This is a genomic window from Paenibacillus sp. JDR-2 (genome assembly GCF_000023585.1).
Taxonomy (GTDB): domain Bacteria; phylum Bacillota; class Bacilli; order Paenibacillales; family Paenibacillaceae; genus Pristimantibacillus.
The window spans coordinates 4,859,319-4,962,500 of record NC_012914.1 but is presented as its reverse complement, the minus strand read 5'-3'; the positions used below and the strand labels follow the sequence as shown (position 1 = coordinate 4,962,500).

67 protein-coding genes, 1 rRNA gene and 1 pseudogene (2 of these 69 running past the window's edge) are annotated in these 103,182 nt (G+C 47.9%); 56 read left to right on the top strand and 13 right to left on the bottom strand.

All coding sequences use genetic code 11. The annotated features are described in order from the left end of the window. Positions 1 to 1,560, top strand: a 23S ribosomal RNA gene (locus tag PJDR2_RS21725) (it extends 1,373 nt beyond the left edge of the window). A gap of 404 nt (positions 1,561 to 1,964) precedes the next feature. Next, positions 1,965 to 2,603: a cell wall hydrolase gene (locus tag PJDR2_RS21720; RefSeq protein ID WP_015845874.1), complete on the top strand. Its 639-nt coding sequence runs from the start codon at positions 1,965 to 1,967 to the stop codon at positions 2,601 to 2,603. A 54-nt stretch (positions 2,604 to 2,657) separates the two neighbouring features. Here the strand turns inward: PJDR2_RS21720 and PJDR2_RS21715 are convergent, their stop codons facing one another. From PJDR2_RS21715 to PJDR2_RS21705, 3 genes are all read right to left on the bottom strand, one after another. After that, positions 2,658 to 4,004, bottom strand: coding sequence for an Nramp family divalent metal transporter (locus PJDR2_RS21715; protein ID WP_015845873.1), 1,347 nt, complete (start codon positions 4,002 to 4,004; stop codon positions 2,658 to 2,660). A 256-nt stretch (positions 4,005 to 4,260) separates the two neighbouring features. Further along, positions 4,261 to 4,467, bottom strand: a complete 207-nt coding sequence (locus PJDR2_RS21710) for a hypothetical protein (protein ID WP_015845872.1) — start codon at positions 4,465 to 4,467, stop codon at positions 4,261 to 4,263. A 67-nt stretch (positions 4,468 to 4,534) separates the two neighbouring features. Continuing rightward, a complete protein-coding gene (locus tag PJDR2_RS21705; RefSeq protein WP_015845871.1) occupies positions 4,535 to 5,698 on the bottom strand; it encodes a copper amine oxidase N-terminal domain-containing protein in 1,164 nt (387 codons plus the stop codon). 270 nt (positions 5,699 to 5,968) lie between these two features. On the opposite strand from PJDR2_RS21705, the gene sigK (PJDR2_RS21700) reads away from it, so the two are divergent. The 3 genes from sigK (PJDR2_RS21700) to PJDR2_RS21690 all read left to right on the top strand — a co-directional run bounded on the left by sigK (PJDR2_RS21700) (position 5,969) and on the right by PJDR2_RS21690 (position 10,658). Next, the gene (gene sigK, locus PJDR2_RS21700) at positions 5,969 to 6,667 is read left to right on the top strand and encodes an RNA polymerase sporulation sigma factor SigK (protein WP_015845870.1); all 699 of its coding nucleotides are present in this window, start codon (positions 5,969 to 5,971) and stop codon (positions 6,665 to 6,667) included. Between the two features lie 152 nt (positions 6,668 to 6,819). Beyond that, positions 6,820 to 8,907, top strand: coding sequence for an ATP-dependent nuclease (locus tag PJDR2_RS21695; protein WP_015845869.1), 2,088 nt, complete (start codon positions 6,820 to 6,822; stop codon positions 8,905 to 8,907). Positions 8,908 to 8,927: 20 nt separating this feature from the next. Next, positions 8,928 to 10,658, top strand: coding sequence for a UvrD-helicase domain-containing protein (locus tag PJDR2_RS21690; protein ID WP_015845868.1), 1,731 nt, complete (start codon positions 8,928 to 8,930; stop codon positions 10,656 to 10,658). Positions 10,659 to 11,097: 439 nt separating this feature from the next. Here PJDR2_RS21690 and PJDR2_RS21685 read toward each other — a convergent pair whose 3' ends face one another. Next, on the bottom strand, positions 11,098 to 11,595 hold the full coding sequence (locus PJDR2_RS21685; protein WP_015845867.1) for a DUF6516 family protein: 498 nt from the start codon (positions 11,593 to 11,595) through the stop codon (positions 11,098 to 11,100). Beyond that, positions 11,592 to 12,350, bottom strand: a complete 759-nt coding sequence (locus tag PJDR2_RS21680; RefSeq protein ID WP_015845866.1) for a hypothetical protein — start codon at positions 12,348 to 12,350, stop codon at positions 11,592 to 11,594. The genes PJDR2_RS21685 and PJDR2_RS21680 overlap by 4 nt, the downstream gene beginning before the upstream one ends. 1,299 nt (positions 12,351 to 13,649) lie before the next feature. Between PJDR2_RS21680 and PJDR2_RS21670 the strand changes: the two genes are divergently transcribed. The 9 genes and pseudogenes from PJDR2_RS21670 (at position 13,650) to PJDR2_RS21630 (ending at position 26,941) form a co-directional block, all read left to right on the top strand. Continuing rightward, positions 13,650 to 14,426, top strand: coding sequence for an S-4TM family putative pore-forming effector (locus PJDR2_RS21670; protein ID WP_190276230.1), 777 nt, complete (start codon positions 13,650 to 13,652; stop codon positions 14,424 to 14,426). A 91-nt stretch (positions 14,427 to 14,517) separates the two neighbouring features. Further along, on the top strand, positions 14,518 to 14,730 hold the full coding sequence (locus PJDR2_RS33575) for a hypothetical protein (RefSeq protein ID WP_015845864.1): 213 nt from the start codon (positions 14,518 to 14,520) through the stop codon (positions 14,728 to 14,730). A gap of 594 nt (positions 14,731 to 15,324) precedes the next feature. Further along, a pseudogene (locus PJDR2_RS21660) lies at positions 15,325 to 15,798 on the top strand (sigma-70 family RNA polymerase sigma factor); the annotation flags it as partial. Positions 15,799 to 16,500: 702 nt separating this feature from the next. Then, entirely contained in the window at positions 16,501 to 18,003 is a 1,503-nt protein-coding gene (locus PJDR2_RS21655) for a TIGR02677 family protein (protein ID WP_015845863.1), read from the top strand. Next, positions 17,996 to 19,138, top strand: coding sequence for a TIGR02678 family protein (locus tag PJDR2_RS21650; protein ID WP_015845862.1), 1,143 nt, complete (start codon positions 17,996 to 17,998; stop codon positions 19,136 to 19,138). Before PJDR2_RS21655 ends, PJDR2_RS21650 begins: the two co-directional genes overlap by 8 nt. 25 nt (positions 19,139 to 19,163) lie before the next feature. Beyond that, the gene (locus PJDR2_RS21645) at positions 19,164 to 23,267 is read left to right on the top strand and encodes a TIGR02680 family protein (RefSeq protein ID WP_015845861.1); all 4,104 of its coding nucleotides are present in this window, start codon (positions 19,164 to 19,166) and stop codon (positions 23,265 to 23,267) included. Next, a complete protein-coding gene (locus tag PJDR2_RS21640) occupies positions 23,257 to 24,687 on the top strand; it encodes a TIGR02679 domain-containing protein (protein ID WP_015845860.1) in 1,431 nt (476 codons plus the stop codon). The genes PJDR2_RS21645 and PJDR2_RS21640 overlap by 11 nt, the downstream gene beginning before the upstream one ends. Positions 24,688 to 25,026: 339 nt before the next feature. Next, a complete protein-coding gene (sigK, locus tag PJDR2_RS21635) occupies positions 25,027 to 25,581 on the top strand; it encodes an RNA polymerase sporulation sigma factor SigK (protein WP_015845859.1) in 555 nt (184 codons plus the stop codon). A 619-nt stretch (positions 25,582 to 26,200) separates the two neighbouring features. Then, on the top strand, positions 26,201 to 26,941 hold the full coding sequence (locus PJDR2_RS21630; RefSeq protein WP_015845858.1) for an SDR family oxidoreductase: 741 nt from the start codon (positions 26,201 to 26,203) through the stop codon (positions 26,939 to 26,941). Positions 26,942 to 27,160: 219 nt separating this feature from the next. On the opposite strand, the gene PJDR2_RS21625 is transcribed toward PJDR2_RS21630, so the two are convergent. Further along, entirely contained in the window at positions 27,161 to 28,105 is a 945-nt protein-coding gene (locus PJDR2_RS21625) for a helix-turn-helix transcriptional regulator (protein ID WP_015845857.1), read from the bottom strand. 123 nt (positions 28,106 to 28,228) lie between these two features. Between PJDR2_RS21625 and PJDR2_RS21620 the strand changes: the two genes are divergently transcribed. Continuing rightward, a complete protein-coding gene (locus PJDR2_RS21620) occupies positions 28,229 to 29,686 on the top strand; it encodes an alpha-L-fucosidase (protein ID WP_015845856.1) in 1,458 nt (485 codons plus the stop codon). A 299-nt stretch (positions 29,687 to 29,985) separates the two neighbouring features. Here the strand turns inward: PJDR2_RS21620 and PJDR2_RS21615 are convergent, their stop codons facing one another. Next, positions 29,986 to 30,747: an SDR family oxidoreductase gene (locus PJDR2_RS21615; protein WP_015845855.1), complete on the bottom strand. Its 762-nt coding sequence runs from the start codon at positions 30,745 to 30,747 to the stop codon at positions 29,986 to 29,988. Positions 30,748 to 31,054: 307 nt separating this feature from the next. Between PJDR2_RS21615 and PJDR2_RS21610 the strand changes: the two genes are divergently transcribed. The 8 genes from PJDR2_RS21610 (at position 31,055) to PJDR2_RS21575 (ending at position 46,292) form a co-directional block, all read left to right on the top strand. Then, entirely contained in the window at positions 31,055 to 32,125 is a 1,071-nt protein-coding gene (locus PJDR2_RS21610; RefSeq protein ID WP_015845854.1) for an alpha/beta hydrolase, read from the top strand. A 163-nt stretch (positions 32,126 to 32,288) separates the two neighbouring features. Next, positions 32,289 to 34,085 (top strand): cache domain-containing sensor histidine kinase, encoded by a 1,797-nt coding sequence (locus PJDR2_RS21605; protein WP_015845853.1) that lies wholly within the window; start codon positions 32,289 to 32,291, stop codon positions 34,083 to 34,085. 73 nt (positions 34,086 to 34,158) lie between these two features. Continuing rightward, the gene (locus PJDR2_RS21600; RefSeq protein WP_015845852.1) at positions 34,159 to 35,760 is read left to right on the top strand and encodes a response regulator; all 1,602 of its coding nucleotides are present in this window, start codon (positions 34,159 to 34,161) and stop codon (positions 35,758 to 35,760) included. Positions 35,761 to 35,963: 203 nt separating this feature from the next. Further along, entirely contained in the window at positions 35,964 to 37,331 is a 1,368-nt protein-coding gene (locus PJDR2_RS21595; RefSeq protein WP_015845851.1) for an ABC transporter substrate-binding protein, read from the top strand. Between the two features lie 78 nt (positions 37,332 to 37,409). Beyond that, positions 37,410 to 38,294 (top strand): carbohydrate ABC transporter permease, encoded by an 885-nt coding sequence (locus tag PJDR2_RS21590; RefSeq protein ID WP_015845850.1) that lies wholly within the window; start codon positions 37,410 to 37,412, stop codon positions 38,292 to 38,294. A 91-nt stretch (positions 38,295 to 38,385) separates the two neighbouring features. After that, positions 38,386 to 39,123, top strand: coding sequence for a carbohydrate ABC transporter permease (locus PJDR2_RS21585; RefSeq protein WP_265525067.1), 738 nt, complete (start codon positions 38,386 to 38,388; stop codon positions 39,121 to 39,123). Positions 39,124 to 39,185: 62 nt separating this feature from the next. After that, positions 39,186 to 44,423 carry a cohesin domain-containing protein gene (locus tag PJDR2_RS21580; RefSeq protein ID WP_015845848.1) on the top strand — a complete coding sequence of 1,746 codons (5,238 nt, stop codon included), beginning with the start codon at positions 39,186 to 39,188 and terminating at the stop codon, positions 44,421 to 44,423. A gap of 96 nt (positions 44,424 to 44,519) precedes the next feature. Continuing rightward, entirely contained in the window at positions 44,520 to 46,292 is a 1,773-nt protein-coding gene (locus tag PJDR2_RS21575) for an S-layer homology domain-containing protein (RefSeq protein WP_015845847.1), read from the top strand. 54 nt (positions 46,293 to 46,346) lie between these two features. Here PJDR2_RS21575 and PJDR2_RS21570 read toward each other — a convergent pair whose 3' ends face one another. After that, positions 46,347 to 48,623 carry a beta-L-arabinofuranosidase domain-containing protein gene (locus tag PJDR2_RS21570; RefSeq protein ID WP_015845846.1) on the bottom strand — a complete coding sequence of 759 codons (2,277 nt, stop codon included), beginning with the start codon at positions 48,621 to 48,623 and terminating at the stop codon, positions 46,347 to 46,349. A gap of 171 nt (positions 48,624 to 48,794) precedes the next feature. Between PJDR2_RS21570 and PJDR2_RS21565 the strand changes: the two genes are divergently transcribed. The 9 genes from PJDR2_RS21565 to PJDR2_RS21525 all read left to right on the top strand — a co-directional run bounded on the left by PJDR2_RS21565 (position 48,795) and on the right by PJDR2_RS21525 (position 62,065). After that, positions 48,795 to 49,640: an AraC family transcriptional regulator gene (locus PJDR2_RS21565; protein WP_015845845.1), complete on the top strand. Its 846-nt coding sequence runs from the start codon at positions 48,795 to 48,797 to the stop codon at positions 49,638 to 49,640. A gap of 185 nt (positions 49,641 to 49,825) precedes the next feature. Then, a complete protein-coding gene (locus tag PJDR2_RS21560; protein WP_015845844.1) occupies positions 49,826 to 50,809 on the top strand; it encodes an ABC transporter permease in 984 nt (327 codons plus the stop codon). Between the two features lie 15 nt (positions 50,810 to 50,824). Then, positions 50,825 to 51,706 carry a carbohydrate ABC transporter permease gene (locus PJDR2_RS21555; protein WP_015845843.1) on the top strand — a complete coding sequence of 294 codons (882 nt, stop codon included), beginning with the start codon at positions 50,825 to 50,827 and terminating at the stop codon, positions 51,704 to 51,706. A 65-nt stretch (positions 51,707 to 51,771) separates the two neighbouring features. Continuing rightward, on the top strand, positions 51,772 to 53,364 hold the full coding sequence (locus PJDR2_RS21550; protein WP_015845842.1) for an extracellular solute-binding protein: 1,593 nt from the start codon (positions 51,772 to 51,774) through the stop codon (positions 53,362 to 53,364). A gap of 101 nt (positions 53,365 to 53,465) precedes the next feature. Beyond that, positions 53,466 to 55,283: a beta-L-arabinofuranosidase domain-containing protein gene (locus tag PJDR2_RS21545; RefSeq protein ID WP_015845841.1), complete on the top strand. Its 1,818-nt coding sequence runs from the start codon at positions 53,466 to 53,468 to the stop codon at positions 55,281 to 55,283. Between the two features lie 117 nt (positions 55,284 to 55,400). After that, positions 55,401 to 57,173, top strand: coding sequence for a histidine kinase (locus PJDR2_RS21540; RefSeq protein WP_265525201.1), 1,773 nt, complete (start codon positions 55,401 to 55,403; stop codon positions 57,171 to 57,173). Beyond that, positions 57,121 to 57,867 (top strand): response regulator transcription factor, encoded by a 747-nt coding sequence (locus PJDR2_RS21535; protein WP_015845839.1) that lies wholly within the window; start codon positions 57,121 to 57,123, stop codon positions 57,865 to 57,867. Before PJDR2_RS21540 ends, PJDR2_RS21535 begins: the two co-directional genes overlap by 53 nt. A 6-nt stretch (positions 57,868 to 57,873) precedes the next feature. Continuing rightward, positions 57,874 to 60,177 carry a glycosyl hydrolase family 95 catalytic domain-containing protein gene (locus PJDR2_RS21530; RefSeq protein WP_015845838.1) on the top strand — a complete coding sequence of 768 codons (2,304 nt, stop codon included), beginning with the start codon at positions 57,874 to 57,876 and terminating at the stop codon, positions 60,175 to 60,177. 349 nt (positions 60,178 to 60,526) lie between these two features. Beyond that, positions 60,527 to 62,065, top strand: a complete 1,539-nt coding sequence (locus PJDR2_RS21525; RefSeq protein ID WP_015845837.1) for a carboxylesterase/lipase family protein — start codon at positions 60,527 to 60,529, stop codon at positions 62,063 to 62,065. Here PJDR2_RS21525 and PJDR2_RS21520 read toward each other — a convergent pair. Both PJDR2_RS21520 and PJDR2_RS21515 read right to left on the bottom strand, forming a co-directional pair. After that, positions 62,058 to 62,849: a helix-turn-helix transcriptional regulator gene (locus tag PJDR2_RS21520; protein WP_015845836.1), complete on the bottom strand. Its 792-nt coding sequence runs from the start codon at positions 62,847 to 62,849 to the stop codon at positions 62,058 to 62,060. The genes PJDR2_RS21525 and PJDR2_RS21520 overlap by 8 nt on opposite strands. Positions 62,850 to 63,068: 219 nt before the next feature. Beyond that, the gene (locus PJDR2_RS21515) at positions 63,069 to 64,775 is read right to left on the bottom strand and encodes an RICIN domain-containing protein (RefSeq protein ID WP_015845835.1); all 1,707 of its coding nucleotides are present in this window, start codon (positions 64,773 to 64,775) and stop codon (positions 63,069 to 63,071) included. A gap of 341 nt (positions 64,776 to 65,116) precedes the next feature. Between PJDR2_RS21515 and PJDR2_RS21510 the strand changes: the two genes are divergently transcribed. The 5 genes from PJDR2_RS21510 to PJDR2_RS21490 are packed head-to-tail and all read left to right on the top strand — an operon-like array spanning position 65,117 to position 72,566. Further along, positions 65,117 to 66,790: an extracellular solute-binding protein gene (locus tag PJDR2_RS21510; RefSeq protein ID WP_015845834.1), complete on the top strand. Its 1,674-nt coding sequence runs from the start codon at positions 65,117 to 65,119 to the stop codon at positions 66,788 to 66,790. Then, on the top strand, positions 66,771 to 68,519 hold the full coding sequence (locus PJDR2_RS21505) for a sensor histidine kinase (protein WP_015845833.1): 1,749 nt from the start codon (positions 66,771 to 66,773) through the stop codon (positions 68,517 to 68,519). The genes PJDR2_RS21510 and PJDR2_RS21505 overlap by 20 nt, the downstream gene beginning before the upstream one ends. Beyond that, positions 68,512 to 70,155, top strand: coding sequence for a response regulator (locus tag PJDR2_RS21500; protein WP_015845832.1), 1,644 nt, complete (start codon positions 68,512 to 68,514; stop codon positions 70,153 to 70,155). Before PJDR2_RS21505 ends, PJDR2_RS21500 begins: the two co-directional genes overlap by 8 nt. A gap of 10 nt (positions 70,156 to 70,165) precedes the next feature. After that, positions 70,166 to 71,707, top strand: a complete 1,542-nt coding sequence (locus tag PJDR2_RS21495) for a glycoside hydrolase family 43 protein (RefSeq protein ID WP_015845831.1) — start codon at positions 70,166 to 70,168, stop codon at positions 71,705 to 71,707. Positions 71,708 to 71,762: 55 nt separating this feature from the next. After that, positions 71,763 to 72,566: an AraC family transcriptional regulator gene (locus PJDR2_RS21490; RefSeq protein WP_015845830.1), complete on the top strand. Its 804-nt coding sequence runs from the start codon at positions 71,763 to 71,765 to the stop codon at positions 72,564 to 72,566. Here the strand turns inward: PJDR2_RS21490 and PJDR2_RS21485 are convergent. Together PJDR2_RS21485 and PJDR2_RS21480 are read right to left on the bottom strand one after the other, a co-directional pair. Then, positions 72,563 to 72,763, bottom strand: coding sequence for a hypothetical protein (locus tag PJDR2_RS21485; RefSeq protein ID WP_015845829.1), 201 nt, complete (start codon positions 72,761 to 72,763; stop codon positions 72,563 to 72,565). The genes PJDR2_RS21490 and PJDR2_RS21485 overlap by 4 nt on opposite strands. Then, positions 72,763 to 73,923, bottom strand: coding sequence for a glycoside hydrolase family 27 protein (locus tag PJDR2_RS21480; protein ID WP_015845828.1), 1,161 nt, complete (start codon positions 73,921 to 73,923; stop codon positions 72,763 to 72,765). Before PJDR2_RS21480 ends, PJDR2_RS21485 begins: the two co-directional genes overlap by 1 nt. A 303-nt stretch (positions 73,924 to 74,226) precedes the next feature. On the opposite strand from PJDR2_RS21480, the gene PJDR2_RS21475 reads away from it, so the two are divergent. The 9 genes from PJDR2_RS21475 (at position 74,227) to PJDR2_RS21430 (ending at position 88,010) form a co-directional block, all read left to right on the top strand. Then, the gene (locus PJDR2_RS21475) at positions 74,227 to 76,419 is read left to right on the top strand and encodes an ABC transporter ATP-binding protein (RefSeq protein ID WP_015845827.1); all 2,193 of its coding nucleotides are present in this window, start codon (positions 74,227 to 74,229) and stop codon (positions 76,417 to 76,419) included. Further along, positions 76,419 to 76,916: a DUF1854 domain-containing protein gene (locus tag PJDR2_RS21470; RefSeq protein WP_015845826.1), complete on the top strand. Its 498-nt coding sequence runs from the start codon at positions 76,419 to 76,421 to the stop codon at positions 76,914 to 76,916. The genes PJDR2_RS21475 and PJDR2_RS21470 overlap by 1 nt, the downstream gene beginning before the upstream one ends. Before the next feature lie 32 nt (positions 76,917 to 76,948). Then, entirely contained in the window at positions 76,949 to 78,460 is a 1,512-nt protein-coding gene (locus tag PJDR2_RS21465) for a glycoside hydrolase 43 family protein (RefSeq protein WP_015845825.1), read from the top strand. A gap of 49 nt (positions 78,461 to 78,509) precedes the next feature. Next, positions 78,510 to 79,520, top strand: a complete 1,011-nt coding sequence (locus PJDR2_RS21460) for an endo-1,4-beta-xylanase (protein ID WP_015845824.1) — start codon at positions 78,510 to 78,512, stop codon at positions 79,518 to 79,520. Between the two features lie 191 nt (positions 79,521 to 79,711). Further along, entirely contained in the window at positions 79,712 to 80,449 is a 738-nt protein-coding gene (locus PJDR2_RS21450; RefSeq protein WP_015845823.1) for an ABC transporter ATP-binding protein, read from the top strand. Next, positions 80,412 to 81,464 (top strand): efflux RND transporter periplasmic adaptor subunit, encoded by a 1,053-nt coding sequence (locus tag PJDR2_RS21445; RefSeq protein ID WP_015845822.1) that lies wholly within the window; start codon positions 80,412 to 80,414, stop codon positions 81,462 to 81,464. Before PJDR2_RS21450 ends, PJDR2_RS21445 begins: the two co-directional genes overlap by 38 nt. Positions 81,465 to 81,511: 47 nt before the next feature. Next, positions 81,512 to 84,382 (top strand): ABC transporter permease, encoded by a 2,871-nt coding sequence (locus tag PJDR2_RS21440; RefSeq protein ID WP_015845821.1) that lies wholly within the window; start codon positions 81,512 to 81,514, stop codon positions 84,380 to 84,382. A 3-nt stretch (positions 84,383 to 84,385) separates the two neighbouring features. After that, entirely contained in the window at positions 84,386 to 85,273 is an 888-nt protein-coding gene (locus PJDR2_RS21435; protein WP_015845820.1) for an ABC transporter ATP-binding protein, read from the top strand. A 58-nt stretch (positions 85,274 to 85,331) separates the two neighbouring features. Continuing rightward, the gene (locus tag PJDR2_RS21430) at positions 85,332 to 88,010 is read left to right on the top strand and encodes an endo-1,4-beta-xylanase (protein ID WP_015845819.1); all 2,679 of its coding nucleotides are present in this window, start codon (positions 85,332 to 85,334) and stop codon (positions 88,008 to 88,010) included. A gap of 170 nt (positions 88,011 to 88,180) precedes the next feature. On the opposite strand, the gene PJDR2_RS21425 is transcribed toward PJDR2_RS21430, so the two are convergent. Beyond that, positions 88,181 to 88,939, bottom strand: a complete 759-nt coding sequence (locus tag PJDR2_RS21425; protein ID WP_015845818.1) for a helix-turn-helix domain-containing protein — start codon at positions 88,937 to 88,939, stop codon at positions 88,181 to 88,183. A 260-nt stretch (positions 88,940 to 89,199) separates the two neighbouring features. On the opposite strand from PJDR2_RS21425, the gene PJDR2_RS21420 reads away from it, so the two are divergent. The 10 genes from PJDR2_RS21420 to PJDR2_RS21375 all read left to right on the top strand — a co-directional run. Further along, on the top strand, positions 89,200 to 90,597 hold the full coding sequence (locus PJDR2_RS21420) for an extracellular solute-binding protein (RefSeq protein WP_015845817.1): 1,398 nt from the start codon (positions 89,200 to 89,202) through the stop codon (positions 90,595 to 90,597). A gap of 92 nt (positions 90,598 to 90,689) precedes the next feature. Beyond that, positions 90,690 to 93,581 (top strand): extracellular solute-binding protein, encoded by a 2,892-nt coding sequence (locus PJDR2_RS21415; RefSeq protein ID WP_015845816.1) that lies wholly within the window; start codon positions 90,690 to 90,692, stop codon positions 93,579 to 93,581. A 17-nt stretch (positions 93,582 to 93,598) separates the two neighbouring features. Beyond that, on the top strand, positions 93,599 to 94,564 hold the full coding sequence (locus tag PJDR2_RS21410) for a carbohydrate ABC transporter permease (protein ID WP_015845815.1): 966 nt from the start codon (positions 93,599 to 93,601) through the stop codon (positions 94,562 to 94,564). Next, complete coding sequence (locus PJDR2_RS21405; RefSeq protein ID WP_015845814.1) at positions 94,561 to 95,439, top strand: carbohydrate ABC transporter permease; 879 nt, start codon at positions 94,561 to 94,563, stop codon at positions 95,437 to 95,439. The genes PJDR2_RS21410 and PJDR2_RS21405 overlap by 4 nt, the downstream gene beginning before the upstream one ends. Before the next feature lie 13 nt (positions 95,440 to 95,452). Beyond that, a complete protein-coding gene (locus PJDR2_RS21400) occupies positions 95,453 to 96,919 on the top strand; it encodes a hypothetical protein (RefSeq protein WP_041613545.1) in 1,467 nt (488 codons plus the stop codon). Further along, positions 96,891 to 97,526: a YIP1 family protein gene (locus tag PJDR2_RS21395; protein WP_041613544.1), complete on the top strand. Its 636-nt coding sequence runs from the start codon at positions 96,891 to 96,893 to the stop codon at positions 97,524 to 97,526. Before PJDR2_RS21400 ends, PJDR2_RS21395 begins: the two co-directional genes overlap by 29 nt. 16 nt (positions 97,527 to 97,542) lie before the next feature. Continuing rightward, the gene (locus tag PJDR2_RS21390) at positions 97,543 to 100,095 is read left to right on the top strand and encodes a DUF5696 domain-containing protein (protein WP_015845813.1); all 2,553 of its coding nucleotides are present in this window, start codon (positions 97,543 to 97,545) and stop codon (positions 100,093 to 100,095) included. Next, complete coding sequence (locus PJDR2_RS21385) at positions 100,092 to 101,006, top strand: carbohydrate ABC transporter permease (RefSeq protein WP_015845812.1); 915 nt, start codon at positions 100,092 to 100,094, stop codon at positions 101,004 to 101,006. Before PJDR2_RS21390 ends, PJDR2_RS21385 begins: the two co-directional genes overlap by 4 nt. Before the next feature lie 22 nt (positions 101,007 to 101,028). Then, positions 101,029 to 101,967 (top strand): carbohydrate ABC transporter permease, encoded by a 939-nt coding sequence (locus PJDR2_RS21380; RefSeq protein WP_041614509.1) that lies wholly within the window; start codon positions 101,029 to 101,031, stop codon positions 101,965 to 101,967. A gap of 126 nt (positions 101,968 to 102,093) precedes the next feature. After that, a protein-coding gene (locus PJDR2_RS21375) for an endo-1,4-beta-xylanase (RefSeq protein WP_015845810.1) crosses the window boundary here: on the top strand, positions 102,094 to 103,182 show its 5' portion. It continues 171 nt past the right edge of the window; 1,089 of the gene's 1,260 nt are visible here — the first part of the coding sequence; it begins with the start codon at positions 102,094 to 102,096; its stop codon lies beyond the right edge, outside the window.

The window sequence follows — 103,182 nt, the reverse complement described above, 5'->3', positions numbered from 1 at the left end:
TCGTCCACTCAGGGTAAGTCGGGACCTAACGCGAGGCCGAAAGGCGTAGTGGAAGGACAACAGGTTGAAATTCCTGTACCACCGAAGATTGTTTGAGCAATGGGGTGACACAGAAGGGCAGTGACGCGGACTGATGGAATAGTCCGTCCAAGCAGTGAGGCAGAGTTGTAGGCAAATCCGCAACTCGCGTAAGCTAGGCTGTGATGGGGAGCGAAAATTGCAGTAGCGAAGGTCATGTACTCCGGCTGTCAAGAAAAGCCTCTAGTTAGATCTAGGTGCCCGTACCGCAAACCGACACAGGTAGGCGAGCAGAGCATGCTAAGGCGCGCGGAAGAACTCTCGTTAAGGAACTCGGCAAAATGACCCCGTAACTTCGGGAGAAGGGGTGCCTCGGTAGGGTGAATAGCCCGAGGGGGCCGCAGTGAAAAGGCCCAAGCGACTGTTTAGCAAAAACACAGGTCTGTGCGAAGCCGTAAGGCGAAGTATACGGGCTGACGCCTGCCCGGTGCTGGAAGGTTAAGGGGAGCGGTTAGGAGCAATCCGAAGCTGTGAACCGAAGCCCCAGTAAACGGCGGCCGTAACTATAACGGTCCTAAGGTAGCGAAATTCCTTGTCAGGTAAATTCTGACCCGCACGAATGGCGTAACGACTTGGGCGCTGTCTCAACGAGAGATCCGGTGAAATTTTAATACCTGTGAAGATGCAGGTTACCCGCGACAAGACGGAAAGACCCCATGGAGCTTTACTGCAGCTTGATATTGGACTTTGGTACGATCTGTACAGGATAGGTGGGAGCCTGAGAAGCATGAGCGCCAGCTTGTGTGGAGGCGACGTTGGGATACCACCCTGATCGTATCGGAGTTCTAACCTGGAACCATGAAACTGGTTCGGGGACCGTGTCAGGTGGGCAGTTTGACTGGGGCGGTCGCCTCCTAAAATGTAACGGAGGCGCCCAAAGGTTCCCTCAGAATGGTTGGAAATCATTCGGAGAGTGCAAAGGCATAAGGGAGCTTGACTGCGAGACCAACAAGTCGAGCAGGGACGAAAGTCGGGCTTAGTGATCCGGTGGTACCGAATGGAAGGGCCATCGCTCAACGGATAAAAGCTACCCTGGGGATAACAGGCTTATCTCCCCCAAGAGTCCACATCGACGGGGAGGTTTGGCACCTCGATGTCGGCTCATCGCATCCTGGGGCTGAAGTAGGTCCCAAGGGTTGGGCTGTTCGCCCATTAAAGCGGTACGCGAGCTGGGTTCAGAACGTCGTGAGACAGTTCGGTCCCTATCTGTCGCGGGCGCAGGAAATTTGAGAGGAGCTGTCCTTAGTACGAGAGGACCGGGATGGACGTACCGCTGGTGTACCAGTTGTTCCGCCAGGAGCACCGCTGGGTAGCCAAGTACGGACGGGATAAGCGCTGAAAGCATCTAAGCGTGAAGCCCCCCTCAAGATGAGATTTCCCAATTAGTAAGACCCCTTGAAGACGACGAGGTTGATAGGTTCGGGGTGGAAGCACAGCAATGTGTGGAGCTGACGAATACTAATCGGTCGAGGGCTTATCCTAAAAATACCCCACAAAGTGAAGCAAATGCTTCGGAGTTGAATCCGAGTACTTAGCGGGGGCCCCGGTGAAACCGGAAACACTTAAGGAACTCAAACTTTCGCATCCAGTTTTGAAGGCGCAAGCCATATACATAGGAAAGCCTGCCGATTATCGGCGGGCTTTTTTTGTTTTTCAGATTGCAATTTGTAAACATTTGTATTGAGCAATACCCACTTTAATATCAATATAAATACGAATTATTATGGAGTAACGAGTTAATCTTCATTAATTATTATGAATTATGAGAGTTGAATTAGAATTAATTAGAAAATTCTATGAAAACCATTTGTTCAGGATAGTTATGGTAAACTCGGGAAACGCGAGTCTAAAGACAAGCAAGCATACATACTGGAGGGATCGCATAAATGAAACGAAAGCTTGGTACACTCGTCTTATCGATGCTGATAGCATCTATCCTCTGCCTGCCTTTGGAGGCGTCAGCTGCATCGTTAAAAGTAGGCAGCAAAGGGACAGAGGTTAAGGATTTGCAAGAAAGACTTTATATGTTGGATTACTATAAAGGGAATATTACGAGTTATTTTAGCGCTTCAACGAAGTCTGCCGTGGCAGCTTTTCAGAAGGGCGCTGGCTTGAAGCCGGATGGTGTAGCCGGCTCCATAACGTTGCACGCCTTGCACAAAGTAACCGTAGATCGTTCTGACTTGTCCCGCATGGCGAGAGTTGTTAACGCGGAGGCTGGGGGAGAGAGCTACAAAGGGAAGATTGCCGTAGCGGCTGTTATTTTGAACCGCGCAAAAACAAACGGCTTTCCGAGTACTATCCGAGGGGTTATTTTTGCGCCAAGCGCGTTTAGCGTAGTTAGCAACGGGCAGTTCTGGAAGATGCCGACGGTCAGCGCATTGGATGCTGCCAAAGATGCTGCAAAGCGGATTGATCCTACGCATGGAGCTTTGTATTTCTACAACCCGAAAATCACGAATTCCCAGTGGATGAAGTCACGCCCGGTAACCGTAAAGATAGGGAATCACGTCTTCACGAAATAACCGTCGAATAAAAGAAGCCTGCCTTTACGAAATCGTAAACGGCAGGCTTTCTTTTTAACCAAAGAAGGTTTTGTAGAGCAGGAAGACGTTAAGGACGATAATAATAGTAGCTACAAACCAAGCGAGTATTTTCATCCATAGCGGATTAGCGAAATTACCCATTTTCTTCTTGTCGCTGGTGAACTGAATGAGCGGAACGACGGCAAAGGACAATTGGAACGACAGAATTATCTGACTTAGAATCAAGAGCTGCGCCGTACCGCTTTCACCGGATATCGCGGTAACAATTACGGCCGGAATGATTGCAATAAGCCGTGTCACAAGGCGGCGCAGCCAAGGCTTCATCCGGATGTTCAAGAAGCCTTCCATGACGATCTGACCGGCTAGCGTACCCGTTAGCGTTGAGTTTTGGCCGGAAGCCAGGAGCGCTACCCCAAATAGAATGGAACCAACAGCTGTACCAAGAAGTGGAGTCAACAGGTCATACGCCTGGCTGATCTCGGCAACCTCGGTCATACCTGCTTTGTGGAAGGTAGCCGCAGAAATAATCAGAATGGCTGCGTTAATAAATAAGGCAAAGAATAAGGCGATCGACGAATCCCATGTCGCGTATTTAATGGCTTCCCGTTTGCCAAGCTCCGTCTGCTCGTAACGTCTGGTTTGCACGATAGACGAATGCAGATACAAGTTATGCGGCATGACGGTAGCGCCAAGGATACCGATAGCAATATACAGCATCATGGGGTTAGTGACAATATGATGGCTTGGAATTAATCCAGCGAACAATGCAGGCGCATCCGGTTTCGCCAGAAAAATCTCGGTGATAAAGCAAGCACCAATTGTAAAAATTAGAACAATGACAAGTCTTTCGATATACTTAAAGCCTTTGTTCTGCAAAAGCAGGACAATAAAGACGTCTAATACGGTTATTATTACCCCGTAAATCAGCGGTATGCCAAATAATAAATTTAGCGCAATTGCTGAGCCGATAACCTCGGCCAAATCACAGGCGGCGATAGCCAGCTCGCATAGCAGCCATAACGTAAAGACAACCGGCTTACTGTAGTGATCCCGGCAGGCCTGCGCAAGGTCTCTCCCCGTTACGATACCCAATTTCCCTGCCAATGCCTGCAGCAGAATGGCCATCAGGTTGGAGATCAGAATAACCGAGAGCAGCGTGTAACCAAACATCGCGCCTCCGGCTATATCCGTTGCCCAGTTACCCGGATCCATGTAACCTACGGCTACCAGGTAGCCAGGTCCGGAAAAGGCCAATAACTTTTTCAACCAAGAGCCTTTGGTTGGTATGCGGAGCGAGCGATGTACTTCTGGCAAAGATGGCTGCGTACCTTGTGTACGCCAAGCTTCATCTTGCGACTGCGTAACGGATGTCTCCATCATGAAAATCACCTCTTGTCTTTTCCTTAGCTAATATTGTTGCGCTAGTGCAACTTTTCTGTCTAAAAAAACCACATACTTAGGAGTATGCAGGGCAGATTTCATTGTTTCTTAAATTTATTGTACCAGTGCAACTTTTTTTGTCAATGACAACTTTCACGCCTGTTAGATGGAATTACCACAAAGTATGGATTTGTTCTGCGATTGGTGAAGAGAAAATATAAAGGGCTGTTCTTTTGAAAGAACAACCCTTTATTCTCTATTCTTCATCATGGTTCTCACGATGCTCATGATGTCCGTCGAAAGTATGCTGTACATTCTCCATAAATTCTTCGACGGCTTCGCTAACCATGTCGAGAGGACCGGAGTCCTCATGATCCTTGGGCGTATTGATCCCGGCTACCGTATTGGATGTTTCGTTATAGAACTCATCGTATTCATCATTATGCTTATATCGTCTGCTCATGAATCAACAACCTCCTCGGCTAACATTCCAAGTCTTAAGGTAGTTTACCCAATCTAAACGAAATGAATCAGGCCTTCCATGAGCTTCCATCTGAAAACTTCACTGCCGTGATTTTTATATGCTTCGCCTGCGTGGTTAAGTCGTACAGGTAGAGATCCCAGGTGTCTGTTTGCGACTGGCCTGATTTGATGTAATTCCCTTGCGAAATACCCTTGAATAGATTGCTGCCGGCCCAATTGACGGACCTGTCAAAATCATCGTATAGCCGCAGGTTCATCTCATAGGCTATTACTGTCTTTGTTGTGAGATTTTTAACGGTTAGATTAACCTCGGGGTAGCCAAGAACGTCGTAGGAAATCGTTGCAGTCGTTACCTTAAGCGGGACATTGTTATTTGCCTTCAGTTCGTTTTTTAAATCCGTTTCTGCTGAACCTTTGTTTGCATTAATGATTGGAGTCACCTTGGACAAATAACTCTGGGAATAGTAATACGACCTTACTTTGCTGTAATTGTTGTTCATTAGGACGTTATTATCATAATCCTCAAGACTTTTCACAACGCTGCCGATGTACACATAGTTGTTCAGGTACGTCGTATTTCCGACTTCCATATTGTTGGTATTGTATTTCTTTGTGCTCTTAGCCTCGAATCCAATGACATAGGACAAGTAATCAATATCTTGAATTTCACCGGACGCCGGGTTGTAGAAGAAATCGACGATCTTTAAATCAAGATAGCTCTTATTATCTAAGTTGCGGGCGTAATCGCCGGAAATGAGAATCGGCAAATCACCGAAAGTGTACATCGTTGCTTTATTGGCGGTTGATATGGATATCGTACTCCCCGTAATTGAAACGGTTGCCCCTAGACTGTCCGTGATGAAGCGCAATGGTGCCATCGTTGTTCCGTTAATAGCCTTAATGGGTTCATCCAAGATGACGGTAATCCCATTGACGTTTGCAATTTTGCTTCCTGTCTTCATTTTCATGACAATGCCTTTTTTACTTGCCTTAATGGTATCTCCGGATTCCAATTCAACGGTTAAACCCATCTTTTTTAATACGGTCGCGACCGGGATGAAGGTTGTACTATTTACAACAACCGGTGCTTGCGATAAGGATAATTTCTGTCCGTCAACCCAGATTTGAGAGTAAGATTGAGCGGATGCCAGGGTAGGGAGTTGGAAAGCCAGCATACAAATCATCAGTAAGAGTGCGATTTTCTTAAACATAATTGTCTCCTTTATATATTAGTTCTTAAGACCTAAGGGATAATTCTATCACCCAATCACAAATTAAATCAAGGAATTTATGGAAAGTAAATTATTTTCGTGTTTTATGGAGTGAGTAAGAAGAGGATGGTTATTGTTTAAAAAATGAACACCCGATACTGTACATGCACACTTAGGCCTATGCCCACATACAATGTAGAACTGACGTAATAATGAGCCGGAGGATGGCATTGTACGGAGTCTTTCCACTACAGCATGGGGGTGTACAGTATGGGGTTGTTTGCAGCTATAGCGCTATTCATTAAGCAGTTATCACTGCTTGTATCTTATGTGAAAAATAATGCTTTCCCGCAGCCACTGCATGAAGAGGAAGAAATGAAGCATTTGCAATTGATGGCAGAGGGTAATGCTCATTCGCGCAACTTACTTATTGAACATAACCTTCGCTTGGTAGCCCATATAGTAAAAAAATTCGACAACACGGGCGAGGACCTCGAAGATCTGATTTCGATCGGAACGATCGGATTGATTAAAGCGATCGAAAGCTTTCAAACAGGTAAGGGGACGAAGCTCGCCACGTTCGCAGCTCGTTGTATTGAGAATGAAATACTTATGCATTTAAGGTCACTGAAGAAGACGCGCAAGGACGTATCCTTGCATGACCCGATTGGCACGGACAAAGAGGGGAACGAAATTACGCTGATCGATATCCTCGGCACGGAAGCCGATGATGTCGTGGACCGGGTGCAGCTGAAGATTGAGAAAAGCAAAATCTACCGTAATCTTGATATTCTCGACGAGCGGGAGCAGGAAGTGATCCGCGGCCGGTTCGGCCTGGATCATGGGGGAGATGAGCGGACTCAGCGGGAGATCGCGAAAGAGCTAGGGATTAGCCGGAGCTATGTGTCAAGGATTGAGAAGAGAGCGCTGATGAAGCTGTATCATGAGTTTTATAAGGCGAAGAAGTGAGAATGACCTACTTAAAGAGAGGGTGGATAACCCTCTCTCTTTTTAGTTTTTAATCTTATTCGGAGTATCGCGTTTCATAGGAGATATGGGAAGGAGAATGCCGAGAAATGACGAATTACTTGAAAAAAGTGGATTTTTGAGGAGAGTATATTATGCGTATTGAAAAGGTGAAAATTAAGAATTTTAGATTGCTACATGATGCTGAGATTACACTGGATGAGAAAACAACGGTTATTGTAGGTCGAAATAACTCAGGTAAAACCTCATTTACTGAGGTGTTTAGGAGACTATTATCCGATACGACCGCAAAATTTAAACTTGAAGATTTTTCAATTCCAGTTCACGAAGATTTTTGGAGAGCTTTCTTACTTATGAAAGAAGGACAAGAAGACCAACAAATTCGTGAAGTACTTCCTTACATACAAGTTACCCTTTCGCTTAAGTATGATATTGAAACTGATAACTTCGGACCAATGGGTGAATTTGTGATCGACTTAGATCCAGACTCGACTCATTGTGTCACATTGCTAAGATACCAGCTGTCAGATGGGAAAATCTCCTCATTATATGGTGACATAGAATACACTGGAGAACCTGATAAAACAGAAATAGAGAAAATGAATTTTTATAGAGTTATTAAAGAAAGAGTTCCACTGTTATATTCGACATCTGTGTATGCAATTGACCCTCAAGACAGTTCAAATCAAAAAAAGTTGGATTTAACTCTATTTAGGGAATTGTTGCAAACAGGATTTATACAAGCTCAAAGGGGCCTAGATGATACGACTTATAAAGATAGAGACATACTAGGAGGAATTGTAGAACGCATGTTAGATATAGCTAAGTCGGATAACTCAAAATCAGCAGATAATACGACAGTATCACTATTGGAAAGCGCCGTAAAAGAGATCCAATTGAAAATTGATTCTGATTTTAATCAGCACGTGAACAAGCTACTTCCGGCACTTTCGTTATTTGGATATCCAGGACTTAGTACTTTGCCGTTGCTTACCGAAACAACACTTGACGTAAAGAGATTATTGGAGAACCACACTAAGGTGAATTATCCAGGAATAAATGGAGTGAATTTACCTGAAGCCTATAATGGATTGGGGTCCAGAAATCTCATATATATCCTATTCCATTTATTTGAATTCTTCAAAATGTATAAAGCAAGAAAAACTGCTGCGAACTTTCATCTCATCTTTATTGAAGAACCGGAAGCCCATTTGCATCCACAAATGCAGGAGGTATTTATTAGGAAGCTCACAGAAATTGCTGATGAATTCTCACGACAGTTTAATAGTGGCCAGCCTTGGCCGGTTCAATTTGTTATAACAACACATTCTACGCATATTGCTAATGAAGCATCCTTTGATTCAATTCGGTACTTCCTGAATAAGGAGATGAATACACATGTCAAGGATCTTAATTTAGGCTTTAATAACGATTCTCAAAATGGAGATAAGGAGTTTTTACATAAGTACTTAACCTTAACAAAATGTGATCTTTTCTTTGCAGACAAGGCTATTTTAATCGAAGGTCCAACGGAAAGAATTTTGATGCCTAAAATGATTGAGAAAGTTGAAAATGAATCTTCTCATGTGAGACAACTGTCAAGCAAATACTTATCCATTATTGAGGTAGGAGGAGCGTATGCTCATCATTTTATATATATGCTCAATTTTTTGGAAATACGTACATTAATTATTACAGACATAGATTCAGTAGAATCAACAAATCAATCTAGGAGGAAGAAATGCCTCGTTTCACAAGGTACATTTACAAGTAATGCGTGCATAAAATACTGGTTTAACAATAATGATATCTCTCCTATCGCTCTTTTGAGTAAAAATGAGACAGAGAAAACAAAAGGATTAGTTCGTATTGCATATCAGGTGCCAGATGAGATTGAACATGGCATGATAGAAATTAATAAAATGTTGAAAGAAACCGCTGCCTCAGTAGAATCTATTGCAAAGAAAGGCAAAGATAAGATGGCACCGGAAAAGATTGTTTATGGTCCGACTGGGAGAAGCTTTGAAGATGCTTTTATGTTGGCAAACACACCTCAATTTGATATTGAGGGAAATACCATCTTTGAACTAGAAAGTTCAGCTTGGGAAAAAGCTTCTAATGTTAATAAAACTAACTTTGCTCTTAAATATGCACTTGAGGATACTACTTGGAATGTCCCTATATATATAAAACAAGGCTTAGTATGGCTATCAGATAAATAGTAATGAGGTGTATTAACAATATGAAAGAAAGTTATGTGCTTCACCCTGCCTTACTGGCAGCTAATCAAGCTATGGAAAAAGTAAGTATCTGTATCCGCGATAAAAAAAGCTTTGTATTAGAAGCTGGTGCCGGTGCAGGAAAAACTCATACTTTAATACATACGTTGAAACAAGTTGTTGAAGTAGATGGTGAGATTTTTGTAAGAAATAAACAAAAAATTGCGTGTATTACTTATACGAATGTTGCTAGAGAAGAGATTGAATCAAGGACAGATCATCATCCAGCTATTTTTACTGCAACGATTCATGCGTTTTGTTGGTCATTAATTAAAGATTATCAGACTCGTCTGCGTAATCATCTATATCTATTGGAAAAATGGCCTCAGAGATTAGAAGAAATCGATAATATTGCTTCGTATATAATCTCTTATGATTTGGGCATCCCAAAAGTCAAAGATAAACAAATCATGCTAGGCCATAATGATGTTATTTCGCTTACAATTCTCATGTTAGATGATTTAAAATTCCGAAAAATATTTATCAATCGCTATCCAATATTATTCATTGATGAATATCAAGATACTGATAAACATTTTGTAGAAGCTTTAACTACCCATTTTTTAGATAATGAAAATAGACTTCTCTTGGGTTTATTTGGGGATCCTTGGCAAAAAATCTACCCATCAGGTTGCGGTAAGGTTGAGCATCAAAACTTAGAAGAGATTGGGAAAAGAGCGAATTTTCGTTCAAGTACCAAGATAGTAGAGTCTTTAAATAGGATTAGACCGGAATTAACACAGGAGGTTTGTGACACTGAAAACCATGGTGAAGTGAGCATTTTTCATTCAAATGCTTGGGTTGGTAACCGAAGAACAGATGGTCATTGGAAAGATGATCTTCCTTCTGAGATAGCACAATATTATCTTGAGAGAACTAAGAATGAACTAATTAAGGCTGGTTGGGACTTTTCACCTGAGAAAACAAAAATACTTATGTTGACACATAATTTGCTTGCACAAGAGCAAGGATATCGTAATTTGGCGGAAGTTTTTCCACGTAATGAGTTATTTATTAAGAAAGAAGATCCGTATATTGCTTTCTTTGTTGAAATTTTAGAGCCGTTTTGTATTGCCTACGAAAATCGTAAATTTGGTGAAATGTCAAAACTCTTAGGTGGAAACATTCCATTAATTCGCTCACACAAGGACAAAGAAAAAAGGGCTATGCAAATGAAGGAATTACTATCGATACGCTCTCGAGGATCTGTTGGGATGGTAATTGATCATCTATTAAAAGTAAGCTACCCTCCATTAACAGAAAATGTTCAATCACTCGAAGAACTATTCAAATCCACAGAAGAATTGACCGGAAGCCAAAACGAATTGATGGAAAGAATAAAAAAACTGAAAGAAATATCCTACCAAGAAGTTGTAGCTTTGGCACAGTTTATTGAGGATAAAACACCATTCGCTACAAAACATGGAGTAAAAGGTGCAGAATTTGAGAATGTGTTAGTAGTGCTAGGAAGAGGTTGGAACTTATATAATTACTCCCAAATGCTCGAATATGCTGTTATAGGGCCTCCTCCAGATAAAAGAGATAACTTCGAAAGAAATAGAAATCTGTTTTACGTTGCTTGTTCTAGACCAAAAGTGAGGTTAGCGTTACTGTTTACGCAGAAGCTATCAGACGTAGCTCTTAATACACTCGAAGCATGGTTTGGAAGCGAAACTATAGTATCATTGCAATAAAAGTTTCTAACAATAGAGATTTCAATAACGAATAAACGAATAAATTATGATGATCGTAGTACAAACGAGAATTCAATCTTCATACATTTTCATTCGACCAAGAAGTTAGGATGTCTCTGTACAGGACTTTAATTTGTTGAAGTAACGGAGAAACGTTAGTTTAACATAAAGTAGGTTTGCAACTGATGATCATTTCCTTGTTTGCTGTCAATCACTGATAAAAGTTACATCGCTGATCGTCAGCACGGAGACTGACGAATGTCATGGAGCAACTTGATATTATTGGCGAGTAGGAGCATGAAGTGATCCACGGCCTGCTCGGGCTGGATCATGGCGGGATGAGCAAAAGCTACGCGAGATTGCGAAGGAGCTGGGGATCAGAATTTAACTAAAAGTTAAAATAAGAACCTGGCGACTACTCACCAGGTTCTTATTACCTTTATGGCTTATATTTTTTTCCAGATTCTAGGTAATGTTGTATAAAATGAAATGCATCATGCAATGTATGAACATCCCAATTTTCTGTACGTTCACTTCTGTTACCAGGAATATGATGATGATGATGAGGTTCAGATTCAACTCGGAACTTGTTAGGGGTATTAGGATCGTTATGTGCATCATTTCCCCATGAGGAAATATGGTTTAATTGAACTCCTAATTTGGGAACTATAATTTTCCATGAATATGAATAGTTTTTAACATAGCCTGCCTCATCATATATCTCTATAACGTGTAAACCTGTTTTACCATGTATTTTATGTTCTATAAGAGGGAATAAAACTTCTAATCTTTTAGTACTTCTCTTGTATTGTCCAAAGATAGAATCACGATCTGACAGGTTTGTATAAGTGGTTAGAAGATGACCGAAATTATCCAAGATTGAATCAATATCTGCTGGTAAAAATTTTTTTTGGTCGAGTTCTAGTTTGCTTTTCAAAGTTCAGAAGAGCCTCCTCCAAGTTTGAGGATTTCTTCTAATTCTTCTTCTAATGACTTCCAAGAATAATAATCGGTAGGGTCGTCCATCTCATCGCCATTATACTTACCAAATATCTCCTTAAAAGACTTGCCTTTGTATTTTACTCGTAGTTCTAGTAATTCATCATTAATTTCTTTAGCTCGTTCTTGAGGTGTTTGTTTAGACTTTTTCTTTTCTTGCGCGATCATTTGCATGCGTATAGAGTATACAGGATCTTTTAATAATTCTATTGCATAACGAGGTATTTTTTTATGGGAAGTTGTATCGCAACAGTCTAATCCTAATTTAATGTATTTAGATAAAGTTACTTTAGAGACACCTAGAGCATCGGCTGCTTCTTGTGAGGTCAATAAGTATTCATCATGGAAGATAAACTCCATTTTCTCCCCACCTAACTGATAATACCAATTTTCATAATCTATTTTTAATTTGCCAAATTCTAAATCGGATGCTGGAGGTTCTAATAATACAAGACGATTTAGCCACTTAATTAGATTTTTATGATGTTTATCAGAAAATAGATAATTCGAGGGTAGAGAAAGACTTTCTTTGTCCATTGTAATTCCAACTATTTTATCAGAAAAAACCAAAAGAAGAGTTTTAAGGATTTTATTGAATATAAATTCGGTTTCTTTTTCAATTATGACATCATTGTGCTCCTTATACCCCGTTTCAATTTGAGACTGTGTTAAATCAAATAATGCTTTACTCATTATTTTCACCCCTTCTACCTCCATTCTAACTTACTGTTAACGTTATTACAATATCGTTAATTTGCAGTATTGGTAAATCGTTAACTTGTTATGCTGTTTGCTTGAAAGTAAATTTTATGTTTGGGATTTAGGGGAGAGCAGGTCCTTTACTAATTTTTTATAGTAGATAACTTGAGTTTTTATAGTAATAGAAAGATTTCGAAAAAGAGAATAAAGAAACTCGCTATCTATAATTTTTTAGCTAGCTACATACGAGGAAGGTTAGATTTTGGATTAGCAAATGAATGTAAGAAATGAATTTATACACTAGAATGATATAACATTCAAGAGGAGATGAGAGTATAAAATTGTAGGATTGAGGGGATAAGACGCAATTTCAATCCTTTTTTAACTTTGCTAGAAATGTATAATAATGAAATAGGTATGCAAAAACTGAACTAAGTGGAATAATCATTTGGTATTAAGTCACTTTAGAAATAGCTGAGAACTTTATATAGTATTCTACTTAAGCTTGGAAAATCCTTTCATGATGCTACTTGAAACAAATTCAATTTTATCAATTAAAGGCTTTGGAGATAATCCCTCAATGATTGAAAATAAGGATTTCAACAAAGCTTTTAGACGGGAAAGGAAAGAAACAGAGTCACTTGGACATCTCCCTGCACAACCTAATTGGCACGGACAAAGAAGGCAAAGAAATCACGACAATCGACATCCTAGGTACGGTAGTTGGTGATGTTGTGGTAAAGCGAGTGCGATTGAAGATTGAGAAACAAGATCTACCGCAACCTTAACAAATATAAATGTAATTACTATTAATCCAGTTTTAGCTGATTGGTTTCAGAAGGAATAAACGGATTGAGAGAAGAAAATCGTTTAGGCCCTTAGCAGATGTGAGGGTAGCAGGGCTTCCGTTTTCTCTCAGCGCTCTAGTTATGAATCCTTCCTCGCGTGTTACACCGAACCGATGCTTCAAATCTATCGAGATCGTAACAATCCGCTCGCGTTCCAGCTCATGCAGGCCGTATACCTTCGCCCCTCTTTTGCCTTCTCCTTCGGAAGACCGTATCTTCTTTGTCTACCAAAAGGCATACATACAGTTTTACCTTTATTATTGTACTAAAGCTGCTGGAATGCAGCGTGAGATTTCGAAGGAACTGGGCATCTGCGGTTATTAGCTAAATGCTGAGGGTTTAAACGTAGGTAATAGGACTTTCTATATACTTTTATGGCTTTATTGCTAATATGTCCTAGAGAAATCGAGTACTTTTGAGGGGTTAGAAATATGAATGATCGACAATTAGAGAAGAAAAACCAACAATATATATCTGTTTCAAATACTTTTATAATAAAGCCAAACTTTCTTACTACATTAATTTAGTAATAAGTTTATTGATACCTGTAGTTTCGTTGCTGGCAAAGGTATCCCAATTTAATATTAGTGAGGTTATTTTATCAATTAGTTCAGTATGGATTATCGTGGCAATGTTACTAAATAACAGAGAACAGAATTATCGATTGAAAGCCGCAACACTACAAGAAAAATATGATAATAACGTCTTTGGATTAATGGAGAATAAAACTTTAATACTTAAAATGATTTCTCCTGAAGAAATAAACTTTATTTCAGAAAATCAAAAGGAAAACGAGGAAGCGGTTTATTATTCAAATCTAAGTTCTGGTGACAATATAACTAACATTTTAATCTCCCAGAGACAAAATGTTCTCTCGGACAGAATTTTAAGAAAAATGTATCTTAATACGTTTAAAGTCTTATTAACTATAGTATTGTTACTATGTATTAGTTTTGGAATGTTGTTAGGGCAGTCTTTAACGGAATTTCTAATCGGCATGCTTTTACCAACGATCTCACTCATATCACTTATAACACAGCACATAAAAAAACTATCCGATGAGATTAAGAAAAATGAGCAAGTTGGACAGTTAATCGAAATAGACTTTCAAAATTATTGTAGCTCTAAAACTGATCATACTGTACTTAATATGGAGAAATACATGTCACAATGTAGAGAATATCAAAAAACATATTCACAAAAAGACTTAATGGTTCATTAGTTCCTAATTTTATTTATCGAATCTTTAAGAATACATTTATAAATAGTAAAGATATCGAAGGTTATTTATCTTCAGAAATTAGGAGTCAATAGTGTTTAATTCGGAGGAAGTACAAAACTCTTTATATATTGAAGCACAGAATGTCGTTAATGAACTAGGGATTATGAGTTTTTTGGTTACATTTGGAGAAACAGAAATTGTAGGTAGTGTGGCATATCGACTAATAGTAAAAAAGGATATTGATATTCATTTGCTTACTAAGCACGATCAAAAAGAAGTTGCACGTCTTACTTATAATTTTTAAAAAAGAGAAATAACAATCTTGAGATTATAATTGAAGACTATCTTATATCAAAAAGCTCAATGTTTGTTGGAGTTCAAAATTATAGTGGAAATCGACACAAATGGGCTATTGATATCTGGATAACAAACAAAAGAGAATATACTGGTTTTGATAATATTAGAATATTTGATGAAAACTTATCCGAAATTCAACGCAAACTAATCATAGAACTTAAAGAATACTATGATTCTAAAAGTATGTTGAATAATGGTTTTAGCACAATTATTTATGAAGCAGTATTAAAAGCAAACGTAAGATCCAAGTTGGAGTTTGATGAATTTTTATTAAAAAGATGATTCCTGTAGTGAACAGGGGTCATCTTTTTAATTGGCATTAATATCTATGGTGGTTTTAGTAACGGATGTAGCGATTAATTCTGACTTAAGCTCTTCTTTGGCGGTTCTTGGTATTTGGGGCTTCTTTACAATGTCAAGCAATCGACAACACGGGTGAGGATTAAGTATAACTCCAAAAGAAATTTGCCATGAGGTGAACCCAGTTGAATGCCGTGGCATAAATTTAATTTATAGTTAGAGATAGAAATTACATCGTTTCAACACGGGGGAAGACCTCGAGGAGCTAATCTCGATCGGGACAATCGGATTAATCAAAGCGATCGAAAGCTTCCAGACCGGAAAAGGAACGAGGCTCGCCACATTCGCAGCACGTTGTATTGAGAATGAAATACTTATGCATTTGCGGTCTTTGAAGAAGACGCGCAAGGAGATCGGAACGTACAAAGAGGGCAATGAGATAACGTTGATCGACATCCTCGGCACAGAAGCTGATGATGTCGTGGAGCGAGTACAGCTGAAGATCTAGAAAAGCAAGATCTACCGCAACCTCGATATTCTCGACGAGCGGGAGCAGGAAGTGATCCGCGGCCGGTTCGGCCTGGATCATGGCGGGGATGAGCGGACGCAGCGGGAGGTCGCGAAGGAATTGGGGATTAGTCGGAGTTATGTTTCAAGGATAGAGAAGAGAGCGCTGATGAAGCTGTATCATGAGTTTTATAAGGCGAAGAAGTGATGTAACTATTCTATGTACCTTCGGTGGCAGCGAAGAGGTCAGGGGTTCAAGCCCCTTGGCTCTGTACCATAAAAACCATGTTCCTTCAAGATCGTGGTTTTTTGTACCCTTTAGGGTTTGTCTATGCGGATGGAACGAATGATAGACAAGTGCAGGAGCACGGCGTCTGAATCTACTGCTAAAAGTCTTCGTCGAGTAACTTCGTCAGCCATATAAATCAGACTCGGACATCCCTTTCAGAGCTTGACATGCTAGGAGGCGATGAATCACTGATAGGGTTCATTCATCTGCATTGCACTCTATAGGAATGTGCAATAGAAGTAGACCAACCTTTAAAAGGTCAAAAGGTGGATACTTTCCTATTAAGAAGGTAAAAATCCCCATATGTCGAATACGTCTCATAGGCTAGAAGTACTTGTAAAATGATTGAAAAGATAGTTTCTTTATTCACAAATCGATAGACTACGGCTATAGTGGGGTACAACCAGGATATTTGTATTTCTTAAATATGTCTCAAATCAAAACTCAATTTGAATAATCTATCGTCGCTGCGATATTTCGTCTTTATTGCGTGAATTGTAACTTTTATCTTCGACAATAAAAACAAGAATATATCTCACCATGATATTATCGAAAAATGTTAATTGAGTTTTATATTTATGTGTAATTAATACATATCTATCCTAGAAATGAGGTTGCTGAATGAGCTTCGTATTAAATTCCGTAAAAGAGGCTACGTATCTTTCTGTCACTAAAGCAGAAAGATACCGTCCCATCTGCTACGTTTTCTATCAGAAATACCGCCAGGAATACAACTCTTATATGTTCCTAGATGATGTGTATCGAGAGTTAATAACGTCAGAGCAGTTTGGCCCTCACTTTAAGGATTACTCCGAGAAAGAATTGGAAGAAGACCTAAAGGCGCTTGTGAGATGGAACAACTTGATTGTCCATCAAGACGAATCCCATGCACAGCGCATCGAGGATTTTTATAAACGTAAGAATTATTATGAGGTCACACAATATACAATTTCACTCGAACGTACGCTAGAGGAGATGCAGCATAATCTGCAGGCGATTCGCGGCGGATCGTTCGAGCGCGTATTGACGGACCATATTTTAGAGGACCTGACCAAACTTCGCAAGTGGAGTCCTTCTAACAACGGGACGCTAGGCGATATCCGTAACATCTGGCGCGACCTCATGTCTCGGTTTGAATCGCTTCGCAACGGCACCGCCGATTTTTTGTCGCATGTAAACAGCGAACCATATGAACGCCTAGTCCGCACGGAGTCTTTTTTGCCATACAAAGAAAAATTTGTACGTTTGTTAAGCGACTTCGTGGTCGGCATTATGGAGAAGAAAGATTTGATAGAGGAGCGCCTCGGGTTTATCGATGAAAGTGAGATCGAGCACATTATTTCCGTGATTGTTTCTTACGAAGCGGAGCAGCAGATTGATGAAACGTTTGAGGCGGAGCTTGCCTCTGATCGAAGAAGGGCAGAATGGCTCGGTTTTAGAGGGTGGTTTGTGGAAATCAACGGTCGAAAAGCTAGTTCACGTTTTCTCATCGAACAAACTCGCGGCACCATCCAAAAAATTGTGCGAATTGCAGATCAAATCAGCGATAAATTCAACTACTTTAAAAGCCGCAAAAATGACTATTTAGAATTGGCTCGCATTTTTGCGAACACTTCGGACTTGCGGGATTGCCATGTTATTGCTGGCGCGATGTTTGGCGCTTCCACCGCAAAGCACTTTTTAGTCCCTCGTAAATCTGAGGATGACACTACAAAGCATGTGTGGGAATGCGATCCTTTCGAAGTGTCCCTTAACAAAAAGACGCCTGGGAACCGCAGCGGACGCACCAAAGTACCTGTATATGAAGACCCCTTGGCGCAGATGCTTCTGGTTCAAGAGCATGTGGAGAAAACGCGGATGATACGGGAGCAATTTAACAGCCTAATTAAGGAAGGTAAAATTACGCTGGATGAAATCGGTGTCGTGTATCCCGAAGTGAGGGACCTTCTACTTGAATTGTTGGGACAAGCTATGATTACAAAAAGCTTAAAAAGCCGAACGGAAGATGGGCGCCGATTTTATGTTAAGTTACGTTCCAGCAAGCGTATTCGGCTGCGTTCCACCGATGGTACGTTGACAATGAATGATTACGAATTCGTGTTTATGGAGGACCAGAATGGATAAAGATCGGTTGGTGCTTCAGGAATGTATTGAAGCCCTGTTTCATTACCATTGGATTCATCGGGACACGCAGGCGGACCTATATTTTCAGATTCTCGCTCGAAAAGCGGATATTGCCGAAATCGTGCGCGAATACTTCGGATATCGTTTACTTCTGCGTAATGAGTTTATCAAACTAGAGAAAATTCCCGTCACGTCAAAGTCGTTTATGGGCGTTGGCGACTTTACAACATCACTCCACTATATGTTTTTCTGCTGCTTCCTTGCTTTCTTGGAGGATAACGGGGAAGACCAGCAATTTACGCTGCAAAACGCTTGTGATGCCATCCGTATGTATTATCCAGAAGAAGCCGTTCCTTTCGCGTGGGAAGAGCGTTCGCACCGTAGGGCTTTTGCAGACGTTCTGCATCATTGTGTAAAATTAAGGCTCGTCTATGTCGTGGACCGTGAAATAGACGGGTTCCGAGACAATGAACGGCATGATGTTTTGTTGCAGACTACGCCTTATTTTCGTCATTTCGCACTGCTTTACTTCTTTGATCTCAGCAAAATTCAAAATCTTAGGCAGTTGGAAGAACATATTAGCAAAGAGATCGTCCATATCACAACCACGAGGCAGCGGCTTCTACGCAGATTATTTTTAGAATCAGTTGTATATGATGATGAATTGTCTGCAGAGGAAGCCAAGCTTTTGGAAGATTGGGAAGAGTTTGAGAAAGTGAATGCGATGATATCAGAACTGTTTGAATATTGGCACCTTGAACGATACCATCGTACGACGATGCTCACCCATGCAGAAAGTCGTTACGGAGACTATTATCCGAAAGATGATCAGATCTCCAATGCAGCTGTGCAGTATGCAACCCTTATTTGGGATAAGGTAAACGGTCAAGAAGTAGCTCTTGATCATAAAGGCCATGTCCTATGTTCGAAATATGAGGCAATCGTATGGTTTCAAGAGATCAAGGATCTGCACGGCCATGGGTGGACCAAATCATTTACAGAACGATCTCTTACCGTCATTTGGGAAGAGGTTATAGGATTTATGTCTGACTTTCACATGGCAGATGCGCTTGCGGACGATCAGGTTGTATTCTATTCCGCCGCTGGCCGTGTTACAGGGGAATATGTATCTTAATCTATGTAAACGGAGGGAATAGGCGTTGAGTTCATTCCATTTGAATCGCTTTGGTCTCATTAATTTCTGGTATCACGGTGACACAGTTTTTGAATTTAGTAATGGACGCCTTTTTGTACGCGGCGCTAACGGTTCTGGTAAATCAGTATCCACTACCATGGCAGTACCGTTATTGCTCGACGGCGATAAGCGCCCGTCGCGTCTTGATCCATTCGGCTCACAGGATCGACGGATGATCGATCTATTGCTCGGCAATAAACATGTATCAAAGCGAGAAGAAGGAACGGGATATCTCTACATGGAATATCGCAAAGGAAACAACTTTATGACCGTTGGCATAGGCTTGAATGGAAAAAGGCGGGAGAGCGACAACACTATGCGCACGTGGTATTTTATTCTCCGCAACAAGCGTATTGGGTACGACATTGAGTTGTATGATGAAAAAATTATAAACGGGGAACCCAAAAAGTTTCCTCTTACTATGGGGGACTTGGCAGACCGCATTGGCAGAGACGGGGAAGTCACCGACAGTCAGCAGCGTTATGTGGAGCTCGTGAATCAAGAAATCTATGGATTTAGAACTACTCAGGAATTTAAGGAACTAATTGGCGTGCTGCTCCAGCTCCGTAGCCCGAAGCTCTCCAATGCCGTGAAAGCGAGCGAAGTGTCCAACGTCCTCGCTGATGCCCTTCCAGAATTGTCGCAACATGAATTGTTGCCGCTTTCTTCGTCGCTGGAGAGCATGGATAGCCTGCAAGAAAAGAAAAATCGTCTTGAAAAGGAACTTGGTTTCCTTACGAAGTTGGTAGAAGCGTACAACGTCTACAATCAACTTTCTCTCTATGAGAAGGCGAAACATCTGTTGTTTAGCGAGAAACGATTTAATGAATCCATGAAACGCATCAAGGATTGTAAGGCTGCCGAAGTCGAAGTCTCCGCGGCCAAAACAGAACTGGAGCGGAAGCAGGAAGAACAAATTAACATAAAGGAAACCATGCAGAAGAAAATAGCATCACTACAAGGGCACCCTATTTTCACACTTGAGCAAGAATTGGGTCAGGTAAGACAAACTCTAAGAGATTCAGGGGAGAAACTGCAGGGAAAGACTGAGGCCATAGAGAAGAATGAAAACCAGCAACGACAAGTGGAGGACCGGATTAAGCAGATTGAGGGAAATAAATACAAAGCAGTCCAGAGTCGTGAGGAGGCGCTTTCGGAACTGGATTCGCTGGCGGACGAGAGCTGCTTCTCACCCCACGGTACCTTACGTAACCACTTTAAATCTTGCCTCGAAAGTTTTTCAGACGCAGCTTTTAAAAATTGGCAAGAAACTCTCCAAGAGTACCGAAGCAAGGTACAAAAGATTGCCGATCAGCTCCTTTCGCTGAAATCTCGCCTCGAACATGAGGATCAAATGCAGCGAAATGTGGCGACCGAAGAAGAGCGTGCCAATCAGATAGAAGTTGAGATTGGCATCTTAGTGAAAGAGATTTCGGTATGTTCAACATCTGTTGAACATACCGTTGCCGAATGGGCGGAAAGCGCTCAACAATTTCAAATTCAGCCCGCAGAACTTCTCGAAGTGAAGGAAATCTTGCAAGGGATTGGAGATCTTTTGGATGACGTCTCTCCAGCAGCGGTTACTGAATGGCTGAGTTCCTTATACGACAAACGCTTTCGTGCACTTCAGGAGCAGCATGCAAATCTTGCGGCTTCCATCCGTCTTATCCTAGAGCAAATCGAGGAGACCGAAAGAAAGGCTGAAGCCTTATCTGCACAAAAGGAGATGGAGCCCGCTCTTACCGCTTCGGAAGCGGGAGAAATGGAGCGCTTGCGCATACAAAACGTACGTGTTGCTTATTTTTATGAAACGTTTGAATTTCTGGAACACATACAGCCGATTGTAAAAGAAGCCATCGAAGACGCCATTACCCGCGCGGGACTCCTTACGGCTCTTGTGGTGCCCGAGAGTGATCGCTCCATGGTCGCTGCCTCGATGGCCGTGGTGCAAGTAGGGTCGTACAAAAGAGAAAATTTACTGACTTATGTACGTCCAACGCCAACCAACGGTCTCACAGAGGAGGATATTAACACTGTACTGCAAACCATTTCTATTGTTCCCCATGAGGAAGGTTATGTGTTGGAAAACGGGGAATTCCGCAGTGGTATGGTTGGGGGGCTGGCACCTCAGTACGAAGATAAATACATTGGCAAATCGGCGCGGGAACAAATCCGTCTGCGCAAGCTGAAAGAACTGCAAAGTCAGTGTGATGAACTCACGCACCAGAAAGATAGCCTGGAATCCGAACAGCTTTCTATAGAAAAGCAGCAGCATCTCCTTGTCATAGAACGGGAAGTGTTCCCATCCCTCAAGGGGCTTGAAGAGTCGCTTAGACGCCATGAAACCAAGCGTCATGAATGCGCCACTCAACTTTCTGTGGTAGAACGGCTCCAAGATGCTTTGCGTGTCTACCGCAACGAAACACAAGTTTTGCGTAATGCTCTCTATTATGCTACGCAGCAGTTGGAATTGCCGCTTAAGCTTGCCAGCTACCAAAAGGCTCTTAGCGACCTTACACTTTACAAAGATACACTCGTTGATCTCCGCATGGCGCACAACGCATGGCTTGCAGCGAATCAGTCGCTGTCAGATCTTGCGTCGGAAAAAGAACGTTTGACAGGTGATTATGACTACCTTACAGAAGAGAAAACGGATCTCGAGCGGGATATCGCGAAGAACAAGTCTTATGAAACGATGTTTCTTGAGCGTATACAGGACCTTGGCGATACGGACGTAAAACAGGAGATAGAGGCAGCGAGAAATACGGCGCAGTCGGCGGATGGGTGGTTAGAGTCTTATCGCAAACAAATAAACGAAGCAGAGATTAAAATTCGCGGCCTAATTGAAACTCAAACGAAGGAGAAACCGGTGATGGAAGAGCGGCTGCGATTGCTAAATGGGTGGATGAAATTGTACCAAGAGGAGCTATCTCTCGGTTTTGTATGTCCTCCACGGAGCGCTTCTGAGACCGTAATGGCACTGGAAGAATCGTGCAAGGGACTCTCGTTCGATGTAGTGCTTTCAGCGTTAAAAGAAGCAGAAGGCTACGCCCAGCACGAACTTGTGGATTACAATCTTAAGCCGTCGAGGCGTACGATTTCGCTTGAGATTCAGACCGAAGACATGGAGAATCCGTCCTGGCAGATCCTTGTGCAGAACTGCTCGCGGCAATTCCTGGTCTTTTCGCCCCAGCATGTGGAGAACACGCCACTTGAAGTACACCGTGATGTGAATGATCAACTTGAGCGCATTTCGGGGCATATTCGGGAAGAGGAGCAAAAATTGTTTGAAAAGGTGCTCATTGATGTTGTCGGTACTACGATCCATGAGAAAGTGCGGGCCGCGAAGCGCTGGGAACAAGACGCGAACGTGATGCTGCGGCGTGTAACAGGCACTATTCAGATGCGGCTCGAATGGATCCCTCTCACGAGCAAAGAAGAGGACCAAATTTCGACGACAGAGCTGTTGTCGTACCTATCCAAGGAGTCCATCTATTTGACGCCATCTCAAAAGGAAAAAGTGCGCCAGCACTTCATGTCCAAAATTAATGAAGCTCGAAAAAAGTACAAGGACGACGCGAGTTTCTCCATGTTTGAAGAGATGAAAAAGGCTCTGGATTACCGCAAATGGTTCCGCTTTGACATGTTCATCACGCGCAAGGGCATTCCAGAGGAGCGCTTCACGAACAAAGTGTTTGGGGAACTCAGCGGCGGGGAAAAGGCGATGAGTATCTACTCGCCGCTCTTTGCGGCGATAGCTGCCAAATATTCTTATGCCGCGCCTGATGCACCGCGTGTCATTTCTTTGGATGAGGCGTTTGCGGGCATCGATAACGAAAACATTGCACAGATGTTTCAACTTGTGCATGATTTTGAGTTCGATTATATTATGAACTCCCAGGTGCTGTGGGGTTGCTACGAAACGGTAGATGAACTCTCCATTGCCCAAATTCTCCGACCTGTGGATTCTCCAGTACTCGCTGTTGCACGTTACTATTGGGATGGGAAAGAAAAACATCTTCTATCGCTAGAGCAACTTATCGAGGAGCGTTCCCGAAATGCAGGATAACAGGCAACTGGTCGAGATTTTTCGGCAGAGCGGCGGCTTTGGCCGCCTTTTCGACTTGTATCGCAAGAAGTTTGAAAGCTACGGAGCATTCGGCACGGTGCCAATGCGGCCCACCGAAGAAGAGGAAAAAGCTTTGCGTGGCTTTCTTGGCATTCGCTACAAGGGGCCACGTTTCCCAGCTGCCGATTTTGAAAAAGCAGCTATAGAAGCAGGATACTCAGTTTCTTTACTTGAATTGTTGGAGTTATACTACGGCCATCAACTTTCCACCAAACGCCAACAAAAAGAGTCAAAGCTTTTCGCTTGGGCTAATCTATTTATTCAAGTTGAACTAGATTTTATTACTCGATTTAATATCTCTAATACTGAACTAGAAATATTTATTCAAAAGACATTTAACTTTTTTCAAAGATTAAAGGAAGGAGATGCCAAAGGCTATAGGGTTTTGAGAACTGTTTTTGACAGAGACATAAATGTTTATCCAGAATTGCTTACATGTCTGAGCGCTTTATGGCATTTGCTCATGAGAAAAGATGAAATGTTTAAAAAATGTGGGATCTCAACTGGAAAAATTAGATTACCTATGTTTGCTGCTTATGTTACTGAGGATTCACATGCCTTTGATAAAAAAAATGCAAAAGGAAGATTATTATGGAGCGCTCTCAATGATATAAATAGCCAAAGTTTAAATCAAAGCGGAAATATTGATAACCATAAGACGGTCATACCAGAGTATTTGTTCGAACGTCAAATTTATAGGAATTTCGACGTTTTGGATGATGATCTTAGTTCAATTTCACATGTTTTTGTACCACATCTCGTCAAAGGAACTTCCCCTCGCACGTTAAATTTACGTGAAATTGAAGAAATGCAGCAACTACCAAAGTACTCGTCAATATATATTATCGAAAATCCGTCTGTAATTTCTTACTTAGTTGATGAAACCATTCATTTTCTTAATCTAAATGAATTCTCATTAAAACAACTTCCACCGGATTTTCCAGTTCTTCTTTGTACGATCGGACAAGCAAGAACCGCTTCTAAAGTGTTTATAGAAAAATGTATTGAAGCAAACCCAAGCTGCATCATTTACTATTCAGGGGATCTAGATGTTCCAGGCATTCAGATGTTAAACAATATGAAGGAGCAATTCTCAGCAGAATTTTACGCTTGGCGTATGGAGACTTCCATATATCGCAATCATGTTGCGACTAAAAGCAAATCTTTATCTGATGCAGACTTAAAAATTCTTCAAGAATTAGAGGGAGGTTTAGCAAAAGAGATGATACAAATTAAAGCAAAAGTTTATCAGGAATTATTTGGTAAAGAACTGAGGAGTGATTGGATTAAGGAAGTGTCCTCTGAGATTTCTAAAAATCAAGTTGATAATGAACAAAAAGAACGATGGAAATATTCATAGCTAGGCAGGGATTTGTATTCATAGTCCCACCATTTAAGTGAGTGTTTGAAAAAAAGTAGGTGAATTCCTAATGTGATTCACTTATTTATAGCAAAACTGAATTATACGATTTTATTGAAAAAAATCAAAGGATAAATGAATATAGCTAACCAATGGGACATTTAGGAATGGCTATCCTTGGGAGAGCGCTTCGCTGGCAGAGATGAGATCAATGGTTCGACCCGCGGTGGCTCCATTAAAATAAAAGCGCTCAAAACCCCAGAGTATGAAGGGATAGTGAGTCTTAGACCACAGATTGATCATAACTACTCGAGTTAAACCGCCTATTAGGCGGTTTTATTGAATATTGTCTATCATCCTACAATTACATCGTTTCGTGTTCACAATGTCAAAAAATTCGACAATACGGGAGAAGATCTCGAGGATTTGATCTCGATCGGTACGATTGGCCTGATTAAGGCAATCGAGAGCTTCCAGACCGGAAAAGGAACGAAGCTCGCCACGTTCGCCGCTCGGTGTATTGAAAACGAAATACTTATGCATTTGCGTTCTTTGAAGAAGACACGCAAAGACGTGTCCCTGCACGACCCGATTGGCACGGACAAAGAGGGGAATGAAATCACGCTGATCGACATCCTCGGCACGGAAGCCGATGATGTCGTGGACCGGGTGCAGCTGAAGATTGAGAAGAGTAAAATCTACCGCAATCTCGATATCCTCGACGAGCGGGAGCAGGAAGTGATCCGCGGCCGGTTCGGCCTGGATCATGGGGGAGATGAGCGGACGCAGAGGGAGATTGCGAAGGAGTTGGGCATAAGCCGCAGCTATGTGTCGCGGATTGAGAAGCGTGCGTTAATGAAGTTGTATCATGAGTTTTATAAGGCGAAGAAGTGATTGTAGAGTTCTTACTGCTAAATATTAATATAGAAAAGACAATTACGATAAATGATTAAACGGTAACCTGAAAGAAGACACTTAAGAGTGCCCTTCTTTCGGGTTTTTATGTTTTCTATTGTAGAATACGACAGCGAGTACGTGGAGCGAATTGTCGAAAGGTCTTAAGAGGTAGCGAAACTGGATCACCAGCGTGTTGGCCGGGTAACAAAGTCGGGCTTTCCTGTCTCGCGGTTTTGGCAATCCTCATATTTATGGCCTAGCTTAGTTACTATGGCCAATAAAAGTGCCTACTCCCTAATATCATCTTGGGTATTATGGTTCTTGTGTCCACGCTTGCTCAATCAAGAATTGGTGAGACCTCCGGCTAGAAGCATATCGTTAAGTTCAACAGTTTATAATTCCTAGTGACTTTCGTAGGGAGAGGAGGTTTCGAATATGACTCCATGAAGGCGTGGTGCATTAATATTCTAAACGCCTCCTGAGTAAGCTATCTTTGTTAGATACTCATGTTGGTGGATGTATTTACCTAGTCTTAGGAGCGTTGTTAATTGACTATGCTCCATAAGCATTCAATGAGGTTTGTAAAATCTTAATACACATACAGAGGAGAGACATCATGAATAATGGTATTGAAAATAAAGTTGTACTGATCACAGGCGGAGGCACCGGTCTCGGAGCAGAAACCGCGCGTCTTCTCGCCTCCAAGGGAGCAATCGTGGCGGTGGCCGCGCGCCGGAAGGACAAGCTTGACGAAGTGGTGTCGCAGATTAAGGAAGCTGGTGGCAAAGCCGGCGCTTACTCGCTTGATGTGAGCGACAAGGCGCAGTTTAAAGCTGTCGTCCATGCGGTCATTGCCGATTTCGGCAAACTGGACGTTCTTGTTAACAACGCTGGCATTATGCCGATCCGGCCTATGGCCGAGGTGAACACTGACGAGTGGGATGCAATGATCGATATTAACCTCAAAGGGGTTCTGTACGGTATCGCTGCAGCCTTGCCAGTCTTTCTTGCCCAGGAAAGCGGTCAATTCGTCAATATTAGCTCGGTTGCCGGCGTTAAGGTCTTTTCGCCGGGCGGTACCGTCTACTCGGGCACGAAATTCGCGGTACGCGCCATTTCCGAGGGCCTTCGTCATGAAGTCGGCAATAAAATTCGGGTAACATCTATCGAACCCGGGGCTGTGGAGAGCGAACTGAAGTTCAACACTACGGGTACAGCGCAGTCGAACGTGATGGATTTCTACCAAATCGCGATTCCTGCAAGTTCTGTTGCGCGGGCCATCGCCTACGCCATCGAGCAACCTGCGGAGGTCGATATCAACGAGATCGTGCTGCGTCCAACCGCGCAGGAATTCTAATAGTTCGGCTTTTTCCATCTGATCCAGCGCGCGCTTTCGAAAATGCTTAAACAAGGAACAGGCCACGTGATCGGTATCACGACAAGCCTAGCGGATTTAGCGAATGAGCAGGTTCCTTCCGCGCTCGCAAATTAAGTCGCAACGAAAACGGTCATTTTGTAGTGAACTTAACGTTGAATGAAAGACAGCTGCCGGTCTTTGCCGGCAGCTGTCTTTCATTCAACGACTAATCGCATCCCTAACCGGTAGAGACGGAACATGATCTTGAACTCGAACCCGATAAGCGCTGGGCGTTGCTCCATGCCATTTTTTAAAATGCGTTGCGAACGACTCGGAAGAATGATAGCCGACTTGTACGGCTATTTCGCCGATTGTCAGCAAGGAAGCATCCAGCAGGCGAGCTGCTTCCTGCATGCGGGCTTCTTGGAGCTTTTCCCGCAGAGACATCCCGTATTGCTTGCGGACCGCGCGTTCGGTCTGCCTGATGCTAAGGCCGAGCTGGTCGGCAAGCGTTGTTATCGTAATATGCTTGTAGTTATACAAGATGCTGTTCTCGATCAGCACCATTCGTTTATCATCCAGCGTCTTTAATGGCGCAGTCTGCAGTGTCGGCTGATTATTCGTATAGTTCCGGACCAGTCCGATGACGATGTGCTCCAATTGGATCGTTATACTGCGCCGATAGCCAATCGCGCGGGTGTTTATTTCCCAAGCCAGCTTCTCGAACACAAGCTGCAATTGCTGGCTGTCCTGTCCAATCCAGAATGGCGTGTTCAAGAATAACCGCGCTATTTCGCTCGTATCTTCGGAATCGCATCCGCTTCTCCCGTTCAACTTCCCATGGTTGGTGCGGCCGCTCGGGAGCGCCTCGAAGAAAATGCAATACTCAAACATCGGATCCGAGGAATCCGTAATCTGCTCATGATCGACACAAGGCCCCGTCATGTACAAGCTGCCAGGCGAAAGCGGGAATTCCTTTCCTTCCGCAATCAGGCGCCCCTGGCCGGACGGAATGTAATGGAGCTCATAGCTGCCGTTGCTGTGTCGATGCTCGGGCATGGAACGGTAGAAGTACCCGGATTTGATATATAGAACGTTCAAAACAAGCTTCCCAAGCAAAATCTTAAGATCTAGATTATCTGATTGAATCATCGGATGCCCCATCCGCAGTCCTCCTAGCTGCGCAAATGCGACATCTTTGTCCTAATGGACGTCGCATTTACCTGTATCCCGAGTTATTCCGGCTCGCTATGATGGGATTATAGCATACGCGGAAGGAGTGCAAGGATGGATAGAATGGAATACTTAAAACGAATCGACGAGGAGGTCGCCTCGGGCAGCTTCAGCGATGACTGGGATTCGCTCAGCGGTTTCCGTGTTCCCGATTGGTACAAGGACGCGAAATTCGGTATTTTCATCCATTGGGGCGTCTACGCCGTTCCGGCTTTCGCCAATGAGTGGTACCCGCGCAATATGTACATCCAAGGGACAAGAGAATTTGATCATCACCGCGCGACCTATGGCAATCATCAAACGTTTGGTTATAAAGATTTTATTCCTATGTTCAAGGCGGAGAAATTTCATGCAGCCGAATGGGCCGAATTATTCGAGCAGGCCGGGGCTCGGTATGTAATGCCCGTTGCGGAGCATCACGACGGCTTTCAGATGTACAAGAGCGAATTGTCAAGGTTTAATGCGTTTGAGATGGGGCCAAAGCGAGATGTGCTGGCAGAGCTCAAATCGGCTTTGGAGGCGCGGGGCTTGGTGTTTTCGGTATCGTCGCACCGGGCAGAGCATTGGTTCTTCATGTCGCATGGAAAAGCTTTCGAGTCGGATATCCGCGAACCGCTTGCTTGCGGCGATTTCTACTGGCCTTCCATGCCGGAACCCGATCACCAGGATTTGTACGGTTCCCCGCCGAGCAAGGAATATTTGGAGGACTGGCTGCTTAGGTGCTGCGAGCTGGTTGACCGTTACAAGCCGAGAATCTTTTATTTCGACTGGTGGATTCATACGGCAGCCTTTAAGCCATATCTTAAGAAATTCGCGGCGTATTATTACAATCGCGCGGCAGAGCGGGGCTATCAAGGCATTATCAATTATAAACACGATGCCTTCAAGTTCGGATCCGCGGTTCTTGATATCGAACGCGGCCAGTTCGCCGAACTGCAGCCGTTCTATTGGCAGACCGACACCGCTGCGGCGCGAAATTCTTGGTGTCATGTCGAGGGAATGGATTACAAATCGCCCGTAGAGCTTATTCAGGATCTCGTCGATGTCGTGAGCAAGAACGGCAACCTGCTGCTAAACGTTGGCCCCAAAGCCGACGGTACGATTCCGGAAGGCGACCGGCGCATTCTCCTCGATATCGGCGGCTGGCTGAAGACGAATGGCGAGGCGATCTACGGCACGACATATTGGCGAACGTCCGGCGAAGGGCCTACGGCAGTAGAGGAAGGACAGTTCACGGACGGTAAAGCCAAGCCGTTCACAAGCGAAGACATCCGGTTCACGATGAAGGGAAGCGTTTTGTATGCGCATGTTCTGTCATATCCGGACGATGGGTCTGTAAGGATCAGATCGTTGAAAGAGCATGCGCATCTTTTTCACGGCATCATCCGCGACATCGATGTTTTAGGGTTTGAGGAGCAGCCGGTATGGGAAAGGACCGAAGAGGCGTTGATTATCCGAACGAGAGAAGTGCGCAGCCCTTATCCGGTAGTCTTCCGAATTCATGTTGACTAACATCTGATTTAGATAAGCGTAATGCGATCAGGCAGGTACAATCCATTATTGCTTCGTATCGAGAACGTGGCGTAAAAAGCGTCTTGCATGCCTATGCCGATCCGCTGCTGGGCATTCTCGCAATCCTGTTGCCGCTTGACGGAAAGAATACTCTAACTGGATGGAATTACAAGCTTTGCGATGATTATATGCTGGGGTGGGGAATTACAGCGGAAGCCGGGTCGTATTATTTAAGGCAAGCATAAGATCCCTAGGAGAACCGCGCGAATATATCGCGCGGTTTTGATTTTACGAAAGGATTACCAAGGAAGCTGGTTATTCATGAAGAAGAACTGGCCGGTTGGCCCGTCAACAGGCAGTGAAGCCAGCATTACGCTTGTCTTGCTGCCTTCCGCAGCGTCTAGTTCGGCGTATTGCCCGCCGATTTCGGTCTTCACCCAGCCCGGATGCGCAGAGTTGACTTTAATCGGTGTATCCCGGAGCTCGTGCGCCAGATGAATCGTAAACATATTCACCGCGGCCTTGGACGTGTCGTACGCGAATACCTTCATGTTGAAGATCGGGGCTTCCGGATTGGAATGCAGGGCAAGGGAACCCAGAACGCTGGACAAATTGACGATTCTGCCGGCGGGCGATTTGCGAATCAATGGCAGAAGCAATTGCGTCAGTTCAACCAGGGTGAAGAAATTCGCCTCGAACGTTTCACGCAGGGTATCCGGCGTTACGCTGCTGGTTTCGTTCATGGGTACAAGATGCTCAACTTCCTTTTGCACACCGGCATTGTTAATCAGGATATCGAGCTTTCCGTACTTTTGGTCAAAGAAAGCATATGCGGCTTGACGATCTTCAACCAGCAGCACATCGAATTTCATGCTCTCCGCTTGGATGCCTTCTGCCTGCAGCGCCGCTGCAGCGACTTTTCCCCTCTCTGCATCGCGTGAACCGATGACGACATGAGCGCCGAGCTTGCCTAATCCTCGTGCCGTCTCTAGGCCGATGCCCCGGTTTCCTCCAGTAATGAAAGCGACTTTCCCTTTGAGAGTGCTTGGGTTTGCAGTCATGTTAATTTGCTCCTTCTCCGTTTATTTGGTGAATCGAATTGAGTGCAGCCATATTCGACGTCTTTTTAGAATGATCGTTCCCAATAGACTCGAATTCATCATATCCTATTGAGAACGATCAGTAAAGAATTTTTTTGAAGGTTGAACGGCTTCTGCTTGTATAATTGCTCCTATGTTAATCATGGTGACGATGCGTACTTCGGATAAATAATTGCATGTGAATATATAATTTGTAAGGTTACGTCTCTCTTTATCGTCATGATACTATTAATCTATTACCAAGCGACCGAAGGGGCGATCATGAACGATGAGAAATAGGAATGTAACTGCCGTACCGGCTGAATATTTCAAATCAGTGAAGCTAGAGCTTCAAGGTACGATTCAAGAGGTTTCCTACGAGGCAAGCAGCTATATTGATATATCGCGGCAGCTTGTCGCCAAGGAGAACAACGCGATCAGCGAAGCGGGAAGAGAAGCCGTTGCGGGCGATTCCATCCTGAAAAGATGCAATGTCTACCTGCCTGCGGGTTACGATCCGAACGATAAGGACGTCAGATACAATGTATTGTATTTGCTTCACGGCGTCGGCGGGGATCACTTCGAATGGTTAAGCAGCAACGGTCAGGTTGACGAGCGATTTATCCTTTGCAACTTATTCGACAATCTCATTGCAAAGGGAGACATTGAACCGCTGATCGTCGTGTTCCCCAACGGAAGAAGCGCCCATGACTGGACGGACGCATCCTTTACTACCGAAGGAACCAATATGCTGGGTTTCTATTACTTCGATTACGAGCTTAGACACGATTTGATTCCGTTTATAGAATCAAACTACAAGACTTTCGCGAACATCAATAACACAACAACCGAAGTAATTCATTATAATCGCGCGCATCGAGCGATCGCCGGACTTTCGATGGGAGGAATGCAGGCTCTGAATCTGATTGTCGGCGGTTACAGATATGACTCGACGCGATTCACGGGAACCGAAAGTTCCTGGAAAAACGGGTTGGATAAGACGGTGCCGGCGCCAGGGATGATAGATTTGTTCGCTTATGCCGGTGCTTTTTCGAATGCCCCCACATCGAGTGAAGGCAGCGTTCTTGGAGCAAGCCTGGAATCATCCGACCATAAGCTCCAGCTGCTGTATATGACCTGTGGAGATGCCGATGGTGTTGCAATTACGAGTTATAACAAATCGATAGAGGGGCTTATAGACCAAGCGGGGAATCATCTTGGTCCTTTTTATCAAGTTGTGATTAAGGAAGGTTTTCACGATTTTCATGTTTGGAATAACGGTGCCTACAACTTTAGCCGCCTGATATTCGGAAATAGCGAAGAGTATGAGGAATCGAATGTTATTCGGAAGACGCTTTAGAACCAAGGTTCCGGGAGAAAGCTGGTTATTTGCCGGCTTTCTTTTTTGAATTTATTCCAACATTTCAAGTTGACACTCATTAAACCTCTGTTATCCTGAATGTACCCCCGGTTGTTCTTTCCGCATTCATTGTCCTAATGAAGAGAAAGGAAGTAATGACGAAATGAAAGGATTCTCGAATTATATAGGCGGGATTTCCATTAAGAATAAAATATTCATCTCGAATATTCTAATCATTGTCGTATTTATTTCCACCCAGTCTATCTTTGCCAACACGATTTCACAGAAGGCGATTATCGATAAAGCCACAAATAACTCATCCCGGGAGCTTGTGCTCATCAAAAACAATCTTCAAACCTTGCTATCCTCCATCGAAGATTATTCCAAAATTCTAGCCAGCGATTATCGATTGCAGAACGCCCTCTATTACGATTATTTATTAAATAACGAGCCCAATGCGATCAAGCCGGTTGAAGGTTTAAACAACCTCTCGATGAACAAAACCCTTTCCGAGACGATCAGCAACATTGTCGAGCCTAACACCAAAATCAAGGCCGTCAGCATTCTTACCTCCAATCAACATTGGGTGGACGTTGGATTCGCCGACAATGCCTACGCCGCACGTCTATTCGGATACGGTTACGGAGCGGATGACCGGACCTATCTGCCCATTTGGACGGGGTTGATCAAATTCAGATTCCTTTACGAAGGGGATGACAACGTATTTGCCGTTTCCAAAACGGTCATCCACAAAGATACGGGAAAAACGATCGGACGAATTTTTCTGTATGTCAAAGAAACGACCATCGCTTCCATTTACGAGGAAGGGAAAAAGAAAGGCGGTGAATTTTATATCGTAGATGCCGATGGCCGGATTATTTCCGCGCAGAATAAAGCCATGCTATACCGGGACTTCAAGGAAGCCGCCTCCATCAGCATTCCCGATGACGGTAAAGACGCAAGCTTCACTCAAGGGAGCGGAAGTGAAGAAATGCTGATACTCACCCATCGCTTCGAACCGCTGCAATGGACAATTGTAAGCGCTATCGCGATGAATGAGATTACGTCGGAGCGGAAGGAAATCAATCAGTTGATAATCGGGATTGGCGCAGCATGCTTGCTGCTGGCATTAATGGTCTCCTTCCAATTGTCACGCTCGATCACCAGCCCGATCTTCCGGCTTGCCAAGACAATGAGAGAAATCCGGACCGGAAAGATGCAGGTCAGAAGCTCGTACCAATCAACGGACGAGATTGGATATTTAAGCGAGGGCTTCAATAATTTAATGGATCGCATTGAGGCGCTTATGGCCGAGAACGTCGAGAAACAAAGGACAAAAGCCGAGATCGAGTTTAAATTGCTGCAATCGCAAGTGAAGCCTCATTTTCTGTACAATACGGTGGAAACGATTATTTCTCTTATTAAGCTGGGGTTGGGAAAGCAGGCCATAACGGCCGCCCAATACATGGCGAATTTCTATAAAATCTCGTTAAGCAAAGGCAACGATATTATATCCGTCGGTGAAGAGATGCGTCTTACGGAAAGCTATTTGGAAATTCAGCAGCTTCGTTACGTGGAATATATGGCGTACACGATGGATATCGACGATGACATTTTGACCTATTCGATACCGAAGCTGACCTTGCAGCCCATCGTGGAGAATGCCATCTATCACGGGTTGAAGCTCAAACAGGAAAAAGGAATCGTACGCATCACGGGGAGGCGCTCTGGCAATCATATCGAAATCGAAATTTACGATAACGGGGCCGGCATGCACAAGGATCAAGCGAAGGCGATAATGGCGGAATCCGGCGTCCCTTCGGAATCCGGCGGATTTGGGATTAGAAGCGTATCCAATCGGATCCGAATGCTGTATGGGGACCGATACGGACTGCAGGTTGAAAGCGAATCCGGCGTTTACACGAAAATTATCATCGTATTGCCGCTTCGTCCCCAATAGCTTCTGCCGCATCCATGAGGCTCATTTCTATTATTCGCATGCTAAGGATGGAATAGAACGGGAGGAACGGAATGTGTACAAAGTGCTTATCGTCGATGATGAATTCTACTTCAGGCAAGCCTTGAAGATTTCGCTGCCCTGGAGCGAGCTGGGGTTCCAAATAGCGGGTGAAGCCAAAAACGGGGCGGAAGCGCTGGAGCTGATGTCCGAGGTAGAGCCGGATGTTGTCTTAGTCGATATGAATATGCCGATCATGGATGGATTGGAATTTATACATAAAGCCAAGGAACGCGACCAGAAAACAAAATTTCTGGTGTTGTCGGGTCACAGCGAATTTGCGTATGCCAGGCAGGCCGTGCAATTGGGGGTTTCTAACTATGTGCTGAAACCGATTAATGAAGAAGAGCTCCAAAGCTCTTTGCTGAATATAAAAGAGTTGATACGATCGGAGCGTCTGGGCGAGCTTGAATTGGACGATCTGAGAAAGCAGGCAAGCGAAGGCTTTTCTTTCATGAAGGAACAAGTGCTCAATGATTGGCTGCAGGGCAGCTCCAGATCACGACCGCAGCAGAACCGATTGCACGATTTGGGAATACCGCAGGAAGGTTTGCATTACCGGACGGTTGTCGTCGATCTGGATGCAGACGAGGAGAGACATCCTGACGAGGGGATGACCATTCCTAAAGCAAAGGTGCAGGAAATCGCTAAGCGCTGCATGCAAAGCGCTTTTCACTGCGTTAGTTGTCAGGATCAAGAAGGGCGTCTGGTTCTAATCTTAGGTGCGCCTGAAGGTTCCTTCAACAATCTGGAAACGATATGCCAAAGGATTCGATTAACCGTTCAGAACGATACAGCCTATACGGTTACGATAGGCTTAGGCAATGGCTGCGATACGTATGAGTCCATCCCAAGTTCATATAAGGAAGCGATAATCGCCTTGAAGCATCGGTTTATATGGGGCGGCAACAAGGTGTTCGTTCACTCCTTGAAGGTGGAACCCGGAATGAAGACCGGATTGTACTCGGTGGAGAAAAGAAGCGGCTTGCTGATGCTCATGCGAATCGGAAATAGGACCGAGACGGAAGAATGGCTCGTCCGATTTTTTCAGGATGCCCGCGTTCAGAATGCCTCTATGGAAATGCTGCTCCTTGCCGGAATCGAAGTCGTATCCACATGCCTTGAATTCTTAGCTGAAGCGTCGCAAAGCTTTGAGAGTGTTTTCCGGGATACGACGCAGCCCGACATGATACAGCACGTTCAGCGAATGAAGACCATCAACGAATTGGAGGAGTGGATACACGATCTGATTCTAAAGGCGATGAATCATGTGCATAGCCGCAAAACCAATAGAGCCGTCAAAGTCATTGAGGAGGTTAAGGCGTATATTTCGAATCACTACGGCAATGAGGAATTGCGAATCGAAGATATCGCCAGAAGCGTCCATATGAATTACAATCATCTCTGCTTTGTGTTCAAAAAGGAAACGACCTTTACAATTAATGACTACCTGACCGAAATACGGATTATTAAAGCGAAAGAGCTGTTTGATCAGGGAGAGAAGGTTATCCAAAACGTAGCGAACCGGGTGGGCTATGCCGACGCCAATTATTTCAGCAAATGCTTCAAAAAGTATATGGGGATCACGCCCAGCAAATATGTAAATCAAATCCAATAGCCTATTAAACGCAGACGATAGAGGAAAGTGGAAACTTTCCTCTATCGTCTATTTTTTTGCCGTTAATTTTACTGCCGGACTGAGAATACTCTCTGTACGAAATTTAGGAAGATTCGTAAAATTAGCTCATGGTTAAGGTTGATACCGCTTTCAACGGCTGAATTCAACCGGTATCCGTTTCGACAAATAGGGGAGGTATATCAATGGTAACGAAGTCTAAGGCAGCGGCCATGGTGCTTATGGCAAGTACTTTACTGGTTTCATCGGCATGCGGAAGCGGGAACAACGCAAATTCCAACCAGCCGTCCAACAATCCGTCGGCCCCGGCAGCAACCACGGAAGATAATAAGGAGACCGCGGCGCCGGACGGCAAAAAAATCAAAATGAGGGTTATCACGATTACGACGGACGAGAATCGCAATAACATCATGGAAAAATACATCAAGCCTAACCTTGCCGCAGCGCTTCCCAATCTTGAAGTCGAGTTTGAGCCCGGCGGCGGCGGCGAGGATATGGCCAACAAATTGAAGACGTTGAATTCCTCCGGGGATATGCCGGACGTATTCTGGAGCGATGCGGGCTACTTTACCCCGCTGAAGAATACGGGCAGCATTCTGGATCTGACCCCTTATATTTCCAAAGACGGCTTCTTGGACAAATATGCGGTGCCGGATGCGTTAAAGCATGTCGATAACGGGATTTACAGCCTCTCCTCCGGAGCCGATACGTATTTCACCCCCGTCATCTTTTACCATAAAGACATGTTTGAAGAAGCAGGGGTGAAGGTGCCGACCACGTTTGACGAGCTGATTCAAACCTCGAAGACGCTCAAGGGTAAAGGCATGGTTCCGGCCGTAACTCCGGGCAAGGACGGATGGGGGCCGAAGCTCTTCATGCTGCAGCAAATGATTCAAATCGGGGACCCGCAGGCGATGGCGGATCTCGTCAGCAACAAAACGGACTTTACCAATCCATCCGTCAAGGAAGGTGCGGCCCGTATAGAGACGATGGTCAAGGAAGGCGTCTTCCCAGACGGCATTGCCAACCTGGATTACGGTCCGGCGATGGAGATGTTTACGTCCAAAAAAGCGGCAATGCTAATGATGTTTACTTGGGAGCTGCCGAATCTGGCAAAAGACGAAACGGTTGATTTCTTCCCGTTCCCAAGCGCAAGCGATAAGTACGATCCTTCGCAGACCGTGCAATTCTGGGGCTCACCGGTTAACGGCTATGCGGTAAACGGGAAAACCAAGCATCCGGATGAGGCCGTCAAGCTTGCCGAATTCCTGGCCATGCAGGATGCGTTGTACTTCGAATCCACGGGAGCGCCAATATCCTTGCAGACCGGCAATCAGGCAAATAACAGAAGCCCGCTTATGCAGAAGTTCGTTGACTGGTATAATCCGATCCCGAATAAAATCGCGTCTTTCGCTCTTAATTCGATAGATGCGAAAACCTCTGCCGAAGTGTCTACGCAAGGAGCGAACTTACTGACGGGCGAATACGCTGCCGAAGATTTCAATACCGCGATGAACAAGATTTGGAGCGAGAATACGTGGTTTAACAAGTAACAAAGAGGCGATGACAGCTAAATCCCCTTCGGCTGATCCCGGGGGGATTTAGACACAAATTAAACGGTGGAGAGAGCGATGAACAAGTACTTTAGCACCAAAATGTCCATATTTGTATTTGCTTCCCCGGCCTTGCTGCTGTTTACCGTATTCTGCGTATACCCCTTGCTGCCGGAGATCTGGATGAGCTTGCATAAGCATGACGGGTTTCGAAATTTGGGATTTGTCGGTTTGGATAATTACAAAGACGTAATGGCTTCGCCTTCCTTTTGGAGCGCCCATAAAAATACGTACCTTATCGTAGGCATCTCCTTATTGCTTGGGCTGCCCTTCTCCATGATGCTTTCGCTTTTTATGGATGCTCAAACCCCTAGGTTTCGCCGCTTCTTCAAGACGGCGGCGATGTTCCCCGCGATCTTGTCGGTCACGGTGGTTGCGCAGATCTGGCTGGCTTTCTACGAACCGAACTGGGGATTGTTTAACAGCATACTCCAATCGCTCGGGCTGAGCTCCTGGACGCATTCGTGGCTGACGGAAAAGAAAACGGTCATGCCGAGCATCGGGGTTACCTTCCTGTGGCAATATATCGGTCTCAACGCGATGCTGTTTTATACGGGAATCAAGACCATACCCAAAAGCTATTATGAAGCGGCCTTGATCGACGGTGCCAATTTCGTTCAAGTCTGTTTGCGAATAACGATCCCCTTGCTGCAGAATGTCATCAAATACGTACTTATTCTGTCCACCTTAGGCTCGATGGCCTTCTACTCGCATGTGCGGGTCATGACGGCAGGAGGCCCGGGCGACACATCCAGGACGGTCATCTACCAGATGTATTATACGGCATTCGATACTTCCGAGTTTGGCAAAGGCACCGCGATCGCCGTTATCTTTATTCTGGAATGCCTCTTGATCTCCTTTGTCATTCAAAGGTACGTAGCTAGGGAAAAACTAGAGTTTTAAGCTAGGGGGGAGTTTTCTGAAAGTATTAAGTCGAGTGTTTTGGGTAGCCGTCGGAGGCACGTTTCTGTTTCCCTTGTACTGGATGTTAACGATGTCGTTGAAGTCCAAAAGCGAAGCTTACGGCAATCCTTTTGGCGTACCGTCTTCCTTGGATTGGCTGAACTTCAGCGAAGCGTTGTCCAAATATCATTTTTATACGTATTTCGAGAACAGCCTGATTTATACGGCGGGGACGATTGTCATAACGCTGGCGACGGGAAGCATGCTGGCCTATTGCCTCAGCCGCATGCAATGGAAATTTAATTCGGCGGTGTTGTTTTACGTATCCATGGGACTGATCGTCCCGATCGAGGTCGTTGTTATTCCTTTATTCCAGCTGGTTAAAGCGCTGCATATCAAAAACAGCTATCTAGGTCTTATCCTGCCGTATTCCGGCTTCGCCATCGCTTCCTGCGTTCTTATGCTGTACGCTTTTCTCCGTTCGTTGCCCAAGGAGCTGGAGGAAGCGGCATGCATAGACGGCGCGAATGTCTATCAGACCTATATAAGAATCATATTTCCAATCGTGATGCCGGCATTGGTTACGCAATGCGTCCTTATATTCATTCGGATCTGGAACGAATTCCCGCTTGCTTTTATTATTGCCTCCAAGGATCAATTTCGGCCGCTAACCGTGGGGTTGCTTGGTTTCTTTGTCAATGTGGGAGTTACGGATTGGGGGTTGATCGGCGCGAGTATGCTGTTATCCAGTTTGCCTATGATTATCGTTTATTTGGTAGGCAACGAGAAGATCGAAAATGCTTTGACAGCCGGGGCTATTCTGAAATAGCCTCGCTCATACCGCTTAGGCAGCCATGTGTATAACATTTTACTTACATCCAAGGAGGTATTATGGAAGTGAGAAAAAGAGCATTCATTTGGGTCATGACTTTCGTAATGGTATTTTCCATGCTGCCCTTATCAAGGTCGGTAGTCTCGGCCGACGGTGCCGCTAGTACTACCCTCTATGTTGCAACGAATGGCAATGACAGCACGGGTGACGGAACCAAAGATAAGCCGTATAAAACGATTGCCAAGGCAAAAGAAGTCGTAAGGACGCTGCCTAAGACCGGCGGCGATATCGTCGTTCAAATTGCGGACGGATACTATCCGCTTAACGAAACCTTGGTTTTCTCCAAGGAAGATTCCGGCAGCGCAAGCAGCACGGTTCGCTATGAAGCGGCACCGGGAGCGAAGCCGGTAATCAGCGGCGGCGAAATGCTGGAAAAGGGCGTATGGACGGAAGCTGTTGGCCTAACCCAGACAGGCGGCTTGAAGGCCTATAAAACGACCCTTAACCGGAGCGATAAGCTGCGCGCGATCTATGTAAATGATAAGCGCGCCAACATGACGACAAGCACGCAGATCGCTTCTTCAAACAGAACCGTCACGGGCACCCCCACCGTCAGCTTTACCTCTGCCGATAACCCTTGGGCTTGGCAGAATGGCAGCAACATTCGGGCCGGCATCGTATTCGATGCCAGCGTAGGTCTGACGACGGAAACGAAAAACCCCCAGAATATCGAAGCCGAAAGCATGGGCGGCTCCACCGCCAGATGGGCGAGACCTTTCGTCACTTTCGCGTCGATTGAGCAAGCACCGGCAGCCAGCAACAAACCCGGCGGCGTCATGCTCCGGTTCCAAATGCCGTATGGAGCGATTTCACAGTCCTTAGGCAATAACACGCAGTACAATCCTGGCAACAATCAAGTCATCCGCAATGCCTTCGAGTTCCTTAACAAACGCGGAGATTTCTATTTCGACCAGGCGGAAAGCACGCTCTATTACATTCCGCTGGCCGGCGAAGATATTAATACCGCCGACGTAGTTGTTCCAAAGCTTGAGACGGTCCTCGACATTAGAGGAATCCCTGTAGGAGATCGGTTGAATCCGATTGAGGGCTCGGATGACGGACGCGTCAAAAACATCACCTTCAACGGGCTGACATTTGCCCATACCGACTACAAACTGTTTGAACTGACGGGCACCTACACGCTTAGCGACGGATCCGGTCCGGTAACGACGAGCTCCCGCGGCTACGCGTCCGTTCAAGGCTCGATCGTAAACAAAGTTTACTTCCCAAGCAGCATTAACTGGCATGAAACGTTCTACCGGGGGTATGACATCCCGCCTGCCGTCGTCATGATCAACGCGGCGAGGAACATTAAGGTTCTGAACGGCGAGATCGGGCTTGCCGGATTTAATGGCATCCATATTGAAAACGATGCCAAGAACATCGAGGTCACGGGCAACTATATCGTGGATACGCTCGCTTCCGGCGTTGTGGTCGGACATCCGCAGCATATCTATGAGAACGATGAGCCGATTAAGCAGGAATCCAGCGTTTCCGTCTCCGGTACGCCAATAAAGAACTGGGCTGGCGTTGATAAAGAAAAATTTGCGGCGGGTACGGAAGCCGTACCGGAAAATATTTATATTACCAATAACTTTTTGTACAGAACCTGCTACGGATTTCCTGGCGCCAACGCGCTAGCCTCTTTCTACACGACGAACATGCAGGTCCTTCACAACTACATTTACGACACCACTTACGGCGCGATGAGCATCGGCTGGGGCTGGGACGAGTACGATGGGTTCGGCTTTACCGCCCAAGGTACGAACAAGACCGGCGGCCCTTACCACGGTACGCATGAAACAAGCGTCGCAAGATCTCCGATCATCTCCACAACCTCAAGAAACAACAAAATAAACTATAACCGGATAGAGGAAATTTGCACGGTCGTTAACGATTCCGGAGCTATCTACTCGCTGGGACGCCAAGGCGATCCGGGTAATTTGCCGGGCGGAGGAACATGGGACACCGTCAATAATTTGACCAATGACCCCGTCACCGATAAGAACAGCAACTGGAATCCCGACAACTGGACGAATTTCACCGAGATGAACTACAACTTCCTTAACCCGAATCCAACCGACAAGCCTACAACCTCCAACAACTGGACAAACGGATTCCATCCCGACGAAGGCAGCACGTTCATCAAGATGATCGGCAACGTCGTGCAGTCAAAGCTTTCCCATGCACCGGGTCAAAGCCGTCTCTTCGAATTTAACAACTGGAAGCGCAAAAGCGACATGATTGCCGTCGGAGGTTACGTGGACGGAACTAACAATCAGAATGGCGCTCCTAGGATTACTTACGACAATTACAAAAGCGAAGCCCGCATTTGGCCGGTTAAGGGCAATGAGATCGTTCTGAATTCGGGTCTTACCAACGAATACACCCATATGATCCCAAGAAGCCTCATTGCGGATACCGAGTTTGAGCTCGCTTCCAATGTCATCATGGGTAAAGGCGAGAAGCTGAACCGCAGAGGCCTGCTGAATGCGCAAGATACGGTCTGGCTCGCCCCCGCGAACACAACGGTCTTCAACGAAGGCAATAAGATGACGAAAGCTGCCGGCAACGAAAAGTCAATCAAAGCTCCTTCTGCCGCGGGTGAATACAAGCTCTATATCCAATACGCAGACGGCAGAGAGACGGCCGTTTCCAAGTATACGGTTTACGTCGACCAGAACGCGTCAGCGATCAATGTGACGGACGGGGAAAATTACGAAGTTTCAGCGGTACGGCCTCTTGAACTGACTTTGAGCAAAGATTACACCTATACGCTTAACGGCAATCCCGTGGCGAGCGGGTACAAAATCGCCACCGAAGGAAGCTGGACCTTGGTCGCCAGCACGCCGACCGAACCGAATGCCATGACCATCCACTTTACCACGACCGTATCGGTGGCCAACAGGCTGCTCCCGGCGGATGTGTCGGTAGCACCTGGCGGGCAAGTGAGATTTGCTATCGATTTGGACGACTCGACTAAAAAGATATGGATTTCCTCGTCGAGCGGCGGGCATTTCGATGGAGGCGACGATGAAACCGTAGCTTCGGGCGATATGCTCGCGATGACCGCCCCAATGCTGCCTGGTCCGTACATTATTTACGTACTGGCGGCAGACGGAGAAGTGCTGAGTCAGTCGCACGCCCGCGTTGTGGTGAGCGATAAGACGCCTGCCGATATTCCTAGAAACGGTCTTGACTTATGGCTAAAAGCCGATGAGGGTGTGGAAAAAGATGGCAGCGGCAACGTAACCGGATGGACAAATATGGGAAGCGTCCCGGCGAAGCTTGTCCCGGCGAGCGTTCCCGGCAGCGGCGGCGATAATCTTGGAACGCCAACCGGCAACCCTGCATTAAAGAACGATGTATACGATTATGTGGATTTTGCCGCGAACTCGAGGCCGCTCAAGGCTGCAGGCTTTAAAGATTATAACGGCAGCACGCAGATGACGATTTACACGCTAGTTAGACCAACAACCACAGCCAACAACTCCAGCGACCAAAACGGCCTTGTTTATTTCGGATTGAACGAGGCTTACCAAACATGGGCTGCCAATGACGGCTGGAGCGGCATTAATCTCGGCGTGGGAACAAACAGAGTTAACATCCGTTTTGGTAACGCGGATGGAGGCGTATCGGGCGGCGGGCAGCAAATTGCGACAACCGCCACGGACGGCCTGGTCAGCGTTCGCGCTCAGCTAGACGGAACCAATAGAGCCGTTTACGTAGATAATAACGTCATCGGCACCCCCGGAACCAATGCGAAGGCGCTTAAAGGGAACAAATCGGATCTAGGCGTAGGCTACTCGATGGCGGCCGCAACTCCTTTCCGCTTCATGGGCAGAGTCGCACAGATTCTGATCTATGACAGGGTGCTGACAGCTGAAGAAGTTTCGAAAGTAGAAGCTTACTTTAACGAGGTCAAAGCCGGCCGCGGCGGTTCCGCGAACCCTGTTACCCCTGTGGCGGTCGACAAAACGCTGCTGACCTCCTTCATAGGGACTGTCAACTACCTGGACGATACGCTTTATACCACCGATTCATGGAACGATTTTGCAAGCGCTTTAAGCGAGGCCCAAGCTGCCGTTGCGAATAGCGGAATCGGTCAGGAAGCGGCGGACAACTCATACTATGCGCTGCGCGGCGCATTCAAAGCGCTTCAACTGTCCGAGGAGCTGGAGGTTTCCGGCGAAGCCGGCGCGACTTCCATTACGACGAAGGACGGTACGCTGCAAATGATGGCAAGAGTGCCTGCCGTATGGTCGGTAACCGCAGAGGACGGTTCGGATACCAATGCGGCGATCATCAGCGAGACGGGATTGCTGTCGGCCAAAAAGAACGGCGTCGTGAAAGTAACGGCGAAAGCCGTCGGCTCCGGTTTGAGCGGCAGCGCACGGATTGCAATCAGCGGTCAAGAAGGCGCGTTGCTGAGCGGACCGGCTTCCGTCGTATCCGGGGAAGCATTCAAATTGAACTTTGGCTTGAACAACTTGACATCCGACGTTTACGCGATCGATCTGTCCGTTCGTTACGACCCTGCGAAGGTGGAATACGTGTCGGGCATCTCCCTGGTAGACGGGTTCTCGATCGTGCTTGACCAGGAAGGCGCTTCGGGCGAGGGTGAAGCCAACATCCGGTTCCTTGCGGCCGGCGCGGGCCAGGCAATTTCCAATACCGACAACCTGCTGGAGCTGAGCTTCAAGGCCAAAAACGTTGATGCGACTGTCGAGCTTAACGCCATAACGGTGGAAAAGGTCATCATCTCGGACGGCATTACCGAAACGCCGGTAAGCTCGACCAGCCATAATGTAGTGATCGAGGTTACCGACAAGACGGCTCTTAGAGCGGCGATTGCCACGGCCGACAGCCGCTTGACCGGCGCGATAGAAGGTTCTTTCCTTGGACAATACGCATCTGGCTCGAAAGCGCAGCTGCAAACGAAGCTGGCCGCAGCCAACGCCGCGCTGGCTGATCCGACTCTGTCCCAGGCAGGAATCGGAGAAGCGGCAGCGCAGTTGACGGCAGCGATATCCGAATTCGACGGATCGCTAAAAACGCTGTCCGGATCAAGCGTGTTGACGATTGGAGATTTGGCGGTCATCGGAAGATATTACGGGCAAAGCAGCACGGACGTCAATTGGCCGCTGTACAAGGCGCTAGGCATTACAACGCCGCGTCCGATCGGGGTGCAGGATCTGGCAGCGGTCGCGTACCGCATCATGGGAAATTCGCAGTAAACGAATCAGGTCCATCATTTAACGATAGGCGAAGTTGTTCGGGAGGAGGCGCTGACGCGCCTTCCTCCCCTATCCATTTGGAAAGGATGTTGGCGAATGCTACATACAAAGAGGATGACGGGGCTGAGAAAAATTCAATTCGTCTGCTTCAGTCTTTTGCTGGCCGGCTCGATTCTGTTAAGCGGGTTTTCCTTGGCGGCTGAAGTCGCTTACGCCGCTTCGTCGTACACGCTTTCCGTTTCGAACAACGAGCCGGTCGCCGGCCGTGAAGTCAGAGTCCAGGTGATCGGTCAGGAGCTGTCCGATGTATACGCGACAGAGCTTCAAGCGACGTTCGACACCGATCATTTGCGATTCAAAAGCGCATCCAGCGACCGATTCGGTTATGCCGTTGCGCCTGCCGTGAAAGGCAGCCAAATTGTTTTGGCGTTTACGAAAGTCGGACCTGTATCCGGGGAGTCCGGAACGGTCGTGCTGGCGGAGATGGTCTTTGAGGCGACGGCAGCGGGAAGCGGCACGGTTGAGCTGAAAAAAGTAAAAACCGTGGACAGCGCCATGAACGTCGCGGATCAGGACGCAAACGCGATTGCAAACTTGAAGGTGGTCTCGGCGCCGAGCGATCCGGGCCCGGGCACCAACCCGGGAAGCACGGGCGGCTCCGGAGACGATAAGCCTGTCGTCATAACCGAGGAAGGCGGTAAAGTCGTTATCAAGCCGACGCCAAAAGTCGATGGCTCGACGGGCCGTGTCGTATGGAAAATCGACGAGTCCACCTGGTTGAAGGCTGTCACCAAGGCGACGGCGGCGGGCGGAGGTCTCAAAAAGATTCAATTGGCATTGACAGGGGTGCCCGGCAGCAAATCTCACGCGTTGGAACTGCCTGCTGTCGCGTTCACGGCTACCGCCGAGGGTGTGCAGATCGACATTTCCACGCCGCTCGGGACGGTAACCGTGACGAGCAGTATGTTCCCGAACGGCAATCTGCCTAATGGCAATATCGAATTTCTCATCGAGCAAGCCGACACCGGCGGATTGGATGACAAACTGCGCGCGCAAATCGGCGGCCGTCCCGTTATCGATTGGAGCGTTCGCAGCGGCGGACGGGAGATCGAATGGAGCAATCCGAACGCGCCTGCGACGATCAGCATCCCTTATAGTCCGACGGCGGAGGAAAAGGCCAATCCGGAGCATATTACGATCTGGTATATGGACGCACAAGGAAACGTCTTTGCGGTACCTAGCGGCCGGTACGATTCGGCGACGGGGTCCGTGTTGTTCCAGGCGACGAATTCCGGCAAATACGCCGTCGTTTTCGTGCAAAAGACGTTTAATGACCTGGGTAAATTCGCTTGGGCCAAATCGGCTATTGAAGTGATGGCTTCCAAAGGGATCATAAGCGGCGTATCCGCGACCGAATATCGGCCGGGGGCTTCCGTAAGCCGGGCGGATTTCGCGTTGCTGCTCGTCAGAACGATGGGCTTGCAGGGAGCGAAGGGCGAGGCATTTTCCGATGTGGCGGCTGACGCGTATTATGCCGAAGCGGTAGCTGTTCTGCGCGGCATGGGCATTGCTACGGGCACCGGCGACAATCAGTTCCGTCCAAACGATGCCATTTCCAGGCAAGATATGATGGTGCTGATCGCCAAAGCGCTCTCGTTCGCGAATAAAGCCGTACCTGCGCCAGCGGAACCGTTAAGCGGGTTCAAGGATGCCGGCAGCATCGCCGGATACGCGCAGGACAGCGTTGCCGGACTGATTCATGCGGGGCTCGTGAGCGGGTCGAATCAGAGCATCAATCCGAAAGCGTGGACGACGCGGGCGGAAACGGCCGTGTTGATGCATCGCCTATACCATTATTTCTATAAGTAATACAAGCGTTTAAAAAAGGACGCCTCTGGTCTAATGCCAGAAGCGTCCTATTCATTATTTTTCATCATTCGTATGTTTGATTGTCCTTAGAACGCCATAAATGCCGTTTATCTTCCCATTCGGAATAAATTTAACGGTTACGGATGTTTTGCCTGCTATTAAAGCATAGGGGAGCTCAAACCGTTTTTCATAGAAGCTTCTCTTCCATACGTCTGGAAAGTTCTCGGTCGCCAGCAGCTTATCGTCGACGTAAATGTCAAAGCTTCTGTTCGTATGCATTCGGTTAAAGGTAACCGCTAACGCTGCATCCGGCTGGATCTTCATCCGGTAGCTGAACCATCCCCCGGCTTCCGCCATTCTTCCGTTTAATCCTTCCCACGTACCGCCATGCGTGCGCTCGCCCTCGATCCGATGCTCCAATTCATATTGATCATTGCCCGCTTGAACGGAATCTATCGTTGATTCTTTTAATCTGCGTTCCCGGTCCACGGCCTCCGTATGCTGCCGCAATTCCTCGGATTCATCATCCAGGAAGCTCCAATAAATACCGTATCTTTCGTGGTGCTGCAGATAATGGGGAGTAAAGATCAACCGTTCGTCCATATCCGTATTTTTCAAGGCAAAGGCCAGTTCATTCCCAAGACGGACGATATGCTTATCGAAGTGGCTGAACCAATCCTTAACGCTCATCCCTTGAGGTACGATATAATCCTTAACCGCTATCCTTCTTGTCGCGATGTTAACGATAACCCCGGTTCTTGATTCCACCATATCTTCCTTGCCAAGCGCTGCGCTTAGAACGATAGGACCGTATTGCAGGCCAATGACATGTGGAGCATCCGGCAGGGATGAGAAAGAAACCTTCATTGGAATACGAGCTTCTATTGTATCCCCGTCCTTCCAGATCCGGTCAAGAACGACATACTGCTGCTGCACAGAAGCAGGTACCGTTTCCCCATTAAGCAAGATGTCGACTTCTCCGGCTGCCCAAGAAGGGACACGAATATGAATAGCAAGCCGTTTGGGACTATCCGTGCCTACCGTGAAATGGACAAGATCACTATGCGGCAGCGAAGTCGTCTGCGTGACAACGGTTTGCTGCTCCGTCCAATCCAGTCTGCTGCTGTAGAATTGATTGACGTAAAGATTATGGTCCAAATGGAAGTAGATGCTGTCATTCAGCTTGGTGAAGCTCTCCATTCCCGTACCCGTGCAACACCAGAAATGTTCAAATGGCGAGCTGTAAATTTTGAAGTAACCGGTGGCCATCGGCTGGAAATACATCGTCATGCCGGTCTCCGGATTTTGCGAAGAAAGAATGGCATTAATATACGTTCTCTCGTAAAAATCCGCGTATTTGCTGTTTTGCGTGAGCTTGAACAGCTCTTTCGTCAGCTTCAGCATATTATAGCTGTTACAGGTTTCGCAGGTGACGTCCGAGCGCTTGCCGTCCAGAATATCCGGTTCTCCGAAATGCTCGCATTCGCTGTTGCCGCCAGTGAGATAGCTGTGATGATAGACGACCGTATCCCAGAAGTTAACCGCCGCTTCCAGGTAGCCGCGTTCGCTTTCGCCAAGCGTTAAATAACGGTTCAAGGCACCGATAAACTTCGGAATCATGGTATTGGCATGCTTCCCTTTCAGTACATCCTTTCCTTCCCGAAGCGCTTCAAACAAGCTGATCTCGTCAAATTTGTGAGCGGCTTCCAGATGAAGGTTGTTGCCGGTGAGCTTGTACAGATCATACATGCAGTCGTTCATGCCGCCGTATTCGACCGCCAGAACGGTAGCCTGAAGTTCCTCCGACCAGGAACAGGCACGGTCCGCAACCCAATCGCCTAGGCGGCTCACAACCTCGTAAGCTTGCTGCAGCTTGGTCGCCTGATAGACGGCAATTAGCCCGGCAATGATTTTATGCATGGTATACCAAGGAACCCACGCCGGCTTTCGGTTCTCCACATTGTCAAACAACGTCTCTGGAAAAGCGGATAAATAACCGTTCTCCTGCTGTGCTTCAGCCAGCTCCGCAACCAGGTATTTCAGTTTCTCCAGCAGCCCGGAATCCTGCGTTTGAGCATAGGCTTGGGATACGGCCGTTAAGTAATGACCTAACGTATGCCCGCGGATTTCGGTATTCTCCCAGCCGGGATACTTGTCCGCTTTTGGCTGCAGGCCGCTAGTCTCCCTGAATCCGGCAAGCAGCCGGTCCACGTCATAGCTGCGCAAATAATCCAATTCTTTCTGAAAGGCGTTCGTTTGGTATTCACTGTACAACTTCACCCGGTTCAGCTCAAAATGGTTCAAAGCCGTACTGCCTGTTAATGCCTTCATGAACATCATCCTCTCGCGAATATGATAAAAGCTTATTACTAGCTGGCGGTCCCGGTAAATGGCGTAAGGTTTGATTATGTGTCAAAAAGGAAGTTAATTCGCAGGGATCTATCCGATTTGTTTGATTTATTCTACAATGAGGTGTAAAAAGGGCAGAAAGGGTGGTGTTTCATGACCAGCTTCAGCTTCCGCGTAGATCGGCCGGTAACCCTGGTAATGACCGGGAAATTTGTGGCACCAACTCCGGAGTGGAGGCACATGCACCGCATGCTGCACGAATTTGAGCTGTTTATTCAAACCAGAGGTACGTTATATATAGCCAAGGACAACGAGCGCCATATCCTGAACGAGGGAGACTTTCTGCTAATGCCGCCGGGTGCTGAGCAAGCCGGTTACAGAGAGTCTGACTGCAGCTTTTATTGGCTTCATTTTGCGGTTCAGGACGGTTACCAGCTCGAAGATCATGATCCGGGCTATGAGCCGGGGAAGGTATGGATTCCGGAGAAAGGGACGCTCAGAAGCCAGGATAAATTGATCGTATTGCTCAAGCAGCTGCAGGATTCCGTCCGCAGCTACCGGGAGCAGACACTCAACAATTATTTGACCACCGGAATATTATGCGAGTTGTATAATCAGCTTTATTTCATTCAGAACCAATCGGGCAAAAAGTTAAAGCAGCAGCAGCTTTATAACGACATTGTGGATTATATCAAGTGGAATCGGCAGGAGAGTCTGAAGGTCAGCCAATTGGCTGAGCATTTTGGTTATAATGCCAAGTATTTGTCCTTTCTTTTCTCTGAGATTGCAGGAGTTCCATTGAAACAATTTATGCTTCAGGAGAAGATGGATGCCGCCAAATCGCTTTTGGCCGATACCAATCAGAGTATTAAAGAGATATCGCAACAGCTTGGTTACCCGGATAGTCATCAGTTCATGCATAGCTTCAAGAGGATTACGGGATTAACCCCAACGGACTATCGCAATGCCTATGCCAACCGGCTTCTATTTTACAGATAAACCGAAGCGATAGAGTGGCGCGGCCGACCGCTGGCGACAATGGCTGGAAGTTATTAAGACAATCCACTTTATAGCGTGGATTGTCTTTTTTGTAGCGATCTTAAAAAATGACAACGCTTTCTTAAAAATGTTGGCTTTCGACGGCTTGGTCCCGGCGGGTACACTGAAACAAAGGAGGCGCAGTTATGGAGTTGGGTACTCGGGTAACGGGAACAACGGGAAAAACAGAAGCACGAGCACAGTTATGGAAGCGGTTTAAAAAACAAAAAACGCTGCACCTGTTCGTTGGGCTAGGCATGATTTTTTTGCTGGTTTTTGCCTATACGCCGATGTTCGGCATTCTAATGGCATTTAAGCAGTATTCCATCTCAACCGGAATTAAGGGCATTTTTACGAGCGAATGGGTGGGGTTGAAGCATTTCAAGGAATTCGTTAACGACTACCAGTTCGGGATGATCGTTCGAAATACGCTGGTCTTGAGTCTTTTGAAAGTCTTTTTCGCTTTTCCGGCTCCCATATTGCTTGCCATTCTATTGAGTGAAGTGAAGAATGCGCAATTTAAGCGTTTTGTTCAAACGGTCAGCTATTTGCCCCATTTCATTTCGTGGGTTGTCGTCGCAGGGATCGCTTTCGCATTCCTGTCTACGGATGTCGGGATGGTCAATAAGGCACTTTTAGGACTTGGTTTGATCGACAAACCGCTTGACGTACTAACAAATCCCAATTACTTCTGGGGCTTCGCGACGGGAAGCGCCGTATGGAAGGAAATGGGCTGGTGGACGATTATCTTCCTGGCCGCTATAGCGGGCATCAACCCGTCGCTGTACGAAGCCGCGCAGATCGACGGAGCGGGCCGCTTGGCTCGAATTCGGCATATAACGTTTCCCGGAATGAAAGGAACGATCGTGGTCGTGCTTATTCTGACAATCGGAAGCATTCTGGGCGGAGGGTTGGTCGGCTCCAACTTCGAGCAGGCTTTCCTGTTCGGCAACAGCATCAACAATCCAACCTCGGAGATCGTGCAAACCTATGCGTTTAAGGTCGGATTAAGAGACGGAAGATTCTCTTATGCGGCATCGATCGATTTGATTCAATCCGTCATTTCCGTCATTCTGATTTTCTCCAGCAACTACATTGCCAAACGCACTTCGGGTTCAAGTCTATTCTAGGAAAGGGGAGCCGGCATGCAGCTCAGCCAGAAACAAAAAGATCGTTTCATGGATGTCTTGGTTTATGCACTACTAGCCATTCTGACGTTATCCATGCTTTATCCGTTTTATTACGTTCTGATTCTTTCCTTCAATAAAGGAACCGATTCGCTTCTCGGTGGCGTTTACCTATGGCCGAGAACCTTCACCTTTGAAAATTACGCGAGGTTTTTGGATGATCCTCACTGGTACCGCGCATTTTTGGTCACGATTATGAGAACGCTTGCAGGAACCGCCTTGGGCGTCCTTTTTACCTGCTTGGTCGCGTATGGGCTTTCGCACCGAGATCTGCTTTTCCGCAAAAGTTACTTCACGGTCATCATTTTCGCGATGTACTTTTCCGGCGGTTTGATTCCGTATTACGTCGTTCTGCGCTCCGTCGGATTGCTGAACACGTTTGGCGTCTATGTCATTCCTTCCATGCTGAGCACGTTTTTTCTGCTCATAGCCATCTCGTTCTTCCGGGAAATTCCGAGCGAATTAAAAGAATCGGCTCATATGGACGGGGCCGGCGAGCTTGTTATTTTCTACCGGATCATGCTGCCCGTCTCGATGCCGCTAATCGCAACCATGTCGCTATTCCTGGGGGTTGGTCAATGGAACTCATGGCTCGATTCCGCGTACTTCGTGCAGTCTGAAGGTCTACGGACGCTAGCATTCCGGATGATGGAGGTTATTAATAAGAGCAACGCTCCGATGGATGCGATAGCGGTTGCGAACAGTGCCTCGGCGGGCGTCACCAGCTATTCGCTTCAGGTAGCGGCCATGGTCATCTCAATCGCGCCTATCGTATGCGTCTATCCGTTTCTTCAAAGATTTTTCATTCAAGGCATTATGCTGGGTTCCGTGAAGGGCTGATTTTTTGTTGGCATGATATTAAAGCGTTTGCTTTAATATAAACATCACTTGTTGGAGGGGTTACTTTGAACAGAAACAAAGGGAAGAAGGCTCTGCTCCTATCGCTCATCCTTATGATGACGATAGCGCTGATGTCCGCATGCGGCGGCAATAACAACAATGACGGCCAGAAGGAAAACGCGGGTACCGCTAATCCGTCCGAAACATCCTCGGAACCGCCCGCAAAAAACAACGAAGTGAAGGAGCTTTCCTTGTTTATCGATGCCTCGTGGTATCCGGTAAAAGAATGGAAGGGATCCGTTGCCGAGAAAATTACCGAAAAGACGGGAATCAAGCTGAAAGTAACGGTCGCTACGGATGACAAGCAGCTTCCGCTGATGATCGCATCCGGCGATCTTCCGGATCTGGTCTTTACGTATGCCAACATCGACCGGATGTCCGATTCGAAGCTTTCCTATCCATGGAATGAACTAATCGAGAAATATGCGCCGGATTTTAAGATCGATCCGACAAGAATTGCGATCCACACGATGGATGACGGCAATTTCTACACCGTGCGCAATTCCTTCGCAACCCAGGAGGAAATGGCTCAGAACAAATATTCGCTAGGAAGTGACGGAAACCCGGGTATCGCGGTGCGCGAAGATATTCTGAAGGAGCTGGGAAATCCGCCGATTGACACCATCGATAACTTCGTAAAGGTTCTCGGCATGGTCAAACAAAAATACCCGGACATGGTTCCCCTGATCATGGATAAGGATTGGATTGAGCAATATTTCCTGCAGCAGTTCGGAGTCGAGGGTCTTCTGGACGGCTGGTACGAGCGGGATGGAAAAGTAGATTATGCGATAAGGCAGCCGGAAATGCTGGAATTTTTCAAATTCATGAACCGTCTTTACCGCGAAGGGGATATTCTGGCGGAGAACTTCGCCTATACGAACGATCAGATCGACGATCAGTATGCAACCAGCGGAAAGGCGTTTGCGCACAGCCATACGGTCAGCATAGCCGACATGGATAATATCAAGGTCAAGAACGCGGGCGGATCTTATAAATTCCAAATGCTGCCTAGCGCCATTTCGAAAAATGCGAAAGCCGTCAGCTCGGGACTAGGCTTCGCAGGCACGTTCATTACGAAGAAAAACAAGGATCCCGAGGCTTCGATCAAATTCCTTCAATACCTCGCGAGCGACGAAGGAAAGAAATTAACCATGTTTGGCGTCGAAGGCGAGCATTGGACTTGGAACGACGAGGGCTATCCGAATTTGAAATATGATCCGTCCGATGCCGATTTCGTGAACAGCAACGGTATCAAATGGTGGTACTTGTACAACGATGGCGTGACGGAAGGAATGCTGAGCTATGTACCGGGGGCTCAGAAGACGAAAGCCTTGATGGAGAAAAAAGAATTTACGGTATACAAACCGGAGCTTGGCTTGATTCAATTGCAGCCGGATTCGGAAGAGAAGACGATTAAAACGAAGATCGACGAAATGATTAAAAACGAGAAGGTCAAAATTTATTTGGCGAAATCGGAAGAAGAAGCCGTGGCAAACTACGAGACCATGGTGAAGAACGCGGAGAAGATCGGCTTGGACCGCTTGGTGGATTGGGCAAACCAAACCTATCAGAAGAAGAAAGACCTGTTTAATAAATAAGACAAAGTCCGGCAGCAGCGCGATGCGTTGCCGCCGGACTTTGTATGCTATCATCCGTCCTAGCCGGAATTCGCGTTTGCGGAAGGAGGAGACTCAACGATATGTTCATCTCGTTTCAACTGGACGAAGTCAGGTTAACCGACGATGTTTTTGCTTCCAGGAGAGAACATGCAAAAACATATATTCGAGAGTTTGATCTTGAGCGTCTTATGCACACGTTCAAGATTAATGCGGGAATATCATCCACAGCGGAACCGCTCGGCGGCTGGGAGGCACCGGATTGCGGCTTAAGAGGACACTTCGTCGGACATTATCTGTCCGCGTGCGCTAAATTCGCTTATGGCGATCATGATGGAACGTTGAAGACAATGGCGGATGAAATTGTCGACGTCATGCAGGCGTGCGCACAGCCCAGCGGCTATTTAAGCGCCTTCGAAGAGGAGAAGCTTGACGTGCTGGAGCTCGAAGAGAACCGTGACGTGTGGGCTCCCTATTATACCCTGCACAAAATCATGCAGGGCTTGATCGATTGCTATGTATACTTGCAAAATACGCAAGCACTGGAGCTTGCGGTCAATCTCGCGCATTATATCCGAAGAAGATTCGAATATCTCTCCCATTGGAAAATCGATGGCATTCTTCGCTGCACGAAACTAAATCCCGTAAACGAGTTTGGCGGTTTGGGAGACTCCCTTTATACGTTATACGAGTTGACCGGGGATGCCGCCCTCCTCGGATTGGCCCATCTTTTTGACAGGGATTACTGGCTCTGGCCGCTTGCGGAAGGCCGGGATGTATTGGAGGACCTGCATGCCAACACTCACCTTCCGATGATCCTTGCATGCATGCACCGTTACAAGATAAGAGAAGAAGATTCCTATAAGAAATCGGCGCTCCATTTCTACGATTTCTTGATGGGGAGAACCTTCGCGAACGGAAACAACAGCTCCAAGGCGACAGCCTTTATCCAGGGCGGAGTATCGGAGAAAGCGGAGCATTGGGGCGGTTATGGTGAATTGGCGGATGCGCTGACCGGCGGAGAAAGCGAAAGCTGCTGCGCGCATAATACGGAAAAAATAGTGGAGCGCTTGCTGGAATGGTCGCCGGAGATCGGGTATTTGGATCATCTGGAATCTTTGAAGTATAACGCGATCCTGAATAGCGCCAGCGCCAAAACCGGTCTTTCCCAATACCATCAGCCGCTCGGAACAAATGCGGTGAAAAAATTCAGCGAACCGTATCATTCCTTCTGGTGCTGCACAGGATCAGGGATCGAAGCAATGAGCGAACTGCAAAAAAACATCTGGTTCAGGAACGGAAACGCCATTCTTCTTAATGCTTTTGTTTCCTCGAAGGCAGCATGGAAGGAGCGCGGAATCGTTATCCATCAGCGGACGAGTTTTCCCGACAGTCTGATTTCCGCGCTGCATTTTGAAACGGATGAGCCGGTGGAGCTTCGGATGATGTTCAAGGAAAAAGCTATCAAGAACATAAGATTCAATGACGAAGGTATCCATCTTCAAAAGGAAGAAGGGTATATCGTAGTCGAGCGCCTATTTCGGAATGGGGATCGAATGGATATTGAAATCGAAGCTTCCTTGAGGCTGATTCCGCTTCCGGGATCGGAAGCGGAATCAGCTCTCCTATACGGCAATGTGCTCCTCGCCAGGGTCGGTGACGAACAGCCATTGACAGGGATATCCGATAGGAATATCGCTGAGAGGCTGGCCGGCAGCATAAAGGATGGTAAGCTGGAGGTTACCGTTGAAGACGACAGGGGGAATCAAGCCAGATTCATTCCGTTATTTAGAGTCGAGGAGGAAACGTATTCCGTGTATTTCGACTGGTCGGGGTTAGCGGCTTCGGAACGAAGCTTTTCCTTTGCGGCGGACGGAAGAGCGGCTTATGGAGGAAGTTAAGGATCGTCTTGCGACCGATAGCTCCGGGGCAATGAGACTCTAGCGGAATTTTTTTGTACGTGATACGTTTACGATATATGGATTCCTTATTTGGAGGGAAATGCTGCCGTGAGCATCATGCGCAAGATCGTGCTTGGATACGTCATTATGATCTTTATCCCGGTTATCGCTTTCGGTTATCACTATTACACGCAGATCTATGGAAACTTGACCCAACAATTCGTAGAGAGCAGGCAGAAGATCCTGGAGCAGGCTTACGCCAATATGAAAACGGACTTCGCTAGAATTCAATCGGTACACCGGGTACTGCAATACAATCCTTACCTAACCGATTATCTGGACGGCGTATACGATTCCGACGCGGACAGCGTGTACGCGCTGACCCGATATATTCTCCCTCTGTACAGCCAATCGATGTTCGCCAATCCGGAGATCGAATCTATCGTGATCTATAAAATGAAGGATCGGGTGCTGCCCATAACCAATTTGTTTCGGGACAGGTCCATGCTGGATCCGCAGACAGAGGCTACCGTCTCGTCGCTGAAAGCGGGGCAGGGAATATGGCTGCGGGCCGATCCGAACGTGTCGGAACCCGATTTGATTTATTACCAGTACATCTACAATACGCAAATTACGGAACGGATTGGCCTCCTCGAAATTCGGGTTAGCAACAGCTTAATCCGCAACTTCTATGCCGCCGCTGGCGTGGAGGGGAATTGGAAAGCCGCCCTGATGTCCGGGCAAGGCAACTTGCTGACGAACGAAGCGGCTGGATTGGACCATAAGACGCTCAGTCTACTGCATGAGCAGGGGCGGGATTTCTTCATTGACCGAACAACGATCGTCAATCAACTGAAGCTTGAGCCGCTGGACGTTCGCGTTATCATTACGGCTCAGGTTGGAGAGGTATTCCGTTCCGTGAAGCAGAAGGAAATTGTCCTAGTGACGATCATCGTGCTGCTATTATTAACTTTGTCCATCGCCTATTATTTGCTGGCTTCGACGATTACGAAGCGAATACTCCGGTTGGCCAGGCATATGCGCACGCTGAACGACGATAACCTGAGGGTGCTGACGATCCAAAGCGGCAAGTTCGAAAAGGACGAAATCGGTTTCTTGATCGGGGCCTATAATTCTATGGTGAGGCGAATGGACGAACTCATTAACAATGTCCACCGCGCCGAGCTGCGAAACAAGGAAGCGGCTTACCAGGTGCTGCAAGCACAGATTAAGCCCCATTTTCTCTACAATACGCTCGAAACGATCCGAATGGTTGCCGAAGCCAACAACGACAAGGAAGTTGCCGATATTTCGTTCTGGTTCGGAAAACTGATGAGGTACAGCTTGACGTCCGCGCAGCAAGAAACGGTTCTCGCGAAGGAAATCGAAATGGTCGATTTTTACATGAGCATCCACAAGATGAGGCTTCAAAGCCGGCTGACCTACGAGATCAAAGTTGATCTTGACGCCGGGCGGCTGGCCTGTCCGCGTTTTCTCTTGCAGCCTCTTATCGAAAACAGCATCGTGCATGGAGCATCCGCCGTTTTGCGCCCCGTTCATATACGGCTGCATGCATCGGAAACGGAGGAAGAAGTTACGATCGACGTTAACGACAACGGAAACGGGATTGCGCCGGATAGGCTGCTCGAGCTGCGCGACCGGTTGTCCAGGCATGATGAGTTCAAAAAAGAGGATGAACCGGTCGGCGTAGGCTTAAAAAACGTTAACGAAAGAGTCAAGGGTTACTTCGGGGCCGAATCCCGGCTGGAAATCATCAGCGATCCGGGGAAAGGAACCAGCTTGCGCATTGTTATCGTGAAAAGGACGGTGGTGGACGTTGAAGATACTGATCGTAGACGACGAGCCTTTGATTCTGAAAGGGTTAGTTAAAATCGTAGAAGAGGTCGCGCCGGCCGGCTCAGACATTTGTTCGGCCTTCAACGCCTGGGAAGCATTAGAGACGATGAAGCGCTTTATGCCCGATGTAACGATAACCGATATCAACATGCCGGAGAAGAACGGCTTTGAACTGATTCATGATGCCAGGCTTGAGGGATTATGCGACCGATTTATTATCCTGACCGGCTATGACGAATTCGAATATGTCCGCCAGGCCCTTCGCTCGGGTGTTGTGGATTATTTGCTGAAGCCCTTGGATAAAAAGGAGATCGCGGGGCTGCTGAGCCGCGTCAAGGAGGAGCTTCCGGCCGCAACGGATTCGGAGTACAGCCGGCATGCCGAACGGATCCTGGCCTATTTGCAGCTGAATTACATGAACGATTTGTCCCTCGATCATCTCGCGGAACACATGAGTCTGCATCCGAATTATATCAGCAGCTTGTTCAAGAAGGAGACGGGGGATACCTTCGTCAATTACTTGAATTCGCTGCGAATCCGGGAGGCGCAGAAACTATTGAAAACGCAGCCGCAGCTGACGGTTTGCGCAATCAGCCAGCAGGTCGGCTTCGACACCAAACACTACTTTGCGAAGGTATTCAAGAAGTATGCGGGCACGACTCCCGGCGCCTACCGCGAAAATAAAGAAGACGACGAACCTATTCAAGCAATTAACGGAAAGGATTGAACGCATATGCCCGAGAACAACCGAGAACACGAGGACACGCTGCTCTATCATTCTCCCGCCAAGCAATGGGAGGAAGCCTTGCCGATCGGCAATGGACGTTTGGGAGCGATGATATTTGGCGATCCGCGCGCGGAACGCGTGCAATTAAACGAGGATTCCTTATGGTACGGGGGTCCTAGGGATCGGCATAATCCGGATGCACTGCCCAATTTGGCGGAAATTCGCAAGCTAATATTCGAAGGGAAGCTTCAGGAGGCCGAGCGCCTGGCATCGTTGGCTCTTACGGCCATTCCCGAGTCTCAGCGTCATTATGTACCGCTTGGCGATTTGTTTCTCCGGTTCGAGCATGCGGCGGAGATTCGGAACTACGAGAGACGGCTTGACCTATCGGAGGCTATCGTTCATGTTTCCTATACGGCGGGAGAAACGAAGTTTGCCCGCGAAATTTTCGCAAGCTACCCGGACAGAGCGATCGTGCTAAGGCTTACGGCGGATTCTCCCGGCCAAATCTCGTTTACGGCCCGAATGGGACGCGAGAGGTTCCGTTACGTGGACGAGATTCGCGCAGAGGAAGGTAGGATCGTGATGTGCGGCAATAGCGGCGGAGGCGTCCGGTATTGCGGCGTCCTTGCATGCGTGCCCGAGGGGGGAAGCATGCGCACGATTGGCGAACACCTCGTCGTCTCGAATGCCGACGCCGTTCTGCTGGTCGTGACCGCGTCGACGGATTTCCGCGAAGCCGACCCCGAAGCTGCTGCGCTCGGCGACGCCGGACGCGTTGCCGCAGCCGCCTATTCGGAATTGAAGGCTTCGCATATCTCGGATTACCGCAGCCTATACGATCGAACAAGGCTATGGATCGGAGCCGAGTCAGGCTTGAAGCCCGAGATCTCGGAAACCTCGGAACGTCTCGTTAACGTTAAGGCCGGCCGCGAAGATCCCGGGCTTACCGCCTTGTATTTTCACTATGGCCGTTACCTTCTGATCGCCTCGAGCCGGCCCGGATCGCTGCCCGCGAATTTGCAAGGGATATGGAATAAGGATATGCTTCCCGCCTGGGACAGCAAGTTCACCATCAATATCAATACGCAGATGAACTATTGGCCGGCAGAGAGCTGCTATTTGCCGGAATGCCACCTGCCTCTCTTCGAGCTGATCGAACGCATGATTCCGAACGGCAGGCATACCGCCCGGTCCATGTATGGCTGCCGCGGGAGCGCGGCCCATCACAACACGGACATTTGGGCAGACACGGCCCCGCAGGATTTGTGGCCGTCGTCGACGTATTGGCCGCTTGGTCTCGCCTGGCTGTCGCTTCATCTTTGGGAGCATTATCGATACGGGGGAGACACGGCGTTCCTCGAGCGGGTTTACCCAATGATGAAGGAGGCTGCGGTCTTCCTGCTGGATTATCTGGTCGAGCTTCCAAGCGGCGAATGGGTCACCAGCCCGTCCGTCTCTCCGGAGAATACGTACCGGCTGCCGAATGGAGAGACGGGCGTACTGTGCTACGGGCCGTCCATGGACAGCCAAATCGCGCGCGAGCTGTTCCAGGCTTGCGCAGCCGCGGGAGAACGGATCGGGTCGAATGACGAGCTTCTGGGCGAGCTGCGTCAGGCGATCGACAAGCTTCCCCCGCCCCGCATCGGGCGTTACGGACAACTGCTGGAATGGTACGAAGATTACGAGGAGGTAGAGCCTGGGCACCGACACATCTCTCATCTGTTCGCCTTGCACCCTGGAACCCAGATTACTCCTGATAAAACGCCGGAACTAAGCGCTGCCGCTCGCCGAACGCTGGAGCGCCGCCTGGCGAACGGGGGAGGGCATACCGGCTGGAGCCGGGCCTGGATCATCAATTTCTGGGCGAGACTGCAGGAAGCGGAAGAGGCGCATGCTAACGTAACCGCGCTGTTGTCCCACTCCACGCTGCCTAATCTATTAGACAATCATCCGCCGTTTCAGATCGACGGCAACTTCGGCGGCACGGCAGGCATTGCGGAATTGCTTCTGCAGAGCCATGAGGACACTATTCATCTGCTGCCTGCCCTTCCGAAAGCTTGGCCGGCCGGCGAAGTCCGCGGGCTCCGGGCGCGCGGCGGCGTTACGGTGGATATCGCATGGAAAGACGGGCTAATTCATCAGGCGATTTTGAGGCCGGATCGTAAAGGGACGTACCGCGTACGCTGCGATCACCCCGTAGCATTATCGTTGGATGGGGCGGCCTGCGAATCGGAGAAGTCGGATAAGAATAGGAATCTTCTATCGTTTGCCGGGGAGGCAGGCATGACTATCGTAATCCACGCATGAGTTTGAAACAATCCTCTTCATTGTTGCGGAAGAGGATTGTTTTTTTGTTCCATATAAGTTTATCGAGAACAAAGTTATCTTAGGATACATCAATAATCGATGCGGAAACGTCATTGTTTAGAATAACTAGTTATTTTATACTGACTTCGACGCAAGTTGTGAAAGCGCAACCATTCAGAGCCGTGCCGAATATAAATACAAGCCTTGGCAGTGATTCGCCGGATATTAGAAACAAACGAAGCCCGATTTCGGATTATGTAAAAAACGGAACGAGCGCAAAAAATCATAAAAATGCGTACCGATGCAACAACCGGCAAGCAAATTATTCAGTTGAAGGGAGAATGGAATCATGCTCAGAATCGTGCAAGTGGAAAACGGGACGGTACAAGGATTACCGGCAGCAGATCCTCGAATTACAAGCTTTAAAGGGATACCTTTTGCCGCTCCGCCGGTAGGAGAGAATCGTTGGCGCGCCCCTCAGCCCGCCAGCCACTGGGATGGCGTGCGGAAAGCTTGCGAATATGCGCCGATCCCGCTTCAGGTTAGACAGGAGCTTGATGACAACAATATATATACGCGGGAATGGGCCGTGGAGCCGGATATCGCGATGAACGAGGATTGTCTCTACCTGAACGTTTGGACCCCGGCAAAAAAGGCAGATGAACAGCTCCCCGTATTCGTGTGGTACTTCGGCGGGGGCTTGCAGGTTGGTCATCCTTCCGAGATGGAATTTGACGGAGAACGCATCGCCCGAAGAGGGATCGTTGTAGTCACCATCAGCTATAGACTGAATGCATTCGGATTTCTGTGCCATCCCGAAATTACGGCGGAAGCGCCGGATGCGCCCGCAAACTTCGGCCATCTTGACCAGCAAGCCGCTACTAGATGGGTCAAACGCAATATTGCCGCTTTCGGCGGTAATCCGGACGATATAACGATTGGCGGACAATCGGCTGGCGGCGGCAGTGTCATGAACCAGCTGACTTCACCGCAGAACAGCGAACTTTTTCAGAGAGCGATTGTACAGAGCGGATTATTTGCCCCGCTATATCCGAACGCCGGAATGCCAAGGTTTCTCCGCTCGTTGGAGGAAGCCGAACAGGAGGGCATCCAGTTTTTTGACTATCTCGGAGTAACCTCGCTTGAAGAAGCGCGAAATCTGGATGCCGTCTATTTACGGGATAAGATAGTGGAATATAAAGCTTTCTGGGGGACCGTCGTAGATCATAAGTTTAACGTGGGGAACTCGCTGGAGCTATTCCTTCAAAACAAACGATTGCAGGTGCCGGTTATGTTCGGTCATACATCGTCCGAATTTATCAGTGCTCCTCATGCGGGTTCATTGGAGGAATTCCAACAATTGGCCGTCAATCTGTTCGGTGAAGATGCCAAGGCGTTCCTGGAGCTTTGCGAATATTCAACAGGCAACCTGGAAGAAGTCATTAAGAAGGCTTCGGTAAACGGCATCGAATACGCCATTCGGATTGCAGGGCAAGCAAATGCCGATACGGGGGGCCATACGCCTCTTTATTATTACAATTTCGATGCCGAGATTCCGGGATGGGATAATCCCGGAACGTTCCATTCGGTCGATCTTTGGTTCTTTTTCGAGACCCTGGCCAAATGCTGGAGGCCGTTCGTTGGTAAACACTACGATCTCGCCCGGCAAATGTGCAACTACTGGGCGAACTTCATCCGTACCGGAAATCCGAATGGCTTAGATTCAACGGGAGAGGAACTGCCGCAGTGGGAAGCTTATACGCCGGATGCTCCGTTCGGAATGAAGTTTGCGGATGCAGCTGAATTTGTCAGGGAGCAGCCAAGTGACGGGATGAAGTTCCTCGTAAAGGAATATTTTAAAGCGAATCGGTTGATTCAGGTCAAATAACCGGATGTTCCTGAACCTGTTCGGAATGGCTGGCCTGTAACCGGAAATTTCTTGGCGAGAAGCCGGTCACTTGTTTGAATTGCCGGCAGAAGTGTTCCACGTTTTGGTATCCGCATCGATCGGCAACTTCATGAATGGATCGGGAACCTTGGAACAAATATTCTTTGGCAAGACGAATACGGCAGTTGATGACATCCTCCATGCAAGATATTCCGAAAGTCTTTTTGTAAATGGTTTGCAGATAGCCCGGGCTGATTCGGACGTATTCCGCCATTTTCGGAACCGTCCAATGATCGTCCGGGCTATTTTGAATAGCCGCGCGCAGGCGTAATAGATCGTAGTATTGCGTTGTAAAACCGTCATGGCAATAGGACTCCAATAGCTTGTTGAACAAGGTTCGCAGCAAACAATCAATGGAAGACTTCTTGTAATCTCTATTAAAATTATGCTCGATCACAAGCAGTTCGATCAACTTGTGGCAATAATCCGGATCATCCAGCGAGAATGGAATCCCAAACGGAATGTTTGAAACGTACGGTTCGTCCGATTCAAAGCGGATCCAGTCGTTTACGTATCTGTCGGCGCAAGCTTTGTAATAGATTTTCTGATGTGCTCGATACAGGACAGCGCTTTGAGAGGGGTATTTTTGGAGATCTCCGTTTACCCAAAATTGTGCCGGAGTCTTGGTAATGACCAGAAGCCAGCAGTGATGGCCTTGAGGAATATCAAAAACAAAATTACCGTCATGCGCAGCATCGCTTCCCACATAGTGGATATGGTTCATCCGTTAGACTCTCCTTTCAAACGGCATATTCCTACTGCACGATCTATAATGAAAGAGGATATCTCCAAACATCCAATAATGGAATATACATTCTTTAGAAGTTACTATTAAAATAATAGGTTAATAGATCAGGGGGATGAGAAAACATGCTCTTTCGATGAAACGTCCTAAGAATGAATGGGGCAGTCACCTTGAAAAAGGGCTGCCCCATTTGTTGTGCTAGTTGATTTTCACCAGTTGCCACTGCTGATTCGGGTTGCCCCGATACATATTCTGTTGGATCAAAGCGGAGTTGTTTGTCGAAGAATTGGCAACCTCAACTGCTTTGTTGCTATTTACGTTAATGATGCTCCAATATCCGCTGCTCAGCTTAATCAGCCGGAACTGCTGAGCGGTATTATTGTAATCGGACATGAGCTGAATGGCTTCCCCGTTGTTCTTTGTCCCGTTGCGTACGTCCATGACTTTGTTGTCGGAAGAGCTGACGCTTCGAAGTTTATAGTAATTGTTATAGGTACCTTGATCCGTAATCACCCATTGTTGGGCGGTAGCGCCATTATCCGTATATTGCTGAAGCTGCAAGGCGTTCGTATTCTGGCCCCCCGGTACCTCAAGCGCTTTTCCCGAGGCCCGGTTTATGATTTTGTAGGTCGATCCCGACTGGATGCCATTCCAGATTCCGTTCCATGGATGCAGCTGCGCCCGCTCATAATACCATTCGAAAATAAACCGGGCCATTCCGTCCCTTGCTGTATTGCCGTCGTACTTCAAGCCGGCCGTCGGATCGGCGAAGGAGCTTCTGGTGCCGGGCTCGAGCAAGAAACCGTTCATATGAACGGCTATGCTGACATTGCCCGCCGCCGTGAAGATGGCTTTCGTATTTTTGCCGAAGCCCTCGTTGGAGCCGTTGAACAGGTCCCAATAAGAAGAGTCGCCGGATAACGTCTTGAACCATGTCGTTTCGGTAATATTGATCGGGTAATTGTTGGCGCAAGGCTTGATCGTATCATCCCAGATCTGCTGAAGAGCGGCATAATCGTCATGGGCGCCGTAACCCGGATACCAATGAACGGCATACCCGTAATTGTTGAGCGGATCCGTCAGCGGATAGGAAGCACACAGCTGGTAGTATTGATCCCAGCCAAGCCCGGCCGCCCAGATCACATTGTCTGCACCGTTATTCCGGATCGTGGAAATGATGGAATTCTGGAAGGTCTTGAGTGAATTCCAGTAGGCAACAAAGTCGCTTTGCGCAGGATTGCCTCCCCAGGAGCCGTTGGCGAAGGCTTGAACGGGCTCGTTGATAAGCTCGAACATGACGTTATCCGCACTCTTGATAGCCGATTGGGAGGACAGATAACCCCAGATTTGATTGAATTTATCGAGATTGGCTTGCGTTGTCGCCTGGTTATTAAGAATAGTGAAGTCAAGGCCAAGCGTGACGTATACCCCTTTGGTCTTGGCATAGTTGATGTATGGAATGATAACGTCCTGGGTTACGGATTGCAGTCCTGCGAAATTGTATGTGCCTGCCGCGACATCGCCCATGTCCTCGCGATCGATAAACAAGCGAACCTGGTTCATATACCAGCCGTGGCTGTTGCCGTATTTACTTGATGTATTGGTGAAAGTATCCGTAATGTCCTTCAGATACGCCAGAACCGCCGCATGTCTGTTCCCGCCGTATTGATCCAGATAATATTTGCTGTCCTGGTACGTCCAATACGAACCGGAAGGTTGATGCCATCCGCTCAGGAGCACGGGCTGCCCGCTGCTGTTCACCAGCTGATTGCCGCTTGCATGAAGCTTGGACATGGTCATTCCCGACCACGCTTTCGCCGGATGACTGTTCAGCAAGGATGGCGTTAGCATAAGCGCCATTAGGGTGAACAGCTTCAGAATCCAGCTTGAATTGCTCTTTTTCATTAATATCCAACTCCTTTGAAATTTGGTTGCATGGGGGTTGTCATTGTATGCGCTTGCAGAAAAGAGTGTACTATTCGGGTGCAAGCGTTGAACACCTGTCTAATTATGGGGGTTAGCCTGTTTGATAATGGAGCAATCGGCCTTGCCTATACTCGTGCTTTTCCCGTACATTGGATTCTGCTAAAAAGTAAACAACGGGTAACGACATAAAGAGATGCGTATTGTATTATCGGGTCTCTGCCCAGATAATGAATTACATACAGCTCGTCGCAGCTGCGCCCGAGTGAAAAGGGGTAATCCTGTTGCGGATACCAAGGCCAAGGATAAACAAGATAAAGCTTATGCTTGCTGCGCTGATGCTTCTATCAGCCTTATCTGCATGCAAGAATGAAAACAACGCCAAGCCGCCGGAAGAGCATGAGAATTCGAATACGCCGGTACCGGTATCGAATGCAGATCGTCCGCTCAGCCGTTATGTTCCGCCTATTGAGCTGTCTTTTGTAAGAGAAGTCGGTGAAGGATTAGAAGGCTTAATAAGCAACTTGCCGGGAGAAACGCTGGAAGATAACCGGTGGACAAGACTTACCGAGGAAGCTCTGGGAATCAAGATCAAATATGATTGGACGGCGAAAGGGGATCTGTATCGTCAGAAGCTTGGCGCATCGATTGCATCGGGACATATTCCGGATGTTGTGCAGGTAAGTGCCCAGCAGCTTAGGGAACTGAGTAACGCCGGCTTGATCGAGGATTTGACGGTTGTGTATGAAAAATATGCTTCCGCGCTTACGAAGAAAGTACTTAGCGAAGAAGGTGACGGCCCGTTTGAAACGGCAACAATCGATGGCAAGCTGATGGGTATTCCACAGACAAGCTCTTCGATTGAAGACGCGGATGTATTATGGATCAGAACGGATTGGCTAAAGAGGCTGGGGCTGTCGCCGCCGAAAACGATGGATGACTTACTGGCGATTTCGAAAGCGTTTACAGACGGAGACCCGGATAACAACGGCCAGGACGATACCTTCGGGATTGCAGCAACGAAATATTTGGGTGACCCGGTTATGGGACTTGTTGACCTTATGGCCGGTTATGACGCTTTCCCGAATATTTGGATCAAGAATCAGCAAGGAAAGCTGGTGTACGGAGGCATTCAGCCGGAAGTGAAAACGGCTTTGAAGGTGATTCAGGATATGTACAACCAGGGCCAGCTTGATCCTGAATTCGCTTTAAAGGACGGGGATAAGGCAGGCAAGCTTATAACTGCCGGGAAAATAGGAATGATCTACGGGGAGCAGTGGGCTTCTTTTCTGGTGCAAACGAGCCGGAACAATGATCCGGGTGCGGATTGGCAGGCTTATCCCATTGTTTCTGCAACGGGCCATGCACCAAAGGTACCCCTTAAATTCAATACGAACACCTTTTTCGCAGTCAGAAAAGGCTACGAGCATCCGGAAGCTATCGTGAAGCTCTTTAATCTGCATCTGGAGAAGAACTGGGGGCAGACCGCTGAATACGAGAAGTATTACAACACGACTTACGCGGTATGGCAGTTGTCTCCGGTTACCCCGTCTCCTACAAGAAAGAACCTGGAGGCTTACAGGCAGATTGAAGAAGCCCGCAAGACCGGTAATCAGGCGAACTTGAAAGACGAAGCCATCTATATCAAGAAGAGAATGGATCAGTATCTATCGGGAGACGCTGGCGAATCAGGCTGGGGCTGGTTTAAGACTTATGGTCCAACAGGCGCGTTTTCCATCATTGATCAGTATGAGAAAAACAAGCAACTGCTGTACGAGAGTTTTGTAGGCGCTCCTACAGATACCATGATTGACTTGCAGCAGATCCTTAGCGATCTGCAGGATCAAACCTACATCAACATTATTTTGGGCAGACCTATTGATGACTTCGACCAATTCGTACAGGACTGGTACAAGCTGGGCGGCGACAAAATAACAGCCGAGGTTAATCAGTGGTATGAACAACGGAGGTATTCACTTGATAAGACTGCCCGCTAAGTCATGGCGAAATGCCTTATTTGTCAGGCTTATTATTACGAATTTAGTTGTTATCCTGCCAATTATTTTACTGGGGGTGTACCTGTACAACTGGAGTTATGCAAATGCCAGTAATGAGATATCGAAAAATACGACTGCCCAGCTTTCTTATTACCTGGAAGATTTGGATCATCAAATCGAATGGCTGGAAATTCAGCAATACGATATTTTGCAGGATAATGATTTGAACAAACTGGCGGTTACCTGGAATTTGATGGATAACGCCGACAAGAAGGCCAGCATCGATTATTTGCTTCACCGGTTTACTTCTATTAAGAATAGCAGCGTTTATATAAAAGATATTTACGTTCATGTGCGGACTATTCAGAAGACGATTTCCTCAAACAATGGAGTTGATGATTTCAATCGGCTCAGCTTCAATTATTTTCACAATGAAGTGGATAAGAAGGAAGCGCGTCTCATCCTCTATGATCATTCCCTTCACCTCAGCGCTGCTAAATACGGAGGCAAGGAGGGGGATCCTGTATTTATCGTCCAGATTGAATTGAATATGGATAAGCTCAGAGAATCGCTGCAGCAGATAAGTGTTTATCCAGAGAGCGGCTCATTCCTTATCTCCAATAAAATGGGATATACATTGGCTAGTAATGGAGATACCTCGGATGTTTTGCAGAGCTCTGTGATTGGTGCTCTTCATGCCGAGGAAAATACGCTGATCACGCAAATCGGCGATAAAAAATATCATCTCGATAAGGCTTATTCCGAACCGCTGGGATTGTCTGTCATTACCTATTTGCCCGAATCGGTAGTGAAGAAGCCTTTGAACGGGTTTAACAACTGGGCATGGATATTCGCCCTGACATCATGCTGTGCCATTGTTATTTATGCCTTATCGACGTATAAGTTTGTTCATAAGCCATTGCTGTTATTAGTACAGAGCTTCAGAAAGATGGAAGGAGGTGCACTCAACATTCATATTGACCATGAGAAGAAGGATGAATTCGGCTATTTGTATAACCGGTTCAACCAGATGATTAAGAAGCTGCAGACGCTGATCGATCAAGATTTCAAACAAACGATGATGATGCAGAAAGCAGAACTTAAGCAGCTTCAATCCCAAATTAAACCGCATTTTTTGTACAATAGCTTTTTTATTCTAAACTCATTGGCGAAAACGGGGGATTTGGAGCGCGTTCAGCTCTTCACGAACATGCTAGGCGAGTATTACCGCTTCATCACCCGCAACGGAGAGGATAACGTTCTCTTGGCTGAAGAAACCCGGCATTCAGGCATGTATACCGAAATTCAGAAGCTCCGATTCTCCCGAAGAATCAAGGTAGAGTTCGATGAGCTGCCGGGGAACATGGAGCGAATCCGGGTGCCTAGGCTGATCATTCAGCCGATTATCGAGAATGCCTACGAGCATAGCCTGGAGAAAATGACAAATGAAGGCTTGCTCCGCGTTTCCTTCTTCATGAATGAGGAAGAAGCGAGAATTATTGTGGAAAATAACGGCGACTATCCGATCACGGACGAACAGATTGATGCCCTGCAAGAAAGATTGGACAGCAAAGGGGAATCCGGTGAAATGACCGGCATGATCAACATCCACCGGCGTATAGTTCTGACTTATGGAGAAGGCAGCGGCTTGTTTCTGTCCAAAAGCGAGTTGAATGGCCTCAAAGTGGAGATCAGAATCAAGCTTGAGGGGGCTGGCGTTATTGTATAGATTGCTGATTGTTGATGATGAAGACATTATTACAGACTCGCTATACGAGGTGTTCCATCGGCTTATGCCGGAGAAGCTGGATGTCTGCAAGGCCTACTCTGCGAAGGAGGCTTTGCATTGGATGTCGCGGACGAGGATTGATATCGTATTGACCGATATCAGCATGCCGGGCATGAACGGTCTCGAGCTGTCGGAGGAGATTCAAGCCTTTTGGCCAAGATGCAAGGTCATCTTCCTGACGGGCTTTAGTGAATTTGATTACGCGTATAAAGCCATACAGATGCCGAAGGTCCGTTATTTGCTGAAGACGGAGGGCTATGACAAGGTTACGGCAACCGTTCAGGAAGTGATGCAGGAGATCGAGCACGAGAATCAGATGAGCAAAATGCTCGAGCAGTCCCGCGAGCTGCTTCATACGCTTGAGCAGATGGCCCAAGGGGATTACATTCGGCATCTGCTCCAGGAAAGCCATGGACATGGTCTGGACAAGGACAGGCTGACCGATGAGTTTCATGAAATGAACATTGGCCTGAATCCGGCTTCTCCCGTACTCCTTGTCATGGGGCACTTATCGTATCCGGAGGGTGCCTCTTATATTGAAAGAAGCGGACTTCTTACAAAAGCGCGAATGGTGTGCAATTCTTATTTGTCCGGGAAAACGAGACAAATCGGGATTGTAGACAAGCAAGGGGATCTCTTATGGCTGCTGCAGCCCTCCGAGCATGAGGAAGAGAAGTTTTATAACCATTTGGTTCGCTACCTGGAAGGTACATTGGAATTAATTCAGGAGACCTGCCTGCAATCCCTGCGTTTGCCCGTAGCTTTCACGATAAGCGGTGGCTCCTGCGGCTGGGAAGCCATAAACCGGCAATATGATCGGCTTCGCCAGCTGCAGCTCATGAGAATCGGCGGAGAAGGCATGACGATTATTGTGACAGACCGTGGCGAACAGCTTGAAGAGCCGCACGAACTGCACAGGAAAGAAGAGGGACAAGTAGCCCCGAAAGCGGAAATGCTGGCAGCGTTCCTGGATGCGGGCAAACCCGAGAAATTCGACGAAATCTTCGAGGAATTAAGCTTGGCGATGCTCCATGCGAACAGTTCTATTAATAGAAAGATTGAAATTTACTATTCGATAGCGCTTATTCTGTATGCGCATATTAACCGCGCGGGGCTTTGCGGCGAATTTAGCGATTATTGCAAGCTGATGCGCCTGGATGAGCATTCCTCCATGGAAGAAGCCGTTCGATACTTAAGGCAGGTAACGGATCAGCTGTTTAAGGTGAAAAGTCCGGAAAATAAAGAAAATGCGGCCACCGTCATTGATAAAATTTGTCATTATATCAATGAGCATTTAAACGAGGATTTGTCGCTTGTCCGGCTGGCCGAGATCAATTATTTCAATCCTTCTTATCTATCTCGATTTTTCAAGTTGGAATGCGGCGTCAATTTATCCGAATACATCGATAATTGCCGGGTTAGGAGAGCCAAGGAGTTGCTTAAGGAGGATGAGCTCAAGGTGCGCGAGGTCGCTGTTGAGGTAGGCTACGAAGCGGCGCATTCCTTTACGAGATTTTTCAAGAAAGCTACAGGCATGACGCCGCAGGAATATCGGGACGCTCTCACCCAGACTTGAGGAGCTAACCATGAAAAAACGGATTAATCTGAACATTGCTGTAGGACTAGGCTGCCTTACAGCCGTTCTTATTCTATTGATCGCATCCCATCATTCGATAACGAATCAGGAGGAATTAACAATGGAAGATTTACAGGTAAAACTGGCTAGCGCAGTAGGTAAAGTACCGCCGCAAGGAAATCCGCTTGTCTCGCATAAATTCGGGGCTGATCCTTACGCTCTCGTATTTGATGGCCGCGTCTATCTTTATACGACGAATGACGTGCTCGAATATGGCGAGGATGGAAGCGTGAAGGATAATACGTACGGCAACATTAACAAGATTGGCATTATTTCTTCTGCGGATCTGGTGAACTGGACGGATCATGGGGTCATCAACGTTGCGGGTTCTGAAGGCGCTGCCAAATGGGCCACGCAATCTTGGGCTCCTGCTATTGCCCATAAGGTCATTAATGGGCAAGACAAGTTTTTCCTTTATTTTGCGAACAATGCGAGCGGAATTGGCGTGCTGGAAGGCGACAGCCCAACCGGCCCTTGGAAGGATCCAATCGGAAAAGCGCTGATCTTAAGATCAACTCCAGGCGTTGAGAAGGTTACCTGGTTATTCGATCCGGCCGTGCTCGTGGACGATGACGGCAAGGCGTATATCTACTTCGGCGGCGGTGTGCCGGAGGGCAAGGATGAAAGTCCGGATACGGCACGGGTCATGCAGCTTGGAGACGATATGATCAGCGTAGTAGGAGAAGCGCAGGTTATCCCGGCCCCATTTATGTTTGAGGATGCCGGCATTAACAAATATAACGGGACTTATTATTTTACGTATTGCTCGAATTTCTATAACGGCGACCGTCCGGAGGGCAGCCCTCCTGCAGGAGAGATCGCCTATATGACCAGCGACAGTCCGATGGGACCGTGGACGTACCGGGGAACGATTCTGAAAAATCCCGGACATTTCTTCGGAGTAGGCGGCAACAATCATCACGTTATCTTCGAGTTTAAGAATGCCTGGTATATTGCTTACCATGCTCAAACCTTGTCGAAAGCGATGGGAGTTCCGAAGGGTTACCGTTCTACGCATCTGAATGAGCTTAAGTTCCGGGATGCCGATCGGTCGATTCAAGAGATTACGGCAAATTACGAAGGCGCAGCTCAAATTCAATTATTTAATCCTTATGAGTCCGTAGAGTCGGCAACGATAGGATGGAATGCGGGAATTGCCACGGAAGCTTCCCCGGATGGCAGCTTGACCGTAACCGATATTGACAGCGGCGATTGGATTGCGTTATCGAAGGTTGATTTCGGAAGCAATGGCGCTTCCGGGTTTGCGGCTTCGGTATCGGAGGCAGCGGCAGCTGCAATCGTTGAGCTGCGACTGGATGCGGCGGATGGCAAGCTGATCGGAACCTTGCCGGTTCAGGCAACGGGTGACCAAGCAGCGGAATACCAAACGGAGGTAAGCGGTGCGGTAGGCGTACATGACTTATACCTCTTGTTCAAGGGACAGCCCGACAGCAAGCTGTTTAAGCTGCATAGCTGGCAGTTCGGCCAATAACAGGAGAGGATCGCGGCCAGTCAAAGCCGCGGTCTTTTTTTGGAAAGGAAATTCTATGAGGTTGTTTGATGCATTTAACAGCAGTCAGTTAATTTGTACCTATAGCGGCTATAAGCCTGCCAACAGGCATAAGTGGGGACCTGGCGTACGTGATATCTATGCTCTGCATTTTATAATCAGCGGAAAGGGAACGCTGGAGACCAATAATCAGCAGTATCCGTTATCGACAGGCGATAGCTTCATGATTTTTCCGAAAACGGAGATCTACTACTATCCTGATCCCGAGGATCCTTGGGAATATGTATGGATCGAGTTTAAAGGAGACGAGGCGAAGCGGCTGATAGCGATGACCGGGCTTGAGTCGGATAAACCTGTAGTTGCCGCATGTCCGGCTGATTTAAAGCCATATTTCCCTCAGGTCGTAGGCGCTGATACGAGGCACTTTGAAAAAATGAGAACGGAAGCTCAATTGCGTTTGCTTCTTTCCTATTATGTGGAGTTCTATCCAAGAGAAGCTCAACCGATTGATTATGTCCAGCTGGCGAAGGAATATATCATGATTAATTATTGGCGGACAACCTTGACGGTATCGGATATTGTGAATGCTGTCAGCCTGGAGCGGAGCTATTTGTTTCGTTTGTTCAAGGAGGCTTCCGGAATGTCTGTTTCCGGCTATATGACCGCATACCGGATGGAGAGAGCCCGGGAGCTGCTGATGTCGTCCGGTTTGTCTATCAAGTCGGTCGCCTGCTCGGTAGGATACAAAGACCAGCTTTATTTCTCAAAGGTATTTAAGAAAGCAACGTCATATACACCTTCTGAGTATATGACGCTGCATGGCCATGACCAGAAGCATTAACGGAAGAGGACGCAATTGCCGGATTCCCGGAAATAACGTATCAGCTTCTCAAGGGGCTCCCGTCCGCAGTTAAGCTTTGCTCCGAGACAATCCATGCATAAGAATTGCTGGGCCGTTCTGGAGACAAGCTTCATGTATATCGCTTTCTCGTCCGCCTGAAGAGAGGCCTGACAGTTCATGCAAGTTTTGCTGTTCATTATTTAACCAGCTTGGCACGGACAATCAGGCAGTCATGCGCAGGCACAACGGGAGCGAACCGCTCTTTGAACATGCCAAGCTCCTTATGCTCCCAGCAGTCATACAGCAATAAGGAGAAGCCGGAAGCGTAAGGAAGACCGATATCCCAAAATTGCAGCGACAGCTCCCGCTGATTATCGCTTAGATTGAAGAAGCCGATAGCCACGTCGCCGTCCGTCAGTACTTTTACCAGCATAAAGACATCATCAGCATGGAACCATTGGGGCTCCGGCTTAATCCGGTAGGCTCCGCGGCTTTCCATATCCTGATTGATAGCGATCAGATCCGGGTTGAGCAAAATATTTGTGGTCTCCGGATTAGCGGTACGGATATCGCAGCCAATCATAAGCGGAGAACCCATTAAGCACCATAATGAGAAATGAGTCTTGTATTCATTGTCGCTGCAGCCGCCTATTTTACTGCCGATAAACGTGTTATTGCTGCCTCCGTACATGCCGACAACCAGCATATCCAGATCATTATGGCAGAAGGATCCGGTATAACATTCCTTGTCCAGCTGTGATAGGGCCAGATTTTTAATGGAATCCCAGTGATCTTGAATATCGCCTGTTGACCGGTACATATGGGCACCTGACTCACGTATCCACTGGTAGACATTATCCTCGCCCCAGTTGCAGGCAGATAAAAGAATGTCCCGTCCGCTGTTTTTAAGGGCAAGGCTCATTCGCTTGTACAGCAACTCTCCCGAGATATGCCGGGGTTTGAAGCAATAATCATACTTCAAATAATCGACGCCCCACTCAGCGAATAATTGGGCATCTTGAAATTCATGCTCAAAGCTGCCGGGAAAGCCTGCACAGGTATGGGTGCCAACGCATGAATACATCCCGAATTTCAAGCCTTTCGAGTGGATATAATCGGCGAGTGCTTTCATCCCGCTTGGAAATTTGGCTGGATCAGCAACAAGATTCCTCTGCTGATCACGCTGCTTCAGACTCCAGCAATCATCAATGACGATATATTCATAACCTGCTGCTTGGTATCCATCCGATTCGAATCGGTCGGCAACATCCCGGATCAACTGTTCATTGATGTCCCAGGTAAAAGTGTTCCATGAATTCCATCCCATAGCGGGAGTTATGCCAAGAGGCTTATCCAAAGTTACACGTTCCTTTCTTGTGCCCGCAGACAAGGGCTGGATTTGAATTTTGAATGATTCGCAAGTATTTAAACATAGGTTGGCTGCGGCAGCCTATAGCTTGACGTTGCTTCCATATGGACAATTGTTGTTTCTGCTGAGGCTATGTTTGGCGGCCGTATATGAAATGTGCCGGTTATCTATAACTTGACGGGTAATAGAGCCGAAATCCGGCAGGTTGCTGGAGCTGACGGGTAGAGCTAAACTTTCCTTGTTGCGCCAGTTACGATGTGACGGCTATATCCAATAAAGCAGGAGGGGACTATGTCCATTATGGATCAACTGCCTGAGCAGCTGCGGAAGCAGATCACAGGAGAATTGCTGTTTAGCGTGAAAACCGACCTGCTGTTCGACGGCCGCTTCGGAGAACAATGGCTGGCAGTAACGGACCAAGACATCAAGGTGTGGCAGAAAGATGGTTCGCCGGCTATCCAGTTAGCAGTAAGCGAATTGAAAGAAGCACGTGCTGTCGCAGCGGTAGGAGGCGGTATGCTGCTCGCGGATACCGTTGATTGTCCCGTTGTTATAGCGCGTTATACGGCAGCAATGACGCCGGTATTCAACTTTGCGGCAAAGCTGATCAGTGCGCTTGCGAAGAGAGAAGAGCTGCCGGTATTATCGGAGCGAGATATTCCTAAGCATTGCCCAACCTGCGGCAATCCGCTTCATGAAGGCACGAAGGTTTGCCAGCTGTGCATGAACAGCGGTAAAGCCGCTGCCCGGATGCTGCGCTACGCCAAGCCCTATAAAGGACATTTGGCAGCAGCAGCCTGCATGCTTATACTGACCACATTGGTTGAGTTGGTCCCGCCATATTTGACAAAAGTCATTATCGACGATGTGCTTCAGGCCCAGAATAAGGGCTCGATATTATTGTTTCTTATTCTCGGGTTAGGCGTTACAACCTTGATGCTGTCAGTCATGCAGACTGTACGTGGATACATCGGCGTATGGGTCGGTTCTAAGCTAATGGGGGATCTTCGCAGGGATATATACGGTTCTTTAATGCGTCTTTCCATCTCGTTCTTCGACCGCCGGCAAACCTCGCAGTTTATCGGGCGCGTGAACAGCGATTCGGAAGCGATGCGGCAGTTCATGACAGACGGAGTCGTCTTTGTGTGCGGAGAATCTTTGCGAATCGTCGCGATATTCGTTATTATGCTGAGCTTGGACTGGAAGTTATCGCTATTTGCGCTGTTGCCCGTACCGGTCATGATCGCAGTGTCGATGACGATCTGGCCGAAGATAGGGCGCCGTTGGTACCAGCAATGGCGCTCAATCTTCCGCTTGAATACGCTTGTTGGCGATTCGTTGCAGGGTATCCGTGTCGTTAAGGCATTTGGCAGGGAACGGGAGGAGATGAGCCGTTATGCAAGTGCCAATGTCGAAGTAGTTCGGAACAATATCCGGATGGAGGGGCTATGGCAGTTCATGTTCCCGGCATTTAATTTTATTGCGGGAATAGGGACGCTGCTCATCTGGTATAACGGCGGTAACAAGGTGCTTCATGAGAATATGCAGCTTGGGGTTCTAATGGCTCTTGTTGCTTATCTCGGCATGTTGTTTGGACCCTTGCAATGGGTCAGCCAAATGATTAACTGGGCAAGCAATGCCATGGCTGCCGCCCACCGGGTATTCGAAATAATGGATACGCCGTCGGAAGTTCCGGAAGCTAATCGTCCAGCAGCTCTTGGGACCATTCAAGGTCTGGTTAGATTCGATAAAGTCACCTATGGCTATGAGAAACATCATCCTGTACTGAAAGACATCAATCTCCGGGTGAGGCAGGGCGAGATGATTGGTCTCGTGGGGCATTCCGGAGCAGGCAAGTCAACCTTTATCAATCTGATCTGCCGGTTCTATGATACGGATGAAGGAGATATCTATATCGACGGTATCTCTATCCGGGAAATCAGCCAATCCGATTTGCGGAAGCAGATCGGGGTTGTGCTTCAGGAGACGTTCCTGTTCGACGGTTCCATAGCGGATAATATTGCATATTCGAAGCCCGATGCTTCGCCCGAGGAGATTATGCGGGCAGCCAAAATTGCGAATGCGCATGAGTTTATTGTCCGTCTGCCGGACGGCTACGACACACGCGTAGGGGAACGAGGGCATAAACTTTCCGGTGGCGAGAAGCAGCGCGTGGCAATTGCAAGGGCCATTATCCATGATCCACGCATTCTGATTCTGGATGAAGCGACGGCATCCGTTGATACGGAAACGGAACAGCAGATTCAGGAGGCGATCTCCCGGCTTATCCAAGGGCGGACAACATTCGCCATCGCCCACCGGCTGTCTACACTCCGCAATGCTGACCGGCTGGTCGTATTGGACCATGGCAAAATTGTTGAGGTCGGCACCCACGAAGAGCTTCTGGGCAAGGAAAAAGGGTTTTACCGCAAGCTTGTGGATGCGCAGAAAGAGCTGTCTCAGATTAAGGGGGTAGAAGGCTGATGGCAGACCTATACGATATCCGGATGTTTAAGCCGGAAGAGATCTACTTCAGCCGCGGCAAAGGCGGCGTTCTGCAAGGCGTGGTGGACGGTAAGCCGTACGAAGAACTAGTTATCTGCCGGACCTTTCCTTTCCGGTTTGCTTCCGAATATATTTCGGTAAGAACGACTGAGGGGAAAGAGCTAGGCATTATCCGCAATATTACGGAATTGTCGGCTGAATGCGCCGCTGAACTGGAGAAGGAACTTCAATTCCGATATTTTCTTCCTAAAGTACAACATATAACCAGCGTGAAGTTTAAGTCGGATTTGTGGAAATGGGAAATCGAGACCCATCTCGGAGAAACGCGGCTGACGATGAGAAATCTGCACGAGCATCTTCAATTCCCGGGAGGCAACCGGATCGTTCTGACGGATATGAATGGCAAACGATGCGAGATTGCCGATTGGCGAATCCTAGATGCCCACAGCAGGCGGCAGCTGGAAGATGTCCTTTAAATCTATTAATTAAGAAAGAGAGGGAACTTCCAATGAGCAGTACTATTATAACGAACCCGATTATTTGGGCGGATGTACCGGATATTGATATGATTCGCGTAGGAGACACTTTTTACATGGTCAGCACCAGCATGCACTCCATGCCTGGCTGTCCGATTATGAAATCTCGCAATCTGAAGGATTGGGAGATTGTCAATTACGTATTTGACAGGATCGAAGATCATGCTGCCCACAATCTAGCGGACGGCAAAGGTATTTACGGAAAAGGCTCCTGGGCATCCAGCCTGCGCTATCATAACGGAACCTTCTATGTCTGCTTCTCCAGTAACGATATGCAGCAATTTTATATTTACCGGACCGAAGATATTGAGAATGGGAAATGGGAACGCTCGGTGATCAAGGGGCTGCTGCATGATCCGGCACTCCTCTTCGATGAAGACCGCGTCTTTGTATTCAGCGGCAATGGAGATATTTATATGAACGAACTAACAGCGGATGCAGCTTCCATTAAGCCTGGCGGAATTCGTCAACTGCTGCTTGAAGGGGAGCGGGATGGCATTGGACTGCGTATTGAAGGCTGTCATGCTTATAAAATGAATGGTTATTACTATTTGTTCTTCATCGACTGGCCAAGAACCGGACATGGCCGACGCAGGGAGCTGTGCTATCGCTCCAAGGAGCTGCTTGGGCCTTATGAATACAAGGTCATATTGGACGATGATCTCGGTTATCGCAACAAGGGAGTTGCGCAAGGCGGAATCATCGACACACCGGCCGGTGAATGGTATGCCTTCTTATTCCAGGATCATGATGCGGTCGGACGGATTCCGTGCATCCTGCCTATGACTTGGCAGGATGGCTGGCCGGTGATTGGCGACGGCGGCAAAGCGCCTGTTACGTTTAAGACGAATTTACCGGAGTCGGTGTCTAGGCCGCTTGTGATCAGCGATGAATTTGATTACGAAGAGAACAAGCTGGCATTGAACTGGCAATGGAATCATAATCCGGACAATTCGCGCTGGTCAGTCACTTCCCGGCCGGGTTATTTACGTTTGGCAACCGGCGATATCGTTGATCGCGTCGTATTGGCTCGCAACACGCTGACCCAGCGGACGGAAGGGCCGGCGTGCAGCGGAACAACGGTGCTTGATTTGTCGGCTATGAAGGATGGTGATTATGCCGGTCTTGTCGCACTGCAAAGCGGGTATGGCACAGTGGGCATACAAGCGACGGACAATGGTGAGCGTTATGTCGTAATGGGGATAAACCGAGGCGACGGCGGAATGGAAACCGTGGAAAAGCTTGAATATAACGGCAGCCGGATTTACGTGAAAATTGATTTTGATTTCCGCGACAGCATTGATCTGGCCTATTTTTATTATTCGGCGGACGGGGCAGAGTGGAAAGCGATCGGACGCCCATTGCAGATGAAGTACACGCTGGACCATTTCATGGGCTACCGGATTGGCTTGTTTAATTATGCAACCAAGCAATCCGGAGGCTATGTTGATTTTGACTACTTCCGTTATACGAGAACGGTTTAACAAATCTCGATAGTAAAAATTTTAAAGGAAGAAAGAGGTGCGATTAAGCATGGAGAGTACAGTTAATAAGCAGGATAAGCAATCGTTAGCCGAAGCATTCCAAAATGATTTGTTGATTGGTGCGGCGGTTAATCATCGCACAATCGTCAGCCAGAGCGAGCTGTTGAATCAGCACTACAATAGCGTAACCGCTGAGAATGAAATGAAGTTTGAGAGCCTTCATCCTAAGGAGCATCTGTACACCTTCGAGCAAGCAGATAAGATTGCGGGCTTCGCCCGTGAGAATGGCATGAAGCTTAGAGGCCATACGCTGGTTTGGCATAATCAGACGCCAGACTGGGTGTTTGAGGACGGCCATGGAGGAATAGCAGGCCGTGAGCTGCTGCTTGCCCGGATGAAGTCTCACATCGAGACGGTTGTGAATCGATACAAGGATACGATCTACTGCTGGGATGTCGTAAACGAAGCCGTGACGGATGACGGCGAAGAAAGGTTGCGTCCTTCCAAATGGCTGCATGGCATCGGACAGGATTACATAGAGCAGGCATTCCGCTTTGCCCATGAAGCCGACCCTGATGCTCTACTGTTTTACAATGATTACAATGAATGCAATCCTGGCAAAAGAGAAAAGATTTACTCCCTCGTGAAAGCGCTGCTTGAGAACGGGGCTCCTGTTCACGGCATCGGACTCCAGGCGCATTGGAATCTGTTTGATCCGTCTTTGGACTTGATCCGGGAAGCTATCGAACGTTATGCATCGCTTGGCTTAAAGCTGCAAATTACCGAAATGGATGTATCCATGTTTGCCTTTGACGATAGGCGAACCGATCTTGCGGCCCCTACGGCAGATATGATGCGACTGCAGGAAGAAAGATACAAGCAATTTTTCGGGCTGTTCCGCGAATATAAGGACGTACTGACCAGCGTCACCTTCTGGGGAGCGGCGGATGATTATACCTGGCTGGATCACTTTCCGGTCAGAGGAAGGAAAAACTGGCCGCTTCTGTTCGATACGGAGCAGCGTCCCAAAAAAGTGGTCAAGGAGATTATTGGACAATAGAAGGAAGCTCAGAGTAAAGCACGTTCCGATTTGGGAACGTGCTTTTTTTTCGTTTCGTAAGCTTGCGGCACTATCTATACCTTGGCAGGTGTTATACCAAAAGCCGACAGGTTGTTGCCTCTTTCCGTTAGCACTACACTTTTTAAAGAAGGCAGAAATAGCGGCTGTAAAAGGGAAAGGGGGGAAGAATCATGCTGGCCAAGCAGACTAAACAGACAGTAACAAACGGAGAAACACTGCTCAAGGCAACAGGCATAAAGCGGGTATTCGGGAAAGGGAGTGCCGGAGTTACGGCTCTGTCGGATATCCAACTTGATATTCCGGCCGGTTCCATGGTCGCGTTGAAAGGGCGTTCAGGCTCCGGCAAAACAACATTGCTTAATATTTTAAGCGCGCTTGATGAGCCCACTGAAGGGCAGGTTTTTTTTCAAGGGATAGAAATGACCGGCTTATCGGCCAAAGAGAGGAATGCCTTGCGCCGCAAGGAGATCGGATTGGTCTTTCAGTCGTTCGGGCTGATTCCGCTTATGTCCGCTTACGAGAATGTGGAGTTTGGGCTTCGGATAGCAGGAACGCAGGTGAAAGGGAACAAGGAAGCAGCCGAACGGGCTCTCGAACGGGTAGGCATGCGGGAACGGATGAAGCATCGTCCGATGGAATTGTCCGGTGGAGAGCAGCAGCGAGTGGCCATTGCGCGTGCCATTGCGCATGAACCCGCGCTTCTGATCGCAGACGAGCCGACTGCGGAATTAGACAGCCGAATGGGACTGCAGGTGATGCGGGTGTTCAGGGATCTGGTTAACCGTTCCGGAATGACGATTCTGCTTACTACGCATGACCCGGGTATTATGGAGCTCGTCGATCATGTTATTGCATTGGAGGATGGAAAAATTGTATCCGAAACAACGAATCATATGCCTCTTATCTAGCAGGGGAACAAAGCGGGCCGCTGTCTTTGCGATCATTGCATTAACACTGTCCGGCTGTTCTCTCCTTCCCCGCGAAGAAGCGGTACTGCAGCCACCGCTTATTCAGCCGGTTCAGGAAAAGCTTGATCTGGTAGAGGCAACTCGCGGCAGTATTCAAACCTCGCTGAAGGGTACGGCAACCTTTGTCTCCTCGAATGTGAAGACGCTGTCATTTACCGAATCAGGCGGACAGCTGAAATCCGTTAATGTCAAGCTTGGACAGGAGGTGAAGGCCGGCGACCTGCTGGCCGAGCTGGAGACAGAGGATCTGGCGCTGCAGGTAAGGCTGCAAAAGCTGAGCGTAGAGCGGGTGCAGCTTCTGTATAGCGAAGCCGTGAGGGATGGAGCGTCCGGAACAGACAAACGGCTGAAGGAAATCGATCTTGAACGGGAACAAATATCGCTGCAGGCCATGCAAAGCAGGCTTAACAAGTCGCAGCTGTACTCCCCAATCTCGGGAACGGTGATCTATGTCGATTCCATTAAAACCGGCGACCGCGTAAATGCCTATCAAACGATCGTTACGGTGGCCGACCCCTCCAGCATGCAATTGACTTATGTGGCATCGGATGCCAAGGATGTGCTTGGCGTGGTGGCGGGGATGCCCGTCAGCCTGAAGTACAAGGGAAAGGACTATACCGGTAAAGTGCTGCAGTCTCCATCGAGCGCTCCGGTCAGCACGGATCAGGCAAAGCCGAACGGCAATGCCGTAACCATTGTTATGGGGATCGATCATGCGCCCGAAGGCATTCAAATCGGACATAGCGCCGATATGACCATTGAACTTCAGAAACGCGAAAATGCCATCGTGCTGCCTCGTAAGGCGATCCGGTCTTACATGGGCCGATCCTATGTACAGGTTGCAGACGGCGAGCGGAAAAAAGAAGTGGATGTCGAGGTTGGTCTAACAACCCCAACCGAGGTGGAGATCGTTAAGGGGCTTGAGGAAGGACAGCAGGTCATTCTGAACAATTGACGGTACAACGAAGCCTTGATGACAGGGCGCAAGAATGAGGTGTACGCATGGCGTTATGGACAATGATTCTCCGCAAGATGGCAAACAACAAATGGCTTCAGTTGAATTTATGGTTTGGTCTGACCGTATGCGTGGCTCTTTTCAGCTCAATGCCGCTTTATTCGAATGCCATTCTAGAGAGGACTCTGCAGAAGGAGCTTCAGCTGGTTCAAAGCAAGAATTCCGTATATCCCGGTTACGTGCGGGTCAGCACATCGGTTTCTTCGACCAAGATGGATCAGAAAACGGCTCAGGCGATTGGACGTGCGGACCGGTACATTCAATCGATTCCCGAGCGAATGGGATTGGAGGCGCTGTCCTTTTATCAGCAGCGTTTCACCCAAAAGATGAAGGTGTACGGAGCGGACGCATCAGAGCAGGAGAAGAAGACGCAAAAGACAACGGGAGGCTTCAAATCGTTGTCCGATATGGAAAAGAGAGTGCGTCTGATTGACGGCCGAATGCCGGTTGACCGCACGGACGGCTTGTTTGAAGCGGTGGTGACGCAAAAGTTTCTGAATTCCGTTAAACGCGATTTAGGGGAGGAACTTTTGGCGGAGACGGCGGATAAGCATTTGTTCCGGGTCATTCCGGTTGGGATTATCGATACCGATCCGGCAGCAGATCCGTATTTGCCTTTTCTAGCGACGGATGAGCCTGACGGATTCATTATTCCCTTCCAGCAATTCGAGCGCGAATTTATCGCGAAGGACGGCAAGGTAAGGGTATCCGACCTGGAATGGCGTTATGCGCTGGACTACAAACAGATGGGCATTGATAAGATCGAGGCATTTACCGAAGCCAATCGGGCGATTCGAAGTTATTTCCGCGGACGGCTTGGTTCCGCAGAGATTAATATTCCCGCGAATGAGACGATAGCCTCCTATCAAGGCAAGCAAGATAAACTTGATGTGATGATGCTGTCTTTATATTCTCCGGTGATGCTCATGCTTGGTTTCTATCTGTATATGGCCGCAAATCTCGTCATTGAAAGGCAAAAAACGGAAATATCCGTGCTTCGAAGCCGAGGAGCCAGCCGGCTCCAGATTATGACGGCTTATACGCTTGAAAGCCTGATGCTAGGAATTAGCGCACTCGCCGTGGGTCCTTTTCTTGGCGTTACCTTCACGAAAGTATTGGGGGCCGCGAGCGGATTTCTTGAATTTGTGCAGCGCTCGGCTCTTGAGGTCAGCTTGACAAGCAATGCGTACAGAATTGCGGCCGCGGCTGTAGCCGGAGCGATCGTACTTATCCTGATCCCGGCGTTTCTCGCAACCCGGGTATCGATCGTGAACCATAAGCAGCAGGCGGCAAGGCTGACCAGGATCTCCTTCTGGCACAAGACGGGCATCGATATTTTGCTTGCCGGCCTGGCTCTGTATCTGCTCTACAATTTCAATAACCGGCAGGAGGATTTGAAGCGTCTGGCCCTGAATTCGGATGACCTGCAGGTGGATCCGCTGCTGTTTCTAATGCCCGCGCTATTTGCGCTGGGAGCCGGACTGCTGGTGCTAAGGATTTATCCATGGTTTATTCGGCTTGTTTATTGGGTCGGGCGCAAGTGGTGGCCCCCGGCGCTGTATAACACGCTTATACAAATCAGCCGTTCTTCAGGCCAGTATTTGACGATCAAAGTATTTCTGATCTTGACGGTATCTACCGGTTTGTTCAGTGCCAATGCGGCCCGGACCATCAACGATAACATGGAAGGCAAAATCAAATATGACATCGGCGCAGATATGACCTTGACCACGCGATGGGAAAGCGACGCTCCTCCGCCAAGCCTGCAGGGGGCCGAGCTTCAGAATCGGATTGGAGACAATTCCGGGGAGAAGCGGGTGCAATATACGGAACCGCCATTCCAGCCTTTCCAAGAGCTGAGCGGTGTTGAAGCATCAGCCAAGGTGTTCCGGAAGGAAGGGGCCAGATTCAGCGCAGGCAGCGCGAAAAAAACAAACGGCGCAGCCACGCTGGTTGGCATCGATACGAAGGATTTCGGTCAAACCACCTGGATGAAGGACGGTCTTCTCGATTATCCAATCAACAGCTATTTGAATCTTATGGCGACCAATCCGAAGGCCGTTCTCATCTCGCGGTCGCTAGCTGACGCTGCAAAGGTAAAGCCAGGAGATCCGATAACCATTTATTGGGACGGACTGGATGAAGCCTTGTTCACCGTCTACGGCATCATTGATTATTGGCCGGGCTGGAATCCGCTGCCTGCTGCTGCCGATGGCGAAGAAAAACCAACAAAGCCAAATCTGATCGTCGGCCATTTAAGCACGATTCAGAACCGGCTGGCTGTTGAGCCTTATGAAGTGTGGCTGAAGCTGAAGGACGGCGTTTCCAGCCAATCCGTCTATGATCAATTGACGGCAGCGAAAATCAATGTGACCGGTCTGCATGATGCGAAGCAGGAGCTGATTACTTCCAAGAATGATCCGTTCCGCCTGGCCATCAATGGAGTCATGACGCTGGGCTTCGTAATATCCATGCTGATCAGCTTTTTTGGCTTCCTGTTGTTCTGGGTGCTCGCCTTATCCGGCCGAACGCTGCAATACGGGGTTTTGCGGGCAATGGGGATTCCATTCCCGCAAATTATCGGCATGCTGCTCAGCGAGCAGCTCCTTACCTCCGGCGCGGCCGTCATTATCGGCGTGTTAATCGGCAATATGACCAGCGAGCTGTTCGTTCCGCTGTTCGAAATGTCATTTGCGACGGCCGAGCAGGTTCCGCCATTCGAGATTGTCTATAAGCTCAGCGATTATTTACAGCTTTACAGTATCGTAGGCCTTACTCTCACGATCGGTCTGCTTATACTCGGCTACCGGCTGTCCCGGACGCGGATTGCTCAGGCGCTGAAGCTGGGGGAGGAATAAACCATGATCAGATGCGAGGAGCTCGTCAAAATCTACAAAACCGCCGATCTCGAGGTGGTTGCTTTGCAAGGATTGGAAATGCAGGTGGAAGACGGTGAACTGATGGCGATCATCGGCAATTCCGGGAGCGGGAAGTCGACACTGCTGAATATGCTGGGCGGTTTGGATAAGCCCTCCGCAGGCAGGCTGTTCGTAGACGGTAAGGATTTGCTGGCGTTCGGCGAAAAGGAGCTTGTGAAGTATAAACGAGAGACAGTCGGCTTTGTATGGCAGAACAATGCCCGCAACCTCATTCCTTATCTGACGGCTCTTGAAAACGTAGAGCTGCCCATTCTTCTGAAGGGGAGGCGGCGCAGAGCGCGTGCAATCGAGCTGTTAGAAGCGGTTGGACTCGGCCATCGCTTGAAAAACAAGCTCAGCGAGCTATCCGGGGGCGAGCAGCAGCGGGTGGCGATTGCCATCGCCTTAGCCAATGAGCCTAGGCTGCTTCTCGCGGACGAACCAACCGGCTCGCTGGACACGAAGACCTCTGAGCAGGTGCTTGATCTGTTCCGAAACCTCAATCAGACGCTTGGCATTACCGTTGTGATCGTCACGCATGACCCGCTGCTGGCCCGCAAGGTCGATCGGGTCGTGCAGATCCGGGACGGCAAAACCTCTGCGGAGATGATCCGCAGAGAATCGTATGCCGATGAGCTGGCACGGCTGGATGCCGAGCATTTGCAAGCCGAGCAGAAAAGCCATATCGAATATGCGGTTCTCGATAAGGCAGGACGTCTCCAGATTCCCGCAGGCTATTTGGATGCCGAGGGCTTCAAGGACAGCAATAAGGTGCGAGTTGAGATGGAGGAAGGGCGCATCATCCTTTATCCGCGGGAAATGATGCCATGATCCGCTCGTAAGGGCGGTTAATGGAATATACACGAAAAGCGAAAGGTGAGGTGTATTAATGAAGAAACAAGGTTTGAAACGCTCTCTTTCAGGCGTGCTTGCCATTGCCGTGATGCTGGCGTCCTTGTCCTTGAGCATGCTGCCGAAGCAGGCGGAAGCGGAAGCAAGTGCGGTGAAATTGGCAACGGATTTTGAAGACGGCACGGTCCAAGGCTGGCATGGACGCGGAGGCAATGAAGTGCTGTCTGCCTCGGGAGTCGCTGCTCACACCGGGTCCTACGGTCTTCAGGTAACGGGAAGATCGCAAGGCTGGAATGGCCCGCAGCTCGATGTAACCTCCATGATGACGGAAGGGAAAACCTATGCGCTTGCCGCTTGGGTCAAGCTTCCGGCAGGAACAGCCGCCTCATCGGTATCGATGACGGTTCAGCGTACGACGGACGGAACTACGAATTATGAGGGAGTTACCTCCGGGAATGTTACAGGAGACGGTTGGGTAAAGTTTAGCGGCCAATATCAATTGAAGCAGCCGGTACAAAGTCTCTCCGTTTATTTTGAAGCATCCTCTAACCCGACACTGGATTTTTATGTGGACGATTTTTCGATCGAACAGCTTCCTGAACCGGAACCAATCGTTATCCAGCAGGATATTCCGTCCCTGAAGGATGTATTTGCCGATGATTTCAAGCTGGGAACGGCAGTATTGGTTAATGAAATCGAAGATCCAAACAGTCCGGATGCTCAATTGGTTAAAAAGCATTTCAACAGCTTGACTGCCGGCAATGAGCTGAAGTGGGATGCTACGGAGCCGCAGGAGGGGCAGTTCAACTTCACGCGCTCGGACAAAATTGTTGATTTTGCGGTGGAGAACGGTATTGCCATGCGCGGTCACACGCTGATCTGGCATTCTCAAACACCAAGCTGGGTGTTCTACGATGAGAATGGAAACCTGGCAAGCAAAGAGCTGCTGTTTGCCAGGATGAAGCGTCATATCGACGCTGTCGTCGGCCGTTACAAAGGCAAGATCTACGCATGGGATGTTGTGAACGAAGTGCTTGAGCCGGGTGATAATCAGCCGGGCGGTCTCCGCAACAGCTTATGGTATAAGATCGCGGGAGAAGAATTTATTGAGAAGGCATTCGAATACGCGCATGAAGCGGATCCCAATGCGAAGCTGTTTATCAATGACTACAATACGAATATGCCGGACAAGCGGCAGGATTTGCATGACTTAATCAAACGTCTGAAGGATAAAGGCATTCCCGTTGACGGCGTTGGCCATCAGACGCATATCGGCATTGAGTATCCGCAGGTTCAAGAGCTCGATGACATGATACAGGCGTTCACGGATTTGAATATTGAGCAGCAGATAACAGAGCTGGATATGAGCGTCTATACCAATGACAATGACGCTTACGAGACATTCCCATTGGAGCTTCAAGTGAAACAAGCGAAGCGGTATAAGGAAATTTTCGATGTATTCAGGAAGCACGCGGATCAGCTGACCGCCGTTATTTTCTGGGGCAAGGACGATTTAAATACGTGGCTGCGAACCTTCCCGGTCGACCGCAATAACTGGCCGCTGCTGTTCGACGAACGGCTTCAAGCGAAATACGCCTATTGGGCACTGGTAGATCCAAGCAAGCTTCCCGTAGACATTCAGAATACATCGGCGGCAAATGCCGTTGCGGCAATTGACGGCAAGCTGGAGGATGCCTGGAACAGGTCGCCTTACGTCTCCGTTAAGAGCGAAGGAACGGCTGTCGCCAAGTTCAAGTCGCTGTGGGATTCACGTTACCTTTATCTTACGGTTGACGTGACGGATCCAAGCACGAACGGAAATGATGCGGTAGAAGTATTCATCGACGGCAATAACGGCAAAACAACCTCTTACCAAGCGGATGACAAGAAATATACGTTCCGCCGGAGCGGAGCAAATCCGGGTAAGCCTGCTGATTACAAAGCCGTTAAGCTAGCCGACGGTTACCGGATCGAAGCGGCCATTCCGGTTGATGGCCTGTCGCTGAATAACAAGCTGGGATTTGATGTACGCATTGTCGATAAGGCGGGCAGTACAGTAACAAAAACCTCCTGGAACGACAGAACGGGGTCGCAAGATGCCGATACGTCCAAATATGGCGTTTTAACCTTAATAGAAGGTCCGCGATATACGGAAGCTCGGGCGGGCTCGCCCGTTGTTGACGGCCTTATAGATTCCCTCTGGAGCAAGGCAAACGTCGTTACGACAGACCGCTGGGTGCAGGGAACAAACGGGGCTACGGCAAAGGTCAGAACGCTCTGGGATGAAGGGCGTTTATATATGCTTGCGGAAGTGACGGATGCATTGTTATCCAAGAAAAGTCCTAATGCGTGGGAGCAGGACTCGGTAGAAATATTCGTCGATCAGAACCAAGCTGCAACTGCGAGCTATCAAGCGGATGATGGGCAGTACCGGATCAACTTCGACAACGAGCAAAGCGTGAATCCCGGCTCTTTAAGCGGAAATCTGGTATCTGCGGTAAAACGCACCGCTAATGGCTATCTGGTGGAAGCCTCCATTAAATGGAACGGCACGCCGCCGGCAGCCGGGGACATCATTGGCTTTGATGTTCAGGTGAACAACGATCAAGACGGCGATGGGGATCGTGACAGCGTGGCGATTTGGAATGACCGTACAGGGCTGTCCTACACGAACACTTCCGGCTTTGGACTACTAAAGTTGTCGGGTACAAAGTAAACGAGCACGGCGCCAAAAAGCTTTCCGTTAACCCGGAAAGCTTTTTGTTCTGGCTTCAATGAGACCTATGGGAAAAACCGGTCAAAGTCCGGGACTTAAGGATAAGTCCAAAGACATGGCCGGTTTCTTATCGTTTGCAAGCGCTTACCGAAATAACGATTCCTATAAACTCAGTAGGCATAGATCGTACTTTGCTTGCGGTACTCATTAGCGCTTGCTCCCGTGTATTCCTTGAATTTCTTATAGAACCAGTCAATTTCCGTGTAGCCTACTTCATTGGCAATCTCGTAGATCCTCATATCCGTTTTCTTCAGAAGGAGCTTTGACTTCTCCATTCGCTGCTGAAGAAGATATTCGTTAAACGACATGTTTTCCTGGTCTTTGAATTTCTGGCCAAGATAGGCACAGTTGAAATGCAGCATGTTCGAGATTTTTTTCAAGGTAATATTCTCATGCATATGCTCCTGGACGTATTGCTTGACGAGATCGATGATGGACGGATTCCGGCTTCTTTTATTCTCGTAACTTAAGGTTAACCGTTTGGAATGAACGGATTGAAGGTCAAGCTCTTTCTTTACCTTGCACAGGCTGGCAGCCAGATCTTCCGGCTGAACGGGATCCGCTATGTAATCGCTTACTTGAAAGGCCATTGCTTTTCTTAGCAGCTGGAAATCATGACTGCCTCCCAAAAGAATAATAGAGACACGGCTAAGTTCGCGGATTTGTTCGCAGAGCTTCATTCCCGCAGCCTGTGAAGGTTTAAGATCTATAAGAATGAGGTCGAACATCCGAGTGCCAAGAAGAGCTTGAGCGTCAGAGAGAGAATCCGCGTAGGCATGAAGCTGGAAGCCATGCTGCTCCCATGGAAGCAGCAATCTGGTTTCTTCTCTCGAAATCTTGTCGGGCTGAACAAGTAACGCTTTATACATAAAGCTGAACCTCACTTTCCGTAGGATTGTCTCTGACGGATTATGGTTTTTATTATTGTTCATCACCCCGGCAGGTGACAATGTGCATTTCTTTATCCATCATCCATTTGTTTACCTCTTGGCAACAAAGCATCCCGGGAGCCCGCATTATTCCTCGAAACCTATAAATTGACAGGTTATTGACCTATCTGCTGGCGGGTTGTTGACCGGAAATGTAAGCGCTACACTTTTTCCTGTAAACCAATTTAGGGGGGACCAATGTGAGAGTAAGAAAGACGATTATGATGCTTTCGACTTTGATGTTAGCAGCTTCATTAACGGCATGCAGCGGGGGAAGCGGCGGCAACGGCAAGGCAAGCGGGAACGGCAATAATGCCGATGCGACAGCAAGCAATAATGCCACAGCCTCCAATAATGCCGCAGCGTCGAATAATACCGGCAGCGCGGAAGAGGATACTTCATCTCCGGAAATGGATTTCGACATGGGAGGCAGAACGATCAAGGTCGTCTCCTGGTGGGATATGACCATCGGAGAGGACAATCCGGATAATATCCAGCGCAAGAAGAACCTGGAGGAGCTTGAGAAGAAGCATAACTTCAAGATGGAATTCGTAGCGGTTGATTACGGCGAATACCAGCAAAAAGTTGTCGCATCGCTCCTTGCGGGCGAACCGTTAGGCGATATTGTGAGACTAGGCAAAAACTACACCATTCCTTCCCTGGTTCAGCAAGACTTATTATGGCCGGTTGACGAATACACGAAAAACACAAAGGTGTTTAATCCAAAGGCTACCGAATTCATGTCCTACAACGGCCGAGGCTATGCGTTCTCCGAGGGGCAAGGCAACCTGATTACCGGCATTTTCTATAACCGTACCCTCCTTAACAAGCTTGGTATCAAGTCTCCTCAAGATTACGTGAACGAGGACAATTGGAACTGGGATACCTTTACTCAAGTAGCGAAAGACGCGAACAAGGATACGAATAATGACGGCAAGCTGGATACATGGGGACTTGCGTCTGCCGGGTTTATGGATCCTGCTCTCGTCTCCAATGAAACAAGTTTAACGAGTAGCGATAAGCAAAATCTGGATGATCCAAAAACCGTTGAAGTCTTTAACTTCCTGTCCAAGCTGGCAACCGAGAAAGTGGCTCGCCCAACCGAGGGCGGTGACTGGACGGAACCGGGGCAATTTTTCCGTCAAGGCAATACGCTTATGTATGCCGGGGCTATGTATGAGATCGGCGGCTTGAAAACGGATATGAAAGACTACGATATCGGTTTTGTACCATTCCCGAAAGGGCCAAGCGCTACCGCGTACCACTCTGCCGAGGGAGCATTCCAGGCTTTGACCATTCCGAAGAGTGTCGAGAATCCGGATCAGCTGGTATACATCTGGGAGAAAATCAACGATATCGATTCCATCTACGATTACGCGGATCAAGCGTCGCTTGAGAGCAACTTCACGGATGAGAAGGATATCCAGAACGCGCGCGACGCAGGCGCAGGCATGCTGGTGCTTGACAGCGCTACGTTCCCGAAATTCCCTTACTATGAAATGATCGGCGAACTGACTTCAGGAAACTCGGTGTCAACCGTGATCGACAAGTATAAAGCACAGGCTCAAGCTGCTATTGATGAGGTTTACAAAAAGTAACGTTAAAAGCTAATGCCAACAGTCCCCATTAGAATCATCACTATGGGGACTGTTGCCAAAGCGTAATCTCTTGCCGCAGGAGGGGAGAAAAGTTGAGCAACAAAAAGCGCTACGGAATTGCCATACTGGTTCTACTTGTATTTTTTTTGTCCATATGGGCGTTCTACCCTTCGGGTCAGCCGCATAACGGACGCGCTCAGGCGATGGGCGGATTTCAGGCGGTTACGGATTCCGATAAGGGCGGCTATAACGAGTATTTGAAAAGCTATTCTGCCGATGACAGACCGTCTCAAGTGATCCGCGTAGAAGGCGAAAGCTTTGCCGCTGCCGTTGGAGAAGGCTTTGAAGTGGCCGATCGTCCTGAGGGTCTGAGCGGAAAAGCCGTTATGACGCCGGATGCCGGCTCGATTAGCTGGAACGTTCCTGTCGAGCAAGCCGGACTCTACAATATCCGGATTCATTACTACCCGTTGGAGGGAAAAAGCTCCGCCATTGAACGCAAGCTCACGATTAATGACGAGCAGCCGTTTTCAGGAGCGGAAGATCTGTTGTTTGACCGGCTTTGGGGCAACCGCGATGCCGGGATTCAGAGAGACGACCGGGGAAATGATCTCCGTCCAAGGCAAATCGAGCAGCCGGCTTGGCAGCTCAAATCATTCATGGACAGTGAAGGCTATTATGCGGAACCCTATTTGTTCCACTTCGATAAGGGTGTGCAAAAGCTTACGCTGACGGCTTCCCGGGAGCCGATGGCCATCGACTATATCGAGCTGTATCAGGATCAGGCCGTCAAGTCCTACGAGGATTTAAAAAAGGATTATGAAGCGGAAGGCTTAAAGCCCGCGAAGGATCAATATATGATGATTCAGGCAGAGGACGCGGTGCTTAAATCGTCTCCGACGCTATATCCGTTGTCAGACAAATCAAGTCCTTCCGTTATTCCGTATGATGTGTCGAAAATCAGGGTTAACGCAATCGGCGGCGTGAACTGGAAGCTGCCGGGGCAGTGGCTGGAATGGGATGTGGATGTACAAGAGGATGGATTGTATCAGATCGCATTAAAAAGAAAGCAGGATCAGCTTCGCGGTGTATACAGCACACGCAGTCTGATGATAGACGGGGAATATCCGTTTAAAGAAATGAAGCAGATTCCGTTTAATTTCGATATGGACTGGAAGATGGAAGTCATGGGCGGCGATGAGCCCTACTTGTTCCATTTGACCGAAGGCAAGCATAAGCTCCGTCTGTCCGTATCCCTGGGCGAGATCGCTCCGCTGCTCCAGACGATTGAATCAAGCGTCCTGCAGCTTAATGAGATATACAGAAAGATTCTGATCATTACCTCCAACTCTCCTGATCCATACCGGGATTACCAGCTGGAGAAGCGGATTCCGGAGATGACGGAGGTGTTCAAGACACAGGCGGCTACCATCAAAAGCGTGGCCGATTATCTCGAACAATCGACAGGCGAGCAAAGCGATAAAGTAGCCGTTCTCCATACGATGGTCAATCAGCTTGAAGAGATGGCTGCAAAGCCTGAAACGGTTGCTAAGAGGCTGGCCGCTTTCAAGACCAATGTCGGCGGACTTGGCACTTGGATACTAAACGTAAGAGTACAGCCGCTTACGCTGGACTATTTAGTTGTATCTTCTCCGGAAGCCAAGCTTCCGCGGGCAAGCGCTACCTTCTTCCAAAAGGTTAAGCATGAGCTTGGAGGACTGGTAGCTTCTTACACGGAGGACTACGACAGCATTGGCAATACCAAGCAAAGCGACAAGTCGATCACGGTATGGATTACGACCGGCCGGGATCAGGCCCAAGTATTAAAGAGCATGATCGATGAGAGCTTCACGCCGGAGTCGAATATATCCGTGAAGCTGAGGCTTGTTCCGGCCAATATTCTGCTTCCCGCAACGCTGGCCGATGAGGGACCGGATGTTGCCATGCAGATAGGGGAAGACGTACCGGTCAACTATGCGATGAGGAAAGCGGCGGCGGATTTGTCCGTATTCCCCGACTTCAAGGATGTTGCTTCCAGGTTCAACGAAAGCGCATTGGTTCCTTACGCATACAGCAATGGCACATATGCCTTGCCGGAGCAGCAGACCTTCCCGATGCTGTTCTACCGGAAAGACGTTTTGGCGGAAATCGGATTGACGCCGCCAAAAACCTGGCAGGATGTTTACAACATGATCTCGGTGCTTCAGAAGCATAACATGGAATTTTATCTGCCGATCGACGCGGTAACCAACAATGCGAATCTCATTCCGAATGCTACGTTTTCGATGCTTCTCTATCAGAATAACGGCAAGTTCTATAGGGATGACGACAAGAAGAGTGCGCTCGATTCGGATATCTCGATGGAAGTCTTTAAGAAATGGACGCAGTTCTATACCAACTATAAGTTCCCGCTCATGGCGGATTTTCCGAACCGGTTCCGCACAGGCGAGATGCCGATTGGGATTGCGGACTATACGACCTACAACAACCTGACGGTAATGGCGCCCGAGATTAAGGGGCTCTGGGACTTTACGCTGGTGCCGGGGACGGAAATGCCTGACGGTACGGTAAATCATGAAGTGGCCAGCCATACAACCGCAGTGATGATGCTGGAGAATGCCAAGGATAAGGATGCGTCATGGGAGTTCATGAAATGGTGGACCAGCAAGGAAACGCAAATTGCTTATGGCCGCGAGATGGAAGGCTTGCTCGGGGAGGCCGCCCGTTATCCGACTGCCAATATAGAAGCGCTTGAGGAGCTTCCTTGGCCGGTGAAGGATTATCGGAATCTTGAAAGCCAGTGGCAATGGGTAGAGGGGATTCCTCAGGTTCCGGGCGGATATTTCACAGGACGCCATCTGGACAATGCCTTCCGCAAAGTCGTCAACGGCAATGAGAATCCACGCGAGGCATTATCGGATTATCTCTTGTATATCAATGACGAAATCGCGATTAAGAGAAAAGAATTTAAATTACCGAACTAGCTTGGGGGGTGAAATCAATGCCTGATCAAACCGTATCCGTTCCTGTGCCCGCGCCCAATCTCGTCGGGCAGCCGGTCAAGGTATCCAGATGGGCGCAATTTTTCAAAGAGATCAAGAGAAACAAGCACTATTATATCCTGATGAGCCCGTACATGATTATTTTCACCCTGTTTACGATCATTCCGGTTGTATTCTCGATCTGTCTTAGCTTCTTCTATTTCAATATGCTCGAATTTCCAAGGTTCGTTGGATGGGATAATTATTCCAGGCTGTTCTTGAATGACGATGTCTTTATGATTGCCTTGCGCAATACATTCATGTTCGCGGTTATTACAGGACCAATCAGCTATTTAGCCTGCTTTCTGTTTGCATGGATAATCAATGAGCTGTCTCCGAAGATCCGGGCCGTTATGACCTTGATTTTCTACGCGCCATCCATTTCGGGAAATGTCTATTTCATTTGGCTGATCGTATTTTCCGGAGACCGGTACGGTTATTTGAACGGTTTCCTGATCAAATTCGGTTTTATTCTGGAACCGATTCAATGGCTTACGAATGAGAAGTATATTCTGACCATCGTCATTATCGTTCAGTTATGGCTAAGCCTTGGTACCAGCTTCCTTGCTTTTATCGCGGGGCTTCAAACCATTGATCGGTCTCTGATAGAAGCCGGTACGGTAGATGGAATCCGTAACCGGTGGCAGGAGCTGTGGTTCATTACGCTTCCATCAATGAGACCGCAGCTGTTATTCGGCGCAGTTCTTCAAATTACGGCTTCGTTCGCCGTTGCGGATGTTTCCATTGCCTTGGCGGGCTTTCCGAGCGTTAACTACGCAGCGCATACGATCGTCACGCATTTGATGGATTATGGCACGATTCGTTTTGAAATGGGCTATGCATCGGCCATTGCAACCGTTCTCTTCCTGATCATGGTGGGTGCCAACAAGCTGACCCAGAAGCTGCTTAGAAAGGTCGGTGAGTGACATTGAACAGTTGGACAGCGGTTTTCCGAATTCAAAGAAAGCTTAACCGCTCCTTTACCGTCAGCTTTTTATTATTCCTGCTCCTTGCCGTATTTGGCCTGTTTATGGCCATACCGCTTGTGTATGCGGTCAACAATGCGTTCAAACCGCTTGATGAGCTGTTTATATTCCCGCCGCGGATTATGGTTAATAATCCTACGCTGGATAACTTCTTCGACTTGTTTGCGTTAATGGGCAATTCCTGGGTTCCGCTGTCGCGCTATATTGCGAATACGCTCGTTATTACGCTTGTGGGAACGTTTGGGCATATCCTGCTCGCGTCGGCGGCAGCCTATCCGCTAGCCAAGCACAAATTTCCCGGTTCCCAGATTATTTTCTCGACGGTCGTTCTGTCCTTGATGTTTTCCGGTACGGTTACGGCTATCCCGAACTATATGATGATGTCATGGCTAGGCTGGATTAATACTCATTTATCGATTATTATTCCATCCCTAGCGTTCCCGCTGGGACTATTCCTGATGAAGCAGTTCATGGAACAAATCCCGGACGCGCTCGTGGAAGCCGCCAAGATTGACGGAGCCAGCGAGTACCGGATCTATTGGCAAATCGTCATGCCGAACGTAAAGCCGGCCTGGCTTACCCTTATGATTCTGCAATTTCCTATGCTGTGGGGCTCTGACGGAGGCAACTTCATTTACAGTGAGAACTTGAAGACCCTTCATTATGCATTAGGCCAAATCGCGCTTGGAGGTATTGCCAGGGCAGGCGTTGGCGCGGCAGTTGCGCTTATTTTGATGGTCGTTCCCATTACGCTCTTCATCCTGTCCCAGAGCAGTGTCATCCAGACGATGGCAACTTCAGGGATGAAAGAGTAGAAGGGGGCGAAGCATGATGAGAATACAGAAAAAAATGTACCTCCTCCTTGCCTTAACCTTGTTATTAGGCATAGGCACGGGAGGCACCAAGGTGCGGGCTGCGGATGGCGCAGAATCCTATAACTATTCTTATTGGGGGTTAACGACCGCGGCTCCGGCAGCGTATCAGGCTAACGTTTTGTGGAACGGGGAAAGCATGGAGGCAGGTGCTTTCAAAGAGCCAAGCGATTTTCAGGTGACCGAGGATAAACAAATCTATGTTTTGGATTCAGGCAATAACCGGGTCGTTGTGCTGGATGACAAGTTTCATCTCGTAAGGACGATCAGCTCGTTTGTCCGAGACGGGAAAGAGGAGACCTTCAATAACCCTCAAGGGTTGTTCGTTACCGACGGCAAACAGCTTGTGATAGCGGACACCGGCAATAAACGGATTGTCCAACTGGATCAGAACAACAACCTGGTAAAAGTCATTGAGGCTCCCAAATCGGATATGCTGTCCGAGAAATTTGATTTTCAGCCGGTACGGGTTGTCGTCGACAAGGCGCAGCGGATATACGTCATGTCCACCGGCGTTTATGACGGCTTTATGGAATTTAGTCCGGACGGCACGTTTACCTCGTTTGTCGGCGCGAACAGGGTCTCCTTTAATCCAACGGATTATTTATGGAAGATGCTGTCGACCAAAGCGCAGCGAAGCCAAATGGTTATGTTTACGCCGACGGAGTTCACCAATCTGGACATTGACAGGGAAGGTTTTATTTATGCAACGAACGGGCAGGACAGCGGGAATGTCAAGAAGCTGAATGCCCAAGGCAATGATATATTGCGGCGAGAAGGCTACTTTGCTCCCGAGGGCGATATCCGCTACATGAGCGCAACCGGACCATCCCGATTGATCGATATCGATGTTGGCGACAGCGAGATGTATTCCATCCTTGACGGCAAGAGGGGCAGAATTTTCACTTATGACGGAGATGGCCATTTGCTGTATGTTTTTGGCGGGCTTGGCAATCAAATGGGACAATTCAATACGCCGGTAGCCATTGAGCGGCTTGGCGATGAATTCCTCGTACTCGATAAAGCACTCGGGGAGATTACCGTCTTCCAGACAACCGAATACGGCCGCACGCTGAATGAGGCTGTCAGAGCTTACTACAATGGCGACGAGGACAAAGCCTTTACGTTGTATCAAAAGACAATCAGTATGAACGCCAATCTGGAATTTGCGTATGCGGGGATTGGCAAAGCATTGCTTCGTCAAGGCGATTATCACGAAGCCATGAAATATTTCAAGAAGAGCATGGACCAAAAAGGCTATTCCAAGGCATTCCTGCTCTATCGGAAGGAAGTGCTTCGCGATTACTTCCCGGGCATTATGACAGGTATTCTCTTGCTTCTTGTCTGCTGGTTTGGAATAAGCAAATACCGGAAATGGAAAGGAGGGAAAAAGGTTGCCTTTATTAAGCAGAGAGCTGTATAAATATCCGTTATATCTGATTTTGCATCCCTTCAACGGCTTCTGGGAATTGAAATACGAACGCAGCCGGAAGCTGAACCTGATCATTTCCTTTGCGATTTTGTTCCTGCTGATTGTCATGAAGATTATGCAGACGCAGTACAGCGGATTTCTTGTCAACATTGTTTATCCGGACAGTATAAACAGCCTGATGGAGAGCTTGTACGTGATCGTGCCCGTCTTGTTCTGGTGTATCGCCAATTGGTCGCTGACCACCTTGATGGACGGAGAAGGCAAATTTGTCGATATTTTCACCTCGACTTGCTTTGCCCTGGTTCCGCTTCTGGTTATTCAATTTCCCTGGATAGGCCTGAGCAACCTCATTTCGCTCGAAGAAGTATCCTTCTACCATTTCTTCAGTAATGTGTCCGTGCTTTGGTGTGCCTATCTTCTGTTTGTCGGCAATATGACGGTGCAGCAATATTCGCCGTCCAAGACAATCGGAACAATCATTCTCACCATCGCGGCAATGGCATTTATGGCGTTCTTATGTTTATTGTTTTTTAGTTTGATTCAGCAGATGGTTGCGTTTGTGCAGGTTATACACCAAGAAATCGTGCTCAGGCGTTAGTAAAGGAGGCAAGAAGATGAATAAGGCCAGAATGGCCCTGCTAACCGCATGCTGTCTGGTTGGAATCCTGCTTGCCGGATGCTCGGATTCCGCTTCGGGCAAGCAGGCGGGAGAAGCTGACCAGGCCGCAATGACATTTACGCAGGGAAAGGCTCTGAGCGCGTCCTTCACGGATCCCCTTTTTACTGACATGAAAGGGGTTGCCGAGAATGATCAGCTTCGATTATTCGCGGATGATCAGACTGGCGCTATTGCCGTTCTTAATAAGAAAAGCGGAGAGGTTTGGCGCAGCAACCCCCCGGGGAGCAGCGAAGACGCCATTGCCGCCGGCGTGAACAAGGATTTATTATCGTCCCAGATCAAGCTGGATTTCTACAATGATTTCGGACAGCTTAATTCGATTAATTCCTATACGGACAGCGTTGTTAATAAACAGATTAGCATGGAGAAGCTCCCGAATGGGCTCAGCGTTACCTATCAATTCGGCAAGGTGGAGAAAACGCTGGAAGATATGCCGAAGATGATGAGCAAAGAACTCTTTGATGCCGCAAACAAGAAGTTGGATAAAACCGGGCAGCGCGCGTTAAAAATCGCCTATAAAGAAAATAAGGAACAGACGGCCTATGAACGGAATGACAGTGCGTTAAACGGGCTGCAGCTGGACCGGGCGCTGAAAGCCTTGGAAGCCGCAGGTTATACGGAGGAAGATCTGAAGAAGGATATGGAGGAGCTGCATTTCACCCAGGAAAAAACAGCTCCGAGAATATTCGAGGCGACAATCAAATACACCTTGGATGGCAACAGTCTTGTCGCTGCCGTACCGGTGGCTGACATCCATTATCCTGAAGAGTATCCGGTAAACAGCGTTTCTTTTCTAAATTTCTTTGGGGCAGGCGGAACGGGGGACAAGGGCACGATGCTTGTTCCGGATGGTTCTGGCGCGCTTATTCGCTTTAACAGCGGGAAAACCCGCTATCCGTCCTATCAGCAGCTTGTCTACGGCCAAGACAACACGATGGCAAGAACCGAAGATGCGTCAAGAGAAGAAGCGGTAAGACTTCCGGTATTCGGTATCATCCGCGAGAACGGCGCTTTCCTAGGCATTATTGAGCAAGGGGAGTCTGTTGCAACGATTAATGCGGATATAAGCGGCAGGTTGAACAGCTATAACTATGTTTACCCGAGCTTTAATGTCATCAATAAAGGCCAAGTAACGCTGGATGCGAACGGCCAGCAGCGCTCGCTTCCGAAGTTTCAGGAAAATCCGATGAAGTCAGACTTTGTTGTCCGGTATGCTTTCCTCAGCGGAGAGGATGCCAGCTATCAAGGAATGGCCAGCTACTACAAAGAGTACTTGGTTAATCATAAGGCTCTGCCCGTTCAGGAGAAAGCGGCAGATGGAGAGAATATCCCGTTCTATCTCCAGCTGGACGGAAGCATTACGGATAAGAAGCATTTTATGGGCATTCCTTACCGTGCGCTTGAGACACTGACGACCTTCAAGGAAGCTAAGTCTATTATCAATCAAATGAAGCAGCTGGATATTCATAATATTAAGTTGAAATATGCCGGATGGTTTAACGGGGGACTCGATCATAAAGTGCCCAAGTCGATTTCGGTAGACGGGGAAATAGGCGGAAGCCAAGGGCTGAAGGATTTGGCATCGTTTGCGGCAGGCAACGGCGTTGCCCTATATCCGGACGTAGCGTTTCTTACAGCCAATACCGGCAATGATTTTAATGAATCCAAATCGGCATCACGAACGCTAAGAGGGGATCCTGCAGCGCTATATCCGGCAGATTTGGCATTGAACCGGCGCGATATTTCCAAGTCTCCTTCTTATATTGTTTCGCCTCGGCTTGTGGATGGTTTCGTAGATTCGACCTTGAAAGGCATGAATAAATTTAATGCGAATGGTATCTCGGTCAGGGATCTTGCCGATCAACTAAACAGTGATTACCGGAAGCATAACCAAATCGACAGGACGGAATCCGAGGAGATTTCCAGAGCAGCGATGGCGAAGCTGAAGGATCAGAAGCTGCAAGTGATGGGTAACGGCGGCAACGCCTATGCGCTTCCGTACCTATCCGACCTCACGAATGCACCAATGGGCAATAGCGGATTCAAGCTGGAGGATGAACAGATCCCGTTCTATCAAATGGTGATCCGCGGGAGTATGGAATATACGGGCGCGCCGTATAACCTTTCGAACTATACGAACGACAAGCAATATATTCTGAAGTGCCTGGAATTTGGCTCTAACGTGTATTTCGAATGGATTTACGAACCGAGCTATTCCGTTAAGGATACGGATCATAACGAGCTGTACGCCGTGAACTATAAGCTGTGGATGGATAAGGCCGCAGGCATGTACCAGGAAGTAAACAAGGTACTGAAAAATGTGAAGAATGAGCCGATTACCGGACATGAGAAGCTGCAGCAAGGCGTGTATAAAACGGTATACGGAAACGGCCTGTATGTCATTGTCAACTATAACCGCTCACAAGTGACGGTAGAAGGCAAGAGCATTGAAGCCGAGAGCTACTTGACGGGTGGTGACCAATCTTGAAACGGATAGCAAAGCTCGGCATGAAGCATCGAACCTATGCGGAGCAAAAGGCGTTGTTAGGCTTTCTATTTGTATTGCCTTGGCTGCTGGGGTTTATCTTGTTCTTTATCATTCCGCTGGTCAACTCTTTCCGTTACAGTCTCAGCAAGATTGAGGCCAATTCATCCGGAATAAAGATCAGTTATATAGGATTCGAGAACTATATCAACGCCTTGACCGTGAATACCAGCTTTAACCGGACATTAACCGAGGCCATCCTTAACATGGTGGTAAACGTGCCGCTGATCGTCATTTTCAGCTTGTTCCTGGCCGTTCTCCTTAATCAGAAGTTTATCGGTCGCTCGATTGCCCGCTCGATTTTCTTCCTGCCGGTCATTCTGGCATCAGGGGTGATCATGACTCTGGAGACCTCCAGTCTCGTGCAAGCCGTTAATGACCAGAACCAGGGTTCGGGCGGCGCCATTCACGCTTTAGGCGCTTACGAGCTGGCAGGGCTTATGATGGACGCAGGCGTCAGCGAGAGCGTCGTTAATTATTTGACCGGCGCCGTGGAGCGAATCTACCAAATCGTCAGTCAATCCGGCGTGCAGATTCTTATCTTTCTTGCCGGCATTCAGACCATCTCCCCTCAGCTGTACGAGGCTTCCAAGATGGAAGGGGCAACGGGCTACGAAGCGTTCTGGAAGATTACTTTTCCGATGGTCAGCCCTCTTATTCTTGTCAATATGATTTATACCATTATTGACTCCTTCTCGAGAAACGGGATGACGGATTTGATTAAAGAGACGGGTTTTACCAACTTCGATTTCGGGCTTAGCTCGGCCATGGCGTGGTTATATTTTGCGTCTATTATGCTGATCCTGCTCGTCAGCTCCTATATCGTTTCGAAGAAGGTCTTCTACCAAGAATAGAAAGCAGGTGAGCTCATTGATTATGGCCCGATTGTTATCGTTTGAAAGCTGGAAGCGCTGGATTTGGTCATTTGTCAGATTAGTGCTGATTGCCGGACTATCCTTTGTTATCCTGTACCCGATTATTCAAAAAATATCGACGGCGATAAAAGCAAAAACGGATCTCTACTCGCCGATTGTGGTATGGATTCCCGAGCATTATTCGCTCGAGAACTTCAAGAATGCCATCTCCATTATGGATTACTGGAAGACGCTTCTGAATACGTTCACGCTGTCGGCGACAACCACAATTCTGACTGCGATATCCTGCGCTCTGGCGGGCTATGCCTTCGCAAGATTGAAATTCAGAGGCAGCAACCTGCTGTTTGCAGGCGTTATTCTGACGATCATGGTCCCGCCGACAACGATACTTATTCCGATGTACTTGAATTTGAAGGACTTCAGCCTGATGGGGCTTGTTCCTCTCATTACGGGAAAATCCGTCAATTTGCTGAACTCCTACTGGCCGTTTATCTTAACCTCCATTACGGCGAATTCCTTGAAAGCCGGATTATATATCTTTATCTTCCGGCAGTTCTTCCGGGGCATTCCACGGGAGGTCGAAGAAGCTGCCTATATGGATGGAGCGAGTGTCGGGCAGACGTTCCTGCGCATCATGCTGCCTAACGCGACTCCTTCCATTATTACGGTACTGCTTTTCTCGTTCGTCTGGCAGTGGAACGACAGCTTTTTCACGACCACCTATCTCACCTCGAGCAACGTGATGTCAACGCAGCTGTCGTCCTTGCCTTATAACCTTTCTATTATTCTTGGCAATGACGCGAATGCCAAAGATCCGTTTTATCTTAGCATGGTTCAGGATACAGGCATTTTACTGGCTATTCTGCCTCTTGTTATTCTATATCTGTTCGTGCAGCGCTACTTTGTCGAGAGCATTGAGCGGACAGGACTTGTCGGGTAAAAGGGTTCGATGTCAGTCGAAAACTAAAATTCCATTTTGCGATAAAACCTACCTCTATACGCGGTCGCTCATCCTCGAGAGGCCGAGGGTAGAGGTTTTTTCATTTCGCGAGAAAGCGGGTTTCCTATGCTTCGTATTCGCAAGAAAGCCTTATTAACTATTGTTCTATCGGCGGCGCTCCTCGCCGTAATTATTATGATGCTGGCGTTGAACAAGTCCGGAGAAACCGGTGAAACCGCTGAAGCCCCTGTTCAAACAACAGATCAGGCAGCATCTGATGCTCCGCAAGAACCGGAGCGCATCACGGAGCCTTCGAAGCAGCCTGCTGAAGACGTAGTGCCCTCCGTTCAGATGGATATACCGTCGCTTGCGGAGACCTTCAAGAATGATTTCGCCATCGGAGCTGCCCTTGAGCCGAACCAGACGAATGGATTAACGGCAGATCTGATGAAGAAGCAAGTGAATATGCTTGTAGCCGAGAATGCCATGAAGCCGGCCTCCATCCAGCCAGCAGAGGGACAATTCAATTGGGATCAGGCGGATAAAATTGTCGCTTTCGCCAAGGCGAATGGCATGGCGGTCCGTTTCCATACGCTTGTATGGCACAGTCAGGTGCCGGACTGGTTCTTCCAGGACGTTGACGGCAAACCGATGGTGGATGAGACCGATGCCAAGAAGCGGGAAGCTAATAAGAAGCTGCTGCTGGACCGGCTGAATACTCATATCCGGGCCATTGTTGGCCGCTACAAGGATGACATTGAATATTGGGATGTGGTGAACGAAGTGATTGAGCCTGCGGACCCGGACGGCATGCGAAGCAGCAATTGGTACAAAATTACGGGTACCGACTATATTGAGACTGCCTTCCGCGCTGCAAGAGAAGCCGGCGGCCCCGGGATTAAGCTGTATATTAACGATTACGGAACGGATGATCCGAAGAAGCGGGACCGTTTGTATGCTCTGGTGAAAGAGATGCTCGATAAAGGCGTTCCGATAGACGGTGTCGGCCATCAGACCCATATCAGCATTTATACGCCTTCCGTTATGAATATTGTGGATTCTATGAAAAAATTTAAGGAGCTGGGGCTCGATAACCAAATTACCGAGCTTGATATGAGCGTCTATAACTGGAACGACCGGTCCGATTACGGAACTGCCGTGCCGGAAGATATTTTGCTAAAGCAGGCACAGCGATACAAGAAGCTATTCGAAGCG

Bases quoted from the DNA above. Each gene is read 5' to 3' on its own strand.
- PJDR2_RS21720 (WP_015845874.1), top strand. From the start codon at position 1,965: ATGAAACGAAAGCTTGGTACACTCGTCTTATCGATGCTGATAGCATCT.
- PJDR2_RS21715 (WP_015845873.1), bottom strand. From the start codon at position 4,004: ATGATGGAGACATCCGTTACGCAGTCGCAAGATGAAGCTTGGCGTACA.
- PJDR2_RS21710 (WP_015845872.1), bottom strand. From the start codon at position 4,467: ATGAGCAGACGATATAAGCATAATGATGAATACGATGAGTTCTATAAC.
- PJDR2_RS21705 (WP_015845871.1), bottom strand. From the start codon at position 5,698: ATGTTTAAGAAAATCGCACTCTTACTGATGATTTGTATGCTGGCTTTC.
- sigK (WP_015845870.1), top strand. From the start codon at position 5,969: ATGGGGTTGTTTGCAGCTATAGCGCTATTCATTAAGCAGTTATCACTG.
- PJDR2_RS21695 (WP_015845869.1), top strand. From the start codon at position 6,820: ATGCGTATTGAAAAGGTGAAAATTAAGAATTTTAGATTGCTACATGAT.
- PJDR2_RS21690 (WP_015845868.1), top strand. From the start codon at position 8,928: ATGAAAGAAAGTTATGTGCTTCACCCTGCCTTACTGGCAGCTAATCAA.
- PJDR2_RS21680 (WP_015845866.1), bottom strand. From the start codon at position 12,350: ATGAGTAAAGCATTATTTGATTTAACACAGTCTCAAATTGAAACGGGG.
- PJDR2_RS21655 (WP_015845863.1), top strand. From the start codon at position 16,501: ATGAGCTTCGTATTAAATTCCGTAAAAGAGGCTACGTATCTTTCTGTC.
- PJDR2_RS21650 (WP_015845862.1), top strand. From the start codon at position 17,996: ATGGATAAAGATCGGTTGGTGCTTCAGGAATGTATTGAAGCCCTGTTT.
- PJDR2_RS21640 (WP_015845860.1), top strand. From the start codon at position 23,257: ATGCAGGATAACAGGCAACTGGTCGAGATTTTTCGGCAGAGCGGCGGC.
- PJDR2_RS21630 (WP_015845858.1), top strand. From the start codon at position 26,201: ATGAATAATGGTATTGAAAATAAAGTTGTACTGATCACAGGCGGAGGC.
- PJDR2_RS21625 (WP_015845857.1), bottom strand. From the start codon at position 28,105: ATGGGGCATCCGATGATTCAATCAGATAATCTAGATCTTAAGATTTTG.
- PJDR2_RS21620 (WP_015845856.1), top strand. From the start codon at position 28,229: ATGGATAGAATGGAATACTTAAAACGAATCGACGAGGAGGTCGCCTCG.
- PJDR2_RS21615 (WP_015845855.1), bottom strand. From the start codon at position 30,747: ATGACTGCAAACCCAAGCACTCTCAAAGGGAAAGTCGCTTTCATTACT.
- PJDR2_RS21610 (WP_015845854.1), top strand. From the start codon at position 31,055: ATGAGAAATAGGAATGTAACTGCCGTACCGGCTGAATATTTCAAATCA.
- PJDR2_RS21605 (WP_015845853.1), top strand. From the start codon at position 32,289: ATGAAAGGATTCTCGAATTATATAGGCGGGATTTCCATTAAGAATAAA.
- PJDR2_RS21595 (WP_015845851.1), top strand. From the start codon at position 35,964: ATGGTAACGAAGTCTAAGGCAGCGGCCATGGTGCTTATGGCAAGTACT.
- PJDR2_RS21590 (WP_015845850.1), top strand. From the start codon at position 37,410: ATGAACAAGTACTTTAGCACCAAAATGTCCATATTTGTATTTGCTTCC.
- PJDR2_RS21585 (WP_265525067.1), top strand. From the start codon at position 38,386: ATGTCGTTGAAGTCCAAAAGCGAAGCTTACGGCAATCCTTTTGGCGTA.
- PJDR2_RS21580 (WP_015845848.1), top strand. From the start codon at position 39,186: ATGGAAGTGAGAAAAAGAGCATTCATTTGGGTCATGACTTTCGTAATG.
- PJDR2_RS21575 (WP_015845847.1), top strand. From the start codon at position 44,520: ATGCTACATACAAAGAGGATGACGGGGCTGAGAAAAATTCAATTCGTC.
- PJDR2_RS21570 (WP_015845846.1), bottom strand. From the start codon at position 48,623: ATGAAGGCATTAACAGGCAGTACGGCTTTGAACCATTTTGAGCTGAAC.
- PJDR2_RS21565 (WP_015845845.1), top strand. From the start codon at position 48,795: ATGACCAGCTTCAGCTTCCGCGTAGATCGGCCGGTAACCCTGGTAATG.
- PJDR2_RS21560 (WP_015845844.1), top strand. From the start codon at position 49,826: ATGGAGTTGGGTACTCGGGTAACGGGAACAACGGGAAAAACAGAAGCA.
- PJDR2_RS21555 (WP_015845843.1), top strand. From the start codon at position 50,825: ATGCAGCTCAGCCAGAAACAAAAAGATCGTTTCATGGATGTCTTGGTT.
- PJDR2_RS21545 (WP_015845841.1), top strand. From the start codon at position 53,466: ATGTTCATCTCGTTTCAACTGGACGAAGTCAGGTTAACCGACGATGTT.
- PJDR2_RS21540 (WP_265525201.1), top strand. From the start codon at position 55,401: ATGCGCAAGATCGTGCTTGGATACGTCATTATGATCTTTATCCCGGTT.
- PJDR2_RS21530 (WP_015845838.1), top strand. From the start codon at position 57,874: ATGCCCGAGAACAACCGAGAACACGAGGACACGCTGCTCTATCATTCT.
- PJDR2_RS21525 (WP_015845837.1), top strand. From the start codon at position 60,527: ATGCTCAGAATCGTGCAAGTGGAAAACGGGACGGTACAAGGATTACCG.
- PJDR2_RS21520 (WP_015845836.1), bottom strand. From the start codon at position 62,849: ATGAACCATATCCACTATGTGGGAAGCGATGCTGCGCATGACGGTAAT.
- PJDR2_RS21515 (WP_015845835.1), bottom strand. From the start codon at position 64,775: ATGAAAAAGAGCAATTCAAGCTGGATTCTGAAGCTGTTCACCCTAATG.
- PJDR2_RS21510 (WP_015845834.1), top strand. From the start codon at position 65,117: ATGCTTGCTGCGCTGATGCTTCTATCAGCCTTATCTGCATGCAAGAAT.
- PJDR2_RS21495 (WP_015845831.1), top strand. From the start codon at position 70,166: ATGAAAAAACGGATTAATCTGAACATTGCTGTAGGACTAGGCTGCCTT.
- PJDR2_RS21490 (WP_015845830.1), top strand. From the start codon at position 71,763: ATGAGGTTGTTTGATGCATTTAACAGCAGTCAGTTAATTTGTACCTAT.
- PJDR2_RS21485 (WP_015845829.1), bottom strand. From the start codon at position 72,763: ATGAACAGCAAAACTTGCATGAACTGTCAGGCCTCTCTTCAGGCGGAC.
- PJDR2_RS21475 (WP_015845827.1), top strand. From the start codon at position 74,227: ATGTCCATTATGGATCAACTGCCTGAGCAGCTGCGGAAGCAGATCACA.
- PJDR2_RS21470 (WP_015845826.1), top strand. From the start codon at position 76,419: ATGGCAGACCTATACGATATCCGGATGTTTAAGCCGGAAGAGATCTAC.
- PJDR2_RS21465 (WP_015845825.1), top strand. From the start codon at position 76,949: ATGAGCAGTACTATTATAACGAACCCGATTATTTGGGCGGATGTACCG.
- PJDR2_RS21460 (WP_015845824.1), top strand. From the start codon at position 78,510: ATGGAGAGTACAGTTAATAAGCAGGATAAGCAATCGTTAGCCGAAGCA.
- PJDR2_RS21450 (WP_015845823.1), top strand. From the start codon at position 79,712: ATGCTGGCCAAGCAGACTAAACAGACAGTAACAAACGGAGAAACACTG.
- PJDR2_RS21440 (WP_015845821.1), top strand. From the start codon at position 81,512: ATGGCGTTATGGACAATGATTCTCCGCAAGATGGCAAACAACAAATGG.
- PJDR2_RS21435 (WP_015845820.1), top strand. From the start codon at position 84,386: ATGATCAGATGCGAGGAGCTCGTCAAAATCTACAAAACCGCCGATCTC.
- PJDR2_RS21430 (WP_015845819.1), top strand. From the start codon at position 85,332: ATGAAGAAACAAGGTTTGAAACGCTCTCTTTCAGGCGTGCTTGCCATT.
- PJDR2_RS21425 (WP_015845818.1), bottom strand. From the start codon at position 88,939: ATGTATAAAGCGTTACTTGTTCAGCCCGACAAGATTTCGAGAGAAGAA.
- PJDR2_RS21410 (WP_015845815.1), top strand. From the start codon at position 93,599: ATGCCTGATCAAACCGTATCCGTTCCTGTGCCCGCGCCCAATCTCGTC.
- PJDR2_RS21400 (WP_041613545.1), top strand. From the start codon at position 95,453: ATGATGAGAATACAGAAAAAAATGTACCTCCTCCTTGCCTTAACCTTG.
- PJDR2_RS21390 (WP_015845813.1), top strand. From the start codon at position 97,543: ATGAATAAGGCCAGAATGGCCCTGCTAACCGCATGCTGTCTGGTTGGA.
- PJDR2_RS21380 (WP_041614509.1), top strand. From the start codon at position 101,029: ATGGCCCGATTGTTATCGTTTGAAAGCTGGAAGCGCTGGATTTGGTCA.